General features: G+C 53.6%; 98 protein-coding genes, 8 tRNA genes, 3 rRNA genes and 1 pseudogene (2 of these 110 cut by a window edge). 63 read left to right on the top strand and 47 right to left on the bottom strand.

Annotation, left to right across the window (positions count from 1 at the left end; all coding sequences use genetic code 11):
* From pstA to asnC, 18 genes are all read right to left on the bottom strand, one after another.
* On the bottom strand, nt 1–95 hold the 5' end (the start) of the coding sequence (pstA, locus tag HVZ37_RS22400; protein WP_042998748.1) for a phosphate ABC transporter permease PstA. Its footprint begins 796 nt before the window's first position; only the first 95 of its 891 coding nucleotides appear in the window; it begins with the start codon at nt 93–95; its stop codon lies beyond the left edge, outside the window.
* Nucleotides 95–1,054, bottom strand: coding sequence for a phosphate ABC transporter permease PstC (gene pstC / locus HVZ37_RS22395; RefSeq protein WP_042323550.1), 960 nt, complete (start codon nt 1,052–1,054; stop codon nt 95–97). Before pstC ends, pstA begins: the two co-directional genes overlap by 1 nt.
* Before the next feature lie 192 nt (nt 1,055–1,246).
* The gene (gene pstS / locus HVZ37_RS22390; protein ID WP_044268157.1) at nt 1,247–2,287 is read right to left on the bottom strand and encodes a phosphate ABC transporter substrate-binding protein PstS; all 1,041 of its coding nucleotides are present in this window, start codon (nt 2,285–2,287) and stop codon (nt 1,247–1,249) included.
* A 318-nt stretch (nt 2,288–2,605) separates the two neighbouring features.
* Entirely contained in the window at nt 2,606–4,435 is a 1,830-nt protein-coding gene (glmS, locus tag HVZ37_RS22385; RefSeq protein WP_044256178.1) for a glutamine--fructose-6-phosphate transaminase (isomerizing), read from the bottom strand.
* Between the two features lie 236 nt (nt 4,436–4,671).
* Nucleotides 4,672–6,042: a bifunctional UDP-N-acetylglucosamine diphosphorylase/glucosamine-1-phosphate N-acetyltransferase GlmU gene (gene glmU / locus HVZ37_RS22380; protein ID WP_044268158.1), complete on the bottom strand. Its 1,371-nt coding sequence runs from the start codon at nt 6,040–6,042 to the stop codon at nt 4,672–4,674.
* 313 nt (nt 6,043–6,355) lie between these two features.
* On the bottom strand, nt 6,356–6,775 hold the full coding sequence (locus HVZ37_RS22375; RefSeq protein WP_003023809.1) for a F0F1 ATP synthase subunit epsilon: 420 nt from the start codon (nt 6,773–6,775) through the stop codon (nt 6,356–6,358).
* A 20-nt stretch (nt 6,776–6,795) separates the two neighbouring features.
* Nucleotides 6,796–8,178: a F0F1 ATP synthase subunit beta gene (gene atpD / locus HVZ37_RS22370; protein WP_003023806.1), complete on the bottom strand. Its 1,383-nt coding sequence runs from the start codon at nt 8,176–8,178 to the stop codon at nt 6,796–6,798.
* A 26-nt stretch (nt 8,179–8,204) separates the two neighbouring features.
* Nucleotides 8,205–9,068 carry a F0F1 ATP synthase subunit gamma gene (atpG, locus tag HVZ37_RS22365; protein WP_005121458.1) on the bottom strand — a complete coding sequence of 288 codons (864 nt, stop codon included), beginning with the start codon at nt 9,066–9,068 and terminating at the stop codon, nt 8,205–8,207.
* A gap of 50 nt (nt 9,069–9,118) precedes the next feature.
* Nucleotides 9,119–10,660, bottom strand: coding sequence for a F0F1 ATP synthase subunit alpha (atpA, locus tag HVZ37_RS22360; RefSeq protein WP_042998753.1), 1,542 nt, complete (start codon nt 10,658–10,660; stop codon nt 9,119–9,121).
* 12 nt (nt 10,661–10,672) lie between these two features.
* Nucleotides 10,673–11,206 (bottom strand): F0F1 ATP synthase subunit delta, encoded by a 534-nt coding sequence (gene atpH / locus HVZ37_RS22355; protein ID WP_042998754.1) that lies wholly within the window; start codon nt 11,204–11,206, stop codon nt 10,673–10,675.
* 14 nt (nt 11,207–11,220) lie between these two features.
* Nucleotides 11,221–11,691 (bottom strand): F0F1 ATP synthase subunit B, encoded by a 471-nt coding sequence (gene atpF / locus HVZ37_RS22350; protein WP_003827022.1) that lies wholly within the window; start codon nt 11,689–11,691, stop codon nt 11,221–11,223.
* A gap of 59 nt (nt 11,692–11,750) precedes the next feature.
* Nucleotides 11,751–11,990 (bottom strand): F0F1 ATP synthase subunit C, encoded by a 240-nt coding sequence (gene atpE / locus HVZ37_RS22345; protein ID WP_000429386.1) that lies wholly within the window; start codon nt 11,988–11,990, stop codon nt 11,751–11,753.
* Nucleotides 11,991–12,036: 46 nt separating this feature from the next.
* On the bottom strand, nt 12,037–12,852 hold the full coding sequence (atpB, locus tag HVZ37_RS22340) for a F0F1 ATP synthase subunit A (RefSeq protein WP_042998755.1): 816 nt from the start codon (nt 12,850–12,852) through the stop codon (nt 12,037–12,039).
* 8 nt (nt 12,853–12,860) lie between these two features.
* Complete coding sequence (gene atpI / locus HVZ37_RS22335; RefSeq protein ID WP_042323565.1) at nt 12,861–13,241, bottom strand: F0F1 ATP synthase subunit I; 381 nt, start codon at nt 13,239–13,241, stop codon at nt 12,861–12,863.
* A 616-nt stretch (nt 13,242–13,857) separates the two neighbouring features.
* Nucleotides 13,858–14,481, bottom strand: a complete 624-nt coding sequence (gene rsmG / locus HVZ37_RS22330; RefSeq protein ID WP_042998756.1) for a 16S rRNA (guanine(527)-N(7))-methyltransferase RsmG — start codon at nt 14,479–14,481, stop codon at nt 13,858–13,860.
* 64 nt (nt 14,482–14,545) lie between these two features.
* Nucleotides 14,546–16,435, bottom strand: coding sequence for a tRNA uridine-5-carboxymethylaminomethyl(34) synthesis enzyme MnmG (gene mnmG, locus HVZ37_RS22325; RefSeq protein WP_104445856.1), 1,890 nt, complete (start codon nt 16,433–16,435; stop codon nt 14,546–14,548).
* 379 nt (nt 16,436–16,814) lie between these two features.
* Complete coding sequence (mioC, locus tag HVZ37_RS22320) at nt 16,815–17,258, bottom strand: FMN-binding protein MioC (RefSeq protein WP_042998758.1); 444 nt, start codon at nt 17,256–17,258, stop codon at nt 16,815–16,817.
* An 88-nt stretch (nt 17,259–17,346) separates the two neighbouring features.
* Nucleotides 17,347–17,805: a transcriptional regulator AsnC gene (asnC, locus tag HVZ37_RS22315; protein WP_042323573.1), complete on the bottom strand. Its 459-nt coding sequence runs from the start codon at nt 17,803–17,805 to the stop codon at nt 17,347–17,349.
* A gap of 150 nt (nt 17,806–17,955) precedes the next feature.
* Here asnC and asnA point away from each other — a divergent pair, with 150 nt between their 5' ends.
* Nucleotides 17,956–18,948, top strand: coding sequence for an aspartate--ammonia ligase (gene asnA / locus HVZ37_RS22310; protein ID WP_181627986.1), 993 nt, complete (start codon nt 17,956–17,958; stop codon nt 18,946–18,948).
* Between the two features lie 2 nt (nt 18,949–18,950).
* Here asnA and viaA read toward each other — a convergent pair whose 3' ends face one another.
* On the bottom strand, nt 18,951–20,402 hold the full coding sequence (viaA, locus tag HVZ37_RS22305) for an ATPase RavA stimulator ViaA (protein ID WP_130097587.1): 1,452 nt from the start codon (nt 20,400–20,402) through the stop codon (nt 18,951–18,953).
* On the bottom strand, nt 20,396–21,892 hold the full coding sequence (gene ravA / locus HVZ37_RS22300; protein ID WP_181627985.1) for an ATPase RavA: 1,497 nt from the start codon (nt 21,890–21,892) through the stop codon (nt 20,396–20,398). The genes viaA and ravA overlap by 7 nt, the downstream gene beginning before the upstream one ends.
* A 219-nt stretch (nt 21,893–22,111) precedes the next feature.
* On the opposite strand from ravA, the gene kup reads away from it, so the two are divergent.
* The 7 genes from kup (at nt 22,112) to rbsR (ending at nt 30,034) form a co-directional block, all read left to right on the top strand.
* Nucleotides 22,112–23,980 (top strand): low affinity potassium transporter Kup, encoded by a 1,869-nt coding sequence (gene kup, locus HVZ37_RS22295; protein ID WP_042998762.1) that lies wholly within the window; start codon nt 22,112–22,114, stop codon nt 23,978–23,980.
* Between the two features lie 196 nt (nt 23,981–24,176).
* Entirely contained in the window at nt 24,177–24,596 is a 420-nt protein-coding gene (rbsD, locus tag HVZ37_RS22290; protein ID WP_042998763.1) for a D-ribose pyranase, read from the top strand.
* Nucleotides 24,597–24,603: 7 nt separating this feature from the next.
* On the top strand, nt 24,604–26,109 hold the full coding sequence (gene rbsA / locus HVZ37_RS22285; protein ID WP_061069422.1) for a ribose ABC transporter ATP-binding protein RbsA: 1,506 nt from the start codon (nt 24,604–24,606) through the stop codon (nt 26,107–26,109).
* Between the two features lie 5 nt (nt 26,110–26,114).
* A complete protein-coding gene (rbsC, locus tag HVZ37_RS22280; protein ID WP_042998765.1) occupies nt 26,115–27,080 on the top strand; it encodes a ribose ABC transporter permease in 966 nt (321 codons plus the stop codon).
* Between the two features lie 24 nt (nt 27,081–27,104).
* Nucleotides 27,105–27,995, top strand: coding sequence for a ribose ABC transporter substrate-binding protein RbsB (gene rbsB, locus HVZ37_RS22275; protein ID WP_042998766.1), 891 nt, complete (start codon nt 27,105–27,107; stop codon nt 27,993–27,995).
* Nucleotides 27,996–28,102: 107 nt separating this feature from the next.
* The gene (gene rbsK / locus HVZ37_RS22270; RefSeq protein WP_099433255.1) at nt 28,103–29,032 is read left to right on the top strand and encodes a ribokinase; all 930 of its coding nucleotides are present in this window, start codon (nt 28,103–28,105) and stop codon (nt 29,030–29,032) included.
* Between the two features lie 3 nt (nt 29,033–29,035).
* Nucleotides 29,036–30,034 carry a ribose operon transcriptional repressor RbsR gene (gene rbsR, locus HVZ37_RS22265; RefSeq protein WP_099433244.1) on the top strand — a complete coding sequence of 333 codons (999 nt, stop codon included), beginning with the start codon at nt 29,036–29,038 and terminating at the stop codon, nt 30,032–30,034.
* On the opposite strand, the gene mdtD is transcribed toward rbsR, so the two are convergent.
* Together mdtD and HVZ37_RS22255 are read right to left on the bottom strand one after the other, a co-directional pair.
* Nucleotides 30,000–31,427 carry a multidrug transporter subunit MdtD gene (gene mdtD, locus HVZ37_RS22260; RefSeq protein WP_156595004.1) on the bottom strand — a complete coding sequence of 476 codons (1,428 nt, stop codon included), beginning with the start codon at nt 31,425–31,427 and terminating at the stop codon, nt 30,000–30,002. The genes rbsR and mdtD overlap by 35 nt on opposite strands.
* Complete coding sequence (locus HVZ37_RS22255) at nt 31,424–32,143, bottom strand: FadR/GntR family transcriptional regulator (protein WP_156595003.1); 720 nt, start codon at nt 32,141–32,143, stop codon at nt 31,424–31,426. The genes mdtD and HVZ37_RS22255 overlap by 4 nt, the downstream gene beginning before the upstream one ends.
* A gap of 495 nt (nt 32,144–32,638) precedes the next feature.
* On the opposite strand from HVZ37_RS22255, the gene HVZ37_RS22250 reads away from it, so the two are divergent.
* The 7 genes from HVZ37_RS22250 to HVZ37_RS22220 all read left to right on the top strand — a co-directional run bounded on the left by HVZ37_RS22250 (nt 32,639) and on the right by HVZ37_RS22220 (nt 38,031).
* Nucleotides 32,639–34,180 (top strand): 16S ribosomal RNA (locus HVZ37_RS22250).
* A 69-nt stretch (nt 34,181–34,249) separates the two neighbouring features.
* Nucleotides 34,250–34,326, top strand: a tRNA-Ile gene (locus HVZ37_RS22245).
* 114 nt (nt 34,327–34,440) lie between these two features.
* Nucleotides 34,441–34,516 (top strand) — tRNA-Ala (locus HVZ37_RS22240).
* A 181-nt stretch (nt 34,517–34,697) separates the two neighbouring features.
* Nucleotides 34,698–37,603, top strand: a 23S ribosomal RNA gene (locus HVZ37_RS22235).
* A gap of 97 nt (nt 37,604–37,700) precedes the next feature.
* A 5S ribosomal RNA gene (gene rrf / locus HVZ37_RS22230) occupies nt 37,701–37,816 on the top strand.
* The 16S, 23S and 5S rRNA genes sit together here with 4 tRNA genes alongside, the layout of an rRNA operon.
* Before the next feature lie 54 nt (nt 37,817–37,870).
* Nucleotides 37,871–37,947: transfer RNA gene (locus tag HVZ37_RS22225), tRNA-Asp, on the top strand.
* A gap of 8 nt (nt 37,948–37,955) precedes the next feature.
* Nucleotides 37,956–38,031 (top strand) — tRNA-Trp (locus HVZ37_RS22220).
* A gap of 104 nt (nt 38,032–38,135) precedes the next feature.
* Here HVZ37_RS22220 and hdfR read toward each other — a convergent pair.
* Entirely contained in the window at nt 38,136–38,969 is an 834-nt protein-coding gene (gene hdfR, locus HVZ37_RS22215) for an HTH-type transcriptional regulator HdfR (RefSeq protein ID WP_181627984.1), read from the bottom strand.
* Nucleotides 38,970–39,087: 118 nt separating this feature from the next.
* Between hdfR and maoP the strand changes: the two genes are divergently transcribed.
* Nucleotides 39,088–39,426 carry a macrodomain Ori organization protein MaoP gene (gene maoP / locus HVZ37_RS22210; protein WP_042326051.1) on the top strand — a complete coding sequence of 113 codons (339 nt, stop codon included), beginning with the start codon at nt 39,088–39,090 and terminating at the stop codon, nt 39,424–39,426.
* A 24-nt stretch (nt 39,427–39,450) separates the two neighbouring features.
* On the opposite strand, the gene HVZ37_RS22205 is transcribed toward maoP, so the two are convergent.
* Nucleotides 39,451–40,971 (bottom strand): YifB family Mg chelatase-like AAA ATPase, encoded by a 1,521-nt coding sequence (locus HVZ37_RS22205; protein ID WP_181627983.1) that lies wholly within the window; start codon nt 40,969–40,971, stop codon nt 39,451–39,453.
* Nucleotides 40,972–41,323: 352 nt separating this feature from the next.
* Between HVZ37_RS22205 and ilvL the strand changes: the two genes are divergently transcribed.
* From ilvL to ilvA, 7 genes are all read left to right on the top strand, one after another.
* On the top strand, nt 41,324–41,422 hold the full coding sequence (ilvL, locus tag HVZ37_RS22200) for an ilv operon leader peptide (RefSeq protein WP_001311244.1): 99 nt from the start codon (nt 41,324–41,326) through the stop codon (nt 41,420–41,422).
* Between the two features lie 86 nt (nt 41,423–41,508).
* Nucleotides 41,509–41,559: a peptide IlvX gene (gene ilvX, locus HVZ37_RS23035; RefSeq protein ID WP_193762813.1), complete on the top strand. Its 51-nt coding sequence runs from the start codon at nt 41,509–41,511 to the stop codon at nt 41,557–41,559.
* Between the two features lie 2 nt (nt 41,560–41,561).
* Entirely contained in the window at nt 41,562–43,208 is a 1,647-nt protein-coding gene (gene ilvG / locus HVZ37_RS22195; protein WP_181627982.1) for an acetolactate synthase 2 catalytic subunit, read from the top strand.
* Nucleotides 43,205–43,468, top strand: coding sequence for an acetolactate synthase 2 small subunit (gene ilvM / locus HVZ37_RS22190; RefSeq protein WP_042326055.1), 264 nt, complete (start codon nt 43,205–43,207; stop codon nt 43,466–43,468). Before ilvG ends, ilvM begins: the two co-directional genes overlap by 4 nt.
* 18 nt (nt 43,469–43,486) lie before the next feature.
* Nucleotides 43,487–44,416 (top strand): branched-chain-amino-acid transaminase, encoded by a 930-nt coding sequence (gene ilvE, locus HVZ37_RS22185; protein WP_042998773.1) that lies wholly within the window; start codon nt 43,487–43,489, stop codon nt 44,414–44,416.
* 61 nt (nt 44,417–44,477) lie between these two features.
* A complete protein-coding gene (gene ilvD / locus HVZ37_RS22180; RefSeq protein WP_181627981.1) occupies nt 44,478–46,328 on the top strand; it encodes a dihydroxy-acid dehydratase in 1,851 nt (616 codons plus the stop codon).
* A 2-nt stretch (nt 46,329–46,330) separates the two neighbouring features.
* On the top strand, nt 46,331–47,875 hold the full coding sequence (gene ilvA, locus HVZ37_RS22175; protein WP_043001785.1) for a threonine ammonia-lyase, biosynthetic: 1,545 nt from the start codon (nt 46,331–46,333) through the stop codon (nt 47,873–47,875).
* Between the two features lie 54 nt (nt 47,876–47,929).
* Here the strand turns inward: ilvA and HVZ37_RS22170 are convergent, their stop codons facing one another.
* The 7 genes and pseudogenes from HVZ37_RS22170 to ilvY form a co-directional block, all read right to left on the bottom strand.
* Nucleotides 47,930–49,651, bottom strand: a complete 1,722-nt coding sequence (locus tag HVZ37_RS22170; RefSeq protein ID WP_156595522.1) for a hypothetical protein — start codon at nt 49,649–49,651, stop codon at nt 47,930–47,932.
* Nucleotides 49,632–50,786: a glycosyltransferase family 4 protein gene (locus HVZ37_RS22165; RefSeq protein ID WP_181627980.1), complete on the bottom strand. Its 1,155-nt coding sequence runs from the start codon at nt 50,784–50,786 to the stop codon at nt 49,632–49,634. Before HVZ37_RS22165 ends, HVZ37_RS22170 begins: the two co-directional genes overlap by 20 nt.
* A 95-nt stretch (nt 50,787–50,881) precedes the next feature.
* On the bottom strand, nt 50,882–51,274 hold the full coding sequence (locus tag HVZ37_RS22160) for a GtrA family protein (protein ID WP_181627979.1): 393 nt from the start codon (nt 51,272–51,274) through the stop codon (nt 50,882–50,884).
* Entirely contained in the window at nt 51,274–51,960 is a 687-nt protein-coding gene (locus HVZ37_RS22155; RefSeq protein ID WP_181627978.1) for a methyltransferase domain-containing protein, read from the bottom strand. The genes HVZ37_RS22160 and HVZ37_RS22155 overlap by 1 nt, the downstream gene beginning before the upstream one ends.
* Nucleotides 51,957–53,245: pseudogene (locus HVZ37_RS22150) on the bottom strand (glycosyltransferase family 2 protein). Before HVZ37_RS22150 ends, HVZ37_RS22155 begins: the two are co-directional and overlap by 4 nt.
* A 726-nt stretch (nt 53,246–53,971) precedes the next feature.
* Nucleotides 53,972–55,165, bottom strand: a complete 1,194-nt coding sequence (fabV, locus tag HVZ37_RS22145; protein WP_042998779.1) for an enoyl-ACP reductase FabV — start codon at nt 55,163–55,165, stop codon at nt 53,972–53,974.
* 132 nt (nt 55,166–55,297) lie between these two features.
* Nucleotides 55,298–56,200, bottom strand: a complete 903-nt coding sequence (gene ilvY, locus HVZ37_RS22140; protein ID WP_042998780.1) for an HTH-type transcriptional activator IlvY — start codon at nt 56,198–56,200, stop codon at nt 55,298–55,300.
* Nucleotides 56,201–56,358: 158 nt separating this feature from the next.
* Between ilvY and ilvC the strand changes: the two genes are divergently transcribed.
* Nucleotides 56,359–57,834: a ketol-acid reductoisomerase gene (gene ilvC, locus HVZ37_RS22135; protein ID WP_044267332.1), complete on the top strand. Its 1,476-nt coding sequence runs from the start codon at nt 56,359–56,361 to the stop codon at nt 57,832–57,834.
* 122 nt (nt 57,835–57,956) lie between these two features.
* Here ilvC and ppiC read toward each other — a convergent pair whose 3' ends face one another.
* From ppiC to HVZ37_RS22115, 4 genes are all read right to left on the bottom strand, one after another.
* Complete coding sequence (gene ppiC, locus HVZ37_RS22130; RefSeq protein WP_001140251.1) at nt 57,957–58,238, bottom strand: peptidylprolyl isomerase PpiC; 282 nt, start codon at nt 58,236–58,238, stop codon at nt 57,957–57,959.
* A 101-nt stretch (nt 58,239–58,339) separates the two neighbouring features.
* On the bottom strand, nt 58,340–59,485 hold the full coding sequence (locus HVZ37_RS22125; protein ID WP_044258269.1) for a glycerate kinase: 1,146 nt from the start codon (nt 59,483–59,485) through the stop codon (nt 58,340–58,342).
* Between the two features lie 7 nt (nt 59,486–59,492).
* Nucleotides 59,493–60,761 (bottom strand): SLC13 family permease, encoded by a 1,269-nt coding sequence (locus HVZ37_RS22120; protein ID WP_042998783.1) that lies wholly within the window; start codon nt 60,759–60,761, stop codon nt 59,493–59,495.
* Between the two features lie 119 nt (nt 60,762–60,880).
* Nucleotides 60,881–62,020 (bottom strand): sugar diacid recognition domain-containing protein, encoded by a 1,140-nt coding sequence (locus HVZ37_RS22115; protein ID WP_181627977.1) that lies wholly within the window; start codon nt 62,018–62,020, stop codon nt 60,881–60,883.
* A 381-nt stretch (nt 62,021–62,401) separates the two neighbouring features.
* On the opposite strand from HVZ37_RS22115, the gene rep reads away from it, so the two are divergent.
* Nucleotides 62,402–64,426: a DNA helicase Rep gene (gene rep, locus HVZ37_RS22110; RefSeq protein ID WP_181627976.1), complete on the top strand. Its 2,025-nt coding sequence runs from the start codon at nt 62,402–62,404 to the stop codon at nt 64,424–64,426.
* Between the two features lie 44 nt (nt 64,427–64,470).
* Here the strand turns inward: rep and gppA are convergent, their stop codons facing one another.
* Nucleotides 64,471–65,955, bottom strand: coding sequence for a guanosine-5'-triphosphate,3'-diphosphate diphosphatase (gene gppA / locus HVZ37_RS22105; protein ID WP_042998786.1), 1,485 nt, complete (start codon nt 65,953–65,955; stop codon nt 64,471–64,473).
* 135 nt (nt 65,956–66,090) lie between these two features.
* Complete coding sequence (gene rhlB, locus HVZ37_RS22100; RefSeq protein WP_042998787.1) at nt 66,091–67,359, bottom strand: ATP-dependent RNA helicase RhlB; 1,269 nt, start codon at nt 67,357–67,359, stop codon at nt 66,091–66,093.
* A 239-nt stretch (nt 67,360–67,598) separates the two neighbouring features.
* Between rhlB and trxA the strand changes: the two genes are divergently transcribed.
* The 20 genes from trxA to HVZ37_RS22000 all read left to right on the top strand — a co-directional run bounded on the left by trxA (nt 67,599) and on the right by HVZ37_RS22000 (nt 84,676).
* A complete protein-coding gene (gene trxA, locus HVZ37_RS22095) occupies nt 67,599–67,928 on the top strand; it encodes a thioredoxin TrxA (RefSeq protein ID WP_001280776.1) in 330 nt (109 codons plus the stop codon).
* A gap of 133 nt (nt 67,929–68,061) precedes the next feature.
* The gene (locus tag HVZ37_RS22090) at nt 68,062–68,181 is read left to right on the top strand and encodes a rho operon leader peptide (protein WP_071887707.1); all 120 of its coding nucleotides are present in this window, start codon (nt 68,062–68,064) and stop codon (nt 68,179–68,181) included.
* An 87-nt stretch (nt 68,182–68,268) separates the two neighbouring features.
* Nucleotides 68,269–69,528, top strand: a complete 1,260-nt coding sequence (gene rho, locus HVZ37_RS22085; protein WP_002437993.1) for a transcription termination factor Rho — start codon at nt 68,269–68,271, stop codon at nt 69,526–69,528.
* Between the two features lie 238 nt (nt 69,529–69,766).
* Nucleotides 69,767–70,870, top strand: a complete 1,104-nt coding sequence (gene wecA / locus HVZ37_RS22080) for a UDP-N-acetylglucosamine--undecaprenyl-phosphate N-acetylglucosaminephosphotransferase (RefSeq protein WP_042998788.1) — start codon at nt 69,767–69,769, stop codon at nt 70,868–70,870.
* 11 nt (nt 70,871–70,881) lie between these two features.
* The gene (gene wzzE, locus HVZ37_RS22075) at nt 70,882–71,928 is read left to right on the top strand and encodes an ECA polysaccharide chain length modulation protein (RefSeq protein ID WP_042998789.1); all 1,047 of its coding nucleotides are present in this window, start codon (nt 70,882–70,884) and stop codon (nt 71,926–71,928) included.
* Nucleotides 71,929–71,983: 55 nt separating this feature from the next.
* Nucleotides 71,984–73,114 (top strand): UDP-N-acetylglucosamine 2-epimerase (non-hydrolyzing), encoded by a 1,131-nt coding sequence (gene wecB, locus HVZ37_RS22070; RefSeq protein ID WP_042998790.1) that lies wholly within the window; start codon nt 71,984–71,986, stop codon nt 73,112–73,114.
* Entirely contained in the window at nt 73,111–74,373 is a 1,263-nt protein-coding gene (wecC, locus tag HVZ37_RS22065) for a UDP-N-acetyl-D-mannosamine dehydrogenase (RefSeq protein ID WP_044267324.1), read from the top strand. Before wecB ends, wecC begins: the two co-directional genes overlap by 4 nt.
* Nucleotides 74,373–75,440, top strand: a complete 1,068-nt coding sequence (gene rffG, locus HVZ37_RS22060) for a dTDP-glucose 4,6-dehydratase (RefSeq protein WP_054177001.1) — start codon at nt 74,373–74,375, stop codon at nt 75,438–75,440. Before wecC ends, rffG begins: the two co-directional genes overlap by 1 nt.
* Nucleotides 75,441–75,459: 19 nt before the next feature.
* Entirely contained in the window at nt 75,460–76,341 is an 882-nt protein-coding gene (gene rfbA / locus HVZ37_RS22055; protein WP_042998793.1) for a glucose-1-phosphate thymidylyltransferase RfbA, read from the top strand.
* A complete protein-coding gene (gene rffC / locus HVZ37_RS22050) occupies nt 76,319–76,996 on the top strand; it encodes a dTDP-4-amino-4,6-dideoxy-D-galactose acyltransferase (RefSeq protein ID WP_042998794.1) in 678 nt (225 codons plus the stop codon). The genes rfbA and rffC overlap by 23 nt, the downstream gene beginning before the upstream one ends.
* Before the next feature lie 4 nt (nt 76,997–77,000).
* A complete protein-coding gene (rffA, locus tag HVZ37_RS22045; RefSeq protein ID WP_044258283.1) occupies nt 77,001–78,131 on the top strand; it encodes a dTDP-4-amino-4,6-dideoxygalactose transaminase in 1,131 nt (376 codons plus the stop codon).
* A gap of 1 nt (nt 78,132) precedes the next feature.
* On the top strand, nt 78,133–79,383 hold the full coding sequence (gene wzxE, locus HVZ37_RS22040; protein ID WP_181627975.1) for a lipid III flippase WzxE: 1,251 nt from the start codon (nt 78,133–78,135) through the stop codon (nt 79,381–79,383).
* A complete protein-coding gene (locus tag HVZ37_RS22035) occupies nt 79,380–80,459 on the top strand; it encodes a TDP-N-acetylfucosamine:lipid II N-acetylfucosaminyltransferase (RefSeq protein ID WP_181627974.1) in 1,080 nt (359 codons plus the stop codon). Before wzxE ends, HVZ37_RS22035 begins: the two co-directional genes overlap by 4 nt.
* A complete protein-coding gene (gene wzyE, locus HVZ37_RS22030; protein WP_181627973.1) occupies nt 80,456–81,808 on the top strand; it encodes an ECA oligosaccharide polymerase in 1,353 nt (450 codons plus the stop codon). The genes HVZ37_RS22035 and wzyE overlap by 4 nt, the downstream gene beginning before the upstream one ends.
* A gap of 2 nt (nt 81,809–81,810) precedes the next feature.
* On the top strand, nt 81,811–82,551 hold the full coding sequence (wecG, locus tag HVZ37_RS22025; RefSeq protein ID WP_181627972.1) for a lipopolysaccharide N-acetylmannosaminouronosyltransferase: 741 nt from the start codon (nt 81,811–81,813) through the stop codon (nt 82,549–82,551).
* Nucleotides 82,552–82,754: 203 nt separating this feature from the next.
* Entirely contained in the window at nt 82,755–84,140 is a 1,386-nt protein-coding gene (locus HVZ37_RS22020) for an amino acid permease (RefSeq protein WP_042998800.1), read from the top strand.
* Between the two features lie 102 nt (nt 84,141–84,242).
* Nucleotides 84,243–84,319, top strand: a tRNA-Arg gene (locus HVZ37_RS22015).
* Nucleotides 84,320–84,376: 57 nt separating this feature from the next.
* Nucleotides 84,377–84,452 (top strand) — tRNA-His (locus HVZ37_RS22010).
* A gap of 19 nt (nt 84,453–84,471) precedes the next feature.
* Nucleotides 84,472–84,558, top strand: a tRNA-Leu gene (locus HVZ37_RS22005).
* A gap of 41 nt (nt 84,559–84,599) precedes the next feature.
* Nucleotides 84,600–84,676: transfer RNA gene (locus HVZ37_RS22000), tRNA-Pro, on the top strand.
* 686 nt (nt 84,677–85,362) lie between these two features.
* Here the strand turns inward: HVZ37_RS22000 and hemY are convergent.
* From hemY to hemC, 4 genes are read right to left on the bottom strand one after another with little or no spacing between them, the layout of a single operon-like run.
* Nucleotides 85,363–86,559, bottom strand: coding sequence for a protoheme IX biogenesis protein HemY (gene hemY / locus HVZ37_RS21995; RefSeq protein WP_181628502.1), 1,197 nt, complete (start codon nt 86,557–86,559; stop codon nt 85,363–85,365).
* Nucleotides 86,560–86,561: 2 nt separating this feature from the next.
* Nucleotides 86,562–87,752 carry a uroporphyrinogen-III C-methyltransferase gene (gene hemX, locus HVZ37_RS21990; RefSeq protein WP_181627971.1) on the bottom strand — a complete coding sequence of 397 codons (1,191 nt, stop codon included), beginning with the start codon at nt 87,750–87,752 and terminating at the stop codon, nt 86,562–86,564.
* Between the two features lie 21 nt (nt 87,753–87,773).
* Entirely contained in the window at nt 87,774–88,514 is a 741-nt protein-coding gene (gene hemD / locus HVZ37_RS21985) for a uroporphyrinogen-III synthase (RefSeq protein ID WP_044258294.1), read from the bottom strand.
* A complete protein-coding gene (gene hemC, locus HVZ37_RS21980) occupies nt 88,511–89,452 on the bottom strand; it encodes a hydroxymethylbilane synthase (protein ID WP_042998804.1) in 942 nt (313 codons plus the stop codon). The genes hemD and hemC overlap by 4 nt, the downstream gene beginning before the upstream one ends.
* A gap of 390 nt (nt 89,453–89,842) precedes the next feature.
* Between hemC and cyaA the strand changes: the two genes are divergently transcribed.
* Entirely contained in the window at nt 89,843–92,389 is a 2,547-nt protein-coding gene (cyaA, locus tag HVZ37_RS21975) for a class I adenylate cyclase (RefSeq protein WP_042998805.1), read from the top strand.
* A 33-nt stretch (nt 92,390–92,422) separates the two neighbouring features.
* Here the strand turns inward: cyaA and cyaY are convergent, their stop codons facing one another.
* Nucleotides 92,423–92,743 carry an iron donor protein CyaY gene (gene cyaY / locus HVZ37_RS21970; protein WP_042998806.1) on the bottom strand — a complete coding sequence of 107 codons (321 nt, stop codon included), beginning with the start codon at nt 92,741–92,743 and terminating at the stop codon, nt 92,423–92,425.
* A 138-nt stretch (nt 92,744–92,881) separates the two neighbouring features.
* Here cyaY and HVZ37_RS21965 point away from each other — a divergent pair, with 138 nt between their 5' ends.
* The 8 genes from HVZ37_RS21965 to corA all read left to right on the top strand — a co-directional run bounded on the left by HVZ37_RS21965 (nt 92,882) and on the right by corA (nt 99,818).
* Nucleotides 92,882–93,085: a lipoprotein gene (locus HVZ37_RS21965; protein ID WP_042326113.1), complete on the top strand. Its 204-nt coding sequence runs from the start codon at nt 92,882–92,884 to the stop codon at nt 93,083–93,085.
* A 36-nt stretch (nt 93,086–93,121) separates the two neighbouring features.
* The gene (dapF, locus tag HVZ37_RS21960; RefSeq protein WP_044258296.1) at nt 93,122–93,946 is read left to right on the top strand and encodes a diaminopimelate epimerase; all 825 of its coding nucleotides are present in this window, start codon (nt 93,122–93,124) and stop codon (nt 93,944–93,946) included.
* Nucleotides 93,943–94,650, top strand: a complete 708-nt coding sequence (locus HVZ37_RS21955; protein WP_042998808.1) for a DUF484 domain-containing protein — start codon at nt 93,943–93,945, stop codon at nt 94,648–94,650. The genes dapF and HVZ37_RS21955 overlap by 4 nt, the downstream gene beginning before the upstream one ends.
* Complete coding sequence (gene xerC, locus HVZ37_RS21950; protein WP_181627970.1) at nt 94,647–95,543, top strand: tyrosine recombinase XerC; 897 nt, start codon at nt 94,647–94,649, stop codon at nt 95,541–95,543. The genes HVZ37_RS21955 and xerC overlap by 4 nt, the downstream gene beginning before the upstream one ends.
* Nucleotides 95,543–96,259, top strand: a complete 717-nt coding sequence (gene yigB, locus HVZ37_RS21945) for a 5-amino-6-(5-phospho-D-ribitylamino)uracil phosphatase YigB (protein WP_044267306.1) — start codon at nt 95,543–95,545, stop codon at nt 96,257–96,259. The genes xerC and yigB overlap by 1 nt, the downstream gene beginning before the upstream one ends.
* An 86-nt stretch (nt 96,260–96,345) precedes the next feature.
* Complete coding sequence (gene uvrD, locus HVZ37_RS21940) at nt 96,346–98,508, top strand: DNA helicase II (RefSeq protein WP_042998811.1); 2,163 nt, start codon at nt 96,346–96,348, stop codon at nt 98,506–98,508.
* A gap of 148 nt (nt 98,509–98,656) precedes the next feature.
* Nucleotides 98,657–98,713, top strand: a complete 57-nt coding sequence (gene ysgD / locus HVZ37_RS23025; RefSeq protein WP_212723238.1) for a YsgD/CorL family protein — start codon at nt 98,657–98,659, stop codon at nt 98,711–98,713.
* 154 nt (nt 98,714–98,867) lie between these two features.
* Nucleotides 98,868–99,818 carry a magnesium/cobalt transporter CorA gene (gene corA, locus HVZ37_RS21935; protein ID WP_042326126.1) on the top strand — a complete coding sequence of 317 codons (951 nt, stop codon included), beginning with the start codon at nt 98,868–98,870 and terminating at the stop codon, nt 99,816–99,818.
* 91 nt (nt 99,819–99,909) lie between these two features.
* On the opposite strand, the gene rarD is transcribed toward corA, so the two are convergent.
* Together rarD and yigI are read right to left on the bottom strand one after the other, a co-directional pair.
* Nucleotides 99,910–100,803, bottom strand: coding sequence for an EamA family transporter RarD (gene rarD / locus HVZ37_RS21930; protein WP_042998812.1), 894 nt, complete (start codon nt 100,801–100,803; stop codon nt 99,910–99,912).
* 43 nt (nt 100,804–100,846) lie between these two features.
* The gene (gene yigI / locus HVZ37_RS21925) at nt 100,847–101,314 is read right to left on the bottom strand and encodes an acyl-CoA thioesterase YigI (RefSeq protein ID WP_181627969.1); all 468 of its coding nucleotides are present in this window, start codon (nt 101,312–101,314) and stop codon (nt 100,847–100,849) included.
* Nucleotides 101,315–101,478: 164 nt separating this feature from the next.
* On the opposite strand from yigI, the gene pldA reads away from it, so the two are divergent.
* The 3 genes from pldA to rhtC all read left to right on the top strand — a co-directional run bounded on the left by pldA (nt 101,479) and on the right by rhtC (nt 104,949).
* Entirely contained in the window at nt 101,479–102,348 is an 870-nt protein-coding gene (pldA, locus tag HVZ37_RS21920) for a phospholipase A (protein WP_042998814.1), read from the top strand.
* An 84-nt stretch (nt 102,349–102,432) separates the two neighbouring features.
* Complete coding sequence (recQ, locus tag HVZ37_RS21915) at nt 102,433–104,262, top strand: ATP-dependent DNA helicase RecQ (protein ID WP_054176994.1); 1,830 nt, start codon at nt 102,433–102,435, stop codon at nt 104,260–104,262.
* A 66-nt stretch (nt 104,263–104,328) separates the two neighbouring features.
* Nucleotides 104,329–104,949: a threonine export protein RhtC gene (gene rhtC / locus HVZ37_RS21910; RefSeq protein ID WP_042998816.1), complete on the top strand. Its 621-nt coding sequence runs from the start codon at nt 104,329–104,331 to the stop codon at nt 104,947–104,949.
* A gap of 42 nt (nt 104,950–104,991) precedes the next feature.
* Here the strand turns inward: rhtC and rhtB are convergent, their stop codons facing one another.
* Entirely contained in the window at nt 104,992–105,612 is a 621-nt protein-coding gene (gene rhtB, locus HVZ37_RS21905; RefSeq protein ID WP_042998817.1) for a homoserine/homoserine lactone efflux protein, read from the bottom strand.
* A 236-nt stretch (nt 105,613–105,848) separates the two neighbouring features.
* On the opposite strand from rhtB, the gene pldB reads away from it, so the two are divergent.
* The 3 genes from pldB (at nt 105,849) to bioP (ending at nt 108,660) form a co-directional block, all read left to right on the top strand.
* Nucleotides 105,849–106,871, top strand: a complete 1,023-nt coding sequence (gene pldB, locus HVZ37_RS21900; protein ID WP_042998818.1) for a lysophospholipase L2 — start codon at nt 105,849–105,851, stop codon at nt 106,869–106,871.
* An 8-nt stretch (nt 106,872–106,879) separates the two neighbouring features.
* The gene (gene yigL, locus HVZ37_RS21895) at nt 106,880–107,680 is read left to right on the top strand and encodes a sugar/pyridoxal phosphate phosphatase YigL (RefSeq protein ID WP_042998819.1); all 801 of its coding nucleotides are present in this window, start codon (nt 106,880–106,882) and stop codon (nt 107,678–107,680) included.
* A gap of 80 nt (nt 107,681–107,760) precedes the next feature.
* Complete coding sequence (gene bioP / locus HVZ37_RS21890) at nt 107,761–108,660, top strand: biotin transporter (RefSeq protein WP_042998820.1); 900 nt, start codon at nt 107,761–107,763, stop codon at nt 108,658–108,660.
* On the opposite strand, the gene metR is transcribed toward bioP, so the two are convergent.
* Nucleotides 108,548–109,501: an HTH-type transcriptional regulator MetR gene (metR, locus tag HVZ37_RS21885; protein ID WP_042998821.1), complete on the bottom strand. Its 954-nt coding sequence runs from the start codon at nt 109,499–109,501 to the stop codon at nt 108,548–108,550. The two genes, bioP and metR, sit on opposite strands and share 113 nt — an antisense overlap.
* Nucleotides 109,502–109,736: 235 nt before the next feature.
* On the opposite strand from metR, the gene metE reads away from it, so the two are divergent.
* Nucleotides 109,737–111,998, top strand: coding sequence for a 5-methyltetrahydropteroyltriglutamate--homocysteine S-methyltransferase (gene metE, locus HVZ37_RS21880; RefSeq protein ID WP_181627968.1), 2,262 nt, complete (start codon nt 109,737–109,739; stop codon nt 111,996–111,998).
* A 66-nt stretch (nt 111,999–112,064) separates the two neighbouring features.
* Here the strand turns inward: metE and HVZ37_RS21875 are convergent, their stop codons facing one another.
* Nucleotides 112,065–112,874, bottom strand: a complete 810-nt coding sequence (locus tag HVZ37_RS21875) for a dienelactone hydrolase family protein (protein ID WP_044327197.1) — start codon at nt 112,872–112,874, stop codon at nt 112,065–112,067.
* A 260-nt stretch (nt 112,875–113,134) separates the two neighbouring features.
* Between HVZ37_RS21875 and udp the strand changes: the two genes are divergently transcribed.
* Together udp and rmuC are read left to right on the top strand one after the other, a co-directional pair.
* On the top strand, nt 113,135–113,896 hold the full coding sequence (gene udp / locus HVZ37_RS21870; RefSeq protein WP_042998824.1) for a uridine phosphorylase: 762 nt from the start codon (nt 113,135–113,137) through the stop codon (nt 113,894–113,896).
* A 153-nt stretch (nt 113,897–114,049) separates the two neighbouring features.
* Nucleotides 114,050–115,343, top strand: partial view of a DNA recombination protein RmuC gene (rmuC, locus tag HVZ37_RS21865; protein WP_181627967.1) — the 5' portion only. 134 nt of this gene lie beyond the right edge of the window; 1,294 of the gene's 1,428 nt are visible here — the first part of the coding sequence; its start codon is at nt 114,050–114,052; its stop codon lies off the right edge, out of view.

Here is a 115,343-nt window from a genome sequence, read left to right as displayed (position 1 = left end):
GTCAGGGCGATACGGTTTTTCATCCGGCGCTTAGCCTGCATTTTGCGGCGGGATTCCGCCAGTTCCGCGCTGGTTTGCATTTCAAGCGTAGCCATTAGCGTGCCCCCTCGTTCTTCGCAAGGCGCAAAATCATAAACTTAGACGCTGCCAGCACGATGAAGGTAATCACGAACAGAATCAGACCCAGTTCCATCAACGCCGCAACGTGCAGGCCAGACTCCGCTTCCGCAAATTCATTCGCCAGCGCCGAGGTGATGCTGTTACCCGGCATATACAGCGATGCGCTGTCGAGCTGGTAGGTGTTGCCGATGATGAAGGTCACCGCCATCGTTTCACCCAATGCTCGTCCCAAACCCAGCATGATGCCGCCAATTACCCCATTTTTGGTGAACGGCAACACGATGCGCCAGATAACCTCCCAGGTGGTACAGCCGATACCGTAGGCAGACTCTTTCATCATCACCGGCGTCTGTTCAAATACATCACGCATTACAGCTGCAATGTAAGGGATGATCATGATGGCGAGGATCACGCCAGCCGCCAGAATACCGATACCAAACGCCGGGCCGGAGAACAGCGCGCCAACAAACGGAATGTTGGAAAGGATATTACCGACCGGTTCCTGAAAATAAGTGGCAAACAGTGGAGCAAAGATAAACAGGCCCCACATGCCGTAGACGATACTCGGGATCGCCGCCAGCAGTTCAATCGCAATCCCCAGCGGACGACGCAGCCAGCCCGGCGCGAGTTCGGTCAGAAACAGGGCAATGCCGAAGCTCACCGGAACGGCGATCAGCAGTGCGATAAAAGAGGTGACCAGCGTACCGTAGATCGGTACCAGCGCCCCGTAGATATCGTTTGGCGCGTCCCAGTCTTTGGTCCACAGGAAAGAGAAACCAAATTTCTCAATGCTGGGCCAGGAGGAGATGATCAGAGAGACAATAATGCCACCCAACATCAATAGCACAATCAGCGCAGCCAGTTTTACCAGCGCGCTGAAGATTTTGTCACCCTTTTTACCCGGTGGGTTAAAAGCAGGCTTGGTTGCAGCCATAAATCACTCTTTAAGTTTGGGCCAGGAAGCGCGCATTTTATCGCGCTTCCTGGCTAACGTAATGCCATACCCTAAATAATTCGAGTTGCAGCAAGGCGGCAAGCTTGTGAATCCCCAGGAGCATAGATTCACTATGTGACTGGGGTGAACAAACGCAGCCAACGCAGCTGCGGCTCGAAGTATGACAGGTATTTAGTACAGCGCTTTACCGCTGCTGTCTTTCACATTGGTCTTCCATGCTGCACGGATCTGCTCTACCACGCTGTCCGGCAGGCTGGCGTAATCCAGGTCATTAGCCTGTTTGCCGCCATTTTTGTATGCCCAGTCGAAGAATTTCAGCACTTCAGCACCCTGCTCAGGTTTCTTCTGCTCTTTATGAATCAGAATAAAGGTGGTGGAGGTAATCGGCCACGCATCATCACCTTTCTGGTTCGTCAGATCCTGTGCGAAGGATTTACTCCAGTCAGCGCCTTTCGCGGCGTTAGCGAAGTTCTCTTCAGTCGGGCTAACCGGTTTACCGTCAGCAGAAACCAGCTTGGTGTATGCCAGGTTGTTCTGCTTAGCGTAAGCGTATTCAACGTAGCCGATGGAACCTGGCAGACGCTGTACGAACGCGGCGATACCGTCGTTACCCTTACCGCCCAGACCGGTTGGCCAGTTAACGGTAGAGCCAGCGCCCACTTTGGTTTTCCACTCTTCGTTCACTTTCGCCAGATAGCTGGTGAAGACGAAGGAGGTACCAGAACCATCGGCACGACGCACAACGGCGATGTTCTGAGAAGGCAGTTTCACGCCTGGGTTCAGTTTGGTGATGGCTTCATCATCCCACTTCTTGATTTTACCCAGGTAGATGTCACCCAGCGTTTTACCATCCAGCACCAGTTCGCCAGACTTCAGACCAGGGATGTTCACCGCCAGTACCACGCCGCCAATCACGGTCGGGAACTGGAACAGGCCTTCCTGATTCAGTTTTTCGTCAGACAGCGGCGCATCAGAGGCACCGAAATCAACAGTATTCGCTGTAATTTGTTTAACACCACCGGAGGAGCCGATACCCTGGTAGTTAACTTTACTACCGGTCTCTTTCTGATAAGTATCAGCCCATTTGGCATACACCGGCGCAGGAAAAGTTGCACCTGCGCCTGTCAGACTTGCTGCTGCTAATGCAGAGAAAGCGCTCATAGATAAGGTCGCGGCGACAACAGTTGCGACAGTGGTACGCATAACTTTCATAATGTCTCCTGCAAGATTTTCGTAAATCATTGTTAAGTGGCTACGATGAGCAAAATAGGACAAACAGGTGACAGTTAAATGTACGAAATATGACAGTTTTATGACAATGAAAATTTCCGTTAAATCAGAATGATTTTTTTCCTGTTTATCATTAAGTTAACTGAAAATATGACAATAGCTTTTCAGGAAAATTTTCTTTTTGTGACACTGAAAAAAGTAGCTGAAGATGACGATTTGTCACAGTAAAACGGCGGGAAAATTGATTAAAAACAGCACAGGAATGATAAAAAAGCCCCGCTTTCGCAGGGCATGAGTGTTTTACTCGACGGTAACTGATTTTGCCAGGTTACGCGGCTGATCCACGTCGGTACCTTTAATCAGCGCCACGTGATAAGCCAGCAGTTGCAGCGGCACGGTATAGAAGATCGGTGCAATCACCTCTTCCACATGCGGCATCTCAATGATGTGCATATTGTCGCTGCTGGCAAAACCGGCGTCCTGATCAGCGAAGACATACAGCTGACCGCCACGGGCGCGCACTTCTTCAATGTTGGACTTCAGTTTTTCCAGCAGTTCGTTGTTTGGTGCAACAACGATAACCGGCATATCGGCATCAATCAGCGCCAGCGGGCCGTGTTTCAGCTCACCTGCCGCATAGGCTTCTGCGTGTATATAGGAGATCTCTTTCAGCTTCAACGCGCCTTCGAGAGCGATCGGATACTGATCGCCACGGCCCAGGAACAGGGCATGGTGTTTGTCAGAGAAATCTTCAGCCAACGCTTCAATGCGTTTGTCCTGAGAGAGCATTTGCTCGATACGGCTCGGCAGCGCCTGCAGGCCATGAACAATGTCATGCTCAATGGACGCATCCAGACCTTTCAGACGCGCCAGTTTCGCCACCAGCATCAGCAGAACGGTTAACTGAGTGGTAAAGGCTTTCGTCGACGCCACGCCGATTTCCGTGCCGGCATTGGTCATCATCGCCAGATCCGATTCACGTACCAGAGAAGACCCCGGAACGTTACAGATGGCGAGTGAACCCAGATAGCCCAGTTCTTTCGACAAACGCAGGCCTGCCAGCGTATCCGCCGTTTCACCCGACTGAGACAGCGTGATCATCAGGCTATTACGGCGTACTGCTGATTTGCGGTAGCGGAATTCAGAAGCGATTTCGACGTCGCACGGAATACCGGCCAAAGATTCAAACCAGTAGCGAGAAACCATCCCGGAGTTGTAAGACGTGCCACACGCGATGATCTGGATATGCTCAACCTGAGACAACAGCTCGTTAGCTTTTGGCCCAAGTTCGCTTAAATCCACTTCGCCGTGGCTGATGCGCCCGGTCAGAGTGTTTTTAATCGCATTCGGCTGTTCGTAAATCTCTTTCTGCATGTAGTGGCGATAGATACCTTTATCACCCGCGTCATATTGCAGATTAGATTCGATATCCTGACGCTTCACGTCCGCGCCAGTTTTATCAAAAATCGCGACGGAACGGCGAGTCACTTCCGCAATATCGCCTTCTTCCAGGAAGATAAAGCGACGGGTCACCGGCAGCAGCGCCAACTGATCGGAGGCGATAAAGTTTTCGCCCATTCCCAGACCGATAACCAGCGGGCTACCTGAACGTGCAGCCAGCAACGTATCTGGATGACGGGTATCCATGATGACCGTACCGTACGCGCCGCGTAGTTGCGGGATGGTACGCAGCACAGCATCACGCAGCGTACCGCCCTGTTTCAGCTCCCAGTGCACTAAGTGAGCAATTACTTCGGTGTCGGTTTCTGAAACGAAGGTATAGCCACGCGCTTTAAGTTCTTCACGCAGTGGTTCATGGTTTTCGATGATGCCGTTATGCACCACCACAATGTGTTCAGAAACATGCGGATGCGCGTTTGCTTCTGAAGGTTCGCCATGCGTAGCCCAACGGGTGTGAGCAATACCAGTACCGCCATGCAGCGGATGTTCTTCCGCAGCCTGAGACAGCATCTGTACTTTACCCAGACGACGCAGACGGGTCATATGACCTTCTGCATCTACCACGGCCAGACCCGCAGAGTCGTAACCACGGTATTCCAGACGACGTAAACCTTCGAGAAGGATTTCAGCTACATCACGTTGCGCGATAGCGCCAACAATTCCACACATAGTTTTTTATTCCGAATCAAGGCATTATGCCTGTCGTTGTCTTTCGACCTGTATGCCCGTATTTTGGGCGCCCCGAGCCTTGTAGAGAGTGGGGTTATTTTTATGGGTACTGCTGGGGGGAAATATATCTTTATTTCCTCACCCGGGTTGGCCTGATGCAGGCAACGCCTTATCCGGCCAACAAAACATCACTGAACGTAGGCCGGATAAGCGAAAGCGCCATCCGGCAAAAATATCTACTTTTTCTTCACCGGGCGTTTCCAGCCCTGCTTATTCACCTGCGGAACACGGCTGATGACCAACTCATTATCAGCCACGTTACGGGTGACGGTGGTCCCGGCAGCGATGGTTGCCCCATGTCCTACGGTCACCGGCGCCACCAGCTGAGTATCGGATCCGACAAACACATCGTCGCCAATAATGGTTTTAAACTTGTTCGCGCCGTCGTAGTTGCAGGTAATGGTGCCTGCGCCAATGTTCACGTTGTCGCCAATTTCCGCATCGCCCAGATAGGTCAGGTGACCGGCTTTTGAGCCTTTGCCGAGACGCGCTTTCTTCATCTCGACGAAGTTACCGACGTGAGCACCTTCCATCAGTTGCGCACCAGGGCGCAGACGAGCAAAGGGTCCAATGGTGCAGGCCGCGTCCAGATGGGCATCTTCCACTACGCTGTACGGGCTGATTTCACAGTCATCACCAATAACGCTGTTTTTAATGACGCAGCCCGCGCCAATCTTCACGCGATGGCCCAACGTGACGTGGCCTTCGATGATAACGTTAGTATCAATTTCAACATCTCGCCCGTGAACGAGCGTACCGCGCAGGTCAAAACGCGCCGGATCGCGCAGCATCACGCCCGCCAGCAGCAGTTTTTCTGCCTGCTCGGACTGGTAAACACGCTCCAGGCGGGAGAGCTGAAGACGGTTATTTACCCCTTCAGTTTCGCTAATACGCGCCGGATGTACCGCCGCAATCTCACGCCCTTCCTGGTAGGCCATCGCAATGATGTCGGTGATGTAGTATTCACCCTGCGCGTTGTTATTGGTCAGTTTAGACAGCCAGCGTTTCATGTCCGCGCCATTGGCAATCAGGATCCCGGTGTTGATCTCCTGAATCCTGCGCTGTTCCTCGCTGGCATCTTTATGCTCAACGATGCCGGTCACTTTGCCGTTTTCACGGGTGATGCGACCATAGCCGCTCGGATCGTCCAGCACGACGGTCAACAAACCGATGCCGCCCTGGGGTTTAGCTTCACGCAGGCGAGTCAGGGTTTCAACGGAGATCAGCGGGACATCACCGTAGAGCATTAAAATGTCTTCATCATCGCCAAAGAACGGCGCTGCCTGCTGCATCGCATGGCCGGTGCCCAGCTGCTCCGCCTGTAACACCCAGTTAAGGTTGTCTTCTTTCAGGCTTTCTTTAAGCAGATCGCCGCCGTGCCCGTAGACCAGATGAACCTGAGAAGAGCCCAATTCATTTGCTACATCAATGACATGCTGAACCATCGATTTCCCGGCAAGGGTGTGCAGCACTTTTGGAAGATCGGAATACATGCGTGTGCCTTTGCCTGCGGCAAGGATCACTACGCTCATCGCTTTATTCAACATACGCGCCCTGACTGTAATTTGAGAACGAATTTATACCGTTTCACGTTGAAAATACTACATTTTTTTCGTCGTGAAATGGGCAGAGGATAAAACACACAATCGCGAATTTTCCCCAACGAAGATAGAGACATTTTCGTCCATTGCTGCGACTTTTGTCTTCTGAAATGTCACCTGATATCGCGATTAACGCGCCAGGCTAATGTTTTTGCTCTTTTTTTGATCCATAAAGAAAGATGACGCAAACAGCACATTAATGACAGGCAAAAAAAAACCAGCCTGAAATCAGACTGGTTTTCATTTTTTCAACCCGGTGTTACATCGCTTTTTTGGTCAACTCGATAACGCGCAGTTTCGCGATCGCTTTGGCCAGTTCCGCAGATGCCTGAGCGTAATCCACGTCACCATGAGAGCTCTTAATGTGCTCTTCAGCCTTACGTTTCGCTTCCAGGGCTCTCGCTTCATCGAGATCCTGCCCGCGAATCGCGGTATCAGCCAGTACGGTCACGCTGCCAGGTTGCACTTCAAGAATGCCGCCAGACAGGTAGATAAACTCTTCATGACCGAACTGTTTAACGATGCGGATCATACCAGGCTTAATGGCGGTGAGCAGTGGGGCGTGCCCTGGGAAAATACCCAGTTCACCTTCACTACCCGTTACCTGGATTTTCTCGACCAGACCAGAGAACATTTGTTGCTCTGCGCTGACGACGTCCAGGTGGTAAGTCATTGCCATATCACCCTCCGATTAAGGCGTTAAAGTTTTTTGGCTTTTTCTACGGCTTCGTCGATAGAACCAACCATGTAGAACGCCTGCTCTGGCAGGTGGTCATACTCGCCTTCCATGATGCCTTTAAAGCCACGGATGGTGTCTTTCAGGGAAACGTATTTACCCGGAGAACCGGTGAATACTTCCGCAACGAAGAACGGCTGGGACAGGAAGCGCTGGATCTTACGCGCACGTGCTACCACCAGTTTGTCTTCTTCAGACAGTTCATCCATACCCAGGATGGCGATGATGTCTTTCAGTTCCTGGTAACGCTGCAGCAGGGACTGTACGCCACGCGCGGTGTCGTAGTGTTCCTGGCCAACCACCAGAGGATCCAGCTGACGGCTGGTAGAATCCAGCGGGTCAACGGCCGGGTAGATACCCAGAGACGCGATCTGACGGCTCAGTACCACGGTTGCATCTAAGTGAGCAAAGGTGGTGGCTGGCGACGGGTCAGTCAAGTCATCCGCAGGTACGTATACCGCCTGAACGGAAGTGATAGAACCGGTTTTGGTAGAAGTGATACGTTCCTGCAGAACACCCATCTCTTCCGCCAGGGTCGGCTGGTAACCTACCGCTGATGGCATACGACCCAGCAGTGCGGAAACTTCCGTACCGGCCAGGGTGTAACGATAGATGTTATCGACGAACAGCAGTACGTCACGACCTTCGTCACGGAATTTCTCTGCCATGGTCAGACCGGTCAGTGCAACGCGCAGACGGTTTCCCGGCGGCTCGTTCATCTGGCCATATACCAGGGATACTTTATCCAGAACGTTGGAGTCGGTCATTTCGTGGTAGAAGTCGTTACCCTCACGAGTACGTTCACCTACGCCCGCAAACACGGAGTAACCGGAGTGCTCGATCGCGATGTTACGGATAAGCTCCATCATGTTTACGGTTTTACCTACACCCGCACCACCGAACAGACCCACTTTACCGCCCTTCGCGAACGGACACATCAGGTCGATAACTTTGATACCGGTTTCCAGCAGTTCCTGAGAGCTGGACAGCTCTTCATAGGACGGTGCTGCGCGGTGGATAGCCCAACGCTCTTCTTCACCGATATCGCCTTTCATGTCGATCGGGTGACCCAGGACGTTCATGATACGACCCAGGGTTGCTTTACCTACCGGGACTTCGATCGGGTGCTCGAGGTCTTTGACTTCCAGACCACGACGCAGACCGTCGGAAGAACCCATTGCGATGGTACGTACGATACCGCCGCCGAGCTGCTGCTGAACTTCCAGCACCAGACTCTCTTTACCATTCATAACCTCAAGAGCATCGTACACGCGCGGTACGGCATCCTGAGGGAATTCGACGTCAACCACGGCGCCGATTACCTGGACAATTTTTCCAGTAGCCATCTTGAATCCTCTACGAATTAACCTGGTTATACCGCGGATGCACCACCGACGATCTCGGTGAGTTCCTGAGTAATGCTGGCCTGACGAGCTTTGTTGTATACCAACTGCAGCTCTTTAATCAGGCTGCCGCCATTGTCGGTCGCGGCTTTCATCGCCACCATACGTGCGGCCTGCTCGCTGGCCAGGTTTTCTACCACGCCCTGATAAACCTGAGATTCAACGTAACGACGCAGCAGGGTATCCAGCAGCGGTTTCGGATCAGGTTCATACAGGTAATCCCAGGCTTTTTGTTTTAACTCTTCATCTTCTGATGCCGGTAATGGCAGCAGTTGAGTCAGCGTCGGAACCTGAGACATGGTGTTGATAAATTTGTTACTGACAACGTACAGTCTGTCCAGACGACCTTCATCGTAAGCCTGCAGCATCACTTTAACCGGACCGATCAGTTCGGACAGGGAAGGGTTATCCCCCATACCGGTTACCTGCGCAACCACATTACCGCCAACGGAATTAAAGAAAGACACGCCCTTAGAGCCGATCATTGCGATGTCGCACTGAACGCCTTTATCGGACCATGTTTTCATATCCGCCAGCAGCTTTTTGAACAGGTTAATGTTCAAGCCACCGCACAGACCACGGTCAGTCGACACCACCAGGTAGCCCACGCGTTTAACGTCGCGTTCTTCCAGGTACGGGTGCTTATATTCCAGATTACCATTCGCAAGGTGACCAATCACTTTGCGCATGGTCTCTGCATAAGGACGGCTGGCCGCCATGCGATCCTGCGATTTACGCATTTTGGAAGCGGCGACCATCTCCATCGCTTTAGTGATCTTCTGCGTGTTCTGGACGCTTGCGATCTTACTACGTATCTCTTTTGCGCCGGCCATGAGCTTCTCCTCAATGCCTTGCGGCCTGTCCTAAGACAAGCCGCCAGACGTTACCAGGACTGGGTTGCTTTGAAGGAATCGAGGATAGCTTTCAGCTTGCCTTCGATTTCGTCGTTATAGTTACCAGTCTGGTTGATTTCTTGCATCAGCGGAGCATGGTCACGGTCGACATAAGCCAGCAGAGCGGCTTCGAAGCTACCGATTTTCGCCAGTTCCACATCTTCGAGGTAACCGCGTTCAGCCGCGAACAGAACCACACCCTGTTGTGCTACAGACATAGGGGCATACTGTTTCTGCTTCAGCAGCTCGGTCACTTTCTGACCGTGGCTCAGCTGTTTACGGGTTGCTTCGTCCAGATCGGATGCGAACTGAGAGAACGCAGCCAGTTCACGATACTGTGCCAGCGCGGTACGGATACCACCGGACAGTTTCTTGATAATCTTGGTCTGAGCAGCACCACCTACACGAGATACGGAGATACCCGGGTTAACCGCCGGACGAATACCGGAGTTGAACAGGTTAGTTTCCAGGAAGATCTGACCATCGGTAATCGAAATTACGTTGGTCGGAACGAACGCAGAAACGTCACCCGCCTGGGTTTCGATAATCGGCAGAGCGGTCAGGGAGCCGGTTTTACCTTTCACTTCACCCTTGGTGAAGTTCTCAACGTATTCCGCGTTAACGCGGGATGCGCGCTCCAGCAGACGGGAGTGGAGGTAGAACACGTCGCCCGGGAATGCTTCACGTCCTGGCGGACGACGGAGCAGCAGGGAAACCTGACGGTAAGCAACAGCCTGTTTAGACAGGTCATCATAAACGATCAGCGCATCTTCACCGCGATCACGGAAGTATTCGCCCATTGCGCAACCGGCATACGGCGCCAGGTATTGCAGTGCGGCAGATTCAGACGCGGTCGCTACCACAACGATGGTGTTAGACAGGGCGCCGTGTTCTTCCAGTTTACGAACCACGTTAGAAATGGTGGACGCTTTCTGGCCGATAGCCACGTACACACATTTAATGCCGGAATCACGCTGGTTGATGATGGCATCGATTGCCATCGCGGTTTTACCGGTCTGACGGTCACCGATGATCAATTCACGCTGACCACGACCGATTGGGATCATGGCATCAACGGATTTATAACCAGTCTGCACCGGCTGATCGACGGACTGACGTTCAATTACGCCTGGTGCGATAACTTCGATTGGCGAGAAGCCATCGTTATCAACCGGACCTTTACCGTCAATCGGAGAACCCAGTGTGTTAACCACACGGCCCAGCAGGCCACGGCCAACCGGAACTTCCAGAATACGACCCGTACACTTAACCTTCATACCTTCGGCGAGGTCAGCGTATGGACCCATCACCACTGCACCCACGGAGTCGCGCTCCAGGTTCAGTGCGATAGCGTAACGGTTACCCGGCAGGGAAATCATCTCACCCTGCATACAATCGGCCAGGCCGTGAATGCGGATAACACCGTCACTTACAGAAACAATAGTACCTTCGTTGTGAGCTTCACTCACAACATTGAACTGAGCAATGCGCTGCTTGATCAGTTCGCTGATTTCGGTGGAATTCAGTTGCATGCTCCAGTCCCCTTAAGACTGCAAGACGTCTGCAAGACGTTCAAGACGGCCGCGTACGCTGCCATCAATGACCATATCACCCGCACGGATGATTACGCCCGCCATTACAGACTTATCGATTTTGCAATTCAGCTTAACTTTGCGTGACAGACGTTTTTCCATCGCAGCGCTAATCTTCGCAAGCTGTTCTTCACTCAGTTCGTTCGCGGAAGTGACTTCTACCTCAGAGATAGACTCACTCGCGGCACGCAGGTGAATAAACTGCTCAAGAACATCCGGGAGCGCGTTCAGACGGTTATTCTCAGCCATCACCTTAATCAGGTTCTGACCGTTTTCGTCCAGTTGCTCACCGCAAACTGCGATAAACGACCCGGCGAGCGTTTCCGGCGCCAGTGCGCCAGAGAGAAGCTCTGCCATTTGTTCGTTCTTAGTCACCTCGGCGGCAAACGCCAGCATGTCCTGCCAGCGCTCTACACTTTGGTGTTCGACGGCAAAGTCAAAAGCTGCTTTGGCGTAGGGGCGAGCTACCGTAACAAATTCAGACATCAGCCCCTCCCTCCTTACAGTTCAGCGACAAGTTTATCCACGATGTCGCTGTTAGCAGCTTCATCCACGGAACGTTCGATGATCTTCTCGGCGCCAGCAACAGCCAGGATAGCAACTTGCTTACGCAGCTCTTCACGGGCACGTTTACGCTCGGCATCAATTTCCGCCTGCGCCTGGGCCACGATTTTAGTACGTTCCTGTTCTGCTTCCGTTTTGGCTTCGTCCAGGATCTGAGCGCGACGTTTGTTCGCCTGCTCGATGATTACCTGAGCTTCCGCCTTCGCTTTTTTCAGCTGGTCGGTCGCGCTGGCCTTTGCAAGGTCAAGATCCTTGTGTGCGCGTTCAGCAGAAGCAAGACCGTCAGCAATTTCTTTTTGACGCTTCTCGATGGCAGCCATTAACGGCGGCCATACATACTTCATGCAGAACAGAACAAACAGGACAAACGCGATGGCCTGGCCGAGGATTGTTGCGTTAAGATTCACAGCACAATGCCTCTATCTAGTTAACGTTCTGATATTGCTCTTAATTCAAGCAACGCTTACTACGCGACAGCGAACATCACGTACAGACCCAGACCTACAGCGATCATCGGGATAGCATCCACCAGACCCATAACGATAAAGAACTGAGTACGCAGCAGAGGAATCAGATCAGGTTGACGCGCTGCGCCTTCCAGGAATTTACCCCCGAGGATGCCGATACCGATCGCAGCACCGATTGCCGCCAGACCCATCATCACAGCGGCAGCCATGTACAGCAGATCCATATTCAGGTTTTCCATGACAGTCTCCAGTTTGTTTCAGTTAAAACGTAGTAGTGTTGGTAAATTAATGCTCTTCAGACGCCATCGACAGATAGACGATCGTCAGAACCATGAAGATGAAGGCTTGCAGCGTAATAATCAGGATGTGGAAAATGGCCCACGGCACATTCAGGATCCACTGTGACCACCACGGCAACAGACCAGCAATCAGAATGAAAATCAGCTCACCGGCATACATGTTGCCGAACAGTCGCAGACCGAGAGAAACCGGTTTAGACAGCAGACTTACCCCTTCAAGGATTAAGTTGACAGGGATGAACGCCCAGTGATTGAACGGCTGCAGCGTCAACTCTTTCGCGAAGCCACCGATGCCTTTCATTTTGATGCTGTAGAACAGAATGAGGATAAATACGCCGAGCGCCATGGACAGGGTAACGTTCACGTCAGCAGACGGAACCACGCGCAGTGCAGGCAGACCGAAGATATGCTCGCCGATGTACGGCAGCAAGTCGATTGGCAGTAAGTCCATCAGGTTCATCAGGAATACCCAGACGAAGATCGTCAGGGCCAGTGGTGCAATCAGCTTGCTTTTGCCATGGTACATGTCTTTCACGCTACCATGCACAAAGCCGATTATCAGCTCAATCGCGGTCTGAAACTTGCCTGGTACGCCGCTGGTCGCTTTTTTGGCCACGCTGCGGAACAAAGCCAGGAACAACAGACCCAGCACCACCGAGAAAAACATGGAGTCAATATTGAGCGTCCAGAAGGTGGCTGGGGGGTTATGCGGATCCACCAGCGAGAATGTACGCAGGTCCAACTGAAGGTTGTTCAGATGGTGTCCTATGTAATCCTGCGGCGTCATATTTTCTGAAGCCATGATGCCTTTTACCCTTTGTTGTTAATTACAGCCGGCGCCAGTATCTGAACCACCAGCACCAAAACCCACGTAACGATCAGCGGCAAAAATACCGCCTTGAAAACCGCCAGCGCCACCACCAGCAAAATCAGCATCGCTAACACCTTGAAGGCTTCGCCGAAGGCGAACGTCCAGGCCACTCGGCCTTTAGCAGGTGTATGCGCCTGGTGACGCCAGGCAAATATCATAAACAACACGTTAGGCAGAAAGACTGCCATACCTCCGCATATTGCGGAAGTGCCCCAGAAGAGGTCTTTGAGGCTGAACAGCAATCCACTTGCTACTACCGCCAGAAACTGAATGAACAGAAGCTTACGAGCAACGTTTCGACTCAAGAGCGACACAGACATCACGTTTTTAACTCCTGCTCCCTTCGAGGTATGCCGCGTGTCGTATAAAACGTTCTTTGAGGCTTAGAGTCAAGCATCAAAAAGCGGTCAAATTATACGGTGCGCCCTCGTGATTTCAAACAATAAGTAGCTAAAAGGTGAATAAATGTTTAAATATTTTTCCCTGGCCCACATTTATGACTTTTAGCCAAACTGTGAACGATCATGCAAAACTGCAAATAGCGCGTAAACACTGGTGTTAAAGCGTGCTTCAGATCACATATTGAGCATATTCGCCCCGACGGTATTTATTTACTTGGCAAATGATGCCTTTTCAACTTTCTGATATTTAAGCCTAAAATCACTCACTCTTTTAAAAACGACCGATTACATCTCAAAAACCAACCATTGACATTTTTAATAAAAATTCAACACTCGAGAGTGATTCTACGCCTGGATTTTTAGCAGCCTGATATTTTCAGTGTTGACTAATTTTGTCTTTAGCCAAAAAAGCCACGTTGCCCTGTTGATAATAGACAGTAAATGTGGCGTTAAGTGTGACGACTTATATCGGCAAAAATGTCTCAGTGTTTTAACAATAAAAAGACCGATTTTTCTCTATTTTTTTTGATAAATATTAAATTTTGTTTGGCTTAATCACCACCAGATGGCGCTCACCTTCCAGATGCGGAACCTGCAGTTTAACTACCGATTCAACACAAAACGCAGGAGGAAGCGACGCTATTTCGTCTTCCGGTAGCTGGCCTTTCAGCGCATAAAAACAGCCCTTCTCGCCCGGAAGGTGGTGACACCAGCTCACCATGTCATTGAGTGAAGCGAACGCCCGGCTGATCACGCCATCAAACGGTGGCTCTGCGGGAAATTCTTCCACACGACTTTGCACTGGCGTGATGTTAGCCAGCTTCAGCTCATGCTGGACCTGACGCAGGAAACGCACGCGTTTACCCAGACTGTCGAGCAGGGTGAAATGCGCTTGCGGACGCACAATGGACAACGGAATGCCCGGCAACCCCGGTCCGGTACCGACATCAATAAAACGCTCACCCTGCAAATGCGGTGCCACGATAATACTGTCGAGAATGTGACGAACCAGCATCTCGTTGGGATCCCGCACAGAGGTCAGGTTGTACGCTTTGTTCCATTTGTGCAGCATTTCAACATACGCAATCAGCTGATTTTTCTGATGATCGGTAAGCGAAATGCCGGCGTCTGCCAGCAGGCGTGAGAGTTTGTTGAGCACGGTGATTACCTGTTTTAACTAATTTGCCCGGTAAGCAATGCGCCACCGGGCAACGTTCAACACATTAAGCGCTGCGGCGCAGCATACCCTGTTTTTTCAGCCACACCAGCAGAATGGAGATAGCGGCAGGCGTGACGCCAGAGATGCGCGATGCCTGGCCGATCGAAACCGGCTTGTGATCGTTTAGCTTGGCAATCACTTCATTCGACAGGCCAGATACCTGGCGGTAATCCAGCGTGGCAGGCAGCAGCGTGTTTTCATTGCGCTGCTGTTTTTCAATCTCATCCTGCTGACGAGCGATATAACCTTCGTACTTCACCTGGATTTCAACCTGCTCAGCAGCCTGCGCGTCTTCCAGTGCGGGGGCAAACGGCGTCAGGGTCGTGAGCTGTGCATAGGTCATTTCCGGACGACGCAGCAGATCTTCACCACTGGCTTCACGAGACAGCGGCGCAGTAAGGTGAGCATTCACTTCGTTGGCCGATTCCGCCGCAGGCGTCACCCAGGTAGATTTCAGGCGCTGGCGTTCGCGTTCGATGTTCTCCAGCTTCTCGTTGAAGCGAGCCCAACGCACGTCATCCACCAGCCCCAGTTCACGCCCCATTTCGGTCAAACGCAGATCGGCGTTGTCTTCGCGCAGCATCAGACGGTATTCGGCACGCGAGGTAAACATGCGGTACGGTTCTTTGGTGCCCAGCGTGCACAGGTCGTCGACCAGTACGCCGAGATAGGCCTGAGAACGTGCCGGTGCCCACCCCTCTTTGTCTGCGGACAGACGCGCGGCATTGAGCCCTGCAAGCAGGCCCTGGGCAGCAGCCTCTTCGTAGCCGGTGGTACCGTTAATTTGTCCGGCGAAGAACAGGCCCTGGATAAATTTGCTTTCCAGCGTCGGTTTCAGGTCGCGCGGGTCGAAAAAGTCATACTCAATGGCATAACCCGGACGGACGATTTTCGCGTTCTCCATCCCTTCCATTGAGCGGACAATCTGCATCTGCACGTCGAAAGGCAGGCTGGTGGAGATCCCGTTCGGGTAAATTTCATTTGAGGTAAGCCCTTCCGGCTCCAGGAAGATCTGGTGCTGGTTACGATCGGCAAAGCGCATCACTTTATCTTCGATCGACGGGCAGTAACGTGGCCCGATCCCTTCGATCACACCTGCATACATCGGGCTACGATCGAGGTTATTACGGATCACGTCATGGGTTTTCTCGTTGGTATGCGTGATATAGCACGGCACCTGTTGTGGGTGCTGGGCAGCATTGCCCATGAACGAGAAGACCGGCATTGGGTTGTCGCCATGCTGCTGCGCCAGCACGCTGAAATTAATCGTGCGTGCATCGATACGCGGCGGGGTGCCGGTTTTAAGACGGCTTACGCGCAGCGGCAGTTCGCGCAGACGACGAGAGAGCGGAATGGATGGCGGATCGCCAGCACGGCCACCGCTGTAATTATCCAGACCAATATGAATTTTGCCGTCAAGGAAAGTTCCAACGGTTAACACTACCGCTTTGGCGCGGAATTTTAGCCCCATCTGGGTCACAGCGCCAACGACACGATCGTTTTCAACAATCAGATCTTCAACCGCCTGCTGGAAGATCATCAGGTTGGGTTGGTTCTCCAGCGCGGTACGCACCGCCTGACGGTACAGCACACGATCCGCCTGAGCACGGGTAGCGCGAACCGCCGGTCCTTTGCTCGCGTTTAGTATCCTAAACTGGATACCTGCCTGGTCGATTGCTTGTGCCATCAGCCCGCCGAGCGCATCCACTTCTTTTACCAGGTGTCCCTTCCCAATACCGCCAATCGCCGGGTTGCAGCTCATCTGCCCCAGCGTGTCGATATTGTGTGTCAAAAGCAGGGTTTGTTGACCCATACGCGCTGCGGCCATCGCGGCCTCAGTGCCTGCATGACCCCCGCCAATGATGATGACGTCAAAAGGATCCGGATAAAACATGGTAATTGCCTCGCATAACGCGGTGTGAAAATGGATTGAAGCCCGGGCGGTGGATTCTACTCAACTTTGTCGGCTTGAGAAAGACCCCGGGATCCTGGCTATTAAAAAGAAGATCTTTTTATTTAAAGATCTGTTCTATTGTGATCTCTTATTAGGATCGCCATTGGCTGTGGATAAGGCGGATCCCGGTATTAAGATCAATACTTTGGTAAGGATCATTAGCTGTGAATGATCGGTGATCCTGGTCCGTATAAGCTGGGATCAGAATGAAGGGTTATACACAACTCAAAAACTGAACAATGGTTATTCTTTGGATAACTACTGGTTGATCCAAGGTTCCTGACAGATTTATCCACACACGATCGCACGATCTTTACACTTATTTGAGTAAATTAATCCACGATCCCAGCCAGGCTTCTGCCGGATCTTCCGGAATATCGTGTTCAAGGATGTTGATCTTCAGCGTTTCGCCGATCTGTCTGGCTCCGGAATGCTTCAGTTCAGCTTCGATCTTCTCGATAGCGCCACAGAAGGTGTCATACTCGCGACTGCCGATACCGATCGCACCGAAACGAACCTGCGACAGATCTGGTTTTTGCGATTGAAGATCTTCATATAAAGGAACAAGGTTATCCGGAATGTCTCCCGCACCGTGCGTGGAGCTAATGACCAACCAGATCCCGGAGGCAGAAAGATCCTCTAACAGCGGGCCGTGCAGGGTTTCAGTAGAAAAACCGGCATCTTCCAGCTTTTCAGCCAGGTGTTCTGCAACATATTCAGCGCCGCCGAGGGTGCTGCCGCTAATAAGAGTTATGTCAGCCATACGAGCCCATCCTGTTAAAGAAGGGCTATTGTACGCTGTGAGTGAGCTGGGATCTACCTGTGGAAAAATGTGGGATTAAAAAAGGCGATCACGGCTTGATGGTACGCATAATCGGGTTTTGCAGGACGATCAGCGTCTCGGTGGACTGAATTTCATCAATTGTTTGGATCTTGTTGATAAGTACATGCTGGAGGGCATCGATCGACCGGCACATGACCTTAATAAAGATGCTGTAGTGGCCGGTGGTGTAGTACGCCTCAGTGACTTCATCCAGGCTTTCCAGTCTGGCCAACGCCGAAGGATAGTCTTTGGCGCTTTTGAGAATGATGCCGATAAAGCAGCCGACGTCATAACCGAGTTGCTTCGGGCTGACGTCAATGCGCGCACCGGTGATGATCCCCGCCTGTTTCATTTTCTCCACACGCACGTGAATGGTCCCAGGACTGACGCCAAACTGTTTTGCCAGTTCGGCGTAGGCGGTACGGGCATTTTCCATTAAGGCATCCAGAATGCCTCGGTCCAGATTGTCGATCTGATAATTTTCCATCGCTTTTTCTTATGTGTATTAATGATTCTCTCTATTTTAGCGGGTAATTTTAACGAAACAAAATCGAATCAGGCTTTTTGTTTGTTGATTATTGAATATTGCCCTCATTCTGTTGCTTAATCATAGGCAACAGGACGCAGGAGTAAAAAAATGAAAACCGCTTACATTGCCAAACAACGCCAAATTAGCTTCGTGAAATCTCACTTCTCTCGTCAACTGGAGGAGCGTCTGGGTCTGATTGAAGTCCAGGCACCGATCCTCAGCCGTGTAGGGGATGGCACGCAGGATAACTTGTCGGGCTGTGAAAAAGCGGTGCCGGTGAAAGTGAAAGCGCTGCCAGATGCCCAGTTCGAAGTGGTTCATTCGCTGGCGAAGTGGAAGCGTCAAACACTGGGACAACACGACTTCAGCGCTGGCGAAGGGCTCTACACGCACATGAAAGCCCTGCGCCCGGATGAAGATCGTCTCTCCCCGCTCCACTCAGTGTATGTCGATCAGTGGGACTGGGAACGCGTGATGGGCGACGGTGAGCGTCAGTTCTCCACTCTGAAAAGCACGGTAGAGGCTATCTGGGCGGGAATTAAAGCGACCGAAGCAGCGGTAAGCAAAGAATTTGGTCTGGCACCGTTCCTGCCAGAGCAGATCCACTTTGTTCACAGCCAGGAATTACTGAGCCGTTATCCGGGTCTTGATGCAAAAGGTCGTGAACGTGCGATCGCCAAAGAGTTAGGCGCGGTCTTCCTGGTGGGGATCGGCGGTAAGCTCAGCGATGGCCACCGCCATGACGTTCGTGCGCCGGACTATGATGACTGGAGCTCCGCATCCGAGTTGGGGTATGCCGGTCTGAACGGCGATATTCTGGTCTGGAACCCGGTGCTGGAAGATGCGTTTGAACTCTCTTCCATGGGCATCCGTGTCGATGCCGACGCGCTGAAACATCAGCTTAAGCTTACCGGTGATGAAGATCGTCTGAGTCTGGAATGGCACCAGGCGCTGCTGCGCGGTGAAATGCCGCAGACTATCGGCGGCGGCATTGGTCAGTCGCGCTTAACCATGCTGCTGCTGCAACTGCCGCACATAGGTCAGGTTCAGTGCGGTGTATGGCCTGCACAGGTCCGTGAAAGCGTTGCTTCGCTGCTGTAATCTTATCGCCGCCAGCGTCTGAGCAGGCGGCTTCGCATCCCGGTATCAAAGCGCCAGATATGATCGAAAATGCGCATGATGCCGGGTTTGCCATGTGCTGACATCGCCACCGCGTGAAAGCGATGTTGATGAACCCGCTGCAGCTCTCCGACTTTACTCACCACTTCGTCAGGCAACCGCTGGGCGATAAAATCTGAAATCACCACCGCATCGGCATCAAACCACTCTCGTCCCTGCATGCGTTCAATAATGGCGCGAAAACAGCTGGCGATATCCGTACCGCCGCGAAAGCGTTGGCTCAGAAAGCGGATAGCCTGCTCAATGCCTTGTGGGCCGGAAAGCTCATAGCGCACCACTTCGGTGGAAAACAGCATGATGAAGCAACGACGGTTATCGGCAAGGGCAATGCGCATCAGGGCCAGGCAAAAGGCCTTTGCGCACTGTTCATTAAAGCCCCCCATTGAGCCGGAGGTGTCAACGCACACAATGAACGGCCCGCGCGGCTGTTCATCGAAATCCTGATGAATCACCGGTCGTTCAGTGACCTTCTCGCGCCAGGCTTCACCGTGCAGACGATAAGTGAGCAGTTGTTTTTCCACCAGCCGCCGGTAGAACTCATATTCCAGTTCTGTTATGCCGAGCGTGGCCAGTTCCGGTGGCAACAGACGCAGAATATCGTCACTTTGCTGAATACCATCAACCTGCTCAGGAACCGTTGCGGGCTCGCGCACCAGCGTGCGAAAGGTCTCCATCGGCGCATCTTTTCGTGGAACGGATTTGGCTTCCCTGGAACGCCCCAGTTGCTCTGCCAGTCGCATCAACTCCGGCTGTTCGCGCAGAAAATCACCATACTTCACGATCAACTGATAATCACCGCGTCTGAGCTGACCGGCGCTCATATCCCACAGGCGGCCTGCAGCGGTTTCGTTTTCTGCCAGAACCGGATCCAGTTGCCCGCTCAGGGTCATTCGTTCCTGAACTTCACTCAGTAACTGCTCACGCTCTTCTTCAAGCAATTGCTGATTCAGTGTCGTGGTCTGCACCACCAGACTTAAGCGCCAACGCTGTAAAAAGAGCGTGTGCAGGGCGGGGGTGAATATCGTGTTGCTGTCCACCAGTTGCTGCGCCTGTCCGGCATACGGCGAGTGCAGCCGGTGTAATAGCGTCAATATTTGCGGTAGCTGGACGATGAACTGCGCGGTGGAGAGAAGCTGGCTCTGCTGGTAGCACATCACCTCTTCCGTCAGCTCTGGCGGTACGCGTGCATCTTTAAGCCGCCGACGAAGCGCTTCGCGCCAGCGCGGTAGATCGTCCGTGATTGCCGCTTTCAGACGGGGAAATTTTTCAAAAAAGACCGCCAGCTGTGGCGAGGCCAGCAGCGCGAGGATCATCTCTTCGATCATCCCCTCTTCACTGACGGCTAACATGACATTGAGTGTATCCAGTGTCAGCATTGTTGCGCCTGACGGATCTGCTCACCGACATCCTGAAGGCTGGCCTCAATACGACCTAACCAGTCGCTATGAATAAACAGGCACTTTTGCTGTTCGCTAAAGCGGGTATGCTGCTGGCGCCAGTCGTTTTCCAGCGCCTCCAGCTGCTGCTTGATTTCGCCGGGCATGGCTTCTTCCGAAGAACCAGGAAGCGCCAGGCGCGTGCCCTGTAGACTCACATCGCGCACAACCAGATGCTGGGCGCTATCGACTTCCATATTCAGCGTCTGAGCAAACCCGATCCCGTTGAGTTTACCGCGGATCTCGCCCCCTTTCGCCAGCCATTGCTCCAGCGCGCTGCGATCAAAAGCGATGTGGATCACTTCCATATCATGCAATTTCAAGGGTTTTTGCAGAAGTAGCGTTAGAGTTGTCGCAGTGACCTCGGCGGGCAAATCGTAATGCGGACGACGGCTGAACATGCCACCCTGACGCAGCACGGTAAACGCGGTTTTATCGCTTTGTTGCTGCTGTAACTGAATGCGTTGCTGGACGATACCGCCGAGGCGTGTCAGCATGGTTTGCTGTTGCCAGGCGTGTCCGGTCATCAATATTTCGAGCTGTTGCTGCATCAGGTTCAGGCTCTGGGCGTCGTACCACAGGCAGTCCTTTAGCAGAATGAGATCGATAGGGGCAACGGCGTCACGCCCGCTAAAGAAGGCGCTGGCCTGTAACAGACGAATCGCTTTTTTCCAGCGACGGTCTGAGACGTAAGGCGCATTCGGCAGATTATCCAACTGCTGGCGCAGCGTAAAAATCAGCTCAAAAACATGATCGGGCAGCGTAATTGCGCCAATGTCTTTCTGCCAGCGGTAATACTCTTCATCGCTCACCTGTAGTGAGGCGGGAACCGGGTTTTCGCTTTCGTCCTGTTGGTTTACCAGTAAGGAGCGAAAGTTAGCTTTGTCCTGCACTTTGTCCAGCCACAGACGGATCAGCATACGGTCGTACAGTGCTTCCAGACTGCTGTCTGCTTCCGGTAGTTCGTTGGAGGCGGCCACCAGCAGGCGCATGGGGATTTTTTCTTCGTGCGCGCCGTTGCGAAAGTGACGTTCGTTAATCGCAGTCAGCAGGGTATTGAGGATTGCCGGACCCGCTTTCCAGATTTCATCAAGAAAGACGATTTCCGCTTCGGGAAGATAACCGGCGGTTAAGCGTTCGTAACGACCTTCATCTTTAAGCGCCTGAATAGAGAGTGGGCCAAAAACCTCTTCCGGCGTGGAAAAACGCGTCATCAGATATTCAAACGCCCGCGCATTCTGGAAGGCAAATTTCAGCCGACGGGCAATCAGGCTTTTGGCGATCCCTGGAGGGCCAAGTAAGAAAACGCTTTCGCCGCTCAGGGCGGCCAGCAGGCAAAGCCGAATGGCGTGACTGCGCTCATAGAGACCTTTTTCCAGCGCGCTGCTCAGGTGGGAAATTCTTTCCGCTAATAAATGTGGGTGAGCCATAATAGAGTGGCGTCCTTTCATAAATGTACTGCGTTAACAGCGAGTATAGACGTTTCGGTTCACTGGCTGAACTTGTTCGGGAGGCTGTTTATTTTTCTTTGAGCCAGGTTAATCTGGTCTCATTTAGGGGTACGATTTTGCTTGGAATCGTGCATACTGTGCGCTTTTTGTGGGCCAAGGGACTACGCACACATTTCTTTATATATGAAAGACTAGTCTATGAGCACTGATAATAAGCAATCATTGTCTGCGATTACCCTCGCAGCCATTGGGGTTGTCTACGGTGATATTGGTACCAGCCCACTTTATACACTTCGTGAATGTTTGTCCGGTCAGTTTGGTTTTGGCGTTGAACGCGATGCCGTTTTTGGTTTTTTGTCGCTGATTTTCTGGCTACTCATCTTTGTTGTTTCGATTAAGTATCTGACTTTCGTCATGCGTGCTGATAACGCTGGTGAAGGGGGGATCCTGACCCTGATGTCGCTGGCGGGTCGTAATACCTCCGCGCGAACGACCTCTATGCTGGTCATCATGGGCTTAATCGGCGGCAGCTTTTTTTATGGTGAGGTGGTGATCACCCCGGCCATTTCGGTCATGTCGGCCATTGAAGGTCTGGAGATTGTTGCGCCGCAGCTGGATACCTGGATTGTCCCGCTGTCGATAATCGTCCTGACGCTGCTGTTTATGATTCAGAAGCACGGTACCGGGATGGTGGGGAAGTTATTTGCGCCTATCATGCTGGCCTGGTTTTTGATTCTGGCCGTGCTTGGCCTGCGCAGCATTATTGCCAACCCCGAAGTGCTGCAGGCGTTGAACCCGATGTGGGCGGTGCATTTCTTTCTGGAATATAAAACCGTCTCCTTTGTTGCGCTTGGCGCGGTGGTTCTGTCGATTACCGGTGTCGAAGCGCTGTATGCCGATATGGGGCACTTTGGTAAGTTCCCCATCCGTCTGGCGTGGTTCACCGTGGTACTGCCTTCGCTGGTGCTCAACTACTTTGGTCAGGGCGCGCTGCTGTTAAAGCATCCGGAAGCGATTAAAAACCCGTTCTTCTTGTTGGCGCCGGACTGGGCGTTGATTCCGCTGCTGATCATTGCGGCGCTGGCGACGGTGATCGCCTCTCAGGCGGTGATTTCAGGCGTCTTCTCGCTGACGCGTCAGGCGGTTCGCCTGGGATATCTGTCGCCCATGCGTATCATTCATACGTCAGAAATGGAGTCCGGGCAGATCTACATTCCGTTCGTCAACTGGATGCTTTATATCGCAGTGGTCATTGTGATTGTCAGCTTCGAACACTCCAGTAACCTGGCGGCGGCGTACGGGATTGCCGTGACCGGCACGATGGTGCTGACCTCGATTCTCTCAACCACCGTGGCGCGTAAAAACTGGCACTGGAATAAGTACTTCGTGGCGCTGATTCTCGTCGCGTTCTTGTGTATTGATATTCCGTTGTTCTCGGCAAACCTCGACAAACTGCTGTCTGGTGGTTGGTTACCGTTATCGCTGGGTCTGGTGATGTTCACCATCATGACTACCTGGAAGAGTGAACGTTTCCGCCTGCTGCGTCGTATGCATGAGCACGGTAATTCTCTGGAAGCGATGATTGCCTCGCTGGAGAAATCCCCGCCGGTACGCGTGCCGGGAACTGCGGTATATATGTCTCGCGCGCTGAATGTGATCCCCTTTGCTCTGATGCACAATCTCAAGCACAACAAGGTATTGCATGAGCGAGTGATCCTGCTGACGCTGCGGACTGAAGATGCGCCGTACGTGCATAACGTCCGTCGTGTGCAGATTGAACAGCTTTCGCCAACCTTCTGGCGCGTCGTTGCCAGTTACGGCTGGCGTGAAACGCCGAATGTTGAAGAAGTCTTCCATCGCTGCGGTCTGGAAGGGTTGAGTTGCCGGATGATGGAAACGTCGTTCTTTATGTCGCACGAGTCGTTAATCGTCGGCAAACGCCCCTGGTATTTGCGTCTGCGTGGCAAGCTGTATCTGCTTCTCCAGCGTAACGCGCTGCGCGCGCCTGACCAGTTTGAGATCCCGCCTAACCGCGTGATTGAACTGGGGACACAGGTCGAGATTTAACGTGCTCATCCAGCCGGGCAGCGCAACGCTTGCCCGGCATTTTTCTTCCCGTCCAGCTCTGCTTTGTCTCTCTTTCCATTTCACTTAGCGAAACGTTTCGACGGTGATCACAAATCTGTTACGAAATGATGGTTATTTGCTCACTTCTCAGACTACACTCAATACCAGCGAAACGTTTCGCTAGTGGAGTAAGAAAATGAAGAAAGGCACTGTACTCAATTCAGAGATTTCATCGGTGATCTCCCGTCTGGGGCATACCGATACGCTGGTGGTGTGTGATGCAGGTTTACCCATCCCGAACAGAACTACGCGTATTGATATGGCATTAACCCAGGGCGTACCTTCTTTTATGCAGGTACTGGATGTGGTGACCCGTGAAATGCAGGTTGAGTCGGCCATTCTCGCGACGGAAATTAAACAACATAATCCGCAGCTCCACGAAACGTTGCTCAGCCATATCGAGCAACTGCAACAACACCAGGGAAATACCATAGAAATTCGTTACACCACGCATGAACAATTTAAAAAACAAACCGCAGACAGTCAGGCGGTAATTCGCAGCGGGGAGTGTTCCCCGTATGCGAATATCATTCTCTGTGCTGGCGTCACTTTCTGAGGCTGTCATGGACGCATTACTGCAACTCAAAGGGATCGATAAAGCGTTCCCTGGCGTGAAAGCGCTATCCGGCGCCGCACTCAATGTTTATCCCGGCCGCGTGATGGCGCTGGTGGGGGAAAATGGTGCCGGCAAATCCACCATGATGAAGGTGCTGACCGGTATCTATACCCGTGATGCGGGTTCGCTGTTGTGGCTGGGTAAAGAAACCACCTTTAATGGCCCTAAATCGTCCCAGGAAGCCGGTATCGGCATCATCCATCAGGAACTTAACCTGATCCCGCAACTCACCATTGCGGAAAATATTTTCCTCGGCCGCGAATTCGTTAACCGCTTTGGCAAGATTGACTGGAAGAAAATGTATGCCGAAGCGGATCTCCTGTTAGCTAAACTCAATCTGCGCTTTAAGAGCGACCGCCAGGTTGGTGAATTGTCGATTGGCGACCAGCAGATGGTCGAGATCGCCAAAGTGCTGAGCTTTGAGTCGAAAGTCATCATTATGGATGAGCCAACGGATGCGCTCACCGATACCGAAACCGAATCCCTGTTCCGCGTGATCCGCGAACTGAAGTCGCAGGGGCGCGGTATTGTCTATATTTCTCACCGCATGAAAGAGATCTTCGAGATTTGCGATGACGTGACCGTTTTCCGCGACGGGCAGTTTATTGCCGAACGTGAAGTGGCCTCGCTGACCGAAGACTCCCTGATAGAGATGATGGTGGGACGTAAGCTCGAAGAGCAGTATCCGCGCCTGGATAAAGCGCCTGGCGACATCCGTCTGAAGGTCGATAACCTGTGCGGACCCGGTGTGAACGATGTCTCTTTTACTCTGCGTAAAGGTGAAATATTAGGGATCTCGGGCCTGATGGGAGCCGGGCGTACCGAACTGATGAAGGTTCTGTATGGCGCGCTGCCACGCACCAGTGGTTATGTCACGCTCGACGGGCATGAAGTGATCACTCGTTCTCCGCAGGACGGACTGGCGAACGGTATCGTCTATATTTCTGAAGACCGCAAGCGCGACGGTTTAGTGCTCGGTATGTCGGTAAAAGAGAATATGTCGCTGACCGCGCTGCGCTATTTCAGTCGCAGCGGCGGCAGTCTGAAGCATAAGGATGAGCAACAGGCGGTAAGCGATTTTATCCGCCTGTTCAACGTGAAGACGCCGTCGATGGAACAGGCTATCGGTCTGCTGTCCGGTGGCAACCAGCAGAAAGTGGCGATTGCCCGTGGGTTGATGACCCGTCCGAAGGTGCTGATCCTCGATGAGCCTACCCGCGGCGTGGACGTGGGGGCCAAGAAAGAAATTTATCAGTTAATTAACCAGTTTAAGGCCGACGGCCTGAGCATCATTCTGGTCTCCTCTGAGATGCCAGAAGTATTAGGCATGAGCGATCGCATTATCGTCATGCATGAAGGGCATCTCGGCGGTGAATTCACTCGCGAGCAGGCCACCCAGGAAGTTCTGATGGCTGCCGCTGTAGGCAAGCTTAATCGCGTGAATCAGGAGTAAAAAAGATGACTACCCAGGCTGTTTCTGGTCGCCGTTATTTCACCAAAGCGTGGTTGATGGAGCAGAAGTCGCTCATCGCCCTGCTGGTGCTGATCGCGATTGTCTCGACGTTGAGCCCTAACTTTTTTACCGTCAATAACCTGTTCAACATTCTTCAACAGACATCCGTGAACGCCATTATGGCGGTGGGGATGACGCTGGTGATCCTGACATCGGGTATCGATCTGTCTGTCGGTTCCTTGCTGGCGCTCACCGGCGCGGTGGCGGCTTCAATTGTAGGGATTGAAGTTAACGCGCTGGTGGCCGTTGCTGCTGCCCTGGCATTAGGTGCCGCTGTTGGCGCAGTCACAGGTGTGATTGTAGCGAAAGGCCGCGTGCAGGCGTTTATCGCCACGCTGGTCATGATGCTACTGCTGCGCGGCGTGACAATGGTGTACACCAACGGGAGTCCGGTTAATACGGGCTTTACCGATAATGCCGATCTGTTTGGCTGGTTCGGTATCGGTCGTCCGCTGGGGGTTCCAACGCCGGTCTGGATCATGGGTATTGTTTTCCTGGCGGCATGGTACATGTTGCACCACACTCGTCTGGGTCGCTATATCTATGCGCTGGGTGGTAACGAAGCGGCAACGCGTCTGTCTGGCATTAGCGTCAGTAAAATCAAGATTATCGTCTATTCACTGTGTGGGCTGCTGGCATCGCTGGCGGGCATCATTGAAGTGGCGCGCCTCTCCTCTGCCCAGCCGACTGCCGGTACGGGCTATGAGCTGGATGCCATCGCAGCCGTTGTGCTGGGTGGGACCAGTCTGGCGGGCGGCAAAGGTCGTATTGTTGGGACCTTGATCGGCGCATTAATTCTGGGTTTCCTCAATAATGGTTTGAATTTGTTAGGTGTTTCCTCCTATTACCAGATGATCGTCAAAGCGGTGGTGATTTTGCTGGCGGTACTGGTAGACAACAAAAAGCAGTAACAACGACTACAGGACATCTTAAATATGAACATGAAAAAACTGGCTACCCTGGTTTCTGCTGTTGCGCTAAGCGCCACCGTGAGCGCGAATGCAATGGCGAAAGATACCATTGCGCTGGTGGTCTCCACGCTTAATAACCCGTTCTTTGTCTCGCTGAAAGACGGGGCGCAGAAAGAGGCTGACAAGCTGGGTTACAACCTGGTGGTACTGGATTCTCAGAACAACCCGGCGAAAGAGTTGGCGAACGTTCAGGATTTAACCGTACGTGGTACTAAAATTCTGCTGATCAACCCGACGGATTCCGACGCGGTGGGTAACGCAGTGAAGATGGCGAACCAGGCGAATATCCCGGTGATTACCCTTGACCGCCAGGCAACTAAAGGTGACGTCGTCAGCCATATCGCATCTGATAACGTGCTGGGCGGGAAAATCGCCGGTGATTACATCGCCAAAAAAGCCGGTGAAGGCGCAAAAGTCATTGAACTGCAAGGTATTGCCGGGACTTCCGCGGCGCGTGAGCGTGGTGAAGGTTTCCAGCAGGCCGTTGCGGCACACAAATTTAACGTTCTGGCCAGTCAGCCGGCAGATTTCGACCGCACTAAGGGTCTGAACGTTATGCAGAACCTACTGACTGCGCATCCGGACGTGCAGGCTGTTTTTGCACAGAACGATGAAATGGCGCTGGGTGCGCTGCGTGCTCTGCAAACCGCAGGTAAATCTGATGTGATGGTGGTCGGATTTGACGGTACGCCTGATGGCGAAAAAGCGGTAAATGATGGCAAACTGGCTGCGACTATCGCACAGTTACCGGACCAGATCGGCGCAAAAGGCGTTGAGACAGCGGATAAGGTGCTGAAAGGCGAGAAAGTTCAGGCCAAATATCCAGTTGACCTGAAGCTGGTCATCAAGCAGTAACTGGCGATTCAGGCGACCGCGTGTCGCCTGAGGGACTAAATATAAAGAAAAGTGTGGCATACGCCACCGGGTAATACCGGTGGCGATCTCAGATGGACACCCCGAACATGAAAACCGCAGGCAGTCTTGTCGTTCTAGGCAGCATTAATGCCGACCATATCCTGAACCTTGAAACATTCCCTACGCCAGGCGAAACCGTCACCGGAAATCACTATCAGGTGGCTTTTGGCGGTAAAGGGGCGAATCAGGCGGTGGCTGCGGGTCGCAGTGGGGCTAATATTGCGTTCATTGCCTGTACGGGCGATGACGATATCGGAAGTAACATCCGTAAACAGCTTGTCAGTGACAACATTGACGTCGATTCGATCAGTGTCATTAGCGGTGAGTCCACCGGCGTGGCGCTGATTTTTGTGAACGGCGACGGTGAAAACGTTATTGGTATTCATGCTGGCGCTAATGCGGCGCTTTCCCCTGCATTCGTTGAGGCGCAGCGTGAGCGCATTGCTCAGGCATCTGCATTGTTGATGCAACTGGAGTCGCCGATAGAAAGCGTGTTGACGGCCGCGAAGATCGCAAAGCAAAACAATACGATTGTGGCGCTGAACCCGGCTCCGGCGCGTGAGTTATCCGACGAACTGCTGGCGCTGGTGGATATCATCACCCCCAACGAAACCGAAGCGGAAAAGCTGACGGGGATCCGTGTCGAAACTGATACAGACGCAGCGAAAGCATCCCAGGCGCTGCATGCAAAAGGCATTCGTACCGTATTGATTACATTAGGAAGCCGGGGTGTCTGGGCCAGTGTGAATGGCGAAGGCAGTCGGATACCTGGATTTAAAGTTGACGCTGTCGATACTATCGCTGCGGGCGATACCTTCAACGGCGCGCTGATCACCGCTCTGCTGGAAGAAAAACCGTTGTCTGACGCAATCCGCTTTGCGCATGCCGCTGCGGCAATTGCGGTGACCCGTAAAGGAGCACAGCCTTCCGTGCCGTGGCGTGAAGAAATTGAGGCGTTTTTAGGTCAGCAGAGGTAACGCTTGGCTACCATGAAGGATGTTGCCCGCCTGGCGGGCGTTTCCACTTCAACCGTTTCGCATGTCATTAATAAGGATCGCTTTGTCAGTGAAGCGATAACTGAAAAAGTCGATGCGGCGATCAAGTCATTAAATTACGCCCCTTCTGCGTTGGCGCGCAGCCTGAAGCTGAATCAGACGCGCACCATCGGCATGCTGATTACAGCGAGTACCAACCCCTTTTATTCCGAACTGGTGCGTGGCGTTGAGCGCAGCTGTTTTGAACGCGGCTATAGCCTGGTGTTATGCAATACTGAAGGCGATGAGCAGCGCATGAACCGTAATCTGGAAACCCTGATGCAAAAGCGGGTGGATGGTTTATTGTTGCTCTGTACCGAAACACACCAGCCATCGCGTGAGATCATGCAGCGCTATCCTTCTATCCCTACTGTTATGATGGACTGGTCGCCTTTTGATGGCGATGGGGATAGCGATCTTATTCAGGATAACTCGTTGCTTGGCGGCGACCTGGCTACACAGCATTTGATTGATAAAGGCTTTACCCGTATCGCCTGTATTACCGGGCCATTGGATAAAACCCCGGCGCGATTGCGTCTGGAAGGGTATCGCGCAGCGATGAAGCGTGCCGGGCTGGATATCCCGGACGGTTACGAAATTACCGGTGATTTTGAATTTGGCGGTGGGTTTGAGGCCATGCAGAAACTGCTTTCGCATCAACATCGGCCCCACGCTGTGTTTACCGGCAATGATGCCATGGCCGTCGGCGCCTATCAGGCGTTGTACCAGGCCGGATTGCGAATTCCGCAGGACATGGCGGTGATTGGCTACGATGACATCGAACTGGCGCGTTACATGACGCCGCCGCTTACCACGATTCATCAGCCGAAAGATGAACTGGGTGAGCTGGCCATCGATGTTCTGATTCATCGGATGGCGCAACCCGCCCTACAACAGCAGCGTTTGCAACTTACTCCTGTTTTGATGGCGCGGGGTTCCGTGTAGGTTTGTGTCGCTCTTTGATCAGGTTGCGGCCATCTTTGGCTCTCAGCAACATGAACATCAGGGCTGACACGATCGTAATCGCACCCATCGTTATAAAGGTGTAGTGGAACTGTTCGACCGTATTGGTTCCTTCCATCCCTTCATAAATGCGTAACACCGCCGCGCTTATCGCTACCCCTAAACTGATGGACAGTTGTTGCGTAACGGCCAGTACGCTGTTGCCACTGCTGGCGTTATCATCGGTCAGATCGGCCAGCGTAATGGTGTTCATTGCGGTGAATTGCGTCGACATCGCCATCCCGAGAATGAATAACGGCAGAATCAACATCCAGACGGGCATGGCGGGAGATTGCAGAGAAAACTGCGCAATCATCAATCCGATAAAGACCGTAATGCCCACCAGGGTGGTTCGATAACCCAGACGGCGCAGTACCTGCGTCACCATCGACTTCGCCAGTATTGAACCCAGCGCGGTGGGCGCCATCATGCAACCGGCAATCAGCGCCGGAAAGCCAAATCCTACCTGTAGCATCAATGGCATCAGGAACGGCACACATCCTGTTCCCAGACGGGTTGCCAGGTTACCGGAAATGCCGACGGAGAAAGTGCGCGTCTTAAACAGTGACAACGAAATAAGCGGGGTGGGATGGCGTCGCGCATGACGAATATAAGCCAGCAGTAACACAATACTCAGCAGAATAATGGTCAGTGCTATCCAGGTGGCGACAATTTTCTCGCCAAATAACTCCATCCCGCTGGAAAAGAGCACCAGACTCAGGCCGAAAAGAAAGAAGCCAGTCATATCAAATTTGCGCCGAGGGGTGGTGAAGTTCGGCATATATTTGCGCGCATATAAAATACCGGCGATTCCTATCGGAATATTGATCAGGAAAATCCAGTGCCAACTGGCCCAGGTGACCAGAACGCCTCCCAGTACGGGACCCAGAATGGGGCCGACCAGTCCAGGCATCGTCACAAAATTCAGCACCGGCAGCAGTTCACTGCGTGGGTAAGCTCTTAATAATGCCAGGCGAGCAACGGGCATCATCATTGCGCCACCAATCCCCTGAATCACGCGAAAGATAACCAACTCCGGTAACGTACTTGAAAGCGCACAGGCGAGTGAGCCGAGCGTGAACAAGCTCACAGCGATCATGAATACGCGTCGGGTACCAAAGCGATCGGCCAGCCATCCGCTCACCGGAATTAGCATGGCTACCGTCAGGGTATAGCTGATAATCGCGGACTGCATTGCCAGTGGGGAGCGATTGAGACTCTGGGCAATGGCGGGTAAAGCGGTATTTAGAATAGTGGCGTCCAGTGCCTGCATGAAGAAAGCCATTGCCGCTATCCACGGCAATCCGGCCATACTGCGTACTTTTTTGTTGGTCATGCACAATCCTGGTTATTTTCTGGACGTTCATTTGGGGCGAACAGTAGCGCCTGACAGGCATTAAACGCACCGTCACCGTCGCTTTGTGCAATGGCATCGACAATCGCCTGATGCAAATCCAGCTTCACAACGGTGTTGTAAGTAATTGAATTAAAATAGGTATGGTAGACAGAATGAAACAACGAGGCAAAAGAGGTTAAGAACGGGTTCGCGCTCATTTCATAAATGTGTTCATGCCAGGCCATGTCCACTTCAATCCAGCGCTCGCGCTTAAAGTTCTTTTTCAACGCCACCATCTCTTCCATTAATGTATTTAGATGCGCTTTTTGTTCTGCGGTACCGATTGTTGCCGCCAGCGAGCACGCCTGAGGCTCCAGGCTAATACGCATCACCAGAAAGTGTTCAATAACTTGCTGAAAATTCTCTTCAGTCATCCACCAGGTGAGTAATTCCTGATCGAGGAAATTCCAGTTTGCCTGTGGCATCACTCGGGTGCCAATGCGAGGGCGCGGGAGCACCATCCCTTTGGCCGTTAATGTTTTAACTGCTTCCCGAACGGCGGTCCGACTCACACCAAACTGTTCGCCAAGCTCAATTTCGCCAGGAAGAATGGCACCAGGGGCATATGCACCTTTGAGGATCTGCTGCGCCAGCTTCTCAGCCAGGACATAGGAAAGGTTTTTCTGTGCAGCCAACTGTTGTGCGCTTAAAGGCATGACTCTTTGTCCTTTATCTTTTTCTTACTCATTAGTATGCCACCAGGAAGTGTGATTGCGGCTGCAAAAACAGCAAAACGCTTATTTTATGGCACGTTAATACCGGTTTTGGTGAAAAAAAGAACACTCGGAAAATTATTTTAAATTTCCCCTTGTCAGCCCGAAATAACTCCCTATAATGCGCCTCCACTGACACGGAACAACGGCACGCAAGCCGCCGGGTCAGCAGGGTTCTCCGGTGAAAACCAGTGATGAACACCGACAGAGAAAAGCAAAATAAATGCTTGACTCTGAATGAGGAAAACGTAATATACGTGACCTCGCGACAGAGCGCTAAAGCGCGTCGCAACTGCTCTTTAACAATTTATCAGACAATCTGTGTGGGCACTCAGAGTGACATGGATTCTTAACGTCGCAAGACGAAAAATGAATACCAAGTCTCAAAGAGTGAACACGTAATTCATTACGACGTTTAATTCTAGGAGCATCAAACTTAAATTGAAGAGTTTGATCATGGCTCAGATTGAACGCTGGCGGCAGGCCTAACACATGCAAGTCGAACGGTAACAGGAAGCAGCTTGCTGCTTTGCTGACGAGTGGCGGACGGGTGAGTAATGTCTGGGAAACTGCCCGATGGAGGGGGATAACTACTGGAAACGGTAGCTAATACCGCATAATGTCGCAAGACCAAAGAGGGGGACCTTCGGGCCTCTTGCCATCGGATGTGCCCAGATGGGATTAGCTAGTTGGTGAGGTAACGGCTCACCAAGGCGACGATCCCTAGCTGGTCTGAGAGGATGACCAGCCACACTGGAACTGAGACACGGTCCAGACTCCTACGGGAGGCAGCAGTGGGGAATATTGCACAATGGGCGCAAGCCTGATGCAGCCATGCCGCGTGTATGAAGAAGGCCTTCGGGTTGTAAAGTACTTTCAGCGGGGAGGAAGGGGTTAAGGTTAATAACCTTAGCCATTGACGTTACCCGCAGAAGAAGCACCGGCTAACTCCGTGCCAGCAGCCGCGGTAATACGGAGGGTGCAAGCGTTAATCGGAATTACTGGGCGTAAAGCGCACGCAGGCGGTCTGTCAAGTCGGATGTGAAATCCCCGGGCTCAACCTGGGAACTGCATTCGAAACTGGCAGGCTTGAGTCTCGTAGAGGGGGGTAGAATTCCAGGTGTAGCGGTGAAATGCGTAGAGATCTGGAGGAATACCGGTGGCGAAGGCGGCCCCCTGGACGAAGACTGACGCTCAGGTGCGAAAGCGTGGGGAGCAAACAGGATTAGATACCCTGGTAGTCCACGCCGTAAACGATGTCTATTTGGAGGTTGTGCCCTTGAGGCGTGGCTTCCGGAGCTAACGCGTTAAATAGACCGCCTGGGGAGTACGGCCGCAAGGTTAAAACTCAAATGAATTGACGGGGGCCCGCACAAGCGGTGGAGCATGTGGTTTAATTCGATGCAACGCGAAGAACCTTACCTGGTCTTGACATCCACAGAACTTGGCAGAGATGCCTTGGTGCCTTCGGGAACTGTGAGACAGGTGCTGCATGGCTGTCGTCAGCTCGTGTTGTGAAATGTTGGGTTAAGTCCCGCAACGAGCGCAACCCTTATCCTTTGTTGCCAGCGGTCCGGCCGGGAACTCAAAGGAGACTGCCAGTGATAAACTGGAGGAAGGTGGGGATGACGTCAAGTCATCATGGCCCTTACGACCAGGGCTACACACGTGCTACAATGGCATATACAAAGAGAAGCGACCTCGCGAGAGCAAGCGGACCTCATAAAGTATGTCGTAGTCCGGATTGGAGTCTGCAACTCGACTCCATGAAGTCGGAATCGCTAGTAATCGTGGATCAGAATGCCACGGTGAATACGTTCCCGGGCCTTGTACACACCGCCCGTCACACCATGGGAGTGGGTTGCAAAAGAAGTAGGTAGCTTAACCTTCGGGAGGGCGCTTACCACTTTGTGATTCATGACTGGGGTGAAGTCGTAACAAGGTAACCGTAGGGGAACCTGCGGTTGGATCACCTCCTTACCTTAAAGAACCTGCCTTTGTAGTGCCCACACAGATTGTCTGATGAAAAACGAGCAGTAAAACCTCTACAGGCTTGTAGCTCAGGTGGTTAGAGCGCACCCCTGATAAGGGTGAGGTCGGTGGTTCAAGTCCACTCAGGCCTACCAAATTTTCCCTGAATACTGCGTTGTGAAACGACTCGCATACTTTAAGTATGCTTCGCCATTCCACGCCTTGTCTCAGGAAAAATTATCGGTACAGAGGTTCTGACTACACTGTATGGGGCTATAGCTCAGCTGGGAGAGCGCCTGCTTTGCACGCAGGAGGTCTGCGGTTCGATCCCGCATAGCTCCACCATACTGTAGAACGTAATCAAGAAAACTTCAGAGTGTACCTGAAAGGGTGCGCTGCGAAGTTTTGCTCTTTAAAAATCTGGATCAAGCTGAAAATTGAAACGACACACTGTTAATGGTGTGTTCGAGTCTCTCAAATTTTCGCAACACGATGATGAATCGAAAGAAACATCTTCGGGTTGTGAGGTTAAGCGACTAAGCGTACACGGTGGATGCCCTGGCAGTCAGAGGCGATGAAGGACGTGCTAATCTGCGAAAAGCGTCGGTAAGGTGATATGAACCGTTATAGCCGGCGATGTCCGAATGGGGAAACCCAGTGCAATTCGTTGCACTATCGTTAACTGAATCCATAGGTTAACGAGGCGAACCGGGGGAACTGAAACATCTAAGTACCCCGAGGAAAAGAAATCAACCGAGATTCCCCCAGTAGCGGCGAGCGAACGGGGAGCAGCCCAGAGCCTGAATCAGCATGTGTGGTAGTGGAACGGTCTGGAAAGGCCGGCGATACAGGGTGACAGCCCCGTACACAAAATTGCATGTGCTGTGAGCTCGATGAGTAGGGCGGGACACGTGGTATCCTGTCTGAATATGGGGGGACCATCCTCCAAGGCTAAATACTCCTGACTGACCGATAGTGAACCAGTACCGTGAGGGAAAGGCGAAAAGAACCCCGGCGAGGGGAGTGAAAAAGAACCTGAAACCGTGTACGTACAAGCAGTGGGAGCCTCTTTATGGGGTGACTGCGTACCTTTTGTATAATGGGTCAGCGACTTATATTCTGTAGCAAGGTTAACCGAATAGGGGAGCCGAAGGGAAACCGAGTCTTAACTGGGCGTTAAGTTGCAGGGTATAGACCCGAAACCCGGTGATCTAGCCATGGGCAGGTTGAAGGTTGGGTAACACTAACTGGAGGACCGAACCGACTAATGTTGAAAAATTAGCGGATGACTTGTGGCTGGGGGTGAAAGGCCAATCAAACCGGGAGATAGCTGGTTCTCCCCGAAAGCTATTTAGGTAGCGCCTCGTGAATTCATCTCCGGGGGTAGAGCACTGTTTCGGCTAGGGGGCCATCCCGGCTTACCAACCCGATGCAAACTGCGAATACCGGAGAATGTTATCACGGGAGACACACGGCGGGTGCTAACGTCCGTCGTGAAGAGGGAAACAACCCAGACCGCCAGCTAAGGTCCCAAAGTCATGGTTAAGTGGGAAACGATGTGGGAAGGCTCAGACAGCCAGGATGTTGGCTTAGAAGCAGCCATCATTTAAAGAAAGCGTAATAGCTCACTGGTCGAGTCGGCCTGCGCGGAAGATGTAACGGGGCTAAACCATGCACCGAAGCTGCGGCAGCGACACTAAGTGTTGTTGGGTAGGGGAGCGTTCTGTAAGCCTGTGAAGGTGTGCTGTGAGGCATGCTGGAGGTATCAGAAGTGCGAATGCTGACATAAGTAACGATAAAGCGGGTGAAAAGCCCGCTCGCCGGAAGACCAAGGGTTCCTGTCCAACGTTAATCGGGGCAGGGTGAGTCGACCCCTAAGGCGAGGCCGAAAGGCGTAGTCGATGGGAAACAGGTTAATATTCCTGTACCAGGTGTTACTGCGAAGGGGGGACGGAGAAGGCTATGTTGGCCGGGCGACGGTTGTCCCGGTTTAAGCGTGTAGGTGTGTGTTCCAGGTAAATCCGGTTCACTTTAACACTGAGGCGTGATGACGAGGCACTACGGTGCTGAAGTGACAAATGCCCTGCTTCCAGGAAAAGCCTCTAAGCATCAGGTAACATCAGATCGTACCCCAAACCGACACAGGTGGTCAGGTAGAGAATACCAAGGCGCTTGAGAGAACTCGGGTGAAGGAACTAGGCAAAATGGTGCCGTAACTTCGGGAGAAGGCACGCTGATATGTAGGTGAAGCGATTTACTCGTGGAGCTGAAATCAGTCGAAGATACCAGCTGGCTGCAACTGTTTATTAAAAACACAGCACTGTGCAAACACGAAAGTGGACGTATACGGTGTGACGCCTGCCCGGTGCCGGAAGGTTAATTGATGGGGTTATCCGTAAGGAGAAGCTCTTGATCGAAGCCCCGGTAAACGGCGGCCGTAACTATAACGGTCCTAAGGTAGCGAAATTCCTTGTCGGGTAAGTTCCGACCTGCACGAATGGCGTAATGATGGCCAGGCTGTCTCCACCCGAGACTCAGTGAAATTGAACTCGCTGTGAAGATGCAGTGTACCCGCGGCAAGACGGAAAGACCCCGTGAACCTTTACTATAGCTTGACACTGAACACTGGTCCTTGATGTGTAGGATAGGTGGGAGGCTTTGAAGCGCGGACGCCAGTTCGTGTGGAGCCATCCTTGAAATACCACCCTTTAATGGCTGGTGTTCTAACGTGGGCCCGTAATCCGGGTTGCGGACAGTGTCTGGTGGGTAGTTTGACTGGGGCGGTCTCCTCCTAAAGAGTAACGGAGGAGCACGAAGGTTAGCTAATCCTGGTCGGACATCAGGAGGTTAGTGCAAAGGCATAAGCTAGCTTGACTGCGAGCGTGACGGCGCGAGCAGGTGCGAAAGCAGGTCTTAGTGATCCGGTGGTTCTGAATGGAAGGGCCATCGCTCAACGGATAAAAGGTACTCCGGGGATAACAGGCTGATACCGCCCAAGAGTTCATATCGACGGCGGTGTTTGGCACCTCGATGTCGGCTCATCACATCCTGGGGCTGAAGTAGGTCCCAAGGGTATGGCTGTTCGCCATTTAAAGTGGTACGCGAGCTGGGTTTAGAACGTCGTGAGACAGTTCGGTCCCTATCTGCCGTGGGCGCTGGAGAATTGAGGGGGGCTGCTCCTAGTACGAGAGGACCGGAGTGGACGCATCACTGGTGTTCGGGTTGTCATGCCAATGGCACTGCCCGGTAGCTAAATGCGGAAGAGATAAGTGCTGAAAGCATCTAAGCACGAAACTTGCCCCGAGATGAGTTCTCCCTGACCCTTTAAGGGTCCTGAAGGAACGTTGAAGACGACGACGTTGATAGGCCGGGTGTGTAAGCGCAGCGATGCGTTGAGCTAACCGGTACTAATGAACCGTGAGGCTTAACCTTACAACGCCGAAGCTGTTTTGGCGGAATTGAGAGAAAATTTTCAGCGTGATTACAGATTAGATTAACCGGCGAAAGGCGGGTTAATAAACAGAATTTGCCTGGCGGCTGTAGCGCGGTGGTCCCACCTGACCCCATGCCGAACTCAGAAGTGAAACGCCGTAGCGCCGATGGTAGTGTGGGGTCTCCCCATGCGAGAGTAGGGAACTGCCAGGCATCAAATTAAGCAGTAAACTGATGTAAAAATCAGTGGTTGTAGAAAAATTCGGTGGAGCGGTAGTTCAGTTGGTTAGAATACCTGCCTGTCACGCAGGGGGTCGCGGGTTCGAGTCCCGTCCGTTCCGCCACCCTAATTAGGGGCGTAGTTCAATTGGTAGAGCACCGGTCTCCAAAACCGGGTGTTGGGAGTTCGAGTCTCTCCGCCCCTGCCAGAAAATAATCCTTAGCATCTGCTAAGGATTTTTTTTGTCTGTAAAACGCGCCTCCAGATACCGATCTCTTCCTTTTCTGGCATCCTTGCCAATCTCATTTCTGCTTATTCTCCCAGTACATCTATCTTTAGAAGATCTTTGATCAGTACATGTTTATCACTATTTTGCAGCCAAATAGCGTATAACGGACGTGAAAGCGTTGCGCTGTCTGCAACAGTATGCAACCCTCCTTTCTCTTTTGCCCAACGTGTGGGTAACCATGTGCAACCGTTCAGTGCATGAAGTTGCTGTCTGGCCAGTTCAGCAGAACTGGTGGTGAGTACCGGGACTTCATCGGCAGCAATCAATCCCACTTCGTTTTGTTGAAAGTCTGGCCCCCACTCCAGGCGCAGATAATTCAGAGCCTCTTTCATCGTTGAGGGGCTGGCGCAATATAACGCCAGGGTGAAATACCCCAGTAATTGACTGCTAAATTCATCCATTTTTGGGGCTTCTGTGGTGATAAGCAGATCAAGCTGACGTTCATGCAACTGTTTTACCAGGGACTGGCGCTGCGCAATACGGGCTTCGAATTGCAGACCGTTCTGGGGCTCTTGTGACTGATACAAGAGCCCCAACCAGCCGTTGAGCATGCACTCCCACAGAGAGGCGCTGGCACCGATTGAAAATTCATTATGTCTGGATGTATGGGCGACCTCTTTACGTGCTGCCTGCCATGTATTCATTAGCGTTTCCGCATAGGGCAGAAGCTTCTCGCCGGCCGCCGTTAAACGGATATTATTTCTGTGGCGGGTAAAAAGATTCACACCCAGTTGATTTTCCAACTGTCTGATGCGAAAGCTTACCGCCGACTGAGTCAGGTAGAGCGCTTCCGCAGCCCGGCCAAAGTGGCGCGTTCGGCTAACTTCCAGGAAGGTTTTTAACAATTCCGTATCCACAGTGCTCTCCGCAAAATTATTTGTCGTTATGATTTAAATGTTTTGTTTTACACTCTGTCAAGCGTAACTAATACTCCGCGCCATAAATAGATCGGCCAAAGAATTAGGAGCGTGCAGGATGGCGGAAAGCTTTACGACGACTAATCGATATTTCGACAACAAATATTATCCACGCGGATTCTCTCGTCATGGTGATTTCACTATCAAAGAGGCGCAACTGCTTGAACGTCACGGTTATGCCTTCAACGAGCTGGATCTCGGAAAACGCGAGCCGGTTACCGAAGAAGAGAAGCTCTTTGTTGCGGTATGTCGTGGTGAACGTGAGCCAGTGACCGAAGCGGAACGCGTCTGGTCCAAATATATGACGCGTATCAAGCGTCCAAAACGTTTCCATACCCTGTCCGGCGGTAAACCGCAGATGGAAGGTGCTGAGGACTACACAGAGTCTGATGACTAATAAAAAAGGGCGAAGGCCCTTTTTTTATGTCAGTTGTTTCTGCAGGTGAGCAAGCAGACGATCTATCGCCCGGTAACTGACCGCTTCCTGCAAGTGTCTTCGTGAAATGTGTTCGGCTTGCGCGAGATCGGCAATAGTCCTCGATACCTTTAATAACCGTTGCCAGGCGCGTATAGACAATCCAAGATGGATGAGGGTCTCTTCAAGCCACTGCGCGTCTTCATCTGCTAATGGGCAGTGTTCACGTATCTCCCTGTTTTGCAGGTGTGCATTCAATTTGCCCTGGCGTTTATGCTGACGTTCCCGCGCAGCAATGACCCGATGTTTAACCGTAAAGCTGTTTTCTCCCTTTACACCTGGTTGGCTGAGTATGCCTGGCGGTGGGAGAGGGATCTCAAGAGAAAGATCAAAGCGGTCCAGAAAGGGGCCCGATAGCCGACTGAGATAGCGTAATGTCTGTTCAGGCGTATTGCGGTTATGGTTGCCCTGATAATGACCGGTGGGACTGGGATTCATTGCCGCTACCAATTGAAAGCGCGCAGGATAGGTGATCTTAGCGCGCGTGCGCGAAAGGTGGATCTGACCAGACTCTATCGGTTCACGTAGAGCATCTAATGTGCGTCGTTCAAACTCAGGCAGCTCATCAAGAAACAGTATGCCGTTGTGTGCCAAAGAAATTTCGCCTGGCGCGGGGATAGTTCCGCCACCAACCATGGCGGTCAGGGATGCGCTGTGGTGTGGTGAGCGAAAAGGTCGTTGTTTCCATAACTTTTGCACGCTGGTCGAGTTAACCAGACTGAGGATAGCGGCGCTTTCCAGGGCTTCTTCGTTACTTAATGCCGGCAACAGGCCATTAAGACGGCTGGCAAGCATCGTTTTCCCCGTACCCGGTGGGCCAACTAATAGCAGATTGTGGCCACCTGCGGCGGTGATCTCAAGGCTGCGCTTCCCTTGCTCCTGACCAATAATATCGCTGAGATCATCTGATGACACACTGATAGTGTCGTTGTTAACAACAGGATGGCTAAGGTCATGTTTTCCTTCCAGGAAGGCACAGACAGCTTGTAGATGATCGGCAACCAGACATCCTTCACCCTCAATCAGCCCGACTTCGTCTTCGTTCTCTTTTGCCACGATAATGCCCCTTCCCACCCGTATCGCCTCGGTTGCGCTGGATATGGCGCCGGGAACGCCGCGTAACGCACCTGTAAGCGCTAATTCACCCACTAACTCATATTGGTCGAGTTTATGGGTTGTAAGCTGCTCAGAGGCAACCAGAAGCGCCACAGCAATAGGTAAATCATATCTCCCGCCCTCTTTGGGAAGATCGGCAGGGGCGAGATTGATGGTGATTTTCTTTGCGGGAAAGTCATATCCGCTATTAATGATCGCGCTGCGTACCCGGTCGCGCGCCTCTTTGACGGTCGTTTCTGGTAACCCCACCAGTGTTAAACCGGGTAAACCGTTGCTGATATGCACTTCGATAGTAATCGCCGGTGCATTGACACCCAGCGCAGCGCGTGTATGAACAATTGACAGTGACATAGTCCCTCCAGATGCCACTATTATGTCTAATTTCCTCTGTGCAAGATCACTGCTAAATAATGTTTATTCGCAGAAGATTCCGCACTTTTAATGCAATTAGTTTACGTCTTCTCTTTTTCTGGAAGGGCGCTCGCAATCCGTTTTCCTCTCCTGCGACGTTATGAAAAAAGGGTTTACTTCCGTCCAGATAGTGAATTTTTTTCAATTCCTTGTTTTTGTATATAAAACAAGGACTTTTCGTTAATCCGTTAGCTGAGTCAGAAAAATGAAAAGAAAAAAATCTTGTGCTATTGGCGAAATCTATGGTAACTCTTTAGGCATTCCTTCGAACAAGATGCCAGAAAAGACAAAAATGACAGCCCTTCTACGAGTGATTAGCCTGGTCGTGATTAGCGTGGTGGTGATTATTATCCCACCGTGCGGGGCTGCACTTGGACGAGGAAAGGCTTAAAAATCAAGCCTTAACGAACTAAGACCCCCGCACCGAAAGGTCCGGGGGTTTTTTTTGACCTTAAAAACACAGCAGAGGAGCAGAAAATGAATAACAGCATAAAATTCTGTTTCTTCAGATTTATGACGGGGAACTAACTATGAATGGAGCACAGTGGGTGGTACATGCGTTGCGTGCACAGGGGGTCGACACCGTATTCGGCTATCCCGGTGGCGCAATTATGCCGGTCTACGATGCGTTGTACGACGGTGGCGTGGAACACCTGCTGTGCCGACACGAACAGGGGGCCGCGATCGCAGCCATTGGCTATGCCCGTTCCACCGGTAAAACGGGGGTCTGCATCGCTACTTCTGGTCCGGGGGCAACCAACCTGATCACCGGACTTGCAGATGCGCTGTTAGATTCGGTCCCTGTTGTCGCGATCACCGGACAGGTTGCTGCGCCGTTCATCGGCACTGATGCGTTTCAGGAAGTGGATGTACTGGGGTTGTCGTTGGCCTGCACCAAGCACAGTTTCCTGGTGCAGTCACTGGAAGAGCTGCCACGCATCATGGCGGAGGCGTTTGAGGTCGCTAACACGGGTCGTCCGGGTCCGGTTCTGGTTGATATCCCGAAAGATATCCAGTTAGCCAGCGGGGCGCTGGAACCGTATTTCACGACCGTCGAAAACGCGGCAGTTTTCCCTCAGGCTGACGTAGAGCAGGCGTGTAACATGTTGGCTCAGGCGCAAAAACCGATGCTGTATGTGGGAGGAGGCGTAGGGATGGCGCAGGCGGTTCCGGCGCTGCGTGAGTTTATTGCGGTAACGCAAATGCCGGTGACCTGCACGCTGAAAGGGCTGGGGGCTGTTGAGGCGGATTATCCCTACTATCTGGGGATGCTGGGTATGCATGGCACCAAAGCCGCGAATTTTGCCGTGCAGGAATGTGATTTGTTGATTGCCGTAGGTGCACGTTTTGATGACCGGGTGACCGGCAAACTGGATACTTTCGCGCCCCATGCCAGTGTTATCCACATGGATATCGATCCGGCTGAACTGAACAAACTGCGCCGGGCGCATGTCACCTTGCAGGGCGATTTGAATGCACTGCTGCCTGCGCTGCAACAACCGGTCGACGTCGATGAATGGCGTCAGCGTAATGCGGAACTGCGTACTGACCACACCTGGCGCTACGATCATCCAGGGGAGGCCATCTACGCGCCGCTGCTGCTGAAACAGCTGTCGGAGCGTAAGCCTGCCAACTGTGTTGTAACGACGGATGTCGGTCAGCATCAGATGTGGTCTGCACAACATATGACCTACAGTCGCCCGGAGAATTTCATCACCTCCAGCGGCTTAGGCACGATGGGCTTTGGTTTACCGGCTGCCGTTGGGGCGCAGGTTGCGCGACCGGACGACACCGTTATCTGTATCTCCGGTGACGGCTCCTTCATGATGAATGTTCAGGAGCTGGGCACCGTAAAACGTAAGCAGTTACCGTTGAAGATCGTTTTACTGGATAACCAACGGTTAGGTATGGTTCGACAATGGCAGCAGCTGTTTTTCCAGGAACGATATAGCGAAACCACCTTAACCGATAACCCCGATTTCCTCACGTTAGCCAGCGCCTTCGGCATCCCTGGCCAACACATCACCCGAAAAGACCAGGTTGAAGCGGCGCTCGATACCCTGCTGAACAGCGACGGGCCATACCTGCTTCATGTCTCAATCGACGAACTTGAGAATGTCTGGCCACTGGTGCCGCCTGGCGCCAGCAACGCTGAAATGCTGGAGAAATTATCATGATGCAACATCAGGTCGCCGTAGAGGCTCGCTTTAACCCGGAAACGCTGGAACGTGTTTTACGTGTGGTACGCCACCGTGGTTTTCAGGTATGTGCCATGAATATGGAAGCCGCCCGTGACGCGCAGAATATAAATATCGAATTGACCGTTGCCAGTCCACGGTCGGTCGACTTACTGTTTAGTCAGTTAAGTAAGCTGGTGGATGTGGCACATGTTGCCATCTGCCAGAGCACAACAACATCACAACAAATCCGCGCGTAAGCGTGACAGGAAGAAGAAATGACGACGAAAAAAGCTGATTACATTTGGTTCAATGGCGAGATGGTTCGTTGGGAAGACGCGAAAGTTCACGTGATGTCCCACGCGCTGCACTACGGTACGTCTGTCTTTGAAGGCATCCGTTGCTATGACTCGCACAAAGGCCCGGTGGTGTTCCGTCATCGTGAACATATGCAACGCCTGCATGACTCAGCCAAAATTTATCGTTTCCCGGTCTCTCAGAGCGTGGATGAGTTGATGGAAGCCTGCCGTGAGGTGATCCGTAAAAACAACCTGACCAGCGCTTATATTCGCCCGCTGGTGTTTGTTGGCGATGTAGGCATGGGCGTGAACCCGCCTCCGGGATACACCACCGACGTCATTATCGCTGCGTTCCCGTGGGGCGCGTACCTGGGCGCTGAAGCGCTGGAACAAGGGATCGATGCAATGGTTTCCTCGTGGAACCGTGCCGCACCTAACACTATCCCGACCGCCGCAAAAGCGGGCGGTAACTACCTTTCGTCACTTCTGGTGGGTAGCGAAGCGCGTCGTCATGGCTATCAGGAAGGTATTGCGCTGGATGTGAATGGTTACATCTCCGAAGGCGCCGGTGAAAACCTGTTTGAAGTGAAAGACGGTGTGCTGTTTACCCCGCCGTTTACCTCTTCCGCGTTGCCGGGGATCACCCGTGACGCCATCATTAAACTGGCGAAAGAACTGGGTATTGAAGTGCGCGAGCAGGTTCTGTCCCGCGAATCCCTGTATCTGGCGGATGAAGTCTTCATGTCTGGTACCGCGGCGGAAATCACCCCGGTTCGCAGCGTTGACGGCATTCAGGTGGGCGAAGGCCGCTGTGGTCCAGTCACCAAACGCATCCAGCAAGCGTTCTTCGGCCTGTTCACCGGCGAAACCGAGGACAAATGGGGCTGGTTGGATCAGGTAAATTCATAATTAAAGATAAATGGGACGGCACGCACCGTCCCGTTTTACAGACACCAGGAGTAAATAACGCATGCCTAAGTACCGTTCCGCTACCACCACTCATGGCCGCAATATGGCAGGAGCCCGCGCGCTGTGGCGCGCAACCGGAATGACGGATGCCGATTTTGGCAAACCGATCATTGCCGTTGTGAACTCATTCACCCAGTTTGTGCCAGGACACGTGCACCTGCGCGATCTCGGTAAACTGGTCGCTGAACAGATTGAAGCGTCCGGCGGCGTGGCGAAAGAGTTCAATACCATTGCCGTGGATGATGGTATCGCTATGGGTCATGGGGGCATGCTTTATTCACTGCCGTCGCGCGAGCTGATCGCAGATTCGGTGGAGTACATGGTGAATGCCCATTGTGCCGATGCAATGGTTTGTATCTCCAACTGCGACAAAATCACCCCAGGGATGCTGATGGCTTCCCTGCGTCTGAACATTCCGGTGATCTTCGTTTCCGGCGGTCCGATGGAAGCCGGGAAAACCAAGCTGTCTGATAAAATCATCAAGCTCGATCTGGTCGATGCCATGATCCAGGGCGCGGACCCGAAAGTCTCTGACGATCAGAGTAATCAGGTTGAACGTTCCGCCTGTCCGACCTGTGGCTCCTGTTCCGGGATGTTTACCGCGAACTCGATGAACTGTCTGACCGAAGCGTTGGGCCTGTCACAGCCGGGTAACGGTTCGCTGTTGGCGACTCACGCCGACCGTAAACAGTTGTTCCTCAATGCCGGTAAACGCATTGTTGAGCTGACTAAACGTTACTACGAGCAGGATGACGCCTCCGCGCTGCCGCGCAGCATAGCCAGCAAGGCAGCGTTTGAGAACGCCATGACGCTGGATATCGCGATGGGCGGTTCCACCAATACCGTTCTGCACTTACTGGCGGCGGCGCAGGAAGCGGAGATCGATTTCACAATGAGTGATATCGACAAACTTTCCCGTAAAGTGCCGCAGCTGTGCAAAGTGGCGCCGAGTACGCAGAAATACCATATGGAAGATGTTCACCGTGCGGGCGGGGTGCTGGGGATTCTGGGCGAGCTGGATCGTGCGGGCCTGTTGAACCGGGACGTGAAGAACGTGCTGGGGCTGACGTTGCCGCAAACCCTTGAGCAGTATGACATCACGGTGACGCAAGATGACGCCGTGAAGCAGATGTTCCGCGCAGGCCCTGCGGGTATTCGTACTACAGAAGCGTTCTCGCAGGATTGCCGCTGGGACTCGCTGGATGACGATCGCGCTGAAGGTTGTATCCGTTCGCTGGAACATGCCTACAGCAAAGATGGTGGTCTGGCGGTACTTTACGGTAACTTCGCGGAAAATGGCTGCATCGTCAAAACCGCCGGCGTGGATGACAGTATTCTGAAGTTCACTGGCCCGGCCAAAGTGTATGAAAGCCAGGATGAGGCGGTTGACGCGATCCTCGGCGGCGAAGTGGTGGCAGGCGATGTGGTCGTGATCCGCTACGAAGGGCCGAAAGGCGGACCGGGGATGCAGGAAATGCTTTACCCGACCACCTTCCTCAAGTCGATGGGCCTCGGCAAAGCGTGCGCACTGGTTACCGACGGTCGTTTCTCTGGAGGCACCTCTGGCCTCTCCATTGGTCACGTTTCACCGGAAGCGGCCAGCGGCGGCAATATCGCGATCATTGAAGACGGTGACATGATTGCTATCGATATTCCAAACCGTGGCATTCAACTGCAACTTAGCGATGCGGAAATTGCTGCGCGTCGTGAAGCACAGGAAGCACGCGGCGACAAAGCGTGGACTCCGAAAGATCGTCAGCGTCAGGTGTCGTTTGCGCTGCGCGCCTATGCCAGCCTGGCGACCAGCGCCGATAAAGGCGCGGTCCGCGATAAATCGAAACTGGGAGGCTGATGATGGCCGAATCACAACCTCTGTCAGCAGCCCCGGAAGGGGCTGAATATCTGCGTGCGGTGCTCCGCGCACCGGTATACGAAGCGGCGCAGGTAACGCCGCTACAAAAAATGGAAAAGCTCTCATCGCGCCTTGATAACGTGATCCTCGTGAAGCGCGAAGACCGGCAGCCCGTTCACAGCTTCAAGCTTCGAGGCGCTTACGCGATGATGGCAGGGCTGACCGAGGCGCAAAAAGCTCACGGGGTGATCACCGCTTCTGCAGGCAACCATGCCCAGGGCGTGGCGTTTTCCTCCGCTCGTCTGGGCGTGAAGGCGCTGATCGTGATGCCTGTTGCGACGGCCGATATCAAAGTCGATGCCGTTCGCGGGTTTGGCGGCGAAGTGCTGCTGCATGGCGCAAACTTTGATGAAGCGAAAGCGAAAGCGATTGAACTGTCGCAGCAACAGGGTTTTACCTGGGTTCCGCCATTCGATCATCCGATGGTGATTGCCGGTCAGGGGACGCTGGCGCTGGAACTGCTGCAGCAGGATGCGCATCTTGATCGTGTATTTGTACCGGTCGGCGGCGGCGGTCTGGCGGCGGGCGTGGCGGTACTGATTAAGCAATTGATGCCGCAAATCAAAGTGATTGCGGTGGAGGCGGAAGACTCCGCCTGTCTGAAAGCGGCGCTGGACGCGGGCCATCCGGTCGATCTCCCACGCGTTGGCCTGTTCGCCGAAGGTGTCGCGGTAAAACGCATTGGCGATGAAACCTTCCGTCTGTGTCAGGAATATCTCGACGACATCATCACCGTGGATAGCGACGCGATATGTGCGGCGATGAAAGACCTGTTCGAAGATGTTCGCGCAGTCGCAGAGCCTTCCGGCGCGCTGGCGCTGGCGGGAATGAAAAAGTACGTCGCTCAGCACAATATCCGCGGCGAACGTCTGGCGCATATCCTTTCCGGCGCTAACGTCAATTTCCACGGTCTGCGCTACGTTTCCGAGCGTTGCGAGCTGGGCGAACAGCGTGAGGCGCTGCTGGCAGTGACCATTCCGGAAGAAAAAGGCAGCTTCCTGAAGTTTTGCCAGCTGCTGGGCGGTCGCTCAGTCACTGAATTTAACTATCGCTTTGCCGATGATAAGAACGCCTGCATTTTCGTCGGTGTCCGGTTGAGCAGGGGGATGGAAGAACGCACGGAGATCCTGAATCTGTTGCGCGACGGTGGCTACAGCGTGGTTGACCTCTCTGACGACGAAATGGCGAAGCTGCACGTACGCTACATGGTTGGCGGTCGTCCGTCGAAACCGCTACAGGAACGTTTATTCAGCTTCGAATTTCCGGAATCACCCGGCGCGCTGCTCAAGTTCTTGCATACGCTGGGGACTCACTGGAATATCTCGTTGTTCCATTACCGCAGCCACGGCACAGACTATGGCCGCGTACTGGCCGCGTTTGAACTGGGCGATCACGAACCGGATTTCGAAACGCGTTTGCAAGAACTGGGCTATGAATGTCACGACGAAACGCATAACCCGGCATTCCGCTTTTTTCTTGCAGGCTAACCGCGGCTTAACAGGAGATGACCTGACCGGGTTATCTCCTGTTTTTTTGTAAGCTCAACGGTAATACGTATGGGCAAACAGTTTTTTGTTATCATCTCCGTCTTTGAACAACCCATCATAATTCCCTTCTGGCAACAATAGCGCCTTCTCCGGACCATTAAGTAAGGTGATAGTTTTAGCGCCTGCCGACAAAGTAACCGGCGGGGCGAGTGTGATCCCTTCCACGTTTATTTGTGCTGATACGGGGGTGCCGGTTTCACTGTACAACTGATATCTTCCGGACAGCGGTACGTTAAATTCCTCCTGACGGCCAATGTGTAGTTGTCGCCCCGCCAATCTTATATTTGGCGCGACCTTGACGTAGCTGTTGTCGATGGCTTCTGCGATAGCAGAATAGATATTACTCAACCGGTAGGACCATATAATGACTTTCGGGGGGGACTGAGTCAGCACTTGCCAGGCTTCGGAATGTTTACCTTCTCGCCGTGTCTTTAAAACATACCAGGCATCGAGCCATAGCGTCGTCGGCTCCAGCCTGTTGGGCAGCATCCCTATACCATCAAAATACTTTTCGTCAGGTTTGAGCAGTGCTTCTGCTCTGGTAACCAGTTCAAGTTGTTGCACATTGTTAATTTTCAGGTAGCTGAGATTGAGACAGTAGCTTGAAACCAGGGTTACTGTTGTCACCGCCAGGATAAATAATCTCGTGGCTGGCCTGCGGTTTTGGGCGAGAAGGCTATCTAGCGGGATGAGGGACCAGAGCGATATAAACGGTAGCGCCATAATAAACACATAGGGCCAGGGCTGGTTATGAGTGAAAACTAACGTGGTAATGACGAATGAAAAAATCAGGGCGATGCGCGTTTTTTCATTCAAGGTTTTCCAGCGCTTTAATGCCATTATCATGCCGCTAAAACAGAGCAGATAGAGAAGCGTATTGTCTAAAAGGGTTTGCAAGACATATACACGAATCCCGTTATAGGCTTCGCTGCTGTATACCGCCACTTCTACCGGACCGAAGATCAAACCTTCAGCGATACGTAACGGGTCGCTGCCGCCATATATAAAGCAATAGGCAATTGCAGGAAGTAACCAACCGGCGGTTAAGTAAAAGCCGCGAACGATAGCATCGATGAAATGTTTGCGCAGCGTAGCGTCAATCACCAATCCAAGCCCAAGCGCCAGATTGAAGAACGCTGATTTTTGGGTAACTAAAAACGCCAGTCCGCTCAGGATACCGGCGATAAAAATCTTTCTTGCGTTGAGCGTATGGCCGCGCAGAATTACCAGCACGGCGGCAAGGGCGAAAAACAGCGCCAGGGGCTCTGAACGGGTGCGGAAGATACGCTCCATAAAATTCGTAAAACAGAGCAAAACGAGAATAATAAAAAGCGCCCGTAAGCGCTGCTCGCCCAGCGCACGCGCGCAGGCATAGACTAGCAGCAGGGTTCCACAAGCGAGGAGTGCCGTCTGCATCCGCGCGACGAGAATGATCGAAACCGCATCCCAGCCAATCAGGTGAGCCAGTTTATAAAACACCGCAAACCCTACGGCCTTAGGGGGGTGAATTGTGTCGAATAGCCCATTAGCAAAATACTTGGCGTAGCCAAGTTGGGCAAACTCATCCATGATCAAGAGAATATGCCAGGCAAAAACGAAAATAAGCGTAACTTTAATGGCAATACTCACACCAAGGAGGAGCGTTAACCTGCGCGGGCAGGCGCCAATAAAAAGCGTGCCGGAGGTATCCATTTTATTATCTTCTGGCTTTGCCATTGGCTTTATCTCCATCTCCATTTAGCACCAACTCCATGATTTCCTGCGCCATTTTTCGCCAGCTATAATGTTCTCTGGCATAACAAATCATGGCTTCACGTTCGTGGAGGGAGAGCGCGCAGTTATCTATTGCGGCAGAGCAGAGCTGTGCCGAACGTTGTGGCTCGTTGAGGTCTATGTTCACACCATGTATCCAGCTTGCCGCTACGGGATCGGCTCTGTGAGCCGGGCTACCGCAGATGATGGGTAATCCACAAGCCATTGCCTCCTGGATAACAAGGGGATAGCCTTCTCCGACGGCCGGTAACAGAAGAACATCCGCACAGCGATAAAGCTCTGCCAGTGCGCGGGGGGCCTGAACGCCAAGATCGTAAACGTTGCTCAATCCCCATTCTGCGGGGCGAAGTGGGCCGTTTCCGGCCAGTAAAAACTGGCATTCCGGTCTGGTTATTGCCAGAGCGCGCAGTATCGACAACCCTTTCTTTTCAACATAACGACCCACGAATAGTATGCGCCGGGCACAAGGCGGGAGGTTGTATCTTGCCAGCGGAGTTTGACTGGATACTGAAGTCACGGAGGGATAGAAAATGGTGCTATCAACCCCGTTAAACAGCAATTTATACGGATAACGTGCAGGGGTCCCAAGCAGGTCGTGGCGGACAGTATCGCTAATAAATACCCTGGCATCGGCGGCCCATAACATCGGGCGTGTTACGACCAAATTAGCCAGCCGCATAAGCAGACGCAGTACGGGTGATCTGAAAGGAATGGCAGCAATATGTTGAATCAGAATGACGGGCTTCGCGTGGAGTTTGGCCATCATCATACCAAGGATTGATGTGGCATAGAGCGCATCGTGAATCACCACCACGTCGCTACGCCGTACGGCGTCGCTAAGTGCGCAAATGGCTGTAGGGCCAGGTAACGGCATTGGCAGATCGGTGAGTTTCTCCAACGGATCGATGCAGCGTAACGCGATAATGTTGAGATTATCGGTAGGTAACGCATCGCTGGCGCTGGCTGCCCAATACGGTATCGCTCCCAGGTGTGCGAACTGGCGGCACAAATGCCCGGCAACGCGTTCAATACCTCCGCCGTGTGCCTCGTAGAAATGGCTTATCATCAAGATATTCACTGGCTAGACCCTCACCAGACGCATCGAATGGGGATAAACCACGAGATGGTGTGATACCGTCTTCTGTTGATAGTGCGGATTCAGGGGAACGTTAATCATATCTGTATAGCTTTACTGCGGCCTGACGTGCTGATAGCCCAACGGCTAAGGAGAAAATTCAGCACGAGCATGCAGAGCGAAGCAAGCGGCGCAGCGATGGTCATCGGAAATTCCAGCCAGTGATACCAAATCCAGGTGCTGATAAAGGCAAGAGGGATATTCAGCAACATGCTGATGGTATAACGGCCAAAGCCAGCAAATGAAAGCGGCTGTTTAAACGTGAATAAGCTGTGCAGGATATAACCGACGGTAGCGATGATGGCGAAAGACAACAGGATCGCTAACCAGAGTGCAACGCATAAACTATCCGCCACGATCATGATGGCATTATGTCCCAGGAAACAGCAGCCAGAAATGCAGAGATAAGTAAAAGAGGTGCGAATTTTCATCAGGGTGCTTTCCTGGCACGAAGTAAAAATACGCAGGCGTTGTCATGCCGTACTTGCGCCGGCGTGACATAATCTTCGAACATGGCGCGCAGATTCATCATGACGGCCAGACCTGAGGCTAGAACGCCGCCGATGAGGGGGAGCCGACGGATGAAAAACGCAAAACCTGTCAGGCGAATAATGGTGGTTGTAGCCAATGGGCCAACCAGAGCGTCGACTTCTTCAACCACAAACCCGCGATCGGTAAGATCGGATATGAGACCGGTGCGGGTCCAGCGGCGGTGATCTTCCGGATGAGGATGATAGAGCCAGGTTCCGTGCGTGGAGAGTAACAAGAGACCATCATCATTTAACAAACGCCGAATTTCAGCGCAATACGCATCAAGATCTCTGACGTGTTCCAGTACCTGGACGGAAAGTATGGCTCCTGCGGCACCATCAGCTAAAGGGATACGTCCTTGTGGGTCAATTTTGAGTGTACCGCTGTCATCAAGATCGGCACCACAATAGTTAATATTCAACTGACGTATCATTTCAGCATAGGGGGAATCGCCGCAGCCAAAGTCGATCATGAAGGTATTTGGCTGAATGTGACGTTCTGCTTGCTCGCGTAATCGTCTCGCCAGTGCACGTAACAACAACCAGTCAGTGCGCCAAATTCGAGGGGTGGCCCTGTTTCTTTTCATACTCCGGGTCCTTGCGGTGAGGTATCTGAATCATGCCGGTTCAGGCTGTCCAGCAGGAGCTGTAGTACGAATCCGGCCAGGACCATCAGCACTCCAGCGATGCAGGCTGTGCTGATGGCAAAAACAATGTGTACCGACTGTTCCATTGAGCCACGGGTAAATATCCAGTGAAAAGCAAGGAGGAGGTCGGCAAAAAAACCGGCTATGGCAAGCACAGATCCGCTGAATACCAGCCACTCGAGAGGGTGCGAGCGCATGAGCCAGGGGATAACCCGGCTTTCCGCAATCGGGTGGTTAATGGCGATGGCGACCTTCGCTAGCACGCCTAACAGGACCGCGATAAGACCAATAAGCGTCGACATTGTCGCCAGGGCAACGAAATGGATACCAAAATAGTAACCGTTGATTTCTATGGGGCCTGCGGCAAGCAGCGCAAGGCCGATAGCTCCGAGCAGTAGTAGCGTAAAGCCAGGGATCAAATAGAGCCTGTCCGGGGCATGAGCGATGAGAAGACGCAGATGTCTCCAGCCGTCACGAAATGAACGTAAATGAGGAGGGCGGTTGCGTTTGTCCGGATAGAGCTTGATAGGCACTTCATGAATGATGAGTCCTGCGCGGTGCGCGTTAATGATCATTTCAGAGGCAAATTCCATACCGGTAGAACGAGTGGCCATTTTTTGAAATGCTTCGCGGGTAAAGGCCCGCATCCCACAGTGGAAATCGCGAATGGGTGAGTGGTAAAGCAGCCTGGCTATGCCGGAAAGCAGTGGATTTCCCAGATAGCGATGCAGAGGAGGCATTGCCCCTGGTTCAATTCCTCCAGCAAATCGATTACCCATAACAAAGTCTGCACCGCTTTCCAGTGCATCGACGAAAATATCTAGCTGGCTCCAGTCATAGGAGTCATCGGCATCAGCCATAATGAGATATTTACCTTTTGCCGCACGGCAGCCGCGCTTATTGCTGCGCCATAACCTTTGACGGACTGATGAATAACTCGGGCACCCAGTGATTTTGCAATTTCAACGGATTGGTCTGTTGAGCCATTATCACCGATGATAATTTCACCTTGAATACCCAGGCGAGTAAACGCTTCTGTTACTTTCTTAATACAGATAGCAAGCGTAAGTTCTTCATTCAGGCATGGAATGATTGCCGAAACCAGGGGCGCGGGCTCTGCCGCCGGTATCTCAACTGGGGAGAAGGCAACCTGTCGAGAAATATAGTTGGCGGGAGTTAATAAATTATCTGAATAACCAAATCGATGAAAATGCGTTGAATGCATAATAGTAAGCTCCGATCCATGAGCAGGATTAAGAGTCTATCCCAATGGGCTATTACATTTGGCATTCTGAACCTGGGCAGGCGTTTGAACGACCATCAGAGCAGCCTGAAAGGCGTGTGAAGCGAGTCCTCCTCACGTATTCCGGCTATGAACCTTTTGTGCCGTGCCACCCGTGTTGCAACATGACTGTAAAAGTACACCTATTGGGATAGGCTCTATATATCTAATGGCAACTTCAATTTAATTCATATTCTGAATGATTTGGAATATGAATGGGTGCTAGTTAATATACCCTGTGTGGATAATATGCGTTAAGTTAATTCACAACTTAATTTGCGTTATATATATCTAACATCAGATTGCATCGTACAGGAGTTGTCGTTATTAAGTCTACTGGTTTATGGCATGAAAAATAGTAACAGTTTATTCGTTATTTATTAATATCTATAATGTGATGATTTATTCTGCGCGTCAGGCATTACCCATAAATATATTTTCGTGTAGCAAGTGCCGACGTCTTTCACCCAATGTTATCGCCACAACGCCGTCTCTCAAGCATCACAGACTACTTGTTCTGTTTTTGGGAACGGCTTAACAAGGGGAAGGTTTCATAGATTGCGGTAGGGAATATTCTTTACGCAGGGCGGCACTGCTCTGATTAGTTAAAGTCCTGACTTTTCAGCCAGGACTTGATCAGACGTCTGTTTTTGCTCTTACATCAGCAAATTACAGAGTCACCACATCAAATTCGACTTCGGGGTTCACATCAGCCTCGTAATCGACTTCGTCGAGGCCAAAACCGAACAGGTTAAGAAATTCCAGCTTGTAGCCTGCATAATCGGTTTCTTGCGCCAGGTTTTCGGTGGTGATCAGCGGCCACAGATCCCGGCATGCCTGCTGAATATCTTCACGCAGTTCCCAGTCATCCATGCGGATACGCTGGTGGTCATCAAGCGCAGCCTTGTCACCGTACAGGCTGGTGGTCATCAGACGGTTAATCTGCTCAATGCATCCTTCATGAATCCCTTGTTCTTTCATCAGCTTGAAGACCATAGAGATATACAGCGGCATTACTGGAATGGCTGAAGAAGCCTGTGTGACTACCGATTTCAGGACCGCAACGTTGGCTGTGCCATTGATTGAAGACAGTTGATTACGCAGCGCGCCTGCCGCACGGTCAAGGTCTTCTTTCGCTTTGCCCAGCGCGCCATGCCAATAGATTGGCCACGTCAGGTCGGTACCGATGTAAGAGTAAGCAACGGTTTTCACGCCGTCGGCCAGCACATTGGCCTGGCGCAGGGCATCTATCCACAGCTCCCAGTCTTCTCCGCCCATTACGGTCACGGTGTTCTGAACTTCTTCTTCCGTTGCGGGCTCAATGCTGGCCGTCGTGATCTGATCCTTATTGGTATCAATTGCTTTAGAGGTGTAAACCTCACCAATAGGTTTCAGCGCCGAACGGACAACTTCACCCGTTTTCGGCATTTTACGAACCGGGGAAGCGAGTGAATAAACGACTAAATCAATTTGGCCCAGGTCTTCTTTGATGAGCTTGATGACTTCATCACGACATTCGTCGGAGAACGCATCACCGTTAATGCTTTTGGAATACAGACCTTCCCGCTTTGCAGCTTCATCGAAAGCCGCGGCGTTATACCAGCCTGCTGAACCTGGTTTAGATTCGGTACCCGGTTTTTCGAAAAATACGCCGATAGTGGCGGCTCCGCTGCCAAACGCTGCGGAGATTCTTGATGCCAGTCCATAGCCGGTTGAAGCACCGATGACCAGCACGCGGGAAGGACCGTTTTCGATTTTCCCGTTTTGTTTAACGTACTCGATCTGCTTTTCCACATTGACTTTACAGCCAGTCGGATGGGTCGTTGTACAGATGAATCCACGGATTTTTGGCTTGATTATCATAATGATGGCTAATTTAGTTTGTGTTTCGCTGTCATAGGGGCAATGACACCGTCTGTGTATTATGGCGGGTCATTATACAGAAAAGATTCCGCAAAACTGAATCTACCTCTGATTTTAGACCTGACGCTGATACTACTCGGCAATTTTGCGCTCCAGCACAATTTTCCAGAACGCATCAATAAGCGGCTCATGCAGCCGTTTTTTCGGCGCGCAGACGCCCAGTTCGAACGGAGTTTTCTCGTCGCTACGCTCTAAAATCATGACGCGATTGCGCACCGGTTCGGGGCTGTTTTCCAGCACCACTTCGGGCAGTAGCGCCACGCCACAGCCGAGTGCGACCATCGACACCATCGCTTCGTGCCCCCCCACGGTGGCGTAAATCTGCGGGTTGCTGATTTTATGGCGACGAAACCACAGTTCAATGCGGCGGCGCACAGGCCCCTGATCGGCCATGATGAATGGCACCGTAGACCAGTCGGGTTTCTCCACCGAAACCTGATTGCGTACCGGGCAGGGCAGGGCCGGGGCAATGAGTACCACCGCCAGATTTTCCAGCATCGAAAACGCCACCGCGCCCGGCAGCGTTTCAGGCTTACCGGCAATCGCCAGATCCGCTTCGCCGGTCACCACCTTTTCCATGGCATCGGCGGCGTCGCCGGTAGTGAGTTTAATTTCTACTGAGGGATGCTCAGCGCGAAAGCGATCGAGGATTGGCGGCAGATGGCTGTAGGCGGCGGTCACCGAGCAGAAAATATGCAGTTCGCCCGATAGCGACGGACCTTGCTGATCGAGGGTGTGACGCAGTTGCTGATACTGCAACAGCGTCTGCTGGGCAAACGTTCGCAGCTCTTCACCCGCTTCGGTCAGCGTGACTGTGCGATTATCGCGGACAAACAACGGCTGCCCGAGGTCTTCCTCAAGGCGCTGGATCTGCCGTGACAGCGTAGAAGGACTGACGTGCATCGCCCGCGCGCTGCGGCCAAAGTGGCGGCTTTCCGCCAGATGCAGGAACATTTTCAGATCGCGTAAATCCACCGGCGAACCTCTTAATTTTTACGTTGCAGTTATTGCAATGTGACGTTGTGAATATATCAATTTCCGCAATAAATTTCCTGTTGTACTGTGGAGTCATTCTCGCTGAACAGCGAACCGAATAATAAGCACCACAACACAACATCACGGAGTACACCACCATGGCTAACTACTTTAATACACTGAACCTGCGCCAGCAGCTGGCACAGCTGGGTAAATGTCGCTTTATGGGCCGCGATGAGTTCGCCGATGGCGCGAGCTACCTTCAGGGTAAAAAAGTGGTCATTGTCGGCTGTGGCGCGCAGGGCCTGAACCAGGGCCTGAACATGCGTGATTCCGGTCTGGATATCTCCTACGCCCTGCGTAAAGAGGCGATTGCTGAGAAGCGCGCATCCTGGCGTAAAGCGACTGAAAACGGCTTCAAAGTCGGCACGTATGAAGAGCTGATCCCGCAGGCGGATTTGGTGGTTAACCTGACGCCAGACAAACAACACTCTGACGTAGTGCGTTCCGTACAACCGCTGATGAAAGACGGCGCGGCGCTGGGTTACTCTCACGGCTTCAACATCGTTGAAGTGGGCGAGCAAATCCGTAAAGACATCACCGTAGTGATGGTGGCACCGAAGTGTCCGGGTACTGAAGTGCGTGAAGAATACAAACGTGGTTTCGGTGTGCCGACGCTGATCGCGGTTCACCCGGAAAACGATCCGAAAGGCGAAGGCATGGCGATTGCTAAAGCCTGGGCTGCAGCGACCGGCGGCCACCGTGCGGGCGTGCTGGAATCTTCCTTCGTGGCGGAAGTGAAATCCGACCTGATGGGCGAGCAGACCATTCTGTGCGGTATGCTGCAGGCTGGTTCTCTGCTGTGCTTCGATAAGCTGGTGGAAGAAGGGACTGACCCGGCATATGCCGAGAAACTGATTCAGTTCGGCTGGGAAACGATCACTGAAGCGCTGAAGCAGGGCGGTATCACGCTGATGATGGACCGTCTGTCCAATCCGGCGAAACTGCGCGCTTACGCGCTGTCCGAACAGCTGAAAGAAATTATGGCGCCGCTGTTCCAGAAACACATGGACGACATCATCTCCGGTGAGTTCTCTTCCGGCATGATGGCTGACTGGGCTAACGACGATAAGAAACTGCTGACATGGCGTGAAGAGACTGGTAAAACCGCGTTCGAAACCGCGCCGCAGTATGAAGGCAAAATCGGCGAGCAGGAGTACTTCGATAAAGGCGTACTGATGATCGCGATGGTAAAAGCGGGCGTTGAGCTGGCGTTTGAAACCATGGTGGATTCCGGCATCATCGAAGAGTCCGCGTACTACGAATCCCTGCACGAGCTGCCGCTGATCGCCAACACCATTGCGCGTAAGCGTCTGTACGAAATGAACGTGGTTATCTCTGATACTGCAGAATATGGTAACTACCTGTTCTCTTATGCCTGCGTACCGCTGCTGAAAGAGTTCATGACCACGCTGCAGACCGGCGACCTGGGTAAAGCGATTGCTGAAGGCGCAGTGGATAACGCTCAGTTACGCGATGTAAATGACGCGATTCGCAGCCATGCTATCGAGAAAGTCGGCCAGAAACTGCGTGGTTATATGACCGATATGAAGCGCATTGCCGTTGCGGGTTAAACCGACATTGTCGGGTGGCGGCTACGCCTGACCCGACCTACAAAAGTGCAAAGCCGAAGGCCGGATAAGCATCGTGCCATCCGGCAAAAAAAGCCCAGAGTCTGAACGCTCTGGGCTTTTGCTTAGTTACGGTACAGCACTTTGATGATGTGGTAGCCGAACTGGGTGTGCAGCGGGCCGGTCGGTTCCAGCACCGGGCAGGAAAAGACCACTTTATCGAACGCCGGAACCATCTGGCCCTGGCGGAATTCGCCTAAGTCACCGCCTCGTTTGCCTGACGGGCAGATGGAATGTTTCTTCGCCAGTTTGCCGAAGTCGGCGCCGTTTTTAATCTGCTCCAGAAGATCCAGTGCCAGTTTCTCTTCTTTAACAAGGATATGCAGTGCTGCTGCGGTTTTTGCCATGATCGTGCCTTGAGTTGGGGAAATGAAGGGGGCGATTTTAGCATGTGGGGAGAGGGAAAGAATATCCAGGCCAGCGGTTGGTGACTGGCCTGGATATAGGATTAGTGAATTTGCTGCTGCGACAGCTTCCAGACGCTGGCAATATTACGTGCCGAAATGCGCAGATTGTATTCTGCGTCCTCTAAGGCTTCCGGTAGCGTGGCGATGCGCGTCAACACCGAGAAAACGGCATCCAGCCCATGCTCATGAACAATCTGATGATCCTGGGTCAAACCGCCGGCAAGCGCAATAACCGGTTTTTGATAGCGTTTGGCGCAGCGGGCAACGCCAATCGGCGTTTTGCCGCAGATGCTCTGGCTGTCGAGGCGACCTTCTCCGGTGATCACCAGACTGGCATCGGCTACCAGGCGCTCCAGTTGCAGCGCGTTAATCACAATCTCCACACCGGGTTTTAAATCAGCGCCCAGTAGACCGAGTAATGCGGCTCCCATTCCGCCTGCTGCGCCAGCGCCCGGCGCATTCATTACATCCCGACCGGTAAACTCCTGTAGTCGCTTGCCATAAACCGCTAGCGCACCGTCTAACGCTGCAACCATCGCTTCCGTCGCCCCCTTTTGTGGGCCGAAAATGGCAGAGGCCCCCGTCGGACCGCACAGCGGATTGTTGACGTCGCAGGCCACGGTGATGGAGACCGTCTTTAGACGCGGGTCGGCGTGGGAAGTGTCGATTGTTGCCAGTTTACTGAGTGCACCGCCGCCTTCGGGAAGCGCGTCTCCGTTTTCATCAAGGAGGTCGATGCCCAGCGCCTGTAGCATGCCCGCGCCTCCGTCATTCGTCGCACTACCACCAATGCCAAGAATAATGTGCTCAACGCCCCGATCGAGTGCGGCAAGGATGAGCTCGCCCGTTCCATAGCTGGTGGTCAGCAGTGGGTTACGATGCTCTGGCGGCACATGGTGGAGACCTGACGCCGCAGCCATTTCGATCACCGCCGTCTTCCCGTCACCCAGCATTCCCCAGCGTGCCTGGACCGGTGTTCCCAGAGGGCCTGTGACATCGATAAAGTGGTAATGGCCCTCAGTGGCCTCCACCATCGACTCAACGGTGCCTTCGCCGCCGTCCGCCATAGGGAGTTTGACATACTGGGCATCGGGATATATTTCGCGAAACCCCTGTTCGATAGCCGTCGCCACCTGCATGGCAGACAAACTTTCTTTAAATGAATCTGGTGCAATAACAATTTTCATCGTGTGCTTACCCGGCGAGTCCGAAGACACCAAACAGCAGTGTCGAAATCAATGCGATGACGAAACCAACAAGGGTTTCATAAGGCAGAAGTTTTAAGCGTTCATGGATTTGCATACTGACGCTACCGCCAGTGGCGTGGAAAAAACTGCCGTGCGGGAGATGATCCAGAACCGTCGCCCCGGCATGAATCATGACTGCACCGGCAAGCGCAGAGACGCCAAGTCCCAGCAGCGTTTGACTGAATACGCCTGCCGCAACGGCGGTTCCGGCTGTTGTCGACGCGGTTGCCATCGACATTATTGCGCCAGAGATGGGGGCCAGGAGATAAGAAGGGAGACCGGAAGAGGTTAACCCGTCGATCAGGACCTCTTTTAACGCTGAGTTGGCAATGATGCCAGCCAGCGTGCCGGTACCGAGCAGCATAATGGCGACAGGTGCCATGCGCGTCAGCCCGGACATCATAAAGGCGTTACTTTGTTTAAATCTGCCCATCAGGATTGCGCCGACTAATCCTCCCACTGGCAGAGCAATGAGCGGATCGATAGCAATGCCCGCCACAGGACGCAGCGCTAACAGAATAATGGCAACAAGGGGGGCGCTGATGGCCGCCAGAAATCCGGGTTGCGTACCGTGCGTGTCCTGAGAAATGATCTCTTCCGTTGTGACCATCGAGCCTTTTTGGCTCAGACGCTTCGCCAGAAAATAGGCGATTGCCAGGCCGAACAATCCGGGAATAATCCCCCCCATCATGACGGATGTGAGCGGGACATGGAACGAATCCGAAGCGGCAATGGCATTGGGATTCGGTGACATGACGTTACCCGCTTTGCCACCGCCAATCATCGCCAGCAAAATGGCGAGTTTTGATAGCCCGGCGCGTCTGGCGATCGAAAGCGCAATCGGCGCGACGGTAATCACCGCGACATCGATAAAAACGCCAACGGCCGTCAGAATCATAGTGGCGATGGCTAAGGCAAGCAGAGCACGACTTTCGCCCACTTTTTTCACCACCGTTTCCGCGATTGTGTTCGCGGCGCCGGATTCGATCAGCACACCAGCCAGTACGCCTGCAGCGAGAATGCGCAGTACGGCATTGGTGATGCCCTGCGCACCCGTGACCATCAGCGTGACGGTCTGGACCAGGTCTGCCCCGCCGACGAGGCCACCGACCAGCGCACCCACCATCATGCCGTACGCGGGAGAGACTTTGCGTAATATTAAGACGATCGCCACCACGAGTGCGATGATGGCGCCTGTTGCGGATATTGAAACCATCTTCTGCTTTCTCCATAAAATTGACTGAGGCAGTATGGAGAAGCCGCCGGGAATAGCCTTGTGAGGATCCGCTAAAAAATACGCGTCTGACAGGATGTAAATTTGGAGGAAAATACAGACTACCGTTGCAGCTCCATGCCAATGTACAACCAAAGGAGTTGTTTCAAGTTGTTGATTTTTATTCCCGTTATCTCTTCAACGCGTTGCAGTCGATAGCGCAGGGTGTTTACGTGAATATGCAGACTGGTGGCAGTTTGCGAAAGATCACAATTATGTTCGAAATAGTGCTCCAATGTTTTTTGCATGACGCCTTTGCTGTCCTGAGTAACCAACTCGCACCATATTTTTGATAACTCTTCCGCTTGCCAGGTGCCGGAAAGTCCCCCCAGCAATGAGGCCAGCGCGTAGTCATCGTGAAAGATAAACTGGTGCTTAAGCTTCAGCCTTTTCACCATCGCCTGGGTTGATTTCGCCGTCTGATAGGAGCGTCGCAGGCCATTTTCTCCCGCAAAATAGCCGCCGACGATGAGCCGTGAAAAGCCGCAGGACTGTGCGTAATGCTTAAATTTCTGTAGCTCGTGCTGCTCCAGCGGTTTATTGAGAGTCCCATTTTTCAGGGTGACGGGTTTGAGGATAATCAGCTCGTTAAAGTCGGAAAATGTCACCAGATGGTCACGGGCACTGTATTCAAAATAATCCATCAGCGTACGTAGCGCATCGCGATCAGGTTGCTGCAATTCCATGATAAGCACCACGCGCGGCACCTGAAGATTAACGCCTAACCATGAGACTACGGCGCTTAACGATGACGGAGGCGGGTCGCGTAAAATAAGCTGGTTGATCAGCTCTTCGCGGTAGCGTTTATCCCACTGTTTTTGTTCCAGTAACGCCATTTGTTCAATGATGAGTTCCGACGCCATCTTCACGAGTTGCGCATAAGCCTTCACCTCACCCGGCTCTCCGGTGATACCCAGTACGCCGATAAGCTGATCGCGAAAATTTATTGGCAAATTAATACCGGGCTTCACACCTTTGAGTTTGTCAGCCGTCGCCGAATCGATTTCAACAATCCGGTTTTCAGTTAACGCCAGCACCGCACCTTCATGGCGCTGATGTAAACGGGACGCCTCACCTGAGGCAATGATCATGCCGTGCTCGTTCATGACGTTAACCGAATAGGGGATAATCCCCATCGTGCGTTGGACTATCTGGCGAGCGGTTGAGTCTTGTAGGTAGTAAGTGGCCTGGATCTTATTCATTGTATGCTCAGCATAAGAGGAGGTGCGGTACGTGGCAGCACCTGATGTATTAGCGTATTTGGTTCAGAAATGTTTCGGTTGAATAAACAAAGAAAGTGGGATGAACGGTCTTCTTTTTTGTCGGTTTATACAAGCCAAAGCAGCTTAGTCCGACTATTGTTACTGTTTTTCTTTTATACTCAATATGTTAATTCAACCTCTTGTGCAGGCGTTGTGTAATTTTTTCCGTGTGATCGGCGTTCAGGATTGTTCAGAATCTGGACAGCAGCACAAGCTTACTTACCCTCACAGGCAGCGTTACGCGGGGTTACGGAAAGCTCAATCTCGACCTCGCTTTCTGCTACAATTCGTCCCCCGTTCGAAGATTGAGCACTTTTACCTATGCGTTTAAACCCCGGCCAACAACAAGCTGTCGAATTCGTCACCGGACCGTGCCTGGTGCTGGCGGGGGCGGGTTCCGGTAAGACACGCGTTATCACCAACAAGATCGCCCATCTGATCCGTGGCTGCGGCTACCAGGCGCGACACATTGCGGCGGTGACTTTTACTAATAAAGCGGCGCGCGAAATGAAAGAGCGTGTCGGACAGACGCTGGGACGCAAAGAAGCGCGCGGGTTGATGATCTCCACTTTCCATACGTTAGGGCTGGAGGTGATTAAACGCGAATACGCCGCGCTGGGGATGAAGTCGAATTTTTCGCTGTTTGATGACACGGACCAGGTTGCGCTGCTCAAAGATCTGACGGAAGGGCTGATTGAAGACGACAAAGTGATACTGCAACAGCTGATCTCGACGATCTCGAACTGGAAGAACGATCTCAAAACGCCCGCACAGGCGGCCGCCGGTGCGAAAGGCGAGCGCGATCGTATCTTTGCGCACTGCTACGGGCTGTACGACGCGCATATGAAAGCCTGCAATGTCCTCGACTTTGATGATTTGATTCTGCTACCGACGCTGCTGTTGCAACGTAATGAAGAGGTGCGTGAGCGCTGGCAGAACAAGATTCGCTATCTGCTGGTGGATGAATATCAGGACACCAACACCAGTCAGTACGAACTGGTGAAATTGCTGGTGGGAAACCGGGCGCGATTCACCGTCGTAGGGGACGACGATCAGTCGATTTACTCTTGGCGCGGGGCGCGTCCGCAAAACCTGGTGTTGTTAAGTCAGGATTTTCCGGCGTTACAGGTGATCAAACTGGAGCAGAACTACCGCTCCTCCGGGCGGATCCTGAAGGCGGCGAACATCCTCATTGCCAATAACCCGCACGTCTTTGAAAAACGGCTTTTTTCCGAGCTGGGATATGGCGCGGAACTCAAAGTTCTGAGTGCGAATAATGAGGAGCACGAAGCCGAGCGGGTGACCGGGGAACTCATCGCCCATCACTTTGTAAATAAAACGGAATACAAAGATTACGCCATTCTGTATCGCGGCAACCACCAGGCGCGAGTATTCGAAAAATTCCTCATGCAGAACCGGATCCCCTACAAAATCTCCGGTGGAACGTCGTTCTTCTCGCGTCCGGAAATTAAAGACTTGCTGGCCTATCTGCGGGTGTTGACCAATCCGGATGATGACAGCGCGTTCCTGCGTATTGTGAATACGCCAAAGCGTGAAATCGGCCCCGCCACGCTGCAAAAGCTGGGTGAATGGGCGATGACGCGGAACAAAAGCCTGTTTACCGCCAGTTTTGATCTGGGGCTTAGCCAGACGCTCACCGGGCGCGGCTATGACTCGCTCACCCGTTTTACCCACTGGCTGGGCGAGGTTCAGCAGTTGGCAGAACGTGAGCCGATTGCCGCTGTTCGCGAGCTCATCCACGGAATTGATTACGAATCATGGCTTTACGAAACGTCGCCCAGCCCAAAAGCCGCTGAAATGCGCATGAAAAACGTCAACCAGCTGTTTAGCTGGATGACCGAAATGCTGGAAGGCAGCGAACTGGATGAGCCGATGACGCTCACTCAGGTTGTCACCCGCTTCACGCTACGTGACATGATGGAGCGCGGCGAGAGTGAGGAAGAGCTGGATCAGGTGCAATTGATGACGCTGCATGCCTCGAAAGGGCTGGAGTTCCCGTATGTGTTTATGGTGGGTATGGAAGAAGGCTTCCTGCCACACCAGAGCAGCATCGATGAAGACAACATTGATGAAGAGCGCCGCCTGGCTTATGTCGGCATCACCCGCGCGCAGAAAGAGCTGATTTTTACGTTGTGTAAAGAGCGACGTCAGTACGGTGAACTGGTGCGTCCGGAGCCGAGCCGCTTCCTGCTGGAGTTACCGCAGGACGATCTGATCTGGGAGCAGGAGCGTAAAGTGGTGAGCGCTGAAGAGCGAATGCAGAAAGGGCAAAGCCATCTGGCGAATCTGAAAGCGATGATGGCGGCGAAAAGAGAGAAATCGTAGGCTGGAGGCCGGATTAGGCATTTACGCCGCCCTCCGGCAGTGAATCATTCACGCACTGCTAAAGGCCAGTGGACATAGCTCTGCCACTGGCTTTCTTGTTCAATCAACTCTTTCCCCAACGGATGCTGTTCCAGCCAGTCCGGCGGTAGCGCCAGGGTGAGAATTTCATTCGATGCCTGTAGCGTAATAGCTGGCACCAGATCGTCACGACGGCGGCTGGCGAAGATAATCGCCAGTCTGAGCAGACGACAAAGATGCTCCGCCACACGCGGCGGTACGGCATTTTGCTGATGCAACGACGAGAGATCGACCGGGTTGGTCTGATTTAACAATAGCGTGGCGAGCAGTTTTTTCTGTGCGGGCGTGAAACCCGGCAGATCCAGATTACGGACCAGATAGGCGGCATGCTGAGGCGCTTGCTTAAAATCAACGCTCAGGCCTATCTCGTGCAGCTGGCAGGCGCTGATCAGCAGTTCGCGGCTGATCGGCTCAAGATGCCACTCATTTTCTACCTGATCGAGAAAACTCACCGCCAGATTCGCAACGCGATGCGCCTGTTCGGTATCCACCATAAACCGGCGCTGAATATTACGCAGCGTGCGGCTGCGAATATCCTGATCCACCGCAAGATGCAGCATCCCGTAGACCAGCCCTTCACGTAATGCCCCACCGGCCAGGGTCATACACTGAATATTGAGTTCGGTGAAGATGGCGATAAGAATAGCCAACCCGCTGGGGAACACCAGCGCTCGTTCCAGGGTTAAGCCTTCAATTTCAAGCTCTTCCAGACGACCGCAGTGAATCGCCCGCTGTTTCAACTGCTGCAGTTTCGCCAGCGTGATGCGCTCATCCATCCCCTGCGCCATCATGATTTCCTGTAACGCCTGAACGGTACCGGAGGCACCGACGCAGACTTTCCAGCCGTGATAGCGAAGTTCATCGGCGACCGGGCGCAGCACATCGCGCGCCGCTTTTTCCGCTTCGTCGAAATTCTCTTGTGCCAGATTGCGATCGGTAAAGTAGCGTTCGAGCCAGGTGACGCAGCCCATTGACAGGCTGAACAGGGAGGTGGTTTGCGCACCTGTTCCGGTGACCAGTTCGGTGCTGGCACCGCCGATATCGACGACCAGACGCTGATCCGCTCCGCCAGTGGTGTGCGCCACGCCCTGATAAATCAGGCGCGCTTCTTCTTCACCGCTGATGACCTGAACCGGACAACCGAGGATTTCCTGCGCTTTAGCGATAAACTCGCTGGCGTTTACCGCGATACGTAACGTAGCCGTAGCGACCACGCGAATTTGCGGCTGCGGAATATCCTGAAGGCGCTCGGCAAACAGACGCAGGCATTGCCAGCCGCGTTCCATTGCTTCAGCAGAAAGGACATTGTTGCTGTTCAGACCGGCGGCCAGACGCACTTTGCGTTTAATGCGCGTGAGCGTCTGGATGCTGCCCGCTACCTCGCGTACGACCAGCATATGAAAACTATTGGAACCGAGATCGATAGCGGCGTACAACGAGGTAGAATTCATACACTTCATCCTTCAACCGGTATCTGTGCTGGCTGCGTTTTTTCACCCGAATCACTGGCTAAAGTAAGTTCATCAGGATTCGTTTTCTTGCCGCCCTGATACAGGCTGAATGATGTTGTGTATGGCATAACTTTCTTAACCTGAACGACGACGATTACGCGGAGCACCGCCAGAGCGGCGCGGGCCATTGCCAGGGCGCGTACGCGTCAGGCGCAGCGGCTTCGGCAGATTGTTCATCAACGCTTCCGGGTTGTATTTACTCACCGGAATCGAGTGACCAATGTAGGTTTCAATCGCTGGTAGGTTCAGGGCGTACTCTTCACAGGCCAGGCTGATCGAGTGACCGCTTGCACCAGCACGGCCCGTACGACCGATGCGGTGTACGTAGTCTTCGCAATCGTCCGGCAGATCGTAGTTAAATACGTGCGTCACGGCAGGAATGTGCAGGCCGCGCGCGGCAACGTCGGTTGCGACCAGAATATCCAGATCGCCACGGGTAAATTCGTCGAGAATACGCAGACGTTTTTTCTGCGCCACATCGCCAGTCAGCAAACCAACGCGATGACCATCGGCGGCCAGATGACCCCAGATATCTTCGCAGCGGTGTTTGGTGTTCGCGAAGATGATGGCGCGATCCGGCCACTCTTCTTCGATCAGCGTTTGCAGTAAGCGCATTTTCTCTTCGTTAGACGGATAGAAAAGCTCTTCTTTAATACGGTGACCCGTTTTTTGTTCCGGCTCGACTTCAACGTATTCGGCGTTGTTCATCTGTTCGAACGCCAGTTCACGCACGCGGTAAGAGAGGGTAGCAGAGAACAACATGTTCAGGCGTTGGTTGGCCGGCGGCATGCGGCGGAACAGCCAGCGAATATCTTTAATAAAGCCCAGATCGTACATGCGATCGGCTTCATCGAGGACCACCACCTGGATGGCGCCCAGGTTGATGTGATTCTGTTTCGCGTAATCGATCAGACGACCCGTGGTGCCGATGAGAATATCGACGCCGCTTTCCAGCACTTTTAGCTGTTTGTCGTAACCGTCACCGCCGTAAGCGAGACCCAGCTTCAGACCGGTCGTCTGTGCCAGCGGCTCGGCATCAGCGTGGATCTGCACGGCTAACTCACGCGTCGGCGCCATAATTAAGGCGCGTGGCTGGTTCACCTTGCGATCGTCAATCGCGGGATGAGAGAGAAGATAATGAAACGTTGACGTCAGGAACGCCATCGTTTTTCCGGTACCGGTTTGCGCCTGCCCTGCAACATCGCGACCAGCCAGCGTAAGCGGCAGTGCGAGGGCCTGAATGGGCGTGCAGTTATGAAAGCCTTTATTTTCAAGGGCTTCGATAACCTTTGGGTGCAGGGCGAAGTCGGAAAACTTCTGTTCTGTTAAATGTGTTTTGCTCATAGTGTGGTAGAATATCAGCTTACTATTGCTTTACGAAAGCGTATCCGGTGAAATAAAGTCAACCTTTAGTTGGTTAATGCTGTACACAAATCATTCATGATGCGTCGAGGCGGCAAGCGAACGCGTCCACAAGAACGTACAGAGTACGTGACCTGGACGATGAGTGAAGCCAACAAAGAGGCAGCTTAAAGGATGATGTGTATACACCAACACACCAGGCTTATTCCTGTGGAGTTTATATGAGCGATAAAATTATTCACCTGACTGACGACAGTTTTGACACGGATGTACTCAAAGCGGACGGGGCGATCCTCGTTGATTTCTGGGCAGAGTGGTGCGGACCGTGCAAAATGATCGCCCCGATTCTGGATGAAATCGCTGACGAATATCAGGGCAAATTGACGGTTGCTAAACTGAACATTGACCAAAACCCAGGCACTGCGCCGAAGTATGGTATCCGTGGCATCCCGACCCTGCTGCTGTTCAAGAACGGTGAGGTTGCAGCGACCAAAGTGGGCGCACTGTCCAAAGGTCAGCTGAAAGAGTTCCTCGACGCGAACCTGGCGTAAGCCGGACGTCTCATGTTCGGGCGACCTGAATCCTAATTGATTCGGATGACTGGACGCCCGACTTGAGTCGTGCTAAGTTAGTGTTGACTTCGTATTAAACATACCTTATTAAGTTTGAATCTTGATAACTCCAATACTTCCCGTTTTTTCTCGCACGCGAAGTGGACAGATTCCTGGCTTATCATTCAATCCGTCTTGTCGTTTCAGTTCTGCGTACTTTCCTGTGACCAGACAGCGAACAGACATGAGTTGATGGCCGTAAACAGGCATGGATGACCCTGCCATACCATTCACAACATTAAGTTCGAGATTTACCCCAAGTTTAAGAACTCACACCACTATGAATCTTACCGAATTAAAGAATACGCCGGTTTCTGAGCTGATCACTCTCGGCGAAAATATGGGGCTGGAAAACCTGGCTCGTATGCGTAAGCAGGACATTATTTTTGCCATCCTGAAGCAGCACGCAAAGAGTGGCGAAGATATCTTTGGTGACGGTGTGCTGGAGATATTGCAGGATGGATTTGGTTTCCTCCGTTCTGCAGACAGCTCCTACCTCGCCGGTCCTGATGACATCTACGTTTCCCCCAGCCAAATCCGCCGTTTCAACCTCCGCACTGGTGATACCATCTCTGGTAAGATTCGCCCGCCAAAAGAAGGCGAACGCTACTTTGCGCTGCTGAAAGTTAACGAAGTTAACTACGACAAACCGGAAAACGCCCGTAATAAAATTCTCTTCGAAAACTTAACCCCGCTGCACGCAAACTCTCGTCTGCGTATGGAACGTGGTAACGGCTCTACCGAAGACTTAACGGCGCGCGTTTTGGATCTGGCTTCACCAATCGGTCGTGGTCAGCGTGGTCTGATCGTCGCGCCGCCTAAAGCCGGTAAAACCATGCTGCTGCAAAACATTGCGCAGAGCATCGCTTACAACCACCCTGACTGTGTGTTGATGGTGCTGCTGATTGACGAACGTCCGGAAGAAGTGACCGAGATGCAACGTCTGGTGAAAGGTGAAGTTGTTGCTTCTACCTTTGACGAACCGGCATCCCGTCACGTTCAGGTAGCGGAAATGGTGATCGAGAAAGCGAAACGTCTGGTTGAACACAAAAAAGACGTTATCATTCTGCTCGATTCCATCACCCGTCTGGCACGTGCATACAACACCGTGGTTCCGGCTTCCGGTAAAGTGCTGACCGGTGGTGTGGACGCTAACGCTCTGCATCGTCCGAAGCGTTTCTTCGGTGCAGCGCGTAACGTGGAAGAGGGCGGCAGCCTGACCATCATCGCAACGGCGCTGATCGATACCGGCTCTAAGATGGATGAAGTCATCTACGAAGAGTTTAAAGGCACCGGTAACATGGAACTGCACCTCTCTCGTAAGATTGCTGAAAAACGCGTCTTCCCGGCTATCGACTACAACCGTTCCGGTACCCGTAAAGAAGAGCTGCTCACCACTCAGGAAGAGCTGCAGAAAATGTGGATCCTGCGCAAGATTATTCATCCGATGGGCGAAATCGACGCAATGGAATTCCTCATTAATAAACTGGCGATGACCAAGACTAACGACGACTTCTTCGACATGATGAAGCGCTCGTAAACGAGCTCTCAGCCGAAAACGCCACGTTTTTACGTGGCGTTTTGCTTTTATGTCTGTAATCTTAACGACAAGTTAACAAACCAGGGGTTATTGTCCTCCGCTGCACGTGCGTCAGCCATCAAGTGCGACACGTGGTTAATAATTATACAAAACAGACGGTTCGGAGTGGAGTTTCCCTTCTGAATACAGGCCTTCGTGGTTATACTTCTGCTTATAATTTTCTCTGAGAGCACGCATTGTGAATTTACTGACAGTCAGTACTGATCTCATCAGTATTTTTTTATTCACGACACTGTTCCTGTTTTTTGCACGGAAGGTCGCAAAAAAGGTCGGTTTAGTGGATAAACCCAACTTCCGTAAACGCCACCAGGGATTGATACCGTTGGTTGGGGGCATCTCAGTTTATGCGGGGATTTGTTTCACATTTAGCATTGTGAATGTCTATATCCCCCACGCTGCTCTCTATCTGGCTTGTGCCGGTGTCCTGGTTTTTATCGGCGCACTGGACGATCGCTTTGATATTAGCGTAAAAATACGTGCCACCATTCAGGCTGCTATCGGCGTAATTATGATGGCGGTGGGCAAGCTTTATCTCAGCAGCCTCGGTTATATCTTTGGCCCGTGGGAGATGGTGCTCGGGCCGTTTGGTTATTTCCTCACGCTTTTCGCCGTATGGGCCGCGATCAATGCCTTCAACATGGTGGATGGTATCGATGGCTTATTAGGCGGGCTCTCCAGCGTCTCATTTGCCGCAATGGGGCTTATTCTGTGGTTTGATGGACAGACCAGTCTGGCTATCTGGTGCTTTGCCATGATCGCCGCCATCCTGCCCTATATTCTGTTGAACCTCGGTGCGCTTGGCCGTCGCTATAAAGTGTTTATGGGTGACGCCGGCAGTACGCTGATTGGTTTTACCGTTATCTGGATCCTGCTTGAAACCACCCAGGGTAAAACGCACCCGATAAGCCCGGTTACCGCGCTGTGGATCATCGCCATTCCGCTGATGGACATGGTGGCCATCATGTATCGTCGTCTGCGTAAAGGGATGAGCCCGTTCTCGCCAGACCGTCAGCATATTCATCATTTGATCATGCGTGCAGGGTTTACTTCACGTCAGGCTTTTGTCCTGATCACGCTAGCCGCCGCAATACTGGCCTCGATTGGCGTGCTGGCGGAATATTCTCATTTTGTCCCGGAATGGGTCATGCTGGTGCTCTTTTTGCTAGCATTCTTCCTCTACGGTTACTGCATTAAACGTGCCTGGAAGGTGGCGAGGTTCATTAAGCGCATGAAGCGCAGATTACGAAGAAACCGTGATAACAATCCAAAATTAACCAAGTAAATGAGGGTGCGATGACTCAACCATTACCGGGGGCACACGTTGTGAGCGCTGAAAATGAACTGGATATTCGTGGGTTGTTTCGTACCTTATGGGCCGGGAAGGTGTGGATTGTCGGTATCGCGCTGTTATTCGCGCTGATCGCGCTGGCGTATACTTTTTTTGCTCGTCAGGAGTGGAGCGCGACCGCGATCTCCGATCGCCCCACGGTGAATATGCTGGGGGGTTACTATTCCCAACAGCAGTTTTTGCGGAATCTGGATGCGAAAGCGGACAACGCGTCAGGTGATCAACCTTCGGTCATGGACGAAGCCTATAAAGAGTTTGTGATGCAACTGGCCTCCTGGGATACGCGTCGCGACTTCTGGCTGCAAACTGACTATTACAAGCAGCGGATGGTTGGCAACAGCAAGGCCGATGCCGCCATGCTGGATGAGATGATCAACAACATTCAGTTCACTCCCGGTGATTTTGCCCGTGCCATTAACGACAGCGTCAAGCTGATTGCCGAAACCGCACCTGATGCGAACAATCTGCTGCGTCAGTATGTGGCGTTCTCCAGCCAGCGTGCGGCAAGCCATCTCAATGAAGAACTGAAAGGCGCGTGGGCCGCGCGGACCGTGCAAATGAAGGCGCAGGTCAAACGTCAGGAAGAGGTGGCGAAAGCAATTTTCTCCCGCCGCGTGAGCAGTATTGAACAGGCGCTTAAAATCGCTGAACAGCACAATATCTCCCGCAGTGCGACCGATGTGCCAGCGGATGAATTACCGGATTCGGAGCTGTTTCTGCTCGGACGTCCCATGCTCCAGGCACGCCTTGAAAATTTACAGGCGGTCGGCCCCTCTTTCGATCTGGACTACTTCCAGAATCGAGCCATGCTAAATACATTGAATGTGGGCCCCACGCTGGACCCGCGTTTTCAGACCTATCGCTATTTGCGTACACCGGAAGAACCGGTAAAACGCGATAGCCCGCGCCGTGCCTTCCTGATGGTGATGTGGGGCATCGTGGGGGGGCTTATCGGCGCAGGTGTTGCGTTAACCCGCCGCCGCACGATTTAGCACGACTGCCGCAGTGAGGGGCTGGGCCCTCACTGACTATTCGAAGAGAATCGATGTGAAAGTACTGACTGTATTTGGCACGCGACCGGAAGCCATAAAAATGGCACCTCTGGTGCATGCGCTGGCAAAGGATCCTGATTTCGACGCAAAAGTCTGCGTCACCGCGCAGCACCGGGAGATGCTCGATCAGGTATTGAATCTCTTTTCTATTGTTCCTGATTACGATCTCAATATTATGCAACCGGGTCAGGGATTGACAGAGATAACCTGTCGGATACTGGAAGGGCTGAAGCCTATCCTCGCTGACTTCAAGCCAGATGTGGTACTGGTACACGGAGATACCACCACCACGATTGCGACCAGTCTGGCCGCGTTTTATCAACGTATACCGGTCGGCCATGTCGAGGCCGGGTTACGCACTGGCGATCTCTATTCCCCGTGGCCGGAAGAGGCAAACCGTACGCTGACCGGGCATCTGGCGATGTATCACTTTGCGCCGACGGAGAACTCGCGGCAAAACCTGTTGCGCGAGAATATTGCCGACAGCCGCATCTTTGTCACCGGCAATACGGTGATCGATGCGCTGATCTGGGTGCGCGACCGCGTTCTGGCTAGTGATACGTTGCGTTCAGAACTGGCCGAGCAGTATCCGTTCCTCAGTTCGGATAAAAAACTGATCCTGGTGACCGGTCATCGTCGCGAAAGTTTTGGCCGTGGATTTGAGCAGATTTGCCATGCGCTGGCGGAGATTGCGGCCGCCAATCAGGATGTGCAGATTGTCTATCCAGTGCACCTGAACCCGAACGTCAGCGAGCCGGTCAACCGCATTCTCGGTCATGTTGAAAACGTGACGCTGATTGAACCGCAGGACTATCTGCCCTTTGTCTGGCTGATGAATCACGCCTGGCTGATTCTGACGGACTCCGGCGGGATTCAGGAAGAGGCACCGTCACTGGGCAAACCGGTGCTGGTGATGCGTGAAACAACCGAACGACCCGAGGCCATTACCGCCGGAACCGTGCGTCTGGTGGGGACAGACCCACAGCGCATTGTTGAAGAAGTCACGCGTTTGCTGCATGACGAAAACGAATATCAGGCTATGAGCCGCGCCCATAACCCTTACGGTGACGGGCAGGCCTGCGGCCGCATTTTACACGCATTAAAAAACAATCGGGTATCGCTATGAGTTTTTCTACCATTTCTGTTATTGGGCTGGGATATATCGGTTTGCCGACGGCGGCTGCCTTTGCTTCGCGCCAAAAGCAGGTGATTGGGGTGGACGTTAACCCGCATGCGGTGGAGACCATCAACCGCGGTGAAATCCATATTGTTGAGCCGGACCTCGATAACGTCGTGAAAACGGCGGTGGAAGGCGGTTTTCTGCGCGCCACCACGACCCCTGTCGATGCCGATGCGTATCTGATTGCAGTACCGACGCCGTTTAAAGGTGAGCATGAGCCGGATATGACCTATGTCGAAGCGGCGGCGAAATCCGTTGCGCCAGTGCTGAAAAAGGGCGCGCTGGTGATCCTCGAGTCGACCTCTCCGGTTGGCGCGACCGAACAGATGGCGGCGTGGCTGGCCGAAATGCGTCCGGATCTCACTTTCCCGCAGCAGGCGGGCGAGCAGGCGGATGTGAATATCGCCTATTGTCCTGAGCGCGTTCTGCCGGGTCAGGTGATGGTTGAACTGATCAAGAATGACCGGGTCATCGGCGGCATGACGCCGGTGTGCTCGGCGCGTGCCAGCGAGCTGTACAAAATATTTCTTGAAGGCGAGTGCGTGGTGACCAATTCCCGTACGGCCGAAATGTGCAAGCTGACGGAAAACAGCTTCCGCGACGTCAATATCGCCTTTGCGAACGAACTGTCGCTGATTTGCGCCGAGCAGGGGATTAACGTCTGGGAACTGATTCGCCTGGCAAACCGTCATCCACGTGTCAACATTCTCCAGCCTGGACCGGGTGTGGGCGGGCACTGTATTGCTGTCGACCCGTGGTTCATTGTGGCGCAGAATCCGTTGCAGTCGCGTCTGATCCGTACCGCGCGTGAAGTAAACGACGGTAAACCACACTGGGTCGTCGATCAGGTCAAAGCCGCCGTTGCGGACTGCCTGGCGGCGACGAACAAGCGCGCCAGCGAAGTGAAAATCGCCTGCTTTGGCCTCGCATTCAAACCCAATATCGACGATTTGCGTGAAAGCCCGGCAATGGGGATCGCAAAAAGTATCGCCCAGTGGCACAGCGGTGAAACGCTGGTGGTGGAACCGAATATTCACCAGTTGCCGAAAAAGCTGGACGGTCTTTGTACTCTTGCCGCCCTGAACGACGCGCTGGCGACGGCCGACGTGCTGGTGATGCTGGTCGATCATAGCCAGTTTAAAGCCATTCAGGGCGATGCTGTGCAGCAGCAGTACGTCGTGGATACCAAAGGAGTGTGGCGTTAATGAAACGGATTCTGGTGACGGGTGGCGCAGGTTTCATCGGCTCAGCGGTGGTACGGCATATCATTAATGAGACGGCAGATGCGGTGGTGGTGGTGGATAAACTCACCTACGCCGGCAATCTGATGTCGCTGGCTCAGGTTGCGCAGAACGATCGCTTTGCTTTCGAGAAAGTGGATATTTGCGATCGCGCCTCGCTGGATCGGGTTTTTCAACAATATCAGCCAGACTGCGTGATGCACCTGGCCGCCGAAAGCCATGTCGATCGTTCCATCGACGGACCGGCGGCGTTTATCGAAACCAACATTGTTGGCACCTACACGCTGCTGGAAGCGGCGCGGGCGTACTGGAGTGAACGGGCTGACGAGAAGAAATCGGCGTTTCGCTTCCACCATATCTCGACGGACGAGGTGTATGGCGATCTGCACTCGACGGATGATTTCTTTACTGAGACGACGCCCTACGCCCCTAGCAGCCCCTATTCCGCGTCGAAAGCCAGCAGCGATCACCTGGTGCGCGCCTGGTTGCGCACTTACGGTCTTCCAACCCTTATCACCAACTGCTCTAACAACTATGGCCCTTACCACTTCCCGGAAAAACTGATCCCGCTGATGATTCTTAATGCGCTGGCGGGCAAACCGCTGCCGGTGTATGGCAACGGACAGCAGGTCCGCGACTGGCTGTATGTGGACGATCACGCGAGAGCGCTGTACTGCGTGGCGACCACCGGAGAAGTCGGTGAAACGTATAACATCGGCGGTCATAACGAGCGTAAGAATCTGGACGTGGTTGAGACGATTTGCGAGCTGCTGGAAACGCTGGCGCCGAACAAACCACAGGGTATCGCACATTACCGCGACCTGATTACCTTTGTGGACGATCGTCCTGGTCACGACTTACGTTACGCCATTGATGCGTCAAAAATCGCCCGTGAGCTTGGCTGGACGCCGCAGGAAACCTTTGAAAGCGGCATGCGTAAAACCGTGCAGTGGTATCTGGCGAATGAGGCCTGGTGGAAGCCCGTACAAGACGGCAGTTATCAGGGGCAACGTTTAGGTCTGAAGGGCTAATTTCCCGGAGGAGGAAGGCATGAAAGGTATCATTCTGGCGGGCGGCTCTGGCACCCGTTTGCATCCTATCACGCGTGGCGTGTCGAAACAGCTGCTCCCCATTTACGATAAGCCGATGATTTATTACCCGTTATCGGTGCTCATGCTGGCCGGCATTCGTGAGATCCTGATTATCACCACGCCGGAAGACAAAGGATATTTTCAGCGTCTGTTAGGCGACGGTTCTGAATTTGGCATTCATTTGCAGTATGCCGAACAACCGAGTCCGGATGGCCTGGCGCAAGCGTTTATCATCGGTGAGACGTTCCTGAACGGCGAACCTTCATGCCTGGTGTTAGGCGACAATATTTTCTTCGGTCAGGGGTTCAGTCCTAAATTGCGCCATGTCGCCGCGCGTACCGAAGGGGCGACCGTGTTTGGCTATCAGGTGATGGATCCAGAACGGTTTGGCGTGGTGGAGTTTGATGACAATTTCCGCGCCATCTCGTTAGAAGAGAAACCGAAGCAGCCAAAATCTAACTGGGCGGTGACCGGGCTCTATTTCTACGACAGCAAGGTGGTGGAGTACGCAAAGCGCGTGAAACCATCTGAACGCGGCGAACTGGAGATCACCTCTATCAATCAGATGTACCTTGACGCAGGCAATCTGACCGTTGAGCTGCTGGGCCGCGGTTTTGCCTGGCTCGATACGGGAACGCATGACAGCCTGATTGAGGCGAGCACCTTTGTGCAGACGGTTGAAAAGCGTCAGGGATTCAAAATTGCCTGTCTGGAAGAGATTGCCTGGCGCAATGGCTGGCTGGATGATGACGGCGTGAAACGTGCCGCCAGCGCTCTGGCGAAAACAGGTTATGGCCAATATTTACTGGAGCTGCTTCGTGCACGTCCACGCCAGTATTGAGCCGCTGGGCTGGGAAAACCGCTTCTTTGGCATCAACAGCGCCATTGTCCGGCTGGATCCGGCGGCGCCGTTATTGACCGCAGAAGCCTTACAGCCCTGGTCGCGGGTGCAGGCCAAAATCCCGGCGGCCAATACCCGCGAGCTGGATGCTCTGCAACAACTGGGTTTCGCGCTGGTGGAAGGGGAAGTCGATTTTGTTCTTCCTGTCGGGAAAAACAACGGTCAAACTGGCGCAGAAATTGCACAACTGACGGACATTCCGGCCTTGCGCCAGCTCGCTGCGGCGGCCTTTGCGCAAAGCCGCTTTCGCACGCCGTGGTATGCGCCTGACGCCAGCGCTCGCTTTTATGCGCAGTGGATTGAAAACGCGGTGCACGGCACGTTTGATCATCAGTGTCTGGTTCTTCGCACCTCAAATGGGGATATTCGCGGCTATGTCTCGCTGCGTGAACTGGATGACCGCGAGGCGCGAATCGGCTTGCTCGCCGGGCGTGGCGTTGGGGCAGAGCTGATGCAGGCGGCGCTGGGATGGGCGCAGGCGCGCGGCAAAACAACATTGCGGGTGGCGACCCAGATGGGCAACACCGCCGCGCTTAAACGTTATATACAAAGCGGTGCGAATGTAGAAAGCACCGCGTACTGGTTATACAGGTGACAACATGATTCCGTTTAACGCACCGCCGGTGGTGGGTACCGAACTTGAGTATATGCAGTCTGCAATGGGCAGCGGCAAACTGTGTGGCGATGGGGGCTTTACTCGTCGTTGTCAGCAGTGGCTTGAGCAGCGTTTTGGCAGTGCGAAGGTACTGCTGACGCCTTCCTGTACCGCCTCACTGGAGATGGCGGCACTGCTGCTGGATATCCAGCCGGGTGATGAAGTGATCATGCCGAGTTACACCTTCGTGTCGACCGCGAATGCCTTTGTGCTGCGCGGCGCTAAAATCATCTTTGTGGATATCCGTCCGGATACCATGAACATTGACGAAACGCGCATTGAAGCGGCGATCACCGAAAAAACGCGGGCGATTGTGCCGGTGCATTATGCGGGTGTGGCCTGTGAGATGGACACCATCATGGCGCTGGCGGATAAGTACAACCTGTTTGTGGTAGAAGACGCCGCGCAGGGGGTGATGTCGACTTACAAAGGCCGGGCGCTGGGAACGATCGGCCACATCGGCTGCTTTAGTTTCCATGAAACCAAAAACTACACCGCCGGTGGCGAAGGCGGCGCAACGCTGATTAACGATCGCAGCCTTATTGAGCGAGCCGAAATCATTCGTGAAAAAGGGACTAACCGCAGCCAGTTCTTCCGTGGTCAGGTCGACAAATATACCTGGCGTGATATTGGTTCCAGCTATTTGATGTCCGATCTACAGGCCGCTTATCTCTGGGCACAGTTGGAAGCGGCGGACCGCATTAATCAGCAGCGTCTGGCGCTGTGGCAGACCTACTACGATGCCCTCGCACCGCTGGCGCGTGCGGGCAGAATTGAATTGCCATCCATTCCGGATGACTGCAAACAGAACGCCCATATGTTTTATATCAAGCTGCGCGACATTGACGATCGTAGCGCGCTGATTAACTTCCTGAAAGAAGCCGAGATTATGGCGGTGTTCCACTACATTCCGCTGCATGACTGCCCGGCTGGCGACAAGTTTGGTGAATTCTCCGGCGAGGACCGCTACACCACCAAAGAGAGCGAACGTCTGCTGCGCCTGCCGCTGTTCTATAACCTGTCGGCAGTGAATCAGCGCACGGTGATTACGACATTGCTGAACTATTTCGCCTGATATGTCGCTTGCGAAAGCGTCCTTGTGGACGGCGGCCAGCACGCTGGTCAAAATTGGCGCGGGGTTACTGGTCGTTAAGCTGCTGGCGGTGTCATTCGGCCCGGCGGGTGTCGGGCAAGCGGGAAATTTCCGTCAGATGGTCACCGTGCTTGGCGTCCTGGCGGGGGCCGGCATTTTCAACGGCGTCACCAAATACGTTGCGCAGTCTCACGATAACCCCGAACAATTGCGGCAGGTGGTCGGGACATCCTCGGCGATGGTGCTGGGTTTTTCGACGCTGCTGGCGCTGGTGTTTCTGCTTGCGGCGGTACCGATTAGCCAGGGACTGTTTGGTCATACGCAGTATCAGGGGTTAGTACGCTTAGTGGCGCTGGTGCAGATGGGGATTGCCTGGGCCAACCTGCTGCTGGCGTTAATGAAAGGATTTCGTGATGCGGCCGGGAATGCGCTGTCACTGATTGTCGGCAGCCTGGTGGGCGTTGTCGCCTATTATGGCTGTTACCGGCTGGGCGGCTATGAAGGCGCGCTCCTCGGCCTGGCGCTGGTGCCCGCACTGGTGGTGATCCCGGCGGCAGCCATGCTGCTGAAACGCGGAATGATCCCTCTGTGCTATCTCAAGCCATCCTGGGATAACGGGCTGGCGGGCCAGCTCAGCAAGTTTACCCTGATGGCGCTGATCACCTCCGTCACGCTGCCAGTGGCGTATGTGATGATGCGAAACCTGCTGGCGGCGCACTACAGTTGGGATGACGTCGGAATCTGGCAAGGGGTGAGCAGTATCTCGGATGCTTACCTACAATTTATTACCGCGTCGTTTAGCGTTTACCTGTTGCCGACGCTGTCGCGCCTTACCGAAAAGCGGGACATCACACGGGAAGTGGTGAAGTCGCTGAAGTTTGTTCTGCCTGCGGTGGCCGCTGCGAGCTTCTCCGTCTGGCTGCTGCGTGACTTTGCTATCTGGCTGCTGTTCTCTGAGAAATTCACCGCCATGCGCGATCTGTTTGCCTGGCAGTTGGTTGGAGATGTGCTGAAAGTTGGGGCATATGTCTTCGGTTACCTGGTGATCGCCAAAGCGTCACTGCGGTTTTATATTCTGGCGGAAATCAGCCAGTTCATTTTATTGACGGCATTTGCGCACTGGCTGATCCCGGCACATGGCGCGCTGGGTGCGGCACAGGCCTATATGGCAACGTATGTCGTCTATTTTTCTTTATGTTGTTGTGTATTTTTACTCTGGCGTAGGCGGGCATGACTGTACTGATTCACGTACTGGGATCGGATATCCCTCACCATAATCAAACCGTGCTGCGGTTTTTCAACGATACGCTGGCATCGACCAGTGAGCATGCCTGTGTCTTTATGGTCGCCGGTCAGGATGCCGGGTTGACGGAAAGTTGCCCGGCGCTCTCCATCCGTTTCTACAGCGGTAAAAAATCGCTGGCGCAAGCGGTGATAGCGCAAGCTAAAGCGAACAGACAGCAGCGTTTCTTCTTCCACGGTCAGTTTAATATGGCGCTGTGGCTGGCGTTACTGAGCGGTGGAATTAAGCCCAGTCAGTTTTACTGGCACATCTGGGGCGCGGATCTGTATGAAGTCTCCAGCGGACTGAAATTCAAACTGTTTTATCCGCTTCGCCGTCTGGCGCAAAGCCGTGTTGGGGGCGTTTTTGCCACCCGTGGCGATCTGAACTATTTCGCCCAACAGCATCCGCGCGTGCCGGGAGAACTGCTCTATTTCCCGACGCGAATGGATCCCGCGCTCAACAATATGGTGAACGATCGCCAACGCAGCGGAAAAATGACCATTCTGGTGGGCAACTCAGGCGATCGCAGCAACGAACATATCGCCGCGCTGCGGGCGGTGCATCAGCAGTTTGGCGACAACGTAAATGTGGTTGTCCCGATGGGCTATCCGGCGAATAACGAGGCGTATATCGCGGACGTTCGTCAGGCGGGGCTAAGACTGTTCAGTGCAGATAACCTGCAGATCCTCAGCGACAAGCTGGCGTTCGACGACTATCTGGCGCTGCTTCGTCAGTGCGATCTCGGGTACTTTATTTTTGCCCGTCAGCAGGGAATTGGCACCTTATGTTTGCTGATTCAGGCAGGCATTCCCTGCGTGCTGAACCGCGAAAATCCCTTCTGGCAGGACATGGTGGAACAGCATCTTCCGGTGCTGTTTACGACCGATGAACTCAACGAACAGGTGGTGCGCGAGGCGCAGCGCCAGCTGGCATCCGTGGATAAAAATACGATTACCTTCTTTAGCCCGAACTATTTGCAGCCCTGGCATCACGCGTTGCAGGTTGCCGCAGGGGAGGCGCTATGAGTCTGATGCAGTTCAGCGGCCTGTTTGTCGTCTGGCTCCTCTCCACGTTGTTTATCGCCACGCTAACCTGGTTTGAGTTTCGCCGCGTGCGCTTCAACTTCAACGTGTTCTTCTCGCTGCTGTTTTTGCTGACCTTCTTTTTTGGCTTTCCGCTGACCAGCGTGCTGGCGTTCCGCTTTGACGTTGCCGTCGCACCGCCGGAAATCCTGCTACAGGCGCTGCTTTCCGCCGCCTGTTTCTACGCGATCTACTATGTGACCTATAAGACCCGCTTGCGCAAACGGATTGCGGACGCGCCGTACAAACCGCTGTTCACGATGAATCGGGTGGAAACCCATCTCACCTGGATGATTCTGATGGGGATTGCGCTGATCAGCGTGGGCATCTTCTTCATGCATAATGGTTTCTTACTGTTCCGCCTGCAGTCGTATAGCCAGATTTTTTCCAGTGAAGTTTCCGGCGTGGCGTTAAAACGCTTCTTTTACTTTTTCATCCCGGCCATGCTGGTGGTCTATTTCCTGCGCCAGGACAGCAAAGCGTGGCTGTTCTTCCTGGTCAGCACCGTCGCATTTGGCCTGCTGACGTATATGATTGTCGGCGGCACTCGCGCCAATATCATCATTGCCTTCGCCATCTTCCTGTTCATCGGTATTATTCGCGGCTGGATCTCGCTGTGGATGCTGGCGGCAGCAGGCGTGCTGGGGATTGTCGGGATGTTCTGGCTGGCATTGAAGCGCTACGGGCTGAACGTCAGCGGTGACGAGGCGTTCTATACGTTTCTCTATCTCACCCGTGACACGTTTTCTCCGTGGGAGAACCTGGCGCTGCTGCTGCAAAATTACGACAAAATCGACTTTCAGGGGCTGGCGCCAATTGCCCGTGATTTCTACGTCTTTATTCCTTCCTGGCTTTGGCCAGGGCGGCCGAGTGTGGTGCTGAATACGGCGAACTACTTTACGTGGGAAGTGCTGAACAACCATTCCGGTCTGGCGATTTCTCCAACGCTGATTGGTTCGCTGGTGGTGATGGGCGGCGCGCTGTTTATCCCGCTGGGCGCGGTTGTGGTAGGGCTTATCATCAAATGGTTCGACTGGCTGTACGAGCTGGGTAATCGTGAGGTCAACCGCTACAAGGCCGCGATTTTGCATAGTTTTTGCTTTGGCGCGATTTTCAATATGATCGTGCTGGCGCGAGAGGGACTGGACTCGTTTGTCTCTCGTGTTGTTTTTTTCCTGGTGGTTTTTGGTGCCTGTTTGCTGGTGGCAAAACTTCTGTTCTGGCTGTTTGACCAGGCCGGACTGATCCATAAACGTTGGCGAGCCCTGCCAGACAAACAGGTTGAAGGATAGCAATGACTGATAATACAACAGCACCAATTTACGATCTGCGCGGACTCCAGCTGATTGGCTGGCGTGATATGCACCATGCGCTGGATTATCTCTATGCTGGCGGCCAGCTTAAACAAGGTACGCTGGTGGCGATTAACGCAGAAAAGGTCCTGATGGCGGAAGATAACCCAGAAGTCCGTACCCTGATTGAGGCAGCAGAGTATAAATATGCCGACGGGATCAGCGTCGTGCGCTCGGTACGCAAAAAATTTCCGCATGCCCAGGTTTCTCGCGTAGCGGGTGCCGATCTCTGGGAAGCGTTGATGGCCCGCGCGGGAGAGGAAGGCACGCCGGTATTCCTTGTGGGCGGAAAGCCGGAAGTGCTGGCACAAACGCAAGCGAAACTGCGCGCCCAGTGGAATGTGAACATTGTCGGCAGCCAGGACGGTTATTTTACGCCGGAGCAGCGTCCTGCGCTATTTGAGCAAATCCACGCCAGTGGGGCGAAAATCGTCACCGTGGCGATGGGATCGCCGAAACAGGAAATCTTTATGCGCGATTGCCGGCAGGTGCATCCGCATGCGCTCTATATGGGCGTCGGCGGTACCTATGATGTTTTCACCGGTCATGTAAAACGCGCGCCGAAGGTGTGGCAAAATCTGGGGCTGGAGTGGCTGTATCGCTTGCTGTCGCAGCCGAGCCGCATTACCCGTCAACTCCGTTTACTGCGTTACCTGCGCTGGCACTACAGCGGTAATATCTAAAAACCCCTTCTTCATGCAGGTAGCGCATTCTGCTCCATGCGCTACCATGTTGCCTCATTTTTGCACTGTTTTTACAAAAAAATGCAATTTTTTAATGCTTCGTTTGCCATTTCGCCAAATTTGCGAAAACATGCGCCCCCAGCGATGTACCCATAACAATAACCGGCAATGCCGGAAAGCATGTAAACACGACAAGAGGATTTATGGCAGAGAATAAACCGGAGCTGCAGCGTGGGCTGGAGGCTCGTCATATCGAATTGATTGCCCTCGGGGGCACCATTGGCGTCGGCCTGTTTATGGGGGCGGCAAGCACCCTGAAATGGGCAGGACCATCGGTACTGCTGGCATATATTGTCGCCGGCCTGTTCGTCTTTTTCATTATGCGTTCAATGGGCGAGATGCTGTTCCTGGAGCCGGTTGCCGGTTCTTTCGCCGTTTACGCTCACCGCTACATGAGCCCGTTCTTCGGTTATCTCACCGCATGGTCATACTGGTTTATGTGGATGGCGGTCGGTATTTCGGAGATCACCGCGATCGGCGTCTATGTCCAGTTCTGGTTTCCGGAAATGGCGCAATGGATACCGGCGCTAATTGCCGTTGGACTGGTGGCGCTGGCAAACCTGGCGGCCGTTCGTCTGTATGGCGAAATTGAGTTCTGGTTTGCGATGATCAAAGTCACCACCATCATCGTGATGATTGTGGTGGGTCTGGGCGTGATTTTCTTCGGCCTTGGCAACGGCGGGCAGCCGATTGGCTTTGGTAACCTGACCGGGCACGGCGGTTTCTTTGCTGGTGGCTGGAAAGGCTTCCTCACCGCGTTGTGTATTGTGGTCGCCTCTTATCAGGGCGTGGAGCTGATCGGGATTACGGCGGGCGAAGCCAAAAACCCGCAGGTCACGCTGCGTAGCGCGGTAGGTAAAGTGCTGTGGCGTATTCTGATCTTCTACGTGGGAGCGATTTTCGTGATCGTCACTATCTTCCCGTGGAACGAAATTGGTAGCAACGGCAGTCCGTTCGTCCTGACCTTTGCCAAAATTGGTATCACTACCGCGGCGGCGATTATCAACTTTGTCGTGCTGACCGCCGCGCTGTCTGGCTGTAACAGCGGAATGTACAGTTGTGGGCGTATGCTTTACGCGCTGGCGAAGAATCGTCAACTGCCGGCGGCGATGGGGAAAGTTTCCCGTCACGGCGTTCCGGTGGCGGGCGTGGCGTTGTCGATTGCGATTCTGCTGGTCGGTTCGTGCCTGAACTACATCATTCCTAATCCGCAGCGCGTCTTCGTCTATGTTTATAGTGCAAGCGTGCTGCCGGGGATGGTGCCGTGGTTTGTGATCCTGATTAGCCAGCTGCGTTTTCGTCGGGCGCATAAAGCGGCGATGGCCAGCCATCCGTTCCGTTCAATTCTGTTCCCGTGGGCAAACTATTTGACGATGGCTTTCCTGGTTTGCGTACTGATCGGCATGTACTTTAATGAAGATACCCGTATGTCGCTGTTTGTCGGCATCATCTTCCTGCTCTCCGTGACGGCTGTTTACAAGGTTTTTGGCCTCAACCGTCAGGGTATCGCCCAGAAAACGGGGGAATAAGCGACAAAACGCGCAAAGCGTAACCAAACGCGCATTTTATTTAAAAAGGCACTAGACAGCGGGGTGTGAAGTCCGTATTATCCACCCCCGCAACGGCGCTAAGCGCCCGTAGCTCAGCTGGATAGAGCGCTGCCCTCCGGAGGCAGAGGTCTCAGGTTCGAATCCTGTCGGGCGCACCATTTACCCGGTGCTGGAGCTGCGGTGGTTTTGATACCGCGTAACAAAGATTTGCAGTGGTGGCTATAGCTCAGTTGGTAGAGCCCTGGATTGTGATTCCAGTTGTCGTGGGTTCGAATCCCATTAGCCACCCCATTATTAAAAGTTGTGAAATGCGAAGGTGGCGGAATTGGTAGACGCGCTAGCTTCAGGTGTTAGTGTCCTTACGGACGTGGGGGTTCAAGTCCCCCCCCTCGCACCACGACTTAACGAATTGAACTAAAAATTCAAAAAGCAGTACATCGGCGAGTAGCGCAGCTTGGTAGCGCAACTGGTTTGGGACCAGTGGGTCGGAGGTTCGAATCCTCTCTCGCCGACCAATTTTGAACCCCGCTTCGGCGGGGTTTTTCTTTTTCTACGCCACACTTTCTTCTTCTTTTCCCCTGTTGCTTCCCTGAGACAACCCTGTTTGCCATTGTCGCCATTTGGTGACGGTTAACCTTCTGAAATTTCAAGATTTTCGTATATCGGGCGAGATCTGTCTCTGCTGAGCGACAATGAGGTGTATTTCCGGCTGGCAGAAAAAGGCAAAATCGCCGACAACCCGCGCCAGTACAGGGATAGCGAATTATCTTAATCCCTATTTTTAGCGGTGCAATCCTGGCATGCAATGTGCAATAATAGTCGGGTAGATGCTCATTCCATCTCTTATGCTCGCCATAGTGCCTCATAAACTCAGGAATGATGCAGAGCCGTTTACGGTGCTTATCGTCCACAGACAGATGTCGCTTCGGCCTCATCAAACACCATGGACATAACGTTGAGTGAAGCACCCATTTATGTTGTCATAAAGACCTGTTTAACGCCTGCTCCAAAAGAGCGGGCGTTTTTTTATGCATATACGTCATCCTCCAGGCTGCCCCTTTGTTGGCTGCGCCTGCTCACCCCGGTCACTGACTTATGTAAGCTCCCGGGGATCCTCAGACTTGCCGCCTCGATGCATCCCGAATGATTTTGTGTATGCGATTAATGCCCGGAGCGCGAAGCGTCACCGGGCGTCAGGGCGTTATTGCGGGGGATTATTCTGCAACGTCAGCATCAGGCCGTCACGGCGCATGGTGGCCGCTTCTTCCGGTTGATGCAGGCGGTCGAGCGCGTCGGCAAGCCAGGCATAATCGTACGCGTCCGGGCGCTGCTTCAGCGCGGCGCGGAAGGCAACGGTCGCTTCCTGCCATTCGCCGTGCTTCATCAGCGACTGACCCAGCGTACTCCACAGCAGCGGGCGATCGCCGACGGTCTTGATTTGCTGACGCAGGACTTTCTCCAGCTGTTCCGGATTATTGGTTTTCAGACGCGGAATTGGCAGCACGAGGCGATCGTCATACTGACGCTTCAGACCGTCGATAATGATTTGCTGCGCCATGTCGTGATCGTCGCATTCAATCAGATGCTCGGCCATGGCCACCTGCAGGGCGACCTGATGACGGGTTTTACGGCTCTGGTTTTTCCACCATTCGCGTAGACCATCGCTGCCCTGATCGGCGCGCGCCTGATCCATCAGACCAATCCACGCCTGCTGTTTCAGCATCGCACGATGCTCTTCATCACCGACGTTCGCTTTCGCCATTGACGGGATGATATCCAGCAGCGAGCTCCAGGCACCGGTGCGAATGTAGGCCTGTTCTGCCAGACGCAATACTTCCGGATGGCGCGGCGTTACCTCCAGCAATTTATCCACGCCGTGGCGCGCGGCATGGTTCTCATTGCGCGCCAGTTGCAGGCGGACACGCGCGATCTCAACCGGGATCGTGTCGTTGCCCGCGAGTTCTGCCGCACGTTCCAGATGTTGGTTTGCGCGCGCTTCGTCACCACGCTGTTGCGCTGCTTCAGCGGCGAGCAGGTAGTTCACTACCGGCTGTTCAGCATGATCGGCATTTTTCGCCATCAGCTTCTCAACCTGCTGATAGTCTCCTTCCGCCAGTTTCAACAGCGCCTGTTCGGTCTGCTTGCGGGCACGACGACGTTTGCGACCCACAAACCAGCCGCGCGTATGTGCGCCGGTTCGGAAGAGGCGGCGCAGCAGCCATTCGATGGCAAACAGTACCACCATCGCAAGGACCAGGATGATGACCAGCCCGGTCACGCTGGTTTCAATGTTGTACGTGTCGGTCTGGATCAGGACATAACCCTGGTGACCGGCAATCATCGGGCCGATCACGATACCCGCGATCAACAGCACAAAGAGCAATAATACTTTTAGCATCATTATTCTCCTTGCGGCGCGGCTGCCGGGGTTTCTGCCTGCGGTGCTTCAGACGCAGGGGCGGGGACCGCTTCAGATGGCGCGGCGCCCGGTTGTGCCAGCAGGTTACGCACGCGGGTTTGCATCAATTTTTCGAGGATCGCCTGGCTTTGTAGCGTTTCCGGTACGTCCATCGTGATGCTCTGCTGACTCAACTTGTCCACTTCTTCAAGGAAGGCTTTTGTCGTGGCGTCGTCGGTATCGTAGTAGGCACGCACCCAGGTGGAGACGTTATCCAGCGCCTGACGGTAAGTCTCTTCCTGATGGCGCGGCACGGCCTGGGCGGCAACCAGCAGACGAGAGCGGATGTTTTCCCGCAGATAGACATCCTGATTCGGCGCTAACAGCGGGACCGCAGTATCATCGCGGCGGCGGATGGTGATAAAGCTGTCCATAAAGTTCTGCCAGCTTTTTTGTAGATTGACGCGCCATTCGCTGATTGAACTGGAAAGCTCAGGGCTATCGGCGTCCATCGGTGAACCGTCGCTGTCGTTATCCGCCAGACGCAGGTTATCGATCTGATTAGAAAGCTGATTAATTTTCAGGATGATACCGTCGTAATCCACCTGAGCGACGGAGGAAAGACTGGCGATATCATCGGTGATAGCCCGGCGTGCGGTAATCAGGCTGGGATCGTTCATGTCCGCGAGGCTGGCATCTGCGCTCTTCAGTAGTGCGGCCGCCGTCGTCACATCCTGATCGCTCCACAGCTTACGTCCGGCTAGCTTGACCAGAAAATCGGCCTGCGCAAGCAGCCACGTTTTGGCATCGCTACCGGAAATCGTGGCGACTTTCTGTTGGACTTCATCCAGCTGTTTCGCCAGTTCAGTTTGCTGACGGTTGGCCTGCTCAAGCTGCGCCGCCTGCTGTTTAATGACGCCTTCCAGCTCCGCCTTCTGGCTTTCCTGCGCTTTTTGCAGCGCGGTCAGTTGATTAGCCAGTGCATCGCTGGTGGCGGTCTGTGTGGTCGCCTGTTGTTTTCCCCAGCCATAGAGTCCAACACCGGCTGCCAGCGCGATGGCGATTGCCACCGCACTCAGGATGAGCGCAGTGCCGTTTTTACTCTTTTTTTCAGCAGTAGCTGGCTGTGGCTGAGTTTCCACGGCCTCCCTGGTCTCTTCAACCACGGCGGAGGATTTTTCTTGTTCCGTCATTATGGCTTCCCATTATGAGAGTTATTGTAATGCGCGCAGTAGCGCATCGTTGTCGGCGTTATCAGCGACCTTAATATCTTGCCAGCCCAGTTCCCGGGCGAGGTGCGCCAGACGCTCGCTGACGACAATAAGCCGACAGCGTAGTAACCAGTTTTCGCGATACCACTGCGGGATTAGTGCGTTAAGCTGTTGCAGCATTTCCCCGCTGGTGACCACTATCGTTGTCACGCCGCGCGACTGCCAGCGCATCGCTTCTTGTGCCCCATCGTAAGGTTTAGCACTACGTTGATAACATTCATAAAACGTGACATCTGCACCGCGTGCCGCCAGGGTTTCGCCTAATAGCTCCCGACCGCCGTTGCCGCGTAAGATCAGCGCACGTTTGCCCGCAATATTTTGTAATTCAGGTAATTGTAGCAAGACTTCGCTGATTTCCCGATCCAGTGGATAGCGAATGTCATATCCGCTGACGGTATGCAGCGCCAGGGCGGTCGTGCGACCAATAGCAAAATAGTGCGCGGCGGCCGGCCACTTCAGCCCTTCGCGTTCCAGTTGCGCATGGGCAAAAGAGACCGCGTGCTGTGACAGCACAAAGAGCAGATCGTTATCAGTGATCGTCGAAAACACCCCGGCCAGTCGCGATAAATCCTGACCCGGGGTAAATTCGATGAGCGGAAAACTCCAGGCCTCCTGCCCCAGTGTGCGCAGACGGCTCACTAACGCTTCCCCTGCGGGAGACGGGCGGGTGACCAGGATACTCATGCGGGGGATTCTCCGTTATAAACCTCGGTCAGAATCGCGCGCGCGCCGTTATCCAGCAGCTCTTCGGCCAGCGAAATGCCCATCTGCTCCGCCTGATCGGGCGAGCCACGGCGCTCTCCGCGTACCATTTGTGAACCGTCAGGCGCACCGACCAGCGCGCGTAGCCAAATCTCACCATCAATGATTTCAGCATAGCTGCCAATTGGCACCTGACAGCCCCCTTCCAGGCGGGTGTTCATGGCGCGCTCGGCTTTGACGCGAAGGGCGGTCATTTCATCATTCAGCGGGGCCAGCAGCGCCTGAGTCCGGCTATCGTCGAGGCGGCATTCGATGCCAACTGCGCCTTGCCCCACGGCAGGCAGCGACACTTCTGGTGGAAGCGCCGTGCGGATTCGCGATTCCAGCCCTAAGCGTTTTAAACCGGCAACGGCCAGGATAATGGCATCATAGTCGCCGTTATCCAGCTTGCTCAGGCGGGTTCCAACATTGCCGCGCAGTGAACGAATGACGAGATCCGGACGGCGTTCTGCCAGCTGACACTGGCGACGCAAACTGGAGGTGCCCACGATGCTGCCGGCAGGCAGTTCATCAAGGGTGTTATATGTGTTCGAGACAAAGGCGTCGCGCGGATCGTCGCGCTCACAGATAGTAACCAGTCCCAGACCTTCCGGAAATTCAACCGGAACATCTTTCATTGAGTGCACCGCGATGTCGGCACGTTTTTCGAGCAGCGCAACTTCCAGCTCTTTTACGAACAGACCTTTGCCGCCTACTTTCGCCAGTGGGGTATCAAGAATGACATCACCACGCGTCACCATAGGCACCAGCTCCACGACCAGGCCGGGATGGCTCGCCATCAGAGCGTCTTTGACATAATGTGCCTGCCAGAGCGCGAGGGGGCTTTGGCGTGTGGCAATTCTTAAAACATTGTCTAACATGCTTGTTACCGTCATTATCGTCCGTGGTTCATCCTAACATCCTTACAAGTGGGATGTCAGTGTTACGGTCAAAGGTAAGTCAAGGATAAGACGCTGTGTTGCGGCTGGCAGTATTTAATGACGAGAAACCGTCCGGGCGTACTTCAGAATTTACGCGAAGCGATTGGTGCTACACTTGTATGTAGCGCATCTTTCTTTACGGTCAATGAGCAAGGTGTTAAATTGATCACGTTTTAGGCCATTTTTTCGACTGAACGCACAAAAAAAAGGTCGTAAAAGGTAACGGTTATTTTTGTCATTTGGTTTATCCCGAATGGTGAAGGTTGTTGGTAAGCGGATCGCGCTGCGACAATCGACGGCATGACGGGTAGCAACATCAGGCGATACGTCTTGTACCTCTATATTGAGACTCTGAAACAGAGACTGGATGCCATTAATCAACTGCGTGTGGATCGCGCGCTTGCTGCCATGGGACCTGCTTTCCAGCAGGTGTACAGTCTTCTGCCGACATTATTGCACTATCACCATCCGCTGATGCCGGGATACCTCGATGGTAACGTTCCCAGAGGCATTTGCTTTTACACGCCTGATGAAACCCAACGCCACTATCTGAACGAACTGGAACTGTATCGCGGTCTGGCGCCGCAGGATCCGCCAAAAGGTGAATTGCCGATTACCGGCGTTTACTCCATGGGCAGCACCTCCTCTGTCGGACAAAGCTGTTCGTCGGATCTTGATATCTGGGTGTGTCACCAGTCCTGGCTGGATAGCGAAGAACGACAACTGCTGCAGCGTAAATGTAGCCTGCTGGAAAGCTGGGCCGCTTCGCTGGGTGTGGAAGTCAGCTTCTTCCTGATTGATGAAAACCGTTTCCGCCATAACGAAAGCGGCAGTCTGGGTGGTGAAGACTGTGGTTCGACGCAGCATATCCTGCTGCTTGATGAATTCTATCGCACCGCGGTGCGTCTCGCCGGTAAGCGTATTCTGTGGAATATGGTGCCGGGCGATGAAGAAGAGCATTACGACGACTACGTTATGACGCTCTACGCTCAGGGTGTGCTCACGCCAAATGAATGGCTGGACCTGGGCGGATTAAGCTCGCTCTCCGCTGAAGAGTACTTTGGCGCCAGCCTCTGGCAACTGTATAAAAGTATCGATTCACCGTACAAGGCGGTGCTGAAAACGCTGTTGCTGGAAGCCTACTCCTGGGAATACCCCAATCCACGCCTGTTGGCGAAAGACATTAAACAGCGCCTGCATGACGGCGAGATCGTCTCGTTTGGTCTTGACCCGTACTGCATGATGCTGGAACGCGTGACGGAATACCTCACGGCGATTGAAGATCCGACGCGCCTGGATTTAGTGCGCCGATGTTTCTACTTAAAAGTTTGCGAAAAACTGAGCCGCGAACGCGCCTGCGTCGGCTGGCGTCGTGAAGTGCTCAGTCAGTTAGTAAGCGAGTGGGGATGGGACGAAAATCGTCTGGCCATGCTCGACAACCGGGCGAACTGGAAGATTGATCAGGTACGTGAAGCGCACAACGAACTGCTCGATGCTATGATGCAGAGCTACCGTAATCTGATCCGCTTTGCGCGTCGTAATAATCTCAGCGTCAGCGCCAGCCCGCAGGATATTGGCGTTCTGACCCGTAAGCTGTACGCCGCGTTTGAAGCGTTACCCGGTAAAGTTACGCTGGTGAACCCACAGATTTCGCCGGACCTCTCTGAACCGAACTTAACCTTTATCCACGTTCCGCCAGGTCGCGCCAACCGTTCAGGTTGGTATCTCTACAACCGTGCGCCAAACATGGATTCCATCATCAGCCATCAGCCGCTGGAATATAACCGCTATCTGAATAAGCTGGTGGCCTGGGCGTGGTTTAACGGTCTGCTGACGTCGCGCACGCATCTGTTTATTAAAGGCAACGGCATTGTCGATCTGCCGAAATTGCAGGAGATGGTGGCCGATGTGTCGCACCATTTCCCGCTACGTTTGCCTGCGCCGACGCCGAAAGCGCTCTACAGCCCGTGTGAAATTCGCCATCTGGCGATCATCGTTAACCTCGAATATGACCCGACGGCGGCATTCCGCAATCAGGTGGTCCATTTTGACTTCCGTAAGCTGGATGTTTTCAGCTTTGGCGAAGAGCAAAATTGCCTGGTGGGCAGCGTAGATCTGCTGTACCGCAACTCGTGGAATGAAGTGCGTACGCTGCATTTCAACGGCGAACAGGCGATGATCGAAGCACTGAAAACGATTCTGGGCAAAATGCACCAGGACGCCGCGCCGCCGGACAGCGTGGAAGTGTTCTGCTACAGCCAGCATCTGCGTGGTTTGATTCGTACCCGCGTGCAGCAACTGGTTTCAGAGTGCATCGAGCTGCGTCTCTCCAGTACTCGTCAGGAGACAGGGCGCTTTAAGGCACTGCGCGTTTCCGGTCAGACATGGGGCCTGTTCTTTGAACGCCTGAATGTGTCGGTACAGAAGCTGGAAAACGCCATTGAGTTCTACGGCGCAATTTCGCATAACAAATTGCACGGCCTGTCAGTTCAGGTGGAAACCAATCAGGTGAAACTGCCGTCCGTCGTGGATGGCTTCGCCAGCGAAGGGATCATTCAGTTCTTCTTTGAAGAGACCGGTGATGAGAAGGGCTTTAACATCTACATTCTGGACGAGAGTAACCGGGCGGAAGTGTATCATCACTGCGAAGGCAGCAAAGAAGAGCTGGTGCGCGACGTCAGCCGCTTCTACTCCTCGTCGCACGACCGCTTTACCTACGGCTCCAGTTTCATCAACTTCAACCTGCCGCAGTTCTATCAGATTGTGAATACGGACGGGCGCGCACAGGTGATCCCGTTCCGCGCACAATCACTCGGCAACGTTCCGCCAGCCAATCAGGATAACGACACGCCGCAGTTGCAGCAGTATTTCTCGTGATAGTTTTGCCGGATGTTATCCGGCAAATAAGACTTAACGGAAGCTGACTTCTTCGCCCGCCTGATGCGTTGCCGCCTGTTCCAGCAGATCCCAGAAGGTTTCTCCGCTCCGGTCGCAAACCCATTCGTCCCCTTTCAGGTCAAAATGGTAGCCGCCCTGTTTGGTCGCCAGCCACACCTGGTGCAGCGGTTCCTGACGGTTAATAATGATTTTGCTGCCGTTTTCAAAGCTAATGGTCAGTACGCCGCCATTGATTTCGCAGTCGATATCGCTGTCGCCGTCCCAGTCGTCCAGACGTTCTTCGATGGTCATCCACAAGGTATCGGCCAGGCGATGAAATTCACTGTCGTTCATTGTCGTTTCCCGTTTTTTCGTGATGGCGGCAGTATAACCTGAAACAAATCGCGTTGCAGATTACAGGCAAACTCTTGCTTTTACGCCTTCTCCTGCGATGATAGAAAACAGAAAGTATGAACTTACAGGCAATCCATAATGAAAAACGTGTTTCAGGCACTCGCTGTTCTTCTCACTCTGTTCAGCCTGACGGGTTGTGGCCTTAAAGGGCCGCTCTATTTCCCTCCGGCTGATAAAAATGCACCGCCGCCGACTAAACCGGTTGATACACAAACGCAATCCACCACGCCCGATCAAAACGATCGTGCCACGGGAGATGGGCCTTCCCAGGTGAACTACTGACGGTGTGTTTCTGTACCCGCGTGAACGGAGTGAATAATGCAATTCTCTAAAATGCATGGCCTTGGCAACGATTTTATGGTCGTCGACGCGGTAACGCAGAATGTCTTTTTTTCGCCAGAATTGATCCGTCGTTTATCTGACAGGCATCTGGGGGTGGGGTTTGATCAACTGCTGGTGGTTGAACCTCCGTACGATCCTGAGCTGGATTTTCATTACCGAATTTTTAATGCCGACGGCAGTGAAGTGTCGCAGTGTGGTAACGGCGCGCGCTGTTTTGCCCGTTTTGTGCGCCTCAAGGGGTTAACCAACAAACGTGATATTCGCGTCAGTACGGCGAATGGGCGGATGGTGTTGAGCGTGACGGACGATGAGCTGGTGCGCGTCAACATGGGTGAACCCAATTTTGAGCCATCGCAGGTGCCTTTTCGCGCTAACAAAGCGGAAAAGACCTATATTATGCGAGCGGCGGAACAGACAATATTGTGCGGTGTCGTTTCAATGGGTAATCCGCACTGTGTGATTCAGGTCGACGATGTTGATACGGCGGCGGTGGAAACGCTGGGACCGATTCTGGAAAGTCACGAACGTTTTCCTGAACGGGCCAATATCGGTTTTATGCAGATCATGAAACGCGAGCATATTCGCCTACGCGTTTATGAGCGCGGCGCGGGAGAGACACAGGCCTGTGGGAGCGGCGCGTGCGCGGCCGTCGCCGTCGGCATTCAGCAAGGTTTGCTGGCGGAAGAGGTCCGCGTGGAATTACCGGGCGGTCGCCTTGATATCGCCTGGAAAGGTCCGGGTCATCCGTTATACATGACTGGCCCGGCGGCACATGTCTATGACGGGTTTATCCATCTATGAAGCAGCCAGGGGAAGAACTACAGGAAACGCTTACGGAACTCGATGACCGGGCGGTCGTCGACTATCTGCAGAAAAACCCTGAGTTTTTTATCCGCAATGCGCATGCCGTGGAAGCGATGCGGGTGCCGCACCCGGTGCGGGGCACTGTCTCGCTCGTTGAGTGGCACATGGCCCGCGCGCGTAATCACATTAACGTCCTTGAAGAAAATATGTCGCTGTTGATGGCGCAGGCGAATGCCAACGAAAGCCTGTTTTATCGCCTGTTGCATTTGCAGGGACGTCTGGTTGCCGCGACCAGCCTGGACGATATGCTGATGCGCTTTCATCGCTGGGCGCGTGAACTGGGCCTTGCCGGTGCCACGGTGCGCCTGTTTCCCGATCGCTGGCGTCTCGGCGCGCCGTCAAGCTATACCCATCTGGCGTTAAGCCGCCAGGCCTTCGAACCGCTGCGTATTCAGCGGCTGGGGCAGGAGCAGCACTATCTGGGCACCTTAAACGGTCCGGAATTGCTGGTGGTGTTGCCGGAGGCGAAGGCGATTGGTTCGGTGGCGATGTCGATGCTGGGACGTGACGGCGATTTGGGCGTCATTTTGTTCAGCAGCCGCGACACGCATCACTATCAGGCAGGCCAGGGAACGCAACTCCTGCATGAAATCGCGCTAATGATGCCGGATCTGCTGGAGCGCTGGATTGAACGCGTATGACGGACTTTGCCACCGATGTCACCCGATTTCTGCGCTATCTGGGCGTAGAACGCCAGCTTAGCCCCATCACGCTGAAAAACTATCAGCGTCAGCTTGATGCCATCATCGCTTTAGCCGGCGAAACCGGACTACAAAGCTGGCAACAATGTGACGCTGCAATGGTGCGCAGTTTCGCGGTGCGCAGCCGCCGTAAAGGACTTGGCCCTGCGAGTCTTGCGCTACGCCTCTCTGCTCTGCGCAGCTTCTTCGACTGGATGGTTAGCGAAGGCAAGCTGAAAGCCAATCCGGCGAAAGGGGTACAGGCACCCAAAGCGCCGCGCCATTTGCCGAAAAATATCGATGTTGATGATGTGAACCGTCTGTTGGATATCGACCTTAACGATCCGCTCGCCGTGCGCGACCGTGCGATGCTGGAGGTGATGTACGGTGCGGGTCTGCGTTTGTCGGAGCTGGTGGGGTTGGACATCAAACATCTGGATCTCGACAGCGGTGAAGTGTGGGTGATGGGGAAAGGCAGCAAAGAGCGTCGCCTGCCCATTGGTCGCAATGCGGTGGTGTGGATTGAGCACTGGCTGGATCTGCGCGGGTTGTTTGGCAGCGAGGAAGACGCGCTGTTCCTGTCGAAGCTGGGCAACCGTATTTCCGCGCGCAACGTGCAAAAGCGTTTTGCCGAGTGGGGCATTAAGCAGGGGTTAAACAGCCACGTGCATCCGCATAAGCTGCGCCACTCGTTTGCCACGCATATGCTGGAATCGAGCGGTGACCTGCGAGGCGTACAGGAACTGCTGGGACACGCCAACCTCTCGACCACGCAAATCTATACTCATCTTGATTTTCAACACCTGGCCTCGGTGTACGATGCGGCGCATCCACGCGCCAAACGGGGGAAATAATGCGTTTTTACCGGTCTCCAGGACCCATCTCGGCGATCACGTTCGATCTCGATGACACTCTTTACGATAACCGTCCGGTTATCCAGCGCACCGAACAGGAAGCGCTCGCCTTTGTGCAAAACTACCATCCGGCGCTACGCACGCTGCAAAATACTGATCTGCAACGCTTGCGTCAGGCGGTACGGGAAGCGGAGCCGGAAATTTACCACGATGTCACCCGCTGGCGTCATCGCGCCGTCGAGCGTGCCATGCTAAACGCCGGGCTCTCCGCGCAGGAGGCGGTTGCGGGGGCGAATGCCGCGATGATGAACTTTGCGAAGTGGCGCAGTCAGATTGATGTCCCGCAAGAGACGCACGACACGCTGAAAGCGTTAGCGAGAAAGTGGCCGCTGGTGGCGATCACCAACGGCAACGCGCAGCCGGAGCTGTTCGGCCTCGGCGACTATTTCGAATTTGTGCTGCGGGCCGGTCCGGACGGACGCTCAAAGCCGTTCAGTGATATGTACTTCCTGGCGGCGGAAAAGTTAACTGTGCCGATTGGCGAGATCCTGCACGTGGGCGATGATCTGACGACCGACGTTGCCGGGGCGATCCGCAGTGGGTTGCAGGCCTGCTGGATTAAACCGGAAAATGCCGACTTGATGCACACTTTTGACAGCCGCTTACTGCCACATATTGAGATTTCACAGTTGGCATCTCTGACCTCGCTGATATAATCACCAGCAGTTCTGTATAAATACACAGCTTTTTGGCGGATGGCGCGACGCTTATCCGCCCTACTTATTTTAATGCGGCGGTGCCAATGGACGTTTCTTATCTGCTCGACAGCCTCAATGATAAACAGCGCGAAGCGGTGGCCGCGCCACGTAGCAACGTGCTGGTTCTCGCGGGGGCAGGGAGCGGTAAGACACGCGTACTGGTACACCGTATCGCCTGGCTGCTGACGGTAGAAAATAACTCGCCGTATTCGATTATGGCGGTAACCTTTACCAATAAAGCGGCGGCGGAGATGCGTCACCGTATCGGCCAGATTATGGGCACCAGCCAGGGCGGCATGTGGGTCGGCACTTTCCACGGTCTGGCGCACCGACTGTTGCGCGCGCATCACATGGATGCGAATTTGCCGCAGGATTTTCAGATCCTCGACAGCGAAGACCAGTTGCGTCTGCTCAAGCGTCTGATTAAGGCGATGAACCTCGACGAGAAGCAGTGGCCGGCGCGTCAGGCGATGTGGTACATCAACGGACAGAAAGACGAAGGTCTGCGCCCACATCATATTCAGAGTTTCGGTAACCCGATTGAGCAGACCTGGCAGAAGGTGTATCAGGCCTATCAGGAAGCGTGCGATCGTGCGGGGCTGGTGGATTTTGCCGAACTACTGCTGCGCGCGCATGAGCTGTGGCTCAACAAACCGCATATTCTTCAGCACTACCGCGAACGTTTCACGAATATCCTGGTGGACGAATTCCAGGATACCAACAACATCCAGTATGCCTGGATCCGTCTGCTGGCTGGCGATACCGGCAAAGTGATGATCGTGGGCGATGACGACCAGTCGATCTACGGCTGGCGCGGCGCGCAGGTAGAAAACATCCAGCGCTTCCTGAACGACTTCCCCGGTGCGCAAACCATCCGTCTTGAGCAGAACTACCGCTCAACCAGTAATATTCTCAGCGCGGCGAACGCTCTGATCGAGAACAACAATGGGCGTCTGGGTAAAAAGCTGTGGACCGATGGCGTCGAAGGCGAGCCCATTTCACTCTACTGCGCGTTTAACGAGCTGGATGAAGCGCGCTTTGTCGTCAACCGGATCAAAACCTGGCAGGACAACGGTGGCGCGCTGGAACAGTGCGCTATTCTCTACCGCAGTAACGCCCAGTCGCGTGTGCTGGAAGAGGCGCTGCTACAGGCCAGTATGCCGTACCGCATATACGGCGGCATGCGCTTCTTCGAGCGTCAGGAAATCAAAGATGCACTCTCTTATCTGCGCCTGATTGCGAACCGCAATGATGACGCCGCCTTTGAACGTGTAGTGAATACCCCGACGCGCGGGATTGGCGATCGGACGCTGGACGTGGTGCGCCAGACGTCACGCGATCGCCAGCTCACGTTGTGGCAGGCGTGCCGCGAACTGTTGCAGGAAAAAGCGCTGGCCGGTCGTGCCGCCAGTGCGCTGCAACGCTTTATGGAACTCATTGACGCACTGGCGCAGGAAACGGCAGATATGCCGCTGCACGTGCAGACTGACCGGGTGATTAAAGATTCCGGCCTGCGCATGATGTACGAGCAGGAGAAAGGCGAGAAAGGTCAGACCCGCATCGAGAACTTAGAGGAACTGGTGACGGCGACGCGCCAGTTCAGCTACAACGACGAAGACGAAGATCTGATGCCGTTGCAGGCCTTTCTCTCCCATGCGGCGCTGGAAGCGGGCGAAGGGCAGGCGGATACCTGGCAGGATGCGGTACAGCTCATGACGCTGCACTCGGCGAAAGGGCTGGAGTTCCCGCAGGTGTTTATCGTCGGGATGGAAGAGGGGATGTTCCCCAGCCAGATGTCACTGGATGAGGGCGGACGCCTTGAAGAAGAGCGTCGTCTGGCCTATGTCGGCGTGACCCGTGCGATGCAGAAACTGACCCTAACCTATGCCGAAACGCGTCGCTTGTATGGCAAAGAGGTGTATCACCGTCCGTCGCGCTTCATCGGTGAGTTGCCGGAAGCGTGCGTTGAAGAGGTCCGTCTGCGTGCAACGATCAGCCGTCCGGTGAGCCATCAGCGGATGGGGACGCCGATGGCGGAAAACGACACCGGTTACAAGCTGGGCCAGCGTGTGCGCCATGCTAAGTTCGGCGAGGGCACCATTGTGAATCTGGAGGGCAGCGGCGAACACAGCCGGTTGCAGGTGGCTTTCCAGGGACAGGGAATTAAATGGCTCGTTGCTGCGTATGCGAAGTTAGAAACGGTCTAACTTATAGATAACTATCACTTTAATTTCCCCCTCTGCTAACCTTTCTGCATAAGGGGAAATTATTACTTTTTCGCGTTTCGTTGCGTGTTGACGGCAAATTTTTGCTGGCGTAACATGCGCGCACGATTACGCTAAGAGGACATTCGCCTTGGACACACCCAGTAGATACTGGCTCATTATCCTGTCATCCAGGATCAACTCCTAAGGCTATCCCTTTTTGCTGATAGCCTTAGCGGTTGTCAGCGACCTTCTCTTTTTTCCCGTCGCGCTGAGTCAGGCTGTTTAATGGTCTGAAACCTAATTTGTTTCTGTGTGCCCACCGAACTGTCCGATATTTTTAAGCATTGGGAGTCCCGGTCATGCTGAGCGCATTTCAACTGGAAAATAACCGACTCACCCGGCTGGAAGTCGAAGAGTCACAAACCCTGATTGATGCCGTCTGGGTCGACCTGGTCGAGCCCGACGACGACGAGCGACTGCGCGTACAATCTGAGCTGGGCCAGAGCCTGGCGACCCGTCCTGAACTGGAAGACATCGAAGCATCCGCCCGTTTCTTCGAAGACGAAGACGGTCTGCACATCCACTCCTTTTTCTTCTTCGAAGATGCAGAAGACCACGCGGGTAACTCCACCGTGGCATTCACCATCCGCGATGGCCGCCTGTTTACCCTGCGTGAACGTGAGCTGCCCGCGTTTCGTTTGTATCGTATGCGCGCCCGCAGCCAGGCCATGGTTGACGGTAACGCCTATGAACTGCTGCTGGATCTGTTCGAAACCAAAATCGAACAGCTGGCGGATGAAATCGAAAACATCTACAGCGATCTGGAAGAGCTGAGTCGGGTGATTATGGAAGGGCACCAGGGCGATGAGTACGATGAAGCCCTCTCGACGCTGGCAGAACTGGAAGATATCGGCTGGAAAGTCCGCCTGTGTCTGATGGATACCCAGCGTGCGCTGAACTTCCTGGTCCGCAAGGCGCGTTTACCGGGCGGACAACTGGAACAGGCGCGCGAGATCCTGCGAGATATCGAATCCCTGCTGCCGCACAATGAATCCCTGTTCCAGAAAGTGAACTTCCTGATGCAGGCGGCGATGGGCTTTATCAACATCGAGCAGAACCGCATCATCAAGATCTTCTCGGTGGTTTCCGTGGTTTTCCTGCCGCCGACGCTGGTGGCCTCCAGCTATGGGATGAACTTTGAGTTTATGCCTGAACTGAAGTGGAGCTTTGGCTACCCGGGCGCGATTATCTTTATGCTGCTCGCCGGTCTGGCACCGTATCTGTACTTTAAACGGAAGAACTGGCTGTAATGGTTATGCCGGATGGCGCTTCGCTTATCCGGCTTACAGAAAGTACATCATCATAGGCCGGATAAGGCACAGCCGCCATCCGGCAACCCCCCTAACTCCGACGTCCCCGTCTCTGCGTATAAATCGCATCCGTCACGAAGATCGCCAGCGCGACCCAGATAAAGGCAAATGTCACCATTTTATCCGCGCCCGGCACTTCACCGTAGAACGTGACGGCCAGCAGGAACATCAGCGTCGGGCCGATGTACTGGAAGAAACCCAGCGTAGAAAGGCGCAGGCGCGTCGCCGCACCGGTAAAGCACAGCAGCGGAACCGTGGTCACCACCCCGGCGGCAATCAGCAGCAGGTTGAGCGACATCGGGTTCTGCCCCATATGGCTGGTTGAGCTGTCGGCGATACCGAACAGGTAGATGGCGGCAACAGGCAACAGCCACAAAGTTTCCACCAGCATCCCGGTTTGCGCTTCAACGGCGATTTTTTTGCGTACCAGACCGTAAAAGGCAAAGCTGAACGCCAGTCCCAGCGCGATGACGGGCAGTGAACCGAAGGTCCAGAGCTGCACCAGAACGCCACAGGTCGCCAGAATTACCGCCAGCCACTGCATCCGACGGAAGCGTTCACCGAGGAAAAGCATCCCCAGCACAATATTCACCAGCGGGTTGATAAAATACCCCAGGCTGGCTTCCAGCATATGGTGGTTGTTAACCGCCCAGATAAACAGCAGCCAGTTACCCCCCACGAGTACCGCCGAGAGCGCCAGCAGGAAAATCTTCTTCGGCGTTTTCAGCAGCGCTTTTACGCTCGACCACTGTCGGCTAATGCTGATCAGCGCCACCATAAAGAAAAACGACCAGATCACGCGATGGGTCAGAATTTCATCTGCGGGAACATAATAAATTAGCTTGAAGTACGCCGGAGCGATCCCCCAAATAAAATAGGCGGCAAGCGCGAGTAACACGCCCAGCCGCGTTTGTTTTGCATCCATCGGGAAAACTCATGTCTGAAATGTAACAACAGTTTACCTGTTTTTACCCCACCATATAAGTGGCGGTGGCGCTGGCAATATAAAGCTTCTCTTCGTTGTGTAATTCCACACGCGCGACGGCGACTTTATTCCCGGCGCGCAGCAGACTGCTGGTGGCGGTAAAGCGATTGCCCCGACCCGGACGCAGGTAGTCTACGCGCAGATCGATGGTCCCCATGCGAGACAGCCGCTGGCGCAGTTCGTCTTCACTGATGGTTTCATGGCGCGTCAGAGTACTGCCGACACACACCAGCCCGGCAGCCACGTCCAGCGCAGAGGCGATCACCCCGCCATGCAGTATGCTTTGCGCCCAGTTTCCCACCATCATCGGCTGATTATTAAACGCCAGTTGGGCAAACTCTTTCTCATAGCGTTCCAGTTCCAGGCCCAGCGCCCGGTTGAACGGCATGTGGTAGACAAACATTTCGCCCACAAGCTTCAGGACTTGTTCAGCAGTCAGTACGGCAGACATACGATTCCAACACTCCATTGGTTAATGAAATGTTGATGTTATGCTTCTTAAATGTTGTTTTCCACTTTAAGACGGGATAACTAACGAGGATGTGTGTAAATATGTAAAATGGTTGGCAGAATAATAGACAAATCAAAAATCTTTCGTTCAGGAGAACAACAAGAATGCGGGCGATTCTGGCTTGGTTGCTACCAGCAGCACTGCTGCCGCTGGCGGCGTATGCGCAAGAGGCGACGGTGAAAGAGGTTCATGATGCACCGGCGGTGCGGGGCAGTATTATCGCCAATATGCTGCAGGAGCATGATAATCCTTTTACGCTCTATCCCTACGATACGAACTATCTGATCTACACCAATACCAGCGACATGAACAAAGAAGCGATCAGTTCCTACAACTGGTCCGAAAATGCCCGCAAAGATGAAGTGAAGTTCCAGCTGAGCCTGGCGTTTCCGATCTGGCGTGGGATTATGGGGCCGAATTCGGTTCTGGGCGCCTCTTATACGCAGAAGTCCTGGTGGCAGTTATCCAATACAAAAGAGTCGTCACCATTTCGTGAAACCAACTATGAACCGCAGCTGTTCCTGGGTTTTGCTACCGATTACCGCGTTGCCGGATGGACGCTGCGCGACGTGGAAATGGGGTACAACCATGATTCGAACGGGCGTTCCGATCCGACATCACGTAGCTGGAACCGTCTTTACACGCGTCTGATGGCGGAAAATGGCAACTGGCTGGTAGAGGTTAAACCGTGGTACGTCATCGGCAGTACCGACGATAATCCAGATATCACCAAATACATGGGCTATTATCAGCTTAAGGTTGGCTATCACCTGGGCGATGCGGTCCTGAGCGCGAAGGGCCAGTACAACTGGAATACCGGTTACGGCGGCGCGGAGCTGGGGCTGAGTTATCCGATGACGAAGCATATTCGTCTCTATACCCAGGTATATAGCGGGTATGGCGAATCGCTGATCGACTATAACTTTAATCAGACGCGCGTCGGTGTGGGTGTGATGCTCAACGATATCTTCTGATCGATGATTGTGTTTTAAACATTGCAGTTTCTCCCTCAGGCGCTGAAAATAGCGCCTGTTTTGATTTAAGCGAACGGGGTTAATGTGGCGCAGGCGGAAGTGTTGAATCTGGAATCTGGAGCTAAGCAGGTTTTGCAAGAAACCTTTGGCTACCAGCAGTTTCGCCCGGGTCAGGAAGCGATCATCGACACCGTCGTTTCGGGGCGCGACTGCCTGGTCGTGATGCCGACCGGGGGCGGTAAATCCCTCTGCTATCAAATCCCTGCCTTACTGCTCAATGGCCTGACCGTGGTGGTTTCGCCGCTGATTTCCCTGATGAAAGATCAGGTCGACCAACTGCTGGCGAACGGCGTGGCGGCCGCTTGTCTGAATTCGACGCAAACCCGCGAGCAGCAGCTTGAAGTGATGGCGGGGTGTCGTACCGGACAAATCCGTCTGCTGTATATCGCTCCTGAACGCCTGATGCTGGATAACTTCCTTGAGCACCTGGCGCACTGGAATCCGGTGTTACTGGCCGTGGACGAAGCGCACTGTATCTCGCAGTGGGGACATGATTTCCGCCCGGAATATGCCGCACTCGGCCAGCTCAGACAGCGTTTTCCCACACTGCCATTTGTCGCGCTGACCGCGACCGCTGATGAAACCACACGGCTGGATATTGTTCGTCTGCTGGGACTGAACGATCCCTTAATCCAGATCAGCAGTTTTGACCGTCCGAACATTCGCTACATGCTGATGGAGAAGTTTAAACCGCTCGATCAACTGATGCGTTACGTGCAGGAACAGCGTGGTAAATCCGGGATTATTTACTGTAACAGTCGTGCGAAAGTGGAGGACACCGCCGCGCGTCTGCAAAGCCGGGGCATTAGCGCCGCGGCATACCATGCAGGGCTGGAAAATCACATCCGCGCCGACGTGCAGGAGAAATTCCAGCGCGACGACCTGCAAATCGTGGTGGCGACCGTCGCTTTTGGCATGGGCATCAACAAACCTAACGTGCGTTTTGTGGTGCATTTCGATATTCCCCGCAACATTGAGTCCTACTACCAGGAGACCGGTCGTGCCGGGCGAGACGGCCTGCCCGCGGAGGCGATGCTGTTTTACGATCCGGCGGATATGGCGTGGCTGCGCCGCTGCCTGGAAGAAAAACCGCAGGGACAGCTACAGGATATCGAACGGCACAAGTTGAACGCGATGGGCGCGTTTGCCGAGGCGCAAACCTGTCGTCGTCTGGTGCTGCTTAACTACTTCGGTGAAGGGCGTCAGGAACCGTGCGGCAACTGCGATATCTGTCTTGATCCGCCAAAACAGTACGATGGCGTGAAGGACGCACAGATTGCGCTCTCGACCATTGGTCGGGTAAACCAGCGTTTTGGGATGGGTTACGTGGTGGAAGTGATACGCGGGGCTAACAGCCAGCGTATTCGCGAACTCGGCCACGACAAGCTCAAGGTGTACGGTATGGGGCGCGAGCAGAGTCACGAGCACTGGGTGAGCGTGATCCGCCAGTTGATTCACCTGGGCTTCGTTACGCAAAATATCGCCCAGCATTCCGCGCTACAGCTCACCGATGCTTCACGTCCGCTGCTGCGCGGCGAGGTCGCCCTGCAACTCGCAGTGCCGCGTATTGTCGCCCTGAAACCGCGCGTCATGCAGAAATCTTTCGGCGGCAATTACGATCGCAAACTGTTCGCCAAACTGCGCAAGCTGCGTAAAGCTATTGCTGATGAAGAGAATATCCCGCCGTACGTCGTCTTCAACGACGCCACGCTGATTGAGATGGCGGAACAGATGCCGGTTTCCGCGAGCGAAATGCTCAGCGTCAACGGGGTGGGAATGCGCAAACTGGAACGCTTCGGTAAAGCGTTTATGGCGTTGATCCGCGCGCACGTTGATGGTGACGACGAAGAGTAGTCAGCCGGGCAAAAAAGTGCCAGGATGGTGACTCACTGAACTGTTTCCCCCGCGAGTATTTTCATCATGTTAATGTTATTTCTCACCGTGGCGATGGTGCACATTGTGGCACTGATGAGCCCAGGGCCGGATTTCTTTTTTGTCTCGCAGACGGCGGTCAGCCGCTCGCGTAAAGAAGCGATGATGGGCGTGCTGGGCATTACCTGTGGCGTCATGGTCTGGGCGGGCATCGCGCTGCTCGGCCTGCATCTGATCATCGAAAAAATGGCCTGGCTACACACTATTATCATGGTCGGCGGCGGCCTGTATCTGTGCTGGATGGGCTACCAGATGCTGCGTGGCGCGTTGAAAAAGCAGGATGTCGCGGCACCCACGCCGCAGGTTGAGCTGGCGCAAAGCGGTCGCAGTTTCCTGAAAGGGTTACTGACGAACCTGGCTAACCCGAAAGCCATCATCTACTTCGGTTCGGTCTTTTCTCTGTTTGTCGGCGACAGCGTCGGTACTGCCGCGCGTTGGGGGATTTTCGTGCTGATTATCGTTGAGACTTTCGCGTGGTTTACCGTGGTTGCCAGCCTGTTTGCGCTGCCGAAAATGCGTCGTGGCTACCAGCGTATGGCGAAATGGATCGACGGTTTTGCCGGGGCGTTGTTCGCGGGGTTCGGTATCCATCTGATCATTTCGCGCTAAGTCTTCGTGCCGGATACGTGCCAGTTGCTATCCGGCAACCGGTCAGGCGTGGCGCGCCGACGCCAGCAGTGCACCCACCAGCATAAACAGCGAACCGAAGATTTTATTCAACGCTTTCATCTGCTTCGGCCCTTTGATCCACAACGCGATACGCTGCGCCAGCGTGGCGTAGCCGATCATCACCACGATGTCGACTGCAATAGTGGTTACACCGAGCACGATGTACTGCATCAGTTGGGGTTCTTTTGGCATCACGAACTGTGGGAAAAGGGCCGCCAGGAAGACGATGCTTTTAGGGTTTGTCAGGTTCACGAATACGGCGCGTTTAAACAGGCGACCGCGCGACTGGGTCTGGGCCATAGCATTCAGATCAATCGCACCGGCGGCGCGCCATTGCTGGATGCCTAACCAAATCAGATAGGCCGCGCCCGCCCATTTCAGCACCTCAAAGGCGATGACGGAGCGTGAAAACAGCGTGCCCAGACCGACGCCGACCAGCACGATATGAATGCCCAGTCCGGCCTGTAACCCGGCAATCGACGCCACTGCGCCACGATAGCCGTGATTAAGGGAAGTCGTCATGGTATTGATGGCGCCGGAACCGGGCGAAAGGCTCAAAATTATGGATGTCAGCAGGTAGGCGAACCACCATTCAAAAGTCATGAGAAACTCCCTGATTGCACTTTAAATACACTAAATAATTCGAGTTGCACAAAGGCGGCGACGCAGCGAAATCCCAGGCGCGTACAGGGAGTACATGACGGGGATGAGCGAGGAAAGCCAACGCATCTGCAGCTTGAAGTATGACGGGTATATGCCACAATACGCTACTGTTGCGGTGTTGTGTCAGACATGATTAAAAAAACGATTTTTACCTGGTAAACGAGGCTGGATACCCGATGTTTCAGCAGCAAAAAGACTGGGAAACGAGAGAAAACGCGTTTGCGGCTTTTTCCATGGGGCCGCTGACAGACTTCTGGCGTCAGCGCGAGGAAGCGGAATTGACCGGCGTCGGTCGTGTGCCGGTGCGGTTTGTCCGGTTTCGCGCAGCGCATAACGATCGTGTCATTGTCATCTGTCCGGGGCGAATTGAAAGCTATGTAAAGTACGCTGAACTGGCGTATGACCTGTTTCATCTGGGCTTTGATGTCCTCATTATTGACCATCGCGGTCAGGGGCGTTCCGGGCGTATGCTATCGGATCCTAATCGCGGTCATGTCGACAATTTCAACGACTATGTTGATGATTTATCGGCGTTCTGGGGACAAGAAGTGCAGCCGGGACCGTGGCGTAAACGTTATATTCTGGCACACTCGATGGGCGGGGCGATTGCGACGCTGTTTTTGCAGCGCCATCCGCATCAGTGCGATGCGATCGCGCTCTGCGCGCCAATGTTTGGTATTGTGATGCGTTTGCCGGACTGGATGGTACGCCATATCCTCGACTGGGCCGAAGGTCATCAGCGTATCCGGGAAGGGTATGCGATCGGCACCGGACGCTGGCGGGCATTGCCCTTTGGCATGAATTTATTAACGCACAGTCGACAACGCTATCGGCGTAATTTACGTTTTTATGCCGATGAGCCGCAGTTGCGCGTCGGCGGCCCGACCTTTCACTGGGTACGGGAAGGCATCCTGGCGGCTGAACAGGTGCTGGCAGGCGCGGGCGATGACGCCACGCCAACTCTGCTGATTCAGGCCGAAGAAGAGCGTGTGGTGGATAACCGCATGCACGAACGTTTTTGTGAACTCCGCGCCGCAGCGGGCCATCCTGTCGAAGGGGGGCATCCGCTGGTCATTAAAGGCGCTTACCATGAGATCCTTTTTGAAAAGGACGCTATGCGCTCAGTTGCGCTTCAGGCTATCGTTGATTTTTTCAACAAGCATAACTCATCAGCGGAAACCGCTTTGCTCAGAGGTTGAATTTTTATATGTATCAGATTGTTGCGTCTGATTTAGATGGCACACTGCTTTCTCCCGACCATACCCTATCCCCCTACGCGAAAGAGACATTGAAGCTGCTGACCGCACGCGGCGTTAACTTTGTCTTTGCGACCGGTCGACATCATGTCGATGTGGGGCAGATTCGCGATAATCTGGAGATTAAGTGCTATATGATTACCTCCAACGGCGCGCGTGTGCATGATATGGATGGCAATCTGGTGTTTACCCATAATCTGGACCGCGATATTGCCAGCGATCTGTTTGGGGTGGTGAACGCGAACCCGGATATCATCACTAACGTCTATCGCGATGACGAATGGTTTATGAACCGCCATCGTCCGGATGAAATGCGATTTTTCAAAGAGGCGGTGTTCCATTACTCGCTGTTTGAACCGGGTTTACTGGAGCCGGAAGGCGTCAGCAAAGTGTTCTTCACCAGTCATTCTCATGACGTCCTGCTGCCGCTGGAACAGGCTATTAATGCGCGCTGGGGCGATCGGGTGAACGTGAGCTTCTCCACGCTCACCTGTCTGGAAGTGATGGCGGGCGGCGTGTCAAAAGGCCATGCGCTGGAGGCGGTCGCCAACGCGATGGGTTACAGCCTCAAAGACTGCATCGCCTTTGGCGACGGGATGAACGACGCTGAAATGCTGTCAATGGCAGGCAAAGGCTGCATTATGGCCGGGGCGCATCAACGCCTGAAGGATCTGCATCCGGAACTGGAAGTGATCGGCTCTAATATCGACGATGCGGTGCCGCATTATCTGCGCGATCTCTTCTTACGCTAAAATGAATGCTGATTAATTAATCAGTTGTCAACTTAACTCTCCGCTACAATGGATACTCCATATTCTACGAGATATCCATTGTGGCGTTACTGATCATTACCACGATCCTGTGGGCTTTCTCCTTCAGCCTGTTCGGGGAATACCTTGCCGGGCACGTCGATAGCTACTTTGCCGTGTTGGTTCGGGTCGGTCTGGCGGCGCTGGTATTCCTGCCTTTCCTGCGTACGCGCGGGCACAGCCTGAAAACTATCGGGCTTTATATGCTGGTGGGAGCCATGCAGCTTGGCATCATGTATATGCTGAGTTTCCACGCTTATCTCTATCTGACTGTCTCTGAACTGCTGTTGTTTACCGTGTTGACGCCGCTCTATATCACGCTGATTTACGATCTGATGAGTAAACGGCGGCTGCGCTGGGGGTATGCGTTTAGCGCGCTGCTGGCGGTGATTGGCGCAGGGATTATTCGTTATGACCAGGTGACCGATCACTTCTGGACTGGTCTGCTGCTGGTACAGCTTTCCAACATCAGTTTTGCCATCGGGATGGTGGGCTATAAACGCCTGATGGAGACGCGCCCGATGCCCCAGCATAACGCCTTTGCATGGTTTTACATCGGCGCGTTTCTGGTGGCGGTAGTTGCCTGGTTCATGTTGGGCAATGCGCAGAAAATGCCGGAAACCACGCTCCAGTGGGGAATTCTGGTGTTCCTGGGCGTGGCCGCTTCAGGCATCGGCTACTTTATGTGGAACTACGGCGCGACACAGGTTGATGCGGGGACGCTGGGTATTATGAACAATATGCATGTGCCCGCAGGGCTGCTGGTCAACCTGGCTATCTGGCACCAACAGCCTCACTGGCCAAGTTTTATTACAGGTGCGATGGTGATATTGGCTTCACTGTGGGTGCATCGAAAGTGGGTCGCTCCGCGCTCCGAACAAACGGCAGATGATCGCAGGCGTGATTGCGCGCCGATCGAATAAACGCCTCAGTCACCGGCTGGCGCTGCTCGCCGTCACGCACGGCGGCGTACAGGCGGCTCCATAAGCCCTCTCCCAGGGTTCTGGTCACCACCAGGCCCTGGCGTTCAAAACTCTCCACGACCCAGTGCGGCAGGGCAGCAATGCCCATGTTTGCCGCCACCATCTGAATCAACAGCAGAGTATTATCCACGCTTTTCAGTGACGGGCTGACCCCTGCGGGCTGCAGAAAATGACGCCAGACGTCCAGTCGACTGCGTTGTACCGGATAGATCAGCAGCGTTTCGCTGGCTAAATCTTCCGGGGTGATCTGCGTTTTGCTGGTCAGCGGATGCTCGGGTGCCAGCACCAGGCGAACTTCAAAATCAAACATCGGAGAATAATGCAGCCCGCTGCGCGGCAGAATGTCAGAGGTCATCACCAGATCCAGCTCGTCCTGCTGGAGCGCCGGTTGGGGGTCAAACGTCACGCCGGATTTAAAATCCATCTCCACCTGCGGCCATTTGGCGCGGAAGTTTTCCAGCGCCGGGGTCAGCCACTGAATACAGCTATGGCATTCAATGGCGATACGCAGACGGGTTTGTTGTGGTTCGTTGCAGGCCTGCAACGCGCGGTTAATTTGTGGCAGAACCTGACTGGCCAGTTGCAACAGGATCTCACCCTGTGGGGTGAAACGCAGCGGCTGACTTTTACGTATGAATAGCCGAAAGCCAAGGCGCTGTTCCAGATCGCTGAACTGGTGAGACAGGGCGGATTGGGTCTGATGCAGCGTCGCCGCAGCGGCTGCCAGTGACCCGGTATTCCGCAACGCCTGGAGCGTTTTCAGGTGTTTAATCTCGATCATGAAAGTCCTTCACTTCGGCATGAACAAATTGCGCTTGAGGAATATACAGTAACTGTCAAATATGGATGTGTAAACATCCAGACGTCCAAAATCCTTCGTATTTTAAATTTATGGTGCGTTGGCTGCGTTTCCTCGCCTTGGTTACTTACTGATGTAAGCTCCCGGGGATGAGTAAACTTGCCACCTTCCCTGAATTAAAAATCCATAGGATTTACATATAATTAGAGGAAGTAAAATGACAATACTGAATCACACCCTCGGTTTCCCTCGTGTTGGCCTGCGTCGCGAGCTGAAAAAAGCGCAAGAGGGCTACTGGGCGGGTAATGTGACCCGTGAAGAACTGCTGGCGGTGGGCCGCGAACTGCGGGCGCGTCACTGGGATCAGCAAAAGCAGGCCGGTATCGATCTACTGCCGGTCGGCGATTTTGCCTGGTACGACCATGTTCTGACCACCAGCCTGCTGCTCGGTAACGTCCCGGCGCGTCATCAGAACAAAGATGGTTCCGTCGATATCGACACCCTGTTCCGCATTGGTCGCGGTCGTGCGCCGACCGGCGAACCGGCTGCGGCGGCAGAAATGACCAAATGGTTTAACACCAACTATCACTATATGGTGCCGGAGTTCGTCAAAGGTCAGCAGTTCAAACTGACCTGGACCCAACTACTGGATGAAGTGGACGAAGCGCTGGCGCTGGGTCACAAGGTGAAACCTGTGCTGCTCGGCCCGGTAACTTATTTGTGGCTGGGCAAAGTAAAGGGCGAGTCGTTCGATCGCCTGAGCCTGCTGAAAGACATTCTGCCGGTTTACCAGCAGGTGCTCGCGGAACTGGCAAAACGCGGCATCGAGTGGGTGCAGATCGACGAACCCGCGCTGGTGCTGGAACTGCCGCAGACGTGGCTGAACGCCTTCAAACCGGCCTACGATGCGCTTTCCGGGCAGGTGAAACTGCTGCTGACCACCTACTTTGAAGGTGTGACGCCTAACCTTGATACCATTGCCGCGCTGCCGGTACAGGGACTCCACGTTGACCTGGTCCACGGTAAAGATGACGTGACAGCGCTGCACAAACGCCTGCCGACTGACTGGCTGCTGTCTGCCGGTCTGGTCAATGGACGCAACGTCTGGCGTGCCGATCTGACAGAAAAATATGCCCAGATTAAAGATATCGTAGGCCTTCGGGATCTGTGGGTGGCCTCGTCCTGCTCATTGCTGCACAGCCCGATCGACCTGAGCGTTGAAACGCGTCTGGATGCGGAAGTGAAGAGCTGGTTTGCCTTCGCCCTGCAAAAGTGTGGTGAACTGACGCTGCTGCGCGATGCGCTGAACAGCGGCGATACCGCCGCCATCGCCGAATGGAGCGCACCGATTCAGGCGCGTCGCCACTCGACCCGTGTGCACAATGCAGCAGTGCAAAAACGTCTGGCGGCCATCACCGCGCAGGACAGCCAGCGGGCGAACCCGTACGAAGTGCGCGCTGAGGCTCAGCGTGCGCGCTTCAACCTGCCTGCATGGCCGACGACCACTATCGGTTCTTTCCCGCAAACTACTGAAATCCGCGGCCTGCGTCTGGACTTCAAAAAAGGGCAGCTTGATGCTAACAACTATCGCACTGGCATCGCGGAGCATATTAAGCAGGCGATTGTTGAGCAGGAACGCTTAGGCCTGGACGTGCTGGTCCACGGTGAAGCCGAGCGTAACGACATGGTGGAATATTTCGGTGAGCACCTCGATGGTTTTGTTTTCACCCAGAATGGCTGGGTGCAGAGTTACGGCTCTCGCTGCGTGAAACCGCCGGTGGTGATCGGCGACGTCAGCCGTCCGGAAGCGATCACCGTAGAATGGGCGACGTATGCTCAGTCGCTGACTGACAAACCGGTAAAAGGCATGCTGACCGGCCCGGTGACCATTCTCTGCTGGTCCTTCCCGCGTGAAGACGTCACCCGCGAAACCATCGCCAAACAGATCGCGCTGGCACTGCGTGATGAGGTGGCGGATCTGGAAGCGGCAGGCATTGGCATCATTCAGATTGATGAACCCGCACTGCGCGAAGGGCTGCCGTTGCGTCGTAGCGACTGGGCGGCTTATCTGGCGTGGGGCGTGGAAGCGTTCCGCATCAACGCGGCGGTGGCGAAAGATGATACCCAGATCCACACCCACATGTGTTACTGCGAGTTTAACGACATCATGGATTCTATTGCCGCGCTGGATGCTGACGTGATCACCATTGAAACCTCACGTTCCGACATGGAGCTGCTGGAGTCGTTCGAAGAGTTCGACTATCCGAACGAAATCGGGCCGGGCGTGTATGACATTCACTCGCCGAATGTCCCGAGCGTAGAGTGGATTGAGGCGCTGTTGCAAAAAGCGGCACAACGTATCCCGGCTGAACGCCTGTGGGTAAACCCGGACTGCGGCCTGAAAACCCGCGGTTGGTCGGAAACCCGCGCCGCGCTGGCGAACATGGTGAAAGCCGCGCAGAATCTGCGTCAGGCGTGATCTTCCTGGGCCCGGTAAGGCGAAGTCGCCACCGGGCCTGTTGTTGGGTGGCGGTTCAAACCTGTGTTATTTCTTACTTCCGTACTGCGCAAACCACGCCAGCATTCTTTGCCAGCCGTCTTTGGCTGATTCTTCGTGATAGCTCGAGCGGTAGTCGGCATTGAAGGCATGGCCGGCATCGGGATAGACGACAATCTCCGTATTGGCGTTAGCGGCGCGTAAGGCCTGGCGCATAGTCTCCACGCTCTCCTGTGAAATACTGTTATCCTGACCGCCGTACAGACCCAGCACCGGGGCGTTCAGATCGGTCGCCACATCGACAGGATGTTTCGGCGAATTCAACGATTTATCGCCAACCAACTTCCCATACCAGGCTACAGCGGCTTTCAGTTGCGGGTTATGCGCCGCGTACAGCCACGTAATACGTCCGCCCCAACAAAAGCCAGTGATCATCAGACGATGAACATCGCCACCGTTGCGGGACGCCCAACTGGCGACGTGATCCAGATCGGCCAGAACCTGAGAATCCGGCACTTTCGCCACCAGCCCGCTCAGTAACGTGGGAATATCGGCGAAATCATTGGGATCGCCCTCGCGGAAGTAGAGTTCTGGCGCAATAGCCAAATAGCCGTCCAGCGCCAGACGACGGCAGATGTCGCGGATATGTTCATGCACGCCAAAGATTTCCTGCACTACAATGACCACAGGCAGTGGGCCATCGCTCTTTTTCGGCCGAGCGTGAAACGCCGGCATATCGTCTCCCTGGGAAGGGATTGACGTTAACCCCGCGACGATGGCGTCGTCTGGGGTATGCACTGAGGTAGAGGCAATAGGGGATGCTGCAGGTGCAAAACCGGTTTGTGGTGTTGATGTCATGGTATTCTCCGTACCCTTAGAAAAATAGCGCACTATTAACTATAGACAGCCTTTAACCATTCACACTGCCTCAAACGGCTCGCTTTTTGTGCAAAGAAAGAGAAAGTCGGGCTATTGATGTGATGTTGATCACTTTTTGTAGGCAAATTAATGCAACTTAATTACATCATGGTGATGACTGTCACGAAAATATCTTAAGTCCTTCGGTAAAGTGTCTTTTTGCTTCTTCTGACAAAAACCGAATCACAGAGGAGTTTTATATGTCCAGGTCTGACGTTTTTCATCTCGGCCTCACCAAGAACGATTTACAAGGGGCTACGCTGGCTATCGTCCCTGGCGATCCGGAACGTGTAGAAAAGATCGCCGCGCTGATGGAGAAGCCAGTTAAACTGGCATCTCATCGTGAATTCACTACCTGGCGCGCAGAGCTGGATGGTAAAGCCGTCATCGTCTGCTCGACCGGTATCGGCGGCCCATCAACTTCTATAGCGGTGGAAGAATTGGCTCAGTTGGGCATTCGTACTTTCCTGCGTATTGGCACTACGGGGGCCATTCAGCCGCATATCAATGTCGGCGATGTTCTGGTCACCACGGCGTCCGTTCGTCTGGATGGTGCGAGCCTGCACTTTGCGCCGATGGAGTATCCGGCAGTCGCTGACTTTGAATGCACCACCGCGCTGGTTGAAGCGGCAAAATCCATCGGTGCCACAACTCACGTGGGCGTAACTGCATCTTCTGACACCTTCTACCCAGGCCAGGAACGTTACGACACTTTCTCCGGTCGCGTAGTACGTCGTTTCAAAGGCTCCATGGAAGAGTGGCAGTCAATGGGCGTGATGAACTACGAAATGGAGTCCGCCACGCTGCTGACCATGTGTGCAAGCCAGGGCCTGCGCGCCGGGATGGTTGCGGGGGTAATCGTCAACCGTACCCAGCAAGAGATCCCGAATGCAGAGACGATGAAACAAACTGAAAGCCATGCGGTGAAAATCGTGGTGGAAGCGGCACGTCGTCTCATCTAATTCTCTTCTCTTCCGTAAAAAAGGCCGACGCGTTCGGCCTTTTGCTTTTACGCGATTATTTGCGTACCGCCTCGCAGGAAAGTTCTTTAAAACTGGACGTTTATACAGCACAATTCTATTTTGTGCGGGTGATGTATGGCGTCGGGAGGCATTTTGGATATCTCAATCATCATTTATGCGGTTATTGCGCTGGTGGGCATTGCGCTTGGCTGGCTGATAGCCAGCTATCAGCATGCGCAACAGAAAGCCGAACAATTCGCTGAACGTGAAGAGATGGTTGCGGCATTAAGTGCTGCCAAACAACAGCTTGCCCAAAGTGAACACTGGCGTGATGAGTGCGAGTTGCTCAATAACGAATTACGTAGCCTGCGCAGCATTAACACCTCGCTGGAAGCGGATCTGCGTGAAGTGACCACGCGAATGGAAGCCACACAGCAGCATGCGGAAGATAAAATTCGCCAGATGATCAACAGCGAGCAGCGTCTGAGCGAACAGTTTGAAAACCTGGCAAACCGAATCTTTGAGCAAAGCAATCGCCGGATTGATGAGCAAAACCGACAGAGCCTGAATGGTCTGCTGACGCCGCTGCGTGAACAACTGGACGGTTTCCGTCGCCAGGTTCAGGACAGCTTTGGTCAGGAAGCGCGAGAACGTCACACCCTGGCGCATGAAATTCGCAATCTCCAACAGCTTAATGCACAAATGGCCCAGGAAGCGGTCAACCTTACGCGTGCACTAAAAGGCGATAATAAAACGCAGGGGAACTGGGGCGAAGTCGTACTCACCCGTGTGCTGGAAGCATCCGGACTGCGTGAAGGTTATGAGTACGAAACGCAGGTCAGTATCGAGAATGACGTTCGTTCCCGCATGCAGCCCGACGTAATTGTACGTTTACCGCAGGGAAAAGATGTGGTGATCGACGCCAAAATGACGCTGGTGGCCTATGAGCGCTATTTTAATGCGGAAGACGATTACACCCGCGAAAGTGCGCTTCAGGAACACATTGCTTCGGTGCGTAACCATATTCGCCTGTTGGGACGTAAGGACTACCAGCAGCTTCCGGGGCTGCGCACGCTGGATTACGTGCTGATGTTTATTCCGGTGGAGCCCGCGTTTCTGTTAGCGCTCGACCGACAGCCCGAACTGATTACTGAAGCGCTTAAAAATAATATTATGCTGGTCAGTCCCACGACATTACTGGTGGCGTTGCGAACCATTGCGAATCTTTGGCGTTACGAACATCAAAGCCGTAATGCGCAACAGATTGCGGACCGTGCGAGTAAGCTCTATGACAAGATGCGGCTGTTTGTCGACGATATGTCCTCCATCGGACAGAGTCTGGACAAAGCGCAGGATAACTATCGTCAGGCGATGAAAAAGCTGTCGTCGGGGCGCGGCAACGTGCTGGCACAGGCCGAAGCGTTTCGCGGCTTAGGGGTAGAAATTA

It is taken from the genome of Citrobacter sp. RHB35-C17 (assembly GCF_013816795.1).
Lineage (GTDB): Bacteria > Pseudomonadota > Gammaproteobacteria > Enterobacterales > Enterobacteriaceae > Citrobacter_A > Citrobacter_A amalonaticus.
Note: the sequence above shows the minus strand (reverse complement) of the source record. Positions and strands in the feature narration are given on the sequence as shown.

Excerpts from the sequence above, each read along its gene's own strand:
- rbsK (WP_099433255.1), top strand. The coding sequence starts at position 28,103 with ATGAAAACCGCAGGCAGTCTTGTCGTTCTAGGCAGCATTAATGCCGAC.
- rhtB (WP_042998817.1), bottom strand. The coding sequence starts at position 105,612 with ATGACTTTTGAATGGTGGTTCGCCTACCTGCTGACATCCATAATTTTG.
- HVZ37_RS21955 (WP_042998808.1), top strand. The coding sequence starts at position 93,943 with ATGAAGCAGCCAGGGGAAGAACTACAGGAAACGCTTACGGAACTCGAT.
- glmS (WP_044256178.1), bottom strand. The coding sequence starts at position 4,435 with ATGTGTGGAATTGTTGGCGCTATCGCGCAACGTGATGTAGCTGAAATC.
- mdtD (WP_156595004.1), bottom strand. The coding sequence starts at position 31,427 with ATGACCAACAAAAAAGTACGCAGTATGGCCGGATTGCCGTGGATAGCG.
- wzxE (WP_181627975.1), top strand. The coding sequence starts at position 78,133 with ATGTCGCTTGCGAAAGCGTCCTTGTGGACGGCGGCCAGCACGCTGGTC.
- HVZ37_RS22255 (WP_156595003.1), bottom strand. The coding sequence starts at position 32,143 with ATGCCTTTAAGCGCACAACAGTTGGCTGCACAGAAAAACCTTTCCTAT.
- HVZ37_RS22020 (WP_042998800.1), top strand. The coding sequence starts at position 82,755 with ATGGCAGAGAATAAACCGGAGCTGCAGCGTGGGCTGGAGGCTCGTCAT.
- rfbA (WP_042998793.1), top strand. The coding sequence starts at position 75,460 with ATGAAAGGTATCATTCTGGCGGGCGGCTCTGGCACCCGTTTGCATCCT.
- viaA (WP_130097587.1), bottom strand. The coding sequence starts at position 20,402 with ATGCTGACACTGGATACACTCAATGTCATGTTAGCCGTCAGTGAAGAG.
- udp (WP_042998824.1), top strand. The coding sequence starts at position 113,135 with ATGTCCAGGTCTGACGTTTTTCATCTCGGCCTCACCAAGAACGATTTA.
- maoP (WP_042326051.1), top strand. The coding sequence starts at position 39,088 with ATGGCGGAAAGCTTTACGACGACTAATCGATATTTCGACAACAAATAT.
- cyaY (WP_042998806.1), bottom strand. The coding sequence starts at position 92,743 with ATGAACGACAGTGAATTTCATCGCCTGGCCGATACCTTGTGGATGACC.
- ilvL (WP_001311244.1), top strand. The coding sequence starts at position 41,324 with ATGACAGCCCTTCTACGAGTGATTAGCCTGGTCGTGATTAGCGTGGTG.
- rho (WP_002437993.1), top strand. The coding sequence starts at position 68,269 with ATGAATCTTACCGAATTAAAGAATACGCCGGTTTCTGAGCTGATCACT.
- corA (WP_042326126.1), top strand. The coding sequence starts at position 98,868 with ATGCTGAGCGCATTTCAACTGGAAAATAACCGACTCACCCGGCTGGAA.
- HVZ37_RS22170 (WP_156595522.1), bottom strand. The coding sequence starts at position 49,651 with ATGGCAAAGCCAGAAGATAATAAAATGGATACCTCCGGCACGCTTTTT.
- rhtC (WP_042998816.1), top strand. The coding sequence starts at position 104,329 with ATGTTAATGTTATTTCTCACCGTGGCGATGGTGCACATTGTGGCACTG.
- metE (WP_181627968.1), top strand. The coding sequence starts at position 109,737 with ATGACAATACTGAATCACACCCTCGGTTTCCCTCGTGTTGGCCTGCGT.
- fabV (WP_042998779.1), bottom strand. The coding sequence starts at position 55,165 with ATGATAATCAAGCCAAAAATCCGTGGATTCATCTGTACAACGACCCAT.
- pstC (WP_042323550.1), bottom strand. The coding sequence starts at position 1,054 with ATGGCTGCAACCAAGCCTGCTTTTAACCCACCGGGTAAAAAGGGTGAC.
- ppiC (WP_001140251.1), bottom strand. The coding sequence starts at position 58,238 with ATGGCAAAAACCGCAGCAGCACTGCATATCCTTGTTAAAGAAGAGAAA.
- pldA (WP_042998814.1), top strand. The coding sequence starts at position 101,479 with ATGCGGGCGATTCTGGCTTGGTTGCTACCAGCAGCACTGCTGCCGCTG.
- yigL (WP_042998819.1), top strand. The coding sequence starts at position 106,880 with ATGTATCAGATTGTTGCGTCTGATTTAGATGGCACACTGCTTTCTCCC.
- dapF (WP_044258296.1), top strand. The coding sequence starts at position 93,122 with ATGCAATTCTCTAAAATGCATGGCCTTGGCAACGATTTTATGGTCGTC.
- yigB (WP_044267306.1), top strand. The coding sequence starts at position 95,543 with ATGCGTTTTTACCGGTCTCCAGGACCCATCTCGGCGATCACGTTCGAT.
- HVZ37_RS22115 (WP_181627977.1), bottom strand. The coding sequence starts at position 62,020 with ATGAATAAGATCCAGGCCACTTACTACCTACAAGACTCAACCGCTCGC.
- hemY (WP_181628502.1), bottom strand. The coding sequence starts at position 86,559 with ATGCTAAAAGTATTATTGCTCTTTGTGCTGTTGATCGCGGGTATCGTG.
- wzzE (WP_042998789.1), top strand. The coding sequence starts at position 70,882 with ATGACTCAACCATTACCGGGGGCACACGTTGTGAGCGCTGAAAATGAA.
- hemX (WP_181627971.1), bottom strand. The coding sequence starts at position 87,752 with ATGACGGAACAAGAAAAATCCTCCGCCGTGGTTGAAGAGACCAGGGAG.
- atpD (WP_003023806.1), bottom strand. The coding sequence starts at position 8,178 with ATGGCTACTGGAAAAATTGTCCAGGTAATCGGCGCCGTGGTTGACGTC.
- HVZ37_RS22205 (WP_181627983.1), bottom strand. The coding sequence starts at position 40,971 with ATGTCACTGTCAATTGTTCATACACGCGCTGCGCTGGGTGTCAATGCA.
- ilvE (WP_042998773.1), top strand. The coding sequence starts at position 43,487 with ATGACGACGAAAAAAGCTGATTACATTTGGTTCAATGGCGAGATGGTT.
- pldB (WP_042998818.1), top strand. The coding sequence starts at position 105,849 with ATGTTTCAGCAGCAAAAAGACTGGGAAACGAGAGAAAACGCGTTTGCG.
- ilvD (WP_181627981.1), top strand. The coding sequence starts at position 44,478 with ATGCCTAAGTACCGTTCCGCTACCACCACTCATGGCCGCAATATGGCA.
- glmU (WP_044268158.1), bottom strand. The coding sequence starts at position 6,042 with ATGTTGAATAAAGCGATGAGCGTAGTGATCCTTGCCGCAGGCAAAGGC.
- HVZ37_RS22375 (WP_003023809.1), bottom strand. The coding sequence starts at position 6,775 with ATGGCAATGACTTACCACCTGGACGTCGTCAGCGCAGAGCAACAAATG.
- wecC (WP_044267324.1), top strand. The coding sequence starts at position 73,111 with ATGAGTTTTTCTACCATTTCTGTTATTGGGCTGGGATATATCGGTTTG.
- ilvC (WP_044267332.1), top strand. The coding sequence starts at position 56,359 with ATGGCTAACTACTTTAATACACTGAACCTGCGCCAGCAGCTGGCACAG.
- HVZ37_RS22160 (WP_181627979.1), bottom strand. The coding sequence starts at position 51,274 with ATGAAAATTCGCACCTCTTTTACTTATCTCTGCATTTCTGGCTGCTGT.
- ilvG (WP_181627982.1), top strand. The coding sequence starts at position 41,562 with ATGAATGGAGCACAGTGGGTGGTACATGCGTTGCGTGCACAGGGGGTC.
- atpH (WP_042998754.1), bottom strand. The coding sequence starts at position 11,206 with ATGTCTGAATTTGTTACGGTAGCTCGCCCCTACGCCAAAGCAGCTTTT.
- mnmG (WP_104445856.1), bottom strand. The coding sequence starts at position 16,435 with ATGTTTTATCCGGATCCTTTTGACGTCATCATCATTGGCGGGGGTCAT.
- rarD (WP_042998812.1), bottom strand. The coding sequence starts at position 100,803 with ATGGATGCAAAACAAACGCGGCTGGGCGTGTTACTCGCGCTTGCCGCC.
- hemC (WP_042998804.1), bottom strand. The coding sequence starts at position 89,452 with ATGTTAGACAATGTTTTAAGAATTGCCACACGCCAAAGCCCCCTCGCG.
- rhlB (WP_042998787.1), bottom strand. The coding sequence starts at position 67,359 with ATGAGCAAAACACATTTAACAGAACAGAAGTTTTCCGACTTCGCCCTG.
- HVZ37_RS21965 (WP_042326113.1), top strand. The coding sequence starts at position 92,882 with ATGAAAAACGTGTTTCAGGCACTCGCTGTTCTTCTCACTCTGTTCAGC.
- atpI (WP_042323565.1), bottom strand. The coding sequence starts at position 13,241 with ATGTCTGTGTCGCTCTTGAGTCGAAACGTTGCTCGTAAGCTTCTGTTC.
- kup (WP_042998762.1), top strand. The coding sequence starts at position 22,112 with ATGAGCACTGATAATAAGCAATCATTGTCTGCGATTACCCTCGCAGCC.
- asnA (WP_181627986.1), top strand. The coding sequence starts at position 17,956 with ATGAAAACCGCTTACATTGCCAAACAACGCCAAATTAGCTTCGTGAAA.
- rbsC (WP_042998765.1), top strand. The coding sequence starts at position 26,115 with ATGACTACCCAGGCTGTTTCTGGTCGCCGTTATTTCACCAAAGCGTGG.
- HVZ37_RS22125 (WP_044258269.1), bottom strand. The coding sequence starts at position 59,485 with ATGAAAATTGTTATTGCACCAGATTCATTTAAAGAAAGTTTGTCTGCC.
- HVZ37_RS22155 (WP_181627978.1), bottom strand. The coding sequence starts at position 51,960 with ATGAAAAGAAACAGGGCCACCCCTCGAATTTGGCGCACTGACTGGTTG.
- wecG (WP_181627972.1), top strand. The coding sequence starts at position 81,811 with ATGACTGATAATACAACAGCACCAATTTACGATCTGCGCGGACTCCAG.
- atpB (WP_042998755.1), bottom strand. The coding sequence starts at position 12,852 with ATGGCTTCAGAAAATATGACGCCGCAGGATTACATAGGACACCATCTG.
- hemD (WP_044258294.1), bottom strand. The coding sequence starts at position 88,514 with ATGAGTATCCTGGTCACCCGCCCGTCTCCCGCAGGGGAAGCGTTAGTG.
- uvrD (WP_042998811.1), top strand. The coding sequence starts at position 96,346 with ATGGACGTTTCTTATCTGCTCGACAGCCTCAATGATAAACAGCGCGAA.
- rffA (WP_044258283.1), top strand. The coding sequence starts at position 77,001 with ATGATTCCGTTTAACGCACCGCCGGTGGTGGGTACCGAACTTGAGTAT.
- HVZ37_RS21875 (WP_044327197.1), bottom strand. The coding sequence starts at position 112,874 with ATGACATCAACACCACAAACCGGTTTTGCACCTGCAGCATCCCCTATT.
- yigI (WP_181627969.1), bottom strand. The coding sequence starts at position 101,314 with ATGTCTGCCGTACTGACTGCTGAACAAGTCCTGAAGCTTGTGGGCGAA.
- pstS (WP_044268157.1), bottom strand. The coding sequence starts at position 2,287 with ATGAAAGTTATGCGTACCACTGTCGCAACTGTTGTCGCCGCGACCTTA.
- rbsA (WP_061069422.1), top strand. The coding sequence starts at position 24,604 with ATGGACGCATTACTGCAACTCAAAGGGATCGATAAAGCGTTCCCTGGC.
- rbsB (WP_042998766.1), top strand. The coding sequence starts at position 27,105 with ATGAACATGAAAAAACTGGCTACCCTGGTTTCTGCTGTTGCGCTAAGC.
- atpG (WP_005121458.1), bottom strand. The coding sequence starts at position 9,068 with ATGGCCGGCGCAAAAGAGATACGTAGTAAGATCGCAAGCGTCCAGAAC.
- gppA (WP_042998786.1), bottom strand. The coding sequence starts at position 65,955 with ATGAATTCTACCTCGTTGTACGCCGCTATCGATCTCGGTTCCAATAGT.
- ilvA (WP_043001785.1), top strand. The coding sequence starts at position 46,331 with ATGGCCGAATCACAACCTCTGTCAGCAGCCCCGGAAGGGGCTGAATAT.
- trxA (WP_001280776.1), top strand. The coding sequence starts at position 67,599 with ATGAGCGATAAAATTATTCACCTGACTGACGACAGTTTTGACACGGAT.
- HVZ37_RS22035 (WP_181627974.1), top strand. The coding sequence starts at position 79,380 with ATGACTGTACTGATTCACGTACTGGGATCGGATATCCCTCACCATAAT.
- atpA (WP_042998753.1), bottom strand. The coding sequence starts at position 10,660 with ATGCAACTGAATTCCACCGAAATCAGCGAACTGATCAAGCAGCGCATT.
- metR (WP_042998821.1), bottom strand. The coding sequence starts at position 109,501 with ATGATCGAGATTAAACACCTGAAAACGCTCCAGGCGTTGCGGAATACC.
- rbsD (WP_042998763.1), top strand. The coding sequence starts at position 24,177 with ATGAAGAAAGGCACTGTACTCAATTCAGAGATTTCATCGGTGATCTCC.
- atpE (WP_000429386.1), bottom strand. The coding sequence starts at position 11,990 with ATGGAAAACCTGAATATGGATCTGCTGTACATGGCTGCCGCTGTGATG.
- asnC (WP_042323573.1), bottom strand. The coding sequence starts at position 17,805 with ATGGAAAATTATCAGATCGACAATCTGGACCGAGGCATTCTGGATGCC.
- xerC (WP_181627970.1), top strand. The coding sequence starts at position 94,647 with ATGACGGACTTTGCCACCGATGTCACCCGATTTCTGCGCTATCTGGGC.
- ilvM (WP_042326055.1), top strand. The coding sequence starts at position 43,205 with ATGATGCAACATCAGGTCGCCGTAGAGGCTCGCTTTAACCCGGAAACG.
- rffG (WP_054177001.1), top strand. The coding sequence starts at position 74,373 with ATGAAACGGATTCTGGTGACGGGTGGCGCAGGTTTCATCGGCTCAGCG.
- ravA (WP_181627985.1), bottom strand. The coding sequence starts at position 21,892 with ATGGCTCACCCACATTTATTAGCGGAAAGAATTTCCCACCTGAGCAGC.
- rep (WP_181627976.1), top strand. The coding sequence starts at position 62,402 with ATGCGTTTAAACCCCGGCCAACAACAAGCTGTCGAATTCGTCACCGGA.
- HVZ37_RS22120 (WP_042998783.1), bottom strand. The coding sequence starts at position 60,761 with ATGGTTTCAATATCCGCAACAGGCGCCATCATCGCACTCGTGGTGGCG.
- mioC (WP_042998758.1), bottom strand. The coding sequence starts at position 17,258 with ATGGCTGACATAACTCTTATTAGCGGCAGCACCCTCGGCGGCGCTGAA.
- wzyE (WP_181627973.1), top strand. The coding sequence starts at position 80,456 with ATGAGTCTGATGCAGTTCAGCGGCCTGTTTGTCGTCTGGCTCCTCTCC.